Annotated in this window: 120 protein-coding genes and 1 tRNA gene (1 of these 121 only partly in view); 59 read left to right on the top strand and 62 right to left on the bottom strand. The window is 62.3% G+C overall.

Features of this window, described 5'->3' with window-relative positions; genetic code table 11:
* Window positions 1-254, bottom strand: the 5' portion of a protein-coding gene (locus AC0ZT5_RS26970; protein WP_488498911.1) for a DUF6949 family protein. 88 nt of this gene lie to the left of the window's left edge; only the first 254 of its 342 coding nucleotides appear in the window; it begins with the start codon at window positions 252-254; the stop codon falls past the left edge of the window.
* Between the two features lie 124 nt (window positions 255-378).
* On the opposite strand from AC0ZT5_RS26970, the gene AC0ZT5_RS26965 reads away from it, so the two are divergent.
* Entirely contained in the window at window positions 379-1110 is a 732-nt protein-coding gene (locus AC0ZT5_RS26965; protein WP_488498910.1) for a hypothetical protein, read from the top strand.
* A gap of 62 nt (window positions 1111-1172) precedes the next feature.
* Here AC0ZT5_RS26965 and AC0ZT5_RS26960 read toward each other — a convergent pair whose 3' ends face one another.
* The 3 genes from AC0ZT5_RS26960 to AC0ZT5_RS26950 all read right to left on the bottom strand — a co-directional run bounded on the left by AC0ZT5_RS26960 (window position 1173) and on the right by AC0ZT5_RS26950 (window position 3300).
* The gene (locus AC0ZT5_RS26960) at window positions 1173-1376 is read right to left on the bottom strand and encodes a DUF3126 family protein (protein ID WP_006200852.1); all 204 of its coding nucleotides are present in this window, start codon (window positions 1374-1376) and stop codon (window positions 1173-1175) included.
* Between the two features lie 153 nt (window positions 1377-1529).
* Complete coding sequence (gene cysE / locus AC0ZT5_RS26955) at window positions 1530-2378, bottom strand: serine O-acetyltransferase (RefSeq protein ID WP_095091679.1); 849 nt, start codon at window positions 2376-2378, stop codon at window positions 1530-1532.
* A 283-nt stretch (window positions 2379-2661) separates the two neighbouring features.
* Complete coding sequence (locus tag AC0ZT5_RS26950) at window positions 2662-3300, bottom strand: VOC family protein (RefSeq protein WP_488498909.1); 639 nt, start codon at window positions 3298-3300, stop codon at window positions 2662-2664.
* A 206-nt stretch (window positions 3301-3506) separates the two neighbouring features.
* On the opposite strand from AC0ZT5_RS26950, the gene AC0ZT5_RS26945 reads away from it, so the two are divergent.
* The gene (locus AC0ZT5_RS26945; protein WP_488498908.1) at window positions 3507-4139 is read left to right on the top strand and encodes an HD domain-containing protein; all 633 of its coding nucleotides are present in this window, start codon (window positions 3507-3509) and stop codon (window positions 4137-4139) included.
* Here AC0ZT5_RS26945 and AC0ZT5_RS26940 read toward each other — a convergent pair.
* From AC0ZT5_RS26940 to AC0ZT5_RS26930, 3 genes are all read right to left on the bottom strand, one after another.
* The gene (locus tag AC0ZT5_RS26940) at window positions 4118-4885 is read right to left on the bottom strand and encodes an alpha/beta fold hydrolase (protein ID WP_488498907.1); all 768 of its coding nucleotides are present in this window, start codon (window positions 4883-4885) and stop codon (window positions 4118-4120) included. The two genes, AC0ZT5_RS26945 and AC0ZT5_RS26940, sit on opposite strands and share 22 nt — an antisense overlap.
* 20 nt (window positions 4886-4905) lie before the next feature.
* Window positions 4906-5469: a DUF192 domain-containing protein gene (locus AC0ZT5_RS26935; RefSeq protein WP_488498906.1), complete on the bottom strand. Its 564-nt coding sequence runs from the start codon at window positions 5467-5469 to the stop codon at window positions 4906-4908.
* A 205-nt stretch (window positions 5470-5674) separates the two neighbouring features.
* Complete coding sequence (locus AC0ZT5_RS26930) at window positions 5675-6271, bottom strand: cold-shock protein (RefSeq protein WP_184872181.1); 597 nt, start codon at window positions 6269-6271, stop codon at window positions 5675-5677.
* Window positions 6272-6479: 208 nt separating this feature from the next.
* Here AC0ZT5_RS26930 and gloA point away from each other — a divergent pair, with 208 nt between their 5' ends.
* Window positions 6480-6920, top strand: coding sequence for a lactoylglutathione lyase (gene gloA / locus AC0ZT5_RS26925; RefSeq protein ID WP_379017903.1), 441 nt, complete (start codon window positions 6480-6482; stop codon window positions 6918-6920).
* A 139-nt stretch (window positions 6921-7059) separates the two neighbouring features.
* The gene (locus tag AC0ZT5_RS26920) at window positions 7060-7362 is read left to right on the top strand and encodes a DUF2218 domain-containing protein (RefSeq protein ID WP_488498905.1); all 303 of its coding nucleotides are present in this window, start codon (window positions 7060-7062) and stop codon (window positions 7360-7362) included.
* On the opposite strand, the gene AC0ZT5_RS26915 is transcribed toward AC0ZT5_RS26920, so the two are convergent.
* Together AC0ZT5_RS26915 and ilvA are read right to left on the bottom strand one after the other, a co-directional pair.
* Entirely contained in the window at window positions 7359-7919 is a 561-nt protein-coding gene (locus AC0ZT5_RS26915; RefSeq protein WP_488498904.1) for a DUF1697 domain-containing protein, read from the bottom strand. The two genes, AC0ZT5_RS26920 and AC0ZT5_RS26915, sit on opposite strands and share 4 nt — an antisense overlap.
* Before the next feature lie 15 nt (window positions 7920-7934).
* A complete protein-coding gene (gene ilvA / locus AC0ZT5_RS26910) occupies window positions 7935-9191 on the bottom strand; it encodes a threonine ammonia-lyase IlvA (protein WP_488498903.1) in 1257 nt (418 codons plus the stop codon).
* 188 nt (window positions 9192-9379) lie between these two features.
* Here ilvA and AC0ZT5_RS26905 point away from each other — a divergent pair, with 188 nt between their 5' ends.
* The 3 genes from AC0ZT5_RS26905 to AC0ZT5_RS26895 all read left to right on the top strand — a co-directional run bounded on the left by AC0ZT5_RS26905 (window position 9380) and on the right by AC0ZT5_RS26895 (window position 13275).
* Window positions 9380-10798 carry an aminopeptidase P family N-terminal domain-containing protein gene (locus AC0ZT5_RS26905; protein WP_488498902.1) on the top strand — a complete coding sequence of 473 codons (1419 nt, stop codon included), beginning with the start codon at window positions 9380-9382 and terminating at the stop codon, window positions 10796-10798.
* Between the two features lie 98 nt (window positions 10799-10896).
* Window positions 10897-11970 carry an alpha/beta hydrolase gene (locus tag AC0ZT5_RS26900; RefSeq protein WP_488498901.1) on the top strand — a complete coding sequence of 358 codons (1074 nt, stop codon included), beginning with the start codon at window positions 10897-10899 and terminating at the stop codon, window positions 11968-11970.
* A 141-nt stretch (window positions 11971-12111) separates the two neighbouring features.
* Window positions 12112-13275 (top strand): alpha/beta hydrolase, encoded by a 1164-nt coding sequence (locus tag AC0ZT5_RS26895; protein ID WP_488498900.1) that lies wholly within the window; start codon window positions 12112-12114, stop codon window positions 13273-13275.
* 24 nt (window positions 13276-13299) lie between these two features.
* Here AC0ZT5_RS26895 and ade read toward each other — a convergent pair whose 3' ends face one another.
* Window positions 13300-15117: an adenine deaminase gene (gene ade / locus AC0ZT5_RS26890; RefSeq protein WP_488498899.1), complete on the bottom strand. Its 1818-nt coding sequence runs from the start codon at window positions 15115-15117 to the stop codon at window positions 13300-13302.
* A 105-nt stretch (window positions 15118-15222) separates the two neighbouring features.
* Window positions 15223-15600 (bottom strand): SecDF P1 head subdomain-containing protein, encoded by a 378-nt coding sequence (locus AC0ZT5_RS26885; RefSeq protein WP_488498898.1) that lies wholly within the window; start codon window positions 15598-15600, stop codon window positions 15223-15225.
* 185 nt (window positions 15601-15785) lie between these two features.
* Between AC0ZT5_RS26885 and AC0ZT5_RS26880 the strand changes: the two genes are divergently transcribed.
* Together AC0ZT5_RS26880 and AC0ZT5_RS26875 are read left to right on the top strand one after the other, a co-directional pair.
* Window positions 15786-16451: an outer membrane protein gene (locus tag AC0ZT5_RS26880; RefSeq protein WP_488498897.1), complete on the top strand. Its 666-nt coding sequence runs from the start codon at window positions 15786-15788 to the stop codon at window positions 16449-16451.
* Window positions 16452-17179: 728 nt separating this feature from the next.
* Window positions 17180-17827 (top strand): hypothetical protein, encoded by a 648-nt coding sequence (locus tag AC0ZT5_RS26875; protein ID WP_488498896.1) that lies wholly within the window; start codon window positions 17180-17182, stop codon window positions 17825-17827.
* Between the two features lie 728 nt (window positions 17828-18555).
* On the opposite strand, the gene AC0ZT5_RS26870 is transcribed toward AC0ZT5_RS26875, so the two are convergent.
* From AC0ZT5_RS26870 to AC0ZT5_RS26850, 5 genes are all read right to left on the bottom strand, one after another.
* The gene (locus AC0ZT5_RS26870; RefSeq protein WP_488498895.1) at window positions 18556-18882 is read right to left on the bottom strand and encodes a hypothetical protein; all 327 of its coding nucleotides are present in this window, start codon (window positions 18880-18882) and stop codon (window positions 18556-18558) included.
* A gap of 15 nt (window positions 18883-18897) precedes the next feature.
* Window positions 18898-19407 carry a hypothetical protein gene (locus tag AC0ZT5_RS26865; protein WP_488498894.1) on the bottom strand — a complete coding sequence of 170 codons (510 nt, stop codon included), beginning with the start codon at window positions 19405-19407 and terminating at the stop codon, window positions 18898-18900.
* Window positions 19408-19491: 84 nt separating this feature from the next.
* Window positions 19492-19576 (bottom strand) — tRNA-Leu (locus AC0ZT5_RS26860).
* 377 nt (window positions 19577-19953) lie between these two features.
* Window positions 19954-20235, bottom strand: coding sequence for a hypothetical protein (locus AC0ZT5_RS26855; RefSeq protein WP_488498893.1), 282 nt, complete (start codon window positions 20233-20235; stop codon window positions 19954-19956).
* Window positions 20236-22338: 2103 nt separating this feature from the next.
* Window positions 22339-22917, bottom strand: coding sequence for an NUDIX domain-containing protein (locus AC0ZT5_RS26850; RefSeq protein ID WP_488498892.1), 579 nt, complete (start codon window positions 22915-22917; stop codon window positions 22339-22341).
* Window positions 22918-23072: 155 nt separating this feature from the next.
* Here AC0ZT5_RS26850 and AC0ZT5_RS26845 point away from each other — a divergent pair, with 155 nt between their 5' ends.
* The 4 genes from AC0ZT5_RS26845 (at window position 23073) to AC0ZT5_RS26830 (ending at window position 25324) form a co-directional block, all read left to right on the top strand.
* Complete coding sequence (locus AC0ZT5_RS26845; RefSeq protein ID WP_488498891.1) at window positions 23073-24176, top strand: NADH:flavin oxidoreductase/NADH oxidase; 1104 nt, start codon at window positions 23073-23075, stop codon at window positions 24174-24176.
* 130 nt (window positions 24177-24306) lie between these two features.
* The gene (locus AC0ZT5_RS26840) at window positions 24307-24624 is read left to right on the top strand and encodes an SH3 domain-containing protein (protein WP_488498890.1); all 318 of its coding nucleotides are present in this window, start codon (window positions 24307-24309) and stop codon (window positions 24622-24624) included.
* A 152-nt stretch (window positions 24625-24776) separates the two neighbouring features.
* Window positions 24777-25055, top strand: coding sequence for a DUF982 domain-containing protein (locus AC0ZT5_RS26835; RefSeq protein WP_477228526.1), 279 nt, complete (start codon window positions 24777-24779; stop codon window positions 25053-25055).
* Window positions 25056-25084: 29 nt separating this feature from the next.
* Window positions 25085-25324, top strand: coding sequence for a DUF2188 domain-containing protein (locus AC0ZT5_RS26830; RefSeq protein ID WP_095090749.1), 240 nt, complete (start codon window positions 25085-25087; stop codon window positions 25322-25324).
* A 159-nt stretch (window positions 25325-25483) separates the two neighbouring features.
* On the opposite strand, the gene AC0ZT5_RS26825 is transcribed toward AC0ZT5_RS26830, so the two are convergent.
* From AC0ZT5_RS26825 to AC0ZT5_RS26815, 3 genes are read right to left on the bottom strand one after another with little or no spacing between them, the layout of a single operon-like run.
* Window positions 25484-25768 carry a hypothetical protein gene (locus AC0ZT5_RS26825; RefSeq protein ID WP_488498889.1) on the bottom strand — a complete coding sequence of 95 codons (285 nt, stop codon included), beginning with the start codon at window positions 25766-25768 and terminating at the stop codon, window positions 25484-25486.
* Window positions 25769-25821: 53 nt separating this feature from the next.
* A complete protein-coding gene (locus tag AC0ZT5_RS26820) occupies window positions 25822-25995 on the bottom strand; it encodes a hypothetical protein (RefSeq protein ID WP_488498888.1) in 174 nt (57 codons plus the stop codon).
* The gene (locus tag AC0ZT5_RS26815) at window positions 25992-26831 is read right to left on the bottom strand and encodes an alpha/beta fold hydrolase (protein ID WP_488498887.1); all 840 of its coding nucleotides are present in this window, start codon (window positions 26829-26831) and stop codon (window positions 25992-25994) included. The genes AC0ZT5_RS26820 and AC0ZT5_RS26815 overlap by 4 nt, the downstream gene beginning before the upstream one ends.
* A 184-nt stretch (window positions 26832-27015) precedes the next feature.
* Between AC0ZT5_RS26815 and AC0ZT5_RS26810 the strand changes: the two genes are divergently transcribed.
* The 6 genes from AC0ZT5_RS26810 (at window position 27016) to AC0ZT5_RS26785 (ending at window position 34910) form a co-directional block, all read left to right on the top strand.
* A complete protein-coding gene (locus tag AC0ZT5_RS26810; RefSeq protein ID WP_457153475.1) occupies window positions 27016-27759 on the top strand; it encodes a competence/damage-inducible protein A in 744 nt (247 codons plus the stop codon).
* Between the two features lie 82 nt (window positions 27760-27841).
* Window positions 27842-28675: a universal stress protein gene (locus AC0ZT5_RS26805; RefSeq protein WP_477287727.1), complete on the top strand. Its 834-nt coding sequence runs from the start codon at window positions 27842-27844 to the stop codon at window positions 28673-28675.
* 214 nt (window positions 28676-28889) lie between these two features.
* Entirely contained in the window at window positions 28890-29390 is a 501-nt protein-coding gene (gene gpt / locus AC0ZT5_RS26800) for a xanthine phosphoribosyltransferase (RefSeq protein WP_006200882.1), read from the top strand.
* Between the two features lie 210 nt (window positions 29391-29600).
* Window positions 29601-30089, top strand: coding sequence for an NUDIX hydrolase (locus AC0ZT5_RS26795; RefSeq protein WP_488498886.1), 489 nt, complete (start codon window positions 29601-29603; stop codon window positions 30087-30089).
* Between the two features lie 127 nt (window positions 30090-30216).
* Window positions 30217-30528, top strand: coding sequence for a PilZ domain-containing protein (locus tag AC0ZT5_RS26790; protein ID WP_488498885.1), 312 nt, complete (start codon window positions 30217-30219; stop codon window positions 30526-30528).
* A gap of 599 nt (window positions 30529-31127) precedes the next feature.
* Complete coding sequence (locus tag AC0ZT5_RS26785; protein WP_488498884.1) at window positions 31128-34910, top strand: vitamin B12-dependent ribonucleotide reductase; 3783 nt, start codon at window positions 31128-31130, stop codon at window positions 34908-34910.
* Between the two features lie 192 nt (window positions 34911-35102).
* Here AC0ZT5_RS26785 and AC0ZT5_RS26780 read toward each other — a convergent pair whose 3' ends face one another.
* Entirely contained in the window at window positions 35103-35987 is an 885-nt protein-coding gene (locus AC0ZT5_RS26780) for a LysR family transcriptional regulator (RefSeq protein ID WP_488498883.1), read from the bottom strand.
* Window positions 35988-36143: 156 nt separating this feature from the next.
* Between AC0ZT5_RS26780 and AC0ZT5_RS26775 the strand changes: the two genes are divergently transcribed.
* Window positions 36144-37112 carry an MBL fold metallo-hydrolase gene (locus AC0ZT5_RS26775; protein WP_488498882.1) on the top strand — a complete coding sequence of 323 codons (969 nt, stop codon included), beginning with the start codon at window positions 36144-36146 and terminating at the stop codon, window positions 37110-37112.
* A 39-nt stretch (window positions 37113-37151) separates the two neighbouring features.
* On the opposite strand, the gene AC0ZT5_RS26770 is transcribed toward AC0ZT5_RS26775, so the two are convergent.
* The 5 genes from AC0ZT5_RS26770 to AC0ZT5_RS26750 all read right to left on the bottom strand — a co-directional run bounded on the left by AC0ZT5_RS26770 (window position 37152) and on the right by AC0ZT5_RS26750 (window position 40240).
* A complete protein-coding gene (locus tag AC0ZT5_RS26770; RefSeq protein ID WP_488498881.1) occupies window positions 37152-37766 on the bottom strand; it encodes a hypothetical protein in 615 nt (204 codons plus the stop codon).
* Between the two features lie 4 nt (window positions 37767-37770).
* Window positions 37771-38292 (bottom strand): hypothetical protein, encoded by a 522-nt coding sequence (locus AC0ZT5_RS26765; protein ID WP_488498880.1) that lies wholly within the window; start codon window positions 38290-38292, stop codon window positions 37771-37773.
* Window positions 38293-38335: 43 nt separating this feature from the next.
* Window positions 38336-39307 (bottom strand): DUF3592 domain-containing protein, encoded by a 972-nt coding sequence (locus AC0ZT5_RS26760; protein ID WP_488498879.1) that lies wholly within the window; start codon window positions 39305-39307, stop codon window positions 38336-38338.
* A gap of 92 nt (window positions 39308-39399) precedes the next feature.
* Window positions 39400-40008 carry a class I SAM-dependent DNA methyltransferase gene (locus AC0ZT5_RS26755; protein ID WP_488498878.1) on the bottom strand — a complete coding sequence of 203 codons (609 nt, stop codon included), beginning with the start codon at window positions 40006-40008 and terminating at the stop codon, window positions 39400-39402.
* Between the two features lie 70 nt (window positions 40009-40078).
* Window positions 40079-40240: a hypothetical protein gene (locus tag AC0ZT5_RS26750; protein WP_167392140.1), complete on the bottom strand. Its 162-nt coding sequence runs from the start codon at window positions 40238-40240 to the stop codon at window positions 40079-40081.
* 104 nt (window positions 40241-40344) lie between these two features.
* Here AC0ZT5_RS26750 and AC0ZT5_RS26745 point away from each other — a divergent pair, with 104 nt between their 5' ends.
* Window positions 40345-41256 (top strand): LysR substrate-binding domain-containing protein, encoded by a 912-nt coding sequence (locus tag AC0ZT5_RS26745; protein ID WP_488498877.1) that lies wholly within the window; start codon window positions 40345-40347, stop codon window positions 41254-41256.
* 9 nt (window positions 41257-41265) lie between these two features.
* On the opposite strand, the gene AC0ZT5_RS26740 is transcribed toward AC0ZT5_RS26745, so the two are convergent.
* The 3 genes from AC0ZT5_RS26740 to AC0ZT5_RS26730 all read right to left on the bottom strand — a co-directional run bounded on the left by AC0ZT5_RS26740 (window position 41266) and on the right by AC0ZT5_RS26730 (window position 44295).
* Entirely contained in the window at window positions 41266-42378 is a 1113-nt protein-coding gene (locus AC0ZT5_RS26740; RefSeq protein ID WP_488498876.1) for a glycoside hydrolase family 25 protein, read from the bottom strand.
* Window positions 42379-42558: 180 nt separating this feature from the next.
* Window positions 42559-43347 carry a phosphodiester glycosidase family protein gene (locus tag AC0ZT5_RS26735; protein WP_488498875.1) on the bottom strand — a complete coding sequence of 263 codons (789 nt, stop codon included), beginning with the start codon at window positions 43345-43347 and terminating at the stop codon, window positions 42559-42561.
* Window positions 43348-43422: 75 nt separating this feature from the next.
* Complete coding sequence (locus AC0ZT5_RS26730; protein WP_488498874.1) at window positions 43423-44295, bottom strand: undecaprenyl-diphosphate phosphatase; 873 nt, start codon at window positions 44293-44295, stop codon at window positions 43423-43425.
* A 166-nt stretch (window positions 44296-44461) separates the two neighbouring features.
* Here AC0ZT5_RS26730 and AC0ZT5_RS26725 point away from each other — a divergent pair, with 166 nt between their 5' ends.
* Window positions 44462-45367: a hypothetical protein gene (locus tag AC0ZT5_RS26725; RefSeq protein ID WP_488498873.1), complete on the top strand. Its 906-nt coding sequence runs from the start codon at window positions 44462-44464 to the stop codon at window positions 45365-45367.
* Window positions 45368-45373: 6 nt separating this feature from the next.
* Here AC0ZT5_RS26725 and AC0ZT5_RS26720 read toward each other — a convergent pair whose 3' ends face one another.
* Both AC0ZT5_RS26720 and AC0ZT5_RS26715 read right to left on the bottom strand, forming a co-directional pair.
* On the bottom strand, window positions 45374-45571 hold the full coding sequence (locus AC0ZT5_RS26720; RefSeq protein WP_488498872.1) for a hypothetical protein: 198 nt from the start codon (window positions 45569-45571) through the stop codon (window positions 45374-45376).
* 211 nt (window positions 45572-45782) lie between these two features.
* The gene (locus AC0ZT5_RS26715; RefSeq protein WP_488498871.1) at window positions 45783-46181 is read right to left on the bottom strand and encodes a GFA family protein; all 399 of its coding nucleotides are present in this window, start codon (window positions 46179-46181) and stop codon (window positions 45783-45785) included.
* A 111-nt stretch (window positions 46182-46292) separates the two neighbouring features.
* On the opposite strand from AC0ZT5_RS26715, the gene AC0ZT5_RS26710 reads away from it, so the two are divergent.
* Window positions 46293-47336 (top strand): isopenicillin N synthase family dioxygenase, encoded by a 1044-nt coding sequence (locus AC0ZT5_RS26710; RefSeq protein ID WP_488498870.1) that lies wholly within the window; start codon window positions 46293-46295, stop codon window positions 47334-47336.
* Between the two features lie 51 nt (window positions 47337-47387).
* Here the strand turns inward: AC0ZT5_RS26710 and AC0ZT5_RS26705 are convergent, their stop codons facing one another.
* The 3 genes from AC0ZT5_RS26705 to AC0ZT5_RS26695 all read right to left on the bottom strand — a co-directional run bounded on the left by AC0ZT5_RS26705 (window position 47388) and on the right by AC0ZT5_RS26695 (window position 49268).
* Complete coding sequence (locus AC0ZT5_RS26705) at window positions 47388-48344, bottom strand: alpha/beta fold hydrolase (protein ID WP_488498869.1); 957 nt, start codon at window positions 48342-48344, stop codon at window positions 47388-47390.
* 26 nt (window positions 48345-48370) lie between these two features.
* Window positions 48371-48856: an SRPBCC family protein gene (locus AC0ZT5_RS26700; protein WP_488498868.1), complete on the bottom strand. Its 486-nt coding sequence runs from the start codon at window positions 48854-48856 to the stop codon at window positions 48371-48373.
* Between the two features lie 163 nt (window positions 48857-49019).
* Window positions 49020-49268, bottom strand: coding sequence for a ParB N-terminal domain-containing protein (locus AC0ZT5_RS26695; protein WP_477394891.1), 249 nt, complete (start codon window positions 49266-49268; stop codon window positions 49020-49022).
* A gap of 154 nt (window positions 49269-49422) precedes the next feature.
* On the opposite strand from AC0ZT5_RS26695, the gene AC0ZT5_RS26690 reads away from it, so the two are divergent.
* Genes AC0ZT5_RS26690 through AC0ZT5_RS26665 form a run of 6 tightly spaced genes read left to right on the top strand, consistent with a single transcriptional unit; the run spans window position 49423 to window position 55488 of the window.
* Window positions 49423-51066 (top strand): N,N-dimethylformamidase beta subunit family domain-containing protein, encoded by a 1644-nt coding sequence (locus AC0ZT5_RS26690; RefSeq protein WP_488498935.1) that lies wholly within the window; start codon window positions 49423-49425, stop codon window positions 51064-51066.
* A 10-nt stretch (window positions 51067-51076) separates the two neighbouring features.
* Window positions 51077-52444 carry an aminotransferase family protein gene (locus AC0ZT5_RS26685; protein ID WP_488498867.1) on the top strand — a complete coding sequence of 456 codons (1368 nt, stop codon included), beginning with the start codon at window positions 51077-51079 and terminating at the stop codon, window positions 52442-52444.
* Between the two features lie 9 nt (window positions 52445-52453).
* Complete coding sequence (gene kce / locus AC0ZT5_RS26680; RefSeq protein ID WP_488498866.1) at window positions 52454-53383, top strand: 3,5-dioxohexanoate:acetyl-CoA acetone transferase; 930 nt, start codon at window positions 52454-52456, stop codon at window positions 53381-53383.
* 39 nt (window positions 53384-53422) lie between these two features.
* Entirely contained in the window at window positions 53423-53932 is a 510-nt protein-coding gene (locus AC0ZT5_RS26675) for a 2-thiouracil desulfurase family protein (protein ID WP_488498865.1), read from the top strand.
* A gap of 3 nt (window positions 53933-53935) precedes the next feature.
* On the top strand, window positions 53936-54463 hold the full coding sequence (locus tag AC0ZT5_RS26670) for a GNAT family N-acetyltransferase (protein WP_488498864.1): 528 nt from the start codon (window positions 53936-53938) through the stop codon (window positions 54461-54463).
* Window positions 54460-55488, top strand: a complete 1029-nt coding sequence (locus AC0ZT5_RS26665) for a histone deacetylase family protein (RefSeq protein WP_488498863.1) — start codon at window positions 54460-54462, stop codon at window positions 55486-55488. Before AC0ZT5_RS26670 ends, AC0ZT5_RS26665 begins: the two co-directional genes overlap by 4 nt.
* A gap of 13 nt (window positions 55489-55501) precedes the next feature.
* Here AC0ZT5_RS26665 and AC0ZT5_RS26660 read toward each other — a convergent pair whose 3' ends face one another.
* The 3 genes from AC0ZT5_RS26660 to AC0ZT5_RS26650 all read right to left on the bottom strand — a co-directional run bounded on the left by AC0ZT5_RS26660 (window position 55502) and on the right by AC0ZT5_RS26650 (window position 58478).
* Entirely contained in the window at window positions 55502-56770 is a 1269-nt protein-coding gene (locus AC0ZT5_RS26660) for a cysteine desulfurase-like protein (RefSeq protein WP_488498862.1), read from the bottom strand.
* A 47-nt stretch (window positions 56771-56817) separates the two neighbouring features.
* Complete coding sequence (locus AC0ZT5_RS26655; RefSeq protein ID WP_488498861.1) at window positions 56818-57885, bottom strand: aldo/keto reductase; 1068 nt, start codon at window positions 57883-57885, stop codon at window positions 56818-56820.
* A gap of 119 nt (window positions 57886-58004) precedes the next feature.
* Window positions 58005-58478, bottom strand: coding sequence for a hypothetical protein (locus tag AC0ZT5_RS26650; RefSeq protein ID WP_488498860.1), 474 nt, complete (start codon window positions 58476-58478; stop codon window positions 58005-58007).
* A 397-nt stretch (window positions 58479-58875) separates the two neighbouring features.
* On the opposite strand from AC0ZT5_RS26650, the gene AC0ZT5_RS26645 reads away from it, so the two are divergent.
* The gene (locus AC0ZT5_RS26645; protein WP_023810361.1) at window positions 58876-59040 is read left to right on the top strand and encodes a hypothetical protein; all 165 of its coding nucleotides are present in this window, start codon (window positions 58876-58878) and stop codon (window positions 59038-59040) included.
* Between the two features lie 58 nt (window positions 59041-59098).
* Here the strand turns inward: AC0ZT5_RS26645 and AC0ZT5_RS26640 are convergent, their stop codons facing one another.
* Complete coding sequence (locus AC0ZT5_RS26640; RefSeq protein WP_477287783.1) at window positions 59099-59605, bottom strand: DUF1993 domain-containing protein; 507 nt, start codon at window positions 59603-59605, stop codon at window positions 59099-59101.
* Between the two features lie 140 nt (window positions 59606-59745).
* Between AC0ZT5_RS26640 and AC0ZT5_RS26635 the strand changes: the two genes are divergently transcribed.
* The gene (locus AC0ZT5_RS26635) at window positions 59746-60798 is read left to right on the top strand and encodes a DUF1176 domain-containing protein (RefSeq protein ID WP_488498859.1); all 1053 of its coding nucleotides are present in this window, start codon (window positions 59746-59748) and stop codon (window positions 60796-60798) included.
* A 28-nt stretch (window positions 60799-60826) separates the two neighbouring features.
* Here the strand turns inward: AC0ZT5_RS26635 and AC0ZT5_RS26630 are convergent, their stop codons facing one another.
* The 8 genes from AC0ZT5_RS26630 to AC0ZT5_RS26595 form a co-directional block, all read right to left on the bottom strand.
* Window positions 60827-61723, bottom strand: coding sequence for an alpha/beta hydrolase family protein (locus tag AC0ZT5_RS26630; RefSeq protein ID WP_488498934.1), 897 nt, complete (start codon window positions 61721-61723; stop codon window positions 60827-60829).
* 33 nt (window positions 61724-61756) lie between these two features.
* Window positions 61757-63367 (bottom strand): NTP transferase domain-containing protein, encoded by a 1611-nt coding sequence (locus AC0ZT5_RS26625; protein ID WP_488498858.1) that lies wholly within the window; start codon window positions 63365-63367, stop codon window positions 61757-61759.
* Window positions 63364-64068, bottom strand: coding sequence for an XdhC family protein (locus tag AC0ZT5_RS26620; protein ID WP_488498857.1), 705 nt, complete (start codon window positions 64066-64068; stop codon window positions 63364-63366). Before AC0ZT5_RS26620 ends, AC0ZT5_RS26625 begins: the two co-directional genes overlap by 4 nt.
* 5 nt (window positions 64069-64073) lie before the next feature.
* Window positions 64074-64412: an XdhC family protein gene (locus AC0ZT5_RS26615; protein WP_095085542.1), complete on the bottom strand. Its 339-nt coding sequence runs from the start codon at window positions 64410-64412 to the stop codon at window positions 64074-64076.
* A gap of 94 nt (window positions 64413-64506) precedes the next feature.
* Entirely contained in the window at window positions 64507-64902 is a 396-nt protein-coding gene (locus tag AC0ZT5_RS26610; RefSeq protein WP_488498856.1) for a RidA family protein, read from the bottom strand.
* 69 nt (window positions 64903-64971) lie between these two features.
* On the bottom strand, window positions 64972-66216 hold the full coding sequence (locus AC0ZT5_RS26605; protein WP_488498855.1) for a vWA domain-containing protein: 1245 nt from the start codon (window positions 66214-66216) through the stop codon (window positions 64972-64974).
* A 3-nt stretch (window positions 66217-66219) separates the two neighbouring features.
* On the bottom strand, window positions 66220-67149 hold the full coding sequence (locus tag AC0ZT5_RS26600; RefSeq protein WP_488498854.1) for an AAA family ATPase: 930 nt from the start codon (window positions 67147-67149) through the stop codon (window positions 66220-66222).
* The gene (locus tag AC0ZT5_RS26595; RefSeq protein ID WP_184870738.1) at window positions 67146-67673 is read right to left on the bottom strand and encodes a flavin reductase; all 528 of its coding nucleotides are present in this window, start codon (window positions 67671-67673) and stop codon (window positions 67146-67148) included. The genes AC0ZT5_RS26600 and AC0ZT5_RS26595 overlap by 4 nt, the downstream gene beginning before the upstream one ends.
* 180 nt (window positions 67674-67853) lie before the next feature.
* Here AC0ZT5_RS26595 and AC0ZT5_RS26590 point away from each other — a divergent pair, with 180 nt between their 5' ends.
* Together AC0ZT5_RS26590 and AC0ZT5_RS26585 are read left to right on the top strand one after the other, a co-directional pair.
* Window positions 67854-68927 carry a branched-chain amino acid ABC transporter substrate-binding protein gene (locus AC0ZT5_RS26590; protein ID WP_488498853.1) on the top strand — a complete coding sequence of 358 codons (1074 nt, stop codon included), beginning with the start codon at window positions 67854-67856 and terminating at the stop codon, window positions 68925-68927.
* Window positions 68927-69952 carry a P1 family peptidase gene (locus AC0ZT5_RS26585; RefSeq protein WP_488498852.1) on the top strand — a complete coding sequence of 342 codons (1026 nt, stop codon included), beginning with the start codon at window positions 68927-68929 and terminating at the stop codon, window positions 69950-69952. The genes AC0ZT5_RS26590 and AC0ZT5_RS26585 overlap by 1 nt, the downstream gene beginning before the upstream one ends.
* Window positions 69953-69961: 9 nt before the next feature.
* Here the strand turns inward: AC0ZT5_RS26585 and AC0ZT5_RS26580 are convergent, their stop codons facing one another.
* Window positions 69962-70216: a DUF2171 domain-containing protein gene (locus AC0ZT5_RS26580; RefSeq protein WP_184870741.1), complete on the bottom strand. Its 255-nt coding sequence runs from the start codon at window positions 70214-70216 to the stop codon at window positions 69962-69964.
* 236 nt (window positions 70217-70452) lie between these two features.
* Here AC0ZT5_RS26580 and AC0ZT5_RS26575 point away from each other — a divergent pair, with 236 nt between their 5' ends.
* Genes AC0ZT5_RS26575 through purB form a run of 3 tightly spaced genes read left to right on the top strand, consistent with a single transcriptional unit; the run spans window position 70453 to window position 73067 of the window.
* On the top strand, window positions 70453-71178 hold the full coding sequence (locus AC0ZT5_RS26575; protein WP_488498851.1) for a DUF2259 domain-containing protein: 726 nt from the start codon (window positions 70453-70455) through the stop codon (window positions 71176-71178).
* A gap of 35 nt (window positions 71179-71213) precedes the next feature.
* Window positions 71214-71699, top strand: a complete 486-nt coding sequence (locus AC0ZT5_RS26570; protein WP_488498850.1) for a hypothetical protein — start codon at window positions 71214-71216, stop codon at window positions 71697-71699.
* A 60-nt stretch (window positions 71700-71759) separates the two neighbouring features.
* Complete coding sequence (gene purB / locus AC0ZT5_RS26565) at window positions 71760-73067, top strand: adenylosuccinate lyase (RefSeq protein WP_488498849.1); 1308 nt, start codon at window positions 71760-71762, stop codon at window positions 73065-73067.
* A gap of 58 nt (window positions 73068-73125) precedes the next feature.
* On the opposite strand, the gene AC0ZT5_RS26560 is transcribed toward purB, so the two are convergent.
* Complete coding sequence (locus tag AC0ZT5_RS26560) at window positions 73126-73938, bottom strand: VOC family protein (RefSeq protein ID WP_488498848.1); 813 nt, start codon at window positions 73936-73938, stop codon at window positions 73126-73128.
* A gap of 239 nt (window positions 73939-74177) precedes the next feature.
* On the opposite strand from AC0ZT5_RS26560, the gene AC0ZT5_RS26555 reads away from it, so the two are divergent.
* Window positions 74178-74732 (top strand): RBBP9/YdeN family alpha/beta hydrolase, encoded by a 555-nt coding sequence (locus tag AC0ZT5_RS26555; RefSeq protein WP_488498933.1) that lies wholly within the window; start codon window positions 74178-74180, stop codon window positions 74730-74732.
* 6 nt (window positions 74733-74738) lie between these two features.
* Here the strand turns inward: AC0ZT5_RS26555 and AC0ZT5_RS26550 are convergent, their stop codons facing one another.
* Together AC0ZT5_RS26550 and AC0ZT5_RS26545 are read right to left on the bottom strand one after the other, a co-directional pair.
* On the bottom strand, window positions 74739-75512 hold the full coding sequence (locus AC0ZT5_RS26550; RefSeq protein ID WP_488498847.1) for an HpcH/HpaI aldolase family protein: 774 nt from the start codon (window positions 75510-75512) through the stop codon (window positions 74739-74741).
* 107 nt (window positions 75513-75619) lie between these two features.
* The gene (locus AC0ZT5_RS26545; RefSeq protein WP_488498846.1) at window positions 75620-75940 is read right to left on the bottom strand and encodes a DUF1476 domain-containing protein; all 321 of its coding nucleotides are present in this window, start codon (window positions 75938-75940) and stop codon (window positions 75620-75622) included.
* Between the two features lie 275 nt (window positions 75941-76215).
* On the opposite strand from AC0ZT5_RS26545, the gene purC reads away from it, so the two are divergent.
* The 8 genes from purC (at window position 76216) to AC0ZT5_RS26505 (ending at window position 80623) form a co-directional block, all read left to right on the top strand.
* The gene (purC, locus tag AC0ZT5_RS26540) at window positions 76216-77010 is read left to right on the top strand and encodes a phosphoribosylaminoimidazolesuccinocarboxamide synthase (protein ID WP_477287813.1); all 795 of its coding nucleotides are present in this window, start codon (window positions 76216-76218) and stop codon (window positions 77008-77010) included.
* 43 nt (window positions 77011-77053) lie between these two features.
* A complete protein-coding gene (gene purS / locus AC0ZT5_RS26535) occupies window positions 77054-77296 on the top strand; it encodes a phosphoribosylformylglycinamidine synthase subunit PurS (RefSeq protein ID WP_023759521.1) in 243 nt (80 codons plus the stop codon).
* Between the two features lie 18 nt (window positions 77297-77314).
* Window positions 77315-77569, top strand: a complete 255-nt coding sequence (locus tag AC0ZT5_RS26530; protein ID WP_095085485.1) for a hypothetical protein — start codon at window positions 77315-77317, stop codon at window positions 77567-77569.
* Between the two features lie 39 nt (window positions 77570-77608).
* Entirely contained in the window at window positions 77609-78160 is a 552-nt protein-coding gene (locus AC0ZT5_RS26525; RefSeq protein ID WP_488498845.1) for an RNA 2'-phosphotransferase, read from the top strand.
* Entirely contained in the window at window positions 78157-78825 is a 669-nt protein-coding gene (gene purQ / locus AC0ZT5_RS26520; RefSeq protein WP_488498844.1) for a phosphoribosylformylglycinamidine synthase subunit PurQ, read from the top strand. The genes AC0ZT5_RS26525 and purQ overlap by 4 nt, the downstream gene beginning before the upstream one ends.
* Before the next feature lie 82 nt (window positions 78826-78907).
* Window positions 78908-79573, top strand: coding sequence for a glutathione S-transferase family protein (locus AC0ZT5_RS26515; RefSeq protein ID WP_488498843.1), 666 nt, complete (start codon window positions 78908-78910; stop codon window positions 79571-79573).
* Entirely contained in the window at window positions 79570-79977 is a 408-nt protein-coding gene (locus tag AC0ZT5_RS26510; protein ID WP_488498842.1) for a hypothetical protein, read from the top strand. The genes AC0ZT5_RS26515 and AC0ZT5_RS26510 overlap by 4 nt, the downstream gene beginning before the upstream one ends.
* 4 nt (window positions 79978-79981) lie before the next feature.
* The gene (locus AC0ZT5_RS26505) at window positions 79982-80623 is read left to right on the top strand and encodes a Pr6Pr family membrane protein (protein WP_488498841.1); all 642 of its coding nucleotides are present in this window, start codon (window positions 79982-79984) and stop codon (window positions 80621-80623) included.
* A gap of 36 nt (window positions 80624-80659) precedes the next feature.
* Here the strand turns inward: AC0ZT5_RS26505 and AC0ZT5_RS26500 are convergent, their stop codons facing one another.
* Complete coding sequence (locus tag AC0ZT5_RS26500; RefSeq protein WP_488498840.1) at window positions 80660-80911, bottom strand: DUF1127 domain-containing protein; 252 nt, start codon at window positions 80909-80911, stop codon at window positions 80660-80662.
* A 93-nt stretch (window positions 80912-81004) separates the two neighbouring features.
* Between AC0ZT5_RS26500 and AC0ZT5_RS26495 the strand changes: the two genes are divergently transcribed.
* The 6 genes from AC0ZT5_RS26495 to AC0ZT5_RS26470 all read left to right on the top strand — a co-directional run bounded on the left by AC0ZT5_RS26495 (window position 81005) and on the right by AC0ZT5_RS26470 (window position 87614).
* The gene (locus tag AC0ZT5_RS26495; protein ID WP_488498839.1) at window positions 81005-82423 is read left to right on the top strand and encodes an aminotransferase-like domain-containing protein; all 1419 of its coding nucleotides are present in this window, start codon (window positions 81005-81007) and stop codon (window positions 82421-82423) included.
* 164 nt (window positions 82424-82587) lie between these two features.
* On the top strand, window positions 82588-84819 hold the full coding sequence (purL, locus tag AC0ZT5_RS26490; RefSeq protein WP_488498838.1) for a phosphoribosylformylglycinamidine synthase subunit PurL: 2232 nt from the start codon (window positions 82588-82590) through the stop codon (window positions 84817-84819).
* A complete protein-coding gene (locus AC0ZT5_RS26485) occupies window positions 84816-85328 on the top strand; it encodes a hypothetical protein (RefSeq protein WP_488498837.1) in 513 nt (170 codons plus the stop codon). Before purL ends, AC0ZT5_RS26485 begins: the two co-directional genes overlap by 4 nt.
* Before the next feature lie 133 nt (window positions 85329-85461).
* Entirely contained in the window at window positions 85462-85695 is a 234-nt protein-coding gene (locus tag AC0ZT5_RS26480) for a BolA/IbaG family iron-sulfur metabolism protein (RefSeq protein WP_010909092.1), read from the top strand.
* Window positions 85696-85871: 176 nt separating this feature from the next.
* Window positions 85872-86207 carry a Grx4 family monothiol glutaredoxin gene (gene grxD, locus AC0ZT5_RS26475; RefSeq protein WP_095085430.1) on the top strand — a complete coding sequence of 112 codons (336 nt, stop codon included), beginning with the start codon at window positions 85872-85874 and terminating at the stop codon, window positions 86205-86207.
* Window positions 86208-86369: 162 nt separating this feature from the next.
* Window positions 86370-87614: a multidrug effflux MFS transporter gene (locus AC0ZT5_RS26470; RefSeq protein WP_488498836.1), complete on the top strand. Its 1245-nt coding sequence runs from the start codon at window positions 86370-86372 to the stop codon at window positions 87612-87614.
* A 26-nt stretch (window positions 87615-87640) separates the two neighbouring features.
* On the opposite strand, the gene AC0ZT5_RS26465 is transcribed toward AC0ZT5_RS26470, so the two are convergent.
* The 3 genes from AC0ZT5_RS26465 to rpsD all read right to left on the bottom strand — a co-directional run bounded on the left by AC0ZT5_RS26465 (window position 87641) and on the right by rpsD (window position 90074).
* Window positions 87641-88468 carry an inositol monophosphatase family protein gene (locus tag AC0ZT5_RS26465; RefSeq protein ID WP_488498835.1) on the bottom strand — a complete coding sequence of 276 codons (828 nt, stop codon included), beginning with the start codon at window positions 88466-88468 and terminating at the stop codon, window positions 87641-87643.
* Complete coding sequence (gene ttcA / locus AC0ZT5_RS26460) at window positions 88458-89351, bottom strand: tRNA 2-thiocytidine(32) synthetase TtcA (RefSeq protein ID WP_488498834.1); 894 nt, start codon at window positions 89349-89351, stop codon at window positions 88458-88460. Before ttcA ends, AC0ZT5_RS26465 begins: the two co-directional genes overlap by 11 nt.
* A 105-nt stretch (window positions 89352-89456) precedes the next feature.
* Window positions 89457-90074, bottom strand: a complete 618-nt coding sequence (rpsD, locus tag AC0ZT5_RS26455; protein WP_013895883.1) for a 30S ribosomal protein S4 — start codon at window positions 90072-90074, stop codon at window positions 89457-89459.
* A gap of 379 nt (window positions 90075-90453) precedes the next feature.
* On the opposite strand from rpsD, the gene AC0ZT5_RS26450 reads away from it, so the two are divergent.
* Complete coding sequence (locus tag AC0ZT5_RS26450; protein ID WP_477287841.1) at window positions 90454-90651, top strand: hypothetical protein; 198 nt, start codon at window positions 90454-90456, stop codon at window positions 90649-90651.
* A gap of 118 nt (window positions 90652-90769) precedes the next feature.
* Here the strand turns inward: AC0ZT5_RS26450 and AC0ZT5_RS26445 are convergent, their stop codons facing one another.
* Window positions 90770-90958 (bottom strand): DUF3008 family protein, encoded by a 189-nt coding sequence (locus AC0ZT5_RS26445; RefSeq protein ID WP_488498833.1) that lies wholly within the window; start codon window positions 90956-90958, stop codon window positions 90770-90772.
* Window positions 90959-91123: 165 nt separating this feature from the next.
* Between AC0ZT5_RS26445 and AC0ZT5_RS26440 the strand changes: the two genes are divergently transcribed.
* The gene (locus tag AC0ZT5_RS26440) at window positions 91124-92506 is read left to right on the top strand and encodes an RNB domain-containing ribonuclease (RefSeq protein WP_488498832.1); all 1383 of its coding nucleotides are present in this window, start codon (window positions 91124-91126) and stop codon (window positions 92504-92506) included.
* 23 nt (window positions 92507-92529) lie between these two features.
* Here the strand turns inward: AC0ZT5_RS26440 and murI are convergent, their stop codons facing one another.
* Window positions 92530-93318 carry a glutamate racemase gene (gene murI / locus AC0ZT5_RS26435; protein ID WP_477287849.1) on the bottom strand — a complete coding sequence of 263 codons (789 nt, stop codon included), beginning with the start codon at window positions 93316-93318 and terminating at the stop codon, window positions 92530-92532.
* Window positions 93311-94237 (bottom strand): RNA methyltransferase, encoded by a 927-nt coding sequence (locus tag AC0ZT5_RS26430; RefSeq protein ID WP_477228572.1) that lies wholly within the window; start codon window positions 94235-94237, stop codon window positions 93311-93313. Before AC0ZT5_RS26430 ends, murI begins: the two co-directional genes overlap by 8 nt.
* Window positions 94238-94729: 492 nt before the next feature.
* Here AC0ZT5_RS26430 and AC0ZT5_RS26425 point away from each other — a divergent pair, with 492 nt between their 5' ends.
* The 4 genes from AC0ZT5_RS26425 (at window position 94730) to AC0ZT5_RS26410 (ending at window position 99338) form a co-directional block, all read left to right on the top strand.
* Complete coding sequence (locus tag AC0ZT5_RS26425; RefSeq protein ID WP_488498831.1) at window positions 94730-95710, top strand: right-handed parallel beta-helix repeat-containing protein; 981 nt, start codon at window positions 94730-94732, stop codon at window positions 95708-95710.
* A 442-nt stretch (window positions 95711-96152) separates the two neighbouring features.
* A complete protein-coding gene (locus AC0ZT5_RS26420; protein ID WP_488498830.1) occupies window positions 96153-97130 on the top strand; it encodes a right-handed parallel beta-helix repeat-containing protein in 978 nt (325 codons plus the stop codon).
* Window positions 97131-97475: 345 nt separating this feature from the next.
* Window positions 97476-98687, top strand: a complete 1212-nt coding sequence (locus AC0ZT5_RS26415) for an NADP-dependent isocitrate dehydrogenase (protein ID WP_095085403.1) — start codon at window positions 97476-97478, stop codon at window positions 98685-98687.
* Between the two features lie 24 nt (window positions 98688-98711).
* Window positions 98712-99338, top strand: a complete 627-nt coding sequence (locus tag AC0ZT5_RS26410; protein ID WP_488498829.1) for a glutathione S-transferase family protein — start codon at window positions 98712-98714, stop codon at window positions 99336-99338.
* 34 nt (window positions 99339-99372) lie between these two features.
* Here the strand turns inward: AC0ZT5_RS26410 and AC0ZT5_RS26405 are convergent, their stop codons facing one another.
* The 5 genes from AC0ZT5_RS26405 to recA form a co-directional block, all read right to left on the bottom strand.
* Window positions 99373-100167 carry a PhzF family phenazine biosynthesis protein gene (locus AC0ZT5_RS26405; protein ID WP_488498828.1) on the bottom strand — a complete coding sequence of 265 codons (795 nt, stop codon included), beginning with the start codon at window positions 100165-100167 and terminating at the stop codon, window positions 99373-99375.
* Between the two features lies 1 nt (window position 100168).
* Window positions 100169-100657: a DUF2269 family protein gene (locus AC0ZT5_RS26400; protein WP_477287861.1), complete on the bottom strand. Its 489-nt coding sequence runs from the start codon at window positions 100655-100657 to the stop codon at window positions 100169-100171.
* Window positions 100654-101949, bottom strand: coding sequence for an SDR family oxidoreductase (locus tag AC0ZT5_RS26395; protein WP_488498827.1), 1296 nt, complete (start codon window positions 101947-101949; stop codon window positions 100654-100656). Before AC0ZT5_RS26395 ends, AC0ZT5_RS26400 begins: the two co-directional genes overlap by 4 nt.
* Before the next feature lie 10 nt (window positions 101950-101959).
* Complete coding sequence (alaS, locus tag AC0ZT5_RS26390; protein WP_488498826.1) at window positions 101960-104626, bottom strand: alanine--tRNA ligase; 2667 nt, start codon at window positions 104624-104626, stop codon at window positions 101960-101962.
* Window positions 104627-105018: 392 nt separating this feature from the next.
* Window positions 105019-106116, bottom strand: coding sequence for a recombinase RecA (gene recA, locus AC0ZT5_RS26385; RefSeq protein ID WP_095085392.1), 1098 nt, complete (start codon window positions 106114-106116; stop codon window positions 105019-105021).
* 281 nt (window positions 106117-106397) lie between these two features.
* Between recA and AC0ZT5_RS26380 the strand changes: the two genes are divergently transcribed.
* Both AC0ZT5_RS26380 and AC0ZT5_RS26375 read left to right on the top strand, forming a co-directional pair.
* Window positions 106398-107342: a carbohydrate kinase family protein gene (locus tag AC0ZT5_RS26380; protein ID WP_488498825.1), complete on the top strand. Its 945-nt coding sequence runs from the start codon at window positions 106398-106400 to the stop codon at window positions 107340-107342.
* 75 nt (window positions 107343-107417) lie between these two features.
* Window positions 107418-108335 (top strand): pseudouridine-5'-phosphate glycosidase, encoded by a 918-nt coding sequence (locus AC0ZT5_RS26375; RefSeq protein WP_488498824.1) that lies wholly within the window; start codon window positions 107418-107420, stop codon window positions 108333-108335.
* 264 nt (window positions 108336-108599) lie between these two features.
* Here the strand turns inward: AC0ZT5_RS26375 and AC0ZT5_RS26370 are convergent.
* Window positions 108600-108915, bottom strand: a 316-nt coding sequence (locus tag AC0ZT5_RS26370) for a TfoX/Sxy family protein (RefSeq protein ID WP_488498823.1), incomplete at its 5' end; no start/stop codon positions are given.

Raw genomic sequence — 108915 nt, 5'->3', positions numbered from 1 at the left:
GCCGTGCAGCCGCAGGACATCAGCGCCAAGGTCGAAATGCGGCGCTCACGCCTGGCATCGAGGGCGTCGTTGACCAACATGAAAGGGCCCCCACAAGCCGTGGCGAGCAGCGAACGCAGCAGATGCGACGGCGACACGTAGGGCTCAGCGAAGGCGACCTTGCGGCCCGACACCAGTTCCATCATCGATCCAGCCAGCCCGCAGGCCGTCAGCCCGACGACAAAAGCGAATACGGTGAGTCCCAGCGTGCCCATCTTTACGTTCCATTTACCATGAAATTGCACAGTCGTTCCATGAAGGCTGCAAGAGCCGTGCCGTGCGATTTGTGCCGCCCAAGGACACCCATGAGCGGACAGCAGCCGAGATCCGAGGACAGAGATGAAGCAGGCAGCGATCACCGACGGCCCCCAACTCACCGTGGTCGATTCCGTGTTGATGAAGCGGGTGTTCTACGCATTCGCGGCGCTGGCGCTGCTGTCGGTAGCGATCAGCCTTGCCGGCAAATGGTTCGGCCATTCGATCGCCATGGCCGGATACACCGACGACGCAACGATCCATCAGGTTGTGATTGGCAACAATGTCATCGCCGTGCCGGCCAATGTCATCCGTTTCGCCCAGGCCCGGCGCGACGGCATTGCCTCGCGGCTCGACCTCTATCTGCGCTATCCGCAGATGGACGGCTACAGCGAGCCGGCGCGCGACGATTTCAATCACATGGGAGCGAGCAGGAACATCATCTTCCTGTCCTTCGAACAGCAGATGATGTCGCGCGACATGAGCGGCCGCTTCGCGCCGATCTACAGCGCGTTGATCATCCAACCCGGCATTGCGGGGCCCGGCGGCACGACGGTGTACGGCTTCAACGAGAAATCAGGCTACCTGAACGAGGTGTTGGTTGTCGGTAAGCGCCCTGGCAAGGACCCGTTCGTGGCCCGCTGCCTGAGCGGTCCGAGTGCCGAGGAATCGCTGGCGCCTTGCGAGCGCGACATCCACGTCGGCGACGAGCTCAGCCTCACCTATCGTTTCCCCAGGGAGTTCCTGGGGGATTGGCAGGCGCTCGACGCGGCAATCGCCGGCGAAGCCGTGCGCTTCCTGAAAAAAGGACATTAGGACGGGAATCGGGTTGGCCGGCCGCATTCGAAGCGGAGCCGGCCGAGCGCAGGATTGCTGGCTCAGGCCAGGTCGATGTCGAGGATCGCCATCGAAAAATTGTAGTCGCCGTCGTCCTCGTCCTTGAAGACGATGCCGAGGAACTCGTCGCCGACATAGACCTCGGCCGAATCTTCCTTGCGCGGCCGTGCCTTGACCTCGAGCTTGGGGTTCTGGAAGACGCGCTTGAAATAGGCGTCCAGCTTTCTGATTTCGTCGGGCTTCAACAGTCTTCTCCGATCATCGGGCTTGCTCGTTCGAACGCGCTTCTGGCACGTCGACAATGGCGATGTAAAGGCAAGCGGCCCGATAACACGGGAACAACCGCCCGCTCCTGCCCCACGGCCGGCAACCGGCCGCAGGCAGCGGGCGGATGAAAATCAGATGTCGAAGCTGACGACCTGATCCATCGTCTGCGACGGCAGAAGCTGGTCCATCTGGCGCGACGGCTGATCGCAGCCGGTCTCGCCGACGACGCGGGCCGGCACGCCGGCAACCGTCTTGTTGTGCGGTACAGGCGACAGCACCACCGAGCCTGCCGCGATCTTCGAGCAATGGCCGATTTCGATGTTGCCTAGGATCTTGGCGCCGGCGCCGATCAGCACGCCGTAGCGGATCTTGGGGTGACGGTCGCCGCCGGCCTTGCCGGTGCCGCCCAGCGTCACGCCGTGCAGGATCGACACATCATCCTCGATGACCGCGGTCTCGCCAACGACGAGGCCGGTAGCGTGGTCGATGAAGATGCCCTTGCCGATGCGAGCGGCCGGGTTGATGTCGGTCTGGAAGACCGAGGACGAGCGGCTCTGCAGATAGAGCGCGAAATCCTTGCGGCCCTGCTTCCACAGCCAATGCGCCAGCCGATGGGTCTGGATGGCGTGAAAGCCCTTGAAATAGAGCACCGGCATGATGAAGCGGTCGCAAGCTGGATCGCGGTCGTAATAGGCCTGGATGTCGACGCGCACGGTCGTCGGCCAGTCCTTGTCGTCGGCCAGCATCGACTTGAAGGTCTGACGGATGAGATCGGAGCCGATGTCCTGGTGGTCGAGCCGCTCGGCCAGCCGATGGATGACCGCCTCTTCCAGGCTGTCCTGGTTGAGGATGGTCGAATAGAGGAAGGCGGCAAGCAGCGGGTCGCGGTTGACCGCCTCCATCGCCTCGTCGCGGATCGAGCGCCAGATCGGATCGACCGGCTGCAATGCGCTCTGTCGGGAAATGCTGATGCTGTTCATTGCCGTCTCGTCCTGCGTCCTGCCGGGCTGGCCCGCTGTGCTTGCCTTGTCTGGCCGCACATATAAGCCAGATCATAACACGATTGAACTCAATTTTCCTTAGTGCAATGTCAAATGGATTTGGTTCGCGGGAATTCAAGCGGCCATGGAAAACGAACCCTTGATCGACAACGCGCCGAACAAGCGAACCCTCCGCGCCGGAGCTCGCGGAAGGCGTAGCGATCAGGTGGCCGGCGAGCGTGATTTCACCGCGATGTTGATGACGACGGCCCGTGGCCGCTGGTCACGTCGGTAGCGGCTTGCCGGCCTGTTCCGCGACCATGTATTCGGCGTACCAGTCGGGCCAGTTCTCATCCCGCTGTCCGCCGGTCCGCGTCTCGTGTTCGCCATGCGCGGCCGCCGCACGCCGCAGCGCTGCAGCAAGCTCGGTCGATGAGGTGAATGTCGTGTCGTGGGCATCGACGCGCCCAGGCAATCGCTGGGTGATCTCCTGCAGCAGCCAGCTGTTGCCGTCCGGGTCGCTGAACGAGGCAAAGGAGGAATAACTGCGGCCCTCCGGATGCCTGCCGCTGATCGGCGGCTGCCCAGGGCCCGCACGGTGAAACACTTCGCTCGCATCGACCCCGCGCGCCACCAGTTCGGCACGTGCCGCCACGATATCCGACACAACGAGATAAAGTCCCTTTGCCGAGCCCGGCGCGGCGGTCGTGAGGCCCTTGCCAAAATGGATCGAGCATGGCGAACCCGGAGGCGTGAACTGCACGACGCGAAAAGCATCGCCAACGACGAAGTCGGCATCGAGCCTCCAGCCCAGGCCACCATAGAAACGCTTGGCCCGATCGGCATCCGAAACGGAAATGATGACGGCCTCCAGCTTCATGTCGACAGTCCTCGGTCGAGAGGTCTCGGTTGCGGTGGTCATGTCAGGCTCCTTGGGCTTGAGTGCTTTGAAAATGACAAGATGCGTCCGAGCGGGTGACCGCGTGGATCCTGCTCATGCCAAGGAGCTTCCCGCCATCATGCGAATTGGTCAATCGGGTACGGCACCATGGCTCCCCGCCGCCTTCCGCCGTGCCGTGTTTTGGCCCAGGATGCCGGGATTATTTTATCGGGTGATAGTGACGCCGTATGGAAAACGAACCTTTGATCGACGAGCCGCTGAAACGCGAACTTTCAGCGCTCTACGCCGCGCAAGACCGCCACTATCACAACCTTGCCCACATCGAGGCGATGCTGGCGCTGGCAGGCGACTATCGAGGGCTGCTCGGCGATCCCGAGGCCGTCGAAGCGGCGATCTGGTTCCATGACGCCATCTATGACAGCAAGGCAAAGGACAACGAGGCGCAAAGTGCCGCCCTTGCCGAGCAAAAGCTCGCGGGCCGCGTCGAGGCTGGGCGCCTCGACCGCATCTCATCGATGATCGTCGCCACCGCCACGCACCAGCTGCCGTCGTTCGACGACCCGACGGCAGTACGGGACGCCGGTCTTTTCCTCGACATGGATTTGTCGATCCTGGGTGCTCAGCCGGATGCCTTCGACGCTTATGAGCACGCTGTCCGGCGCGAATACGCCTGGGTGGAGGAGCCGATGTGGCGGACCGGCCGCAGCGCGGTCCTGAAGAATTTCCTCGCCCGCCCGCACATCTTCCACACCGAAGAGTTTCGCCAGCGCTTCGAGCCGCAGGCCAGATTGAACATGGCGCGGTCGTTGGAGGCCCTTACGCCCCCGCCGCCGTCCGCTCAGAGCGGATTTTCGGCATAGAACTCCAGCACGCGTTGCTTGAAGGTCTTGTCCCCGACCGCCAGCATATGGTCCCGGCCCTCGATGTGGAAGGCCCTGGCGTTCGGCATCAATGCCGCGAGTTCATCGGGCGAGCCGCCAATGTCGTCCGTCGTGCCGACGGCGATCAGCGTCGGCTGGGCGATGCGCGCAAGATCGTCCTCGCTCAGCAATTCTCGCGACCTGGCGATACAAGCGGCCAGCGCCCGGCGGTCGCTGCGGGTCTGGTCGGCGAAGGCGCGAAACGATCGCCCACGCCGATGGCTGGTCGCGGCAGGATCGTCGGCGAGCAGGGCCGCGGCGATCGGATCCCAGTCGCCGACGCCGTCGATCATGCCGATGCCGAGCCCGCCGAAGACCAGCGTCGCCACCTTGTCCGGATCGGACAGCGCCAGGAACGCCGCAATGCGCGCGCCCATCGAATAGCCCATGACATGGGCGCGTTCGATGCCGAGATGGCCAAGCAAGGCGGCGGCATCCGAAGCCATCTTGACCGGCGTGTAGTCGGCCTCGTCATAACTCTTCGACGACGAACCGTGGCCGCGATTGTCGAAGGCGATGGCGCGGTAACCGGCATCGTTCAGCGTCTTGAACCAGCCCGGCGATACCCAATTGACATAGTGGGTCGAGGCAAAGCCATGGATCATCAGCACCGGATCGCCCTCACCCGACGCCGGCTGGCGGTCGAGGAAGGCAAGATCAAAGCCGTCATGGGTGAAAACCTGCATCAGCGATCCCGCCTGCGCGCTCAACCGGCACCGCCGTTGGGCGCATCGCCATTGTCCGATGGCGGCACGCCCGGACCAGACGCCGTGCCAACGGCCGGATGGCGCAACAGGTCGCCATACTCGATGCCATCCCTGGCCGCGGTGCCCGCTTTGAGCTCCAGCACGAAACGCACCGGCACGCCAGGCGAAATGATGGCCTCGGATTGCGGCTCGCCGTGCTTGATCGCCCGGATCTTGCCATCCTGGCCGACAAAGATCAGATCAAGCGGCATCGGGGTGTTCTGCATCCAGAAGCCAACCTGCTGCTGGATATCGAAGACGAACAACATGCCATGGTCGTCCGCCATGTCCTGGCGGTACATCAGCCCGGCCTCGCGCTCAGCGGCGGTGTTGGCGACTTCGATGGAAAAAGAACGATCGCCGCCTTTGGTCACCACAACCAGCGGCGCCGGATCGACCGGAAGGATCATCGCCCGACTGTCGGCCGCGGTCGGCCGGTCGGAATAGAAGTAAGCACCCGCGGCCACGACCACGGCGACAATGGCGCACACCAAACCCGCGGTCAGCCAGTTCCTGTGAGCCATTCAAAATCCTCGACCGGAAATCGTCCGGGAGCGCGTCGCCTCGGGTCAGCCCGTGGGCATGCTTTCGGGCGACATGCATTAAACCATGATCCCGAAAAGTGGAACCCGATTTTCTCGGACCGTTTGTCCGGAGATCATGGTCAAACAAAGAGGACATGGAGCGCCATCCCGATCGGTCGGGATGGGCCACTTTTCGGCGACTGAATTAGTGCGAGACCGGCAAGGTCCCCATGTCGGGGTGAATCTCGGCGGCCATAAGGCCTTTGTCGCCGCGCCCGAAACGAACCAGCACGACTTGCCCCGGCCGAAGCTCGGTGATGCCGTAACGGCGCAAGGTCTCCATGTGGACGAAGATGTCCTCGGTGCCCTCGCCGCGGGTGAGAAAACCAAACCCCTTGGTGCGGTTGAACCATTTCACCAAAGCGCGTTCGAGGCCGCTTTCCGGCGTCACCGCGATATGGGTGCGCTGCTCCTGCATTTCGGCCGGATGGACCGCGGTGGTGACGTCCATGGAGAGCACCCGGAAGGCCTGCAACCCGCGATCGCCATGCTTGACGAGGCAGACCACGCGTGCGCCCTCCAGGGCCGTCTGAAAGCCGTCTTTTCGAAGACATGTCACATGGAGGAGGATGTCGCCCGATATGCCGTCATCCGGAAGGATGAAACCGTAGCCCTTGGCCACATCGAACCATTTGATGGCGCCGGCAATTTCGAGCAGATCGGCGGCATCGCCGCCTTCGTCACGATGCAAGGCGTCGCCAAGGGTTCCGTTCCGCCCCGTCAAAGAGGCCTTTTCCCCCATAAGAATGCCCCCATATTTTTCAAGAACACCGCAACTGATTCTTGACACCAGATTAACACCGCGGCTTCCGGTGTGTGCAAGACCTGACGTGCCTTTTTTGGGGGAATACCGGATTTGTTCTTTGCCGGCGTTGCGCAGTGCCGAACGATTGCCCTTTGAGCGGGTCGATCCTATGTTGCGCCGCAACGCAATTCATCGAGGAAATCACATGCGCTATCTGCACACCATGGTCCGCGTCGCCGACGTCGACGCCTCGCTCGATTTCTACTGCGCCAAGCTCGGCCTCAAGGAGGTGCGCCGCTACGAAAACGAGCAAGGCCGCTTCACGCTGATCTTCCTGGCCGCGCCGGAAGACGAGGAGAGCGGCGTCAACGAAAAGGCACCGCTCATCGAACTGACCTACAATTGGGATCCGGAAGACTACAAGGGCGGGCGTAATTTCGGCCACCTCGCCTATGAGGTCGACGACATCTACGCCACCTGCCAGCATCTGATGGACAATGGGGTCACCATCAACCGGCCGCCGCGCGACGGCAACATGGCCTTCATCAGGTCGCCGGACGGCATTTCGATCGAGCTCCTGCAGAAGGGCCCGGCCAAGGCCAAGGCCGAACCCTGGGCTTCGATGGCGAACACCGGAAGCTGGTAGCCCTCGACCCCGGGCGAAAAATCGCCGGCAGCCTTTGGCGCTTTGCGCGATGGCACCTATCTACCGCGCTGTCGCGCCAGCCTGGCAAGTCTGGCGCCATGTCAAGCAAAGGGCGCCTGCCCTACCGGAGAGTTCACTGATGCCGACCAGCCATGCCGATGTCGCCACCGAACATGCCAGCCGCTATCTGCAGCAGCTGTGCAAGCATTGGGCGCACAAATTCCCCGTCGAGTTCGATCCGCACCATGGGACCATCGATCTCTCGCTCGGCCGCACGGTGATGGATGCCGATGCGAGCGAGCTGCATATCACTGTGTCGACCAAGGAAGGCGAATCGCTCGAGCGTCTGGAAAGCGTCGTTGCCGATCACATCAAACGCTTTGCTTTTCGCGAAGAACTGACCTTCGACTGGAAGCCCGCAACGGCAGCGCAATCGGCCTAAGCTCCGCCTGCCTGGCCGGCCATCTCCAGCAGCGCTAGGACCGAACGCCAGTTGCGCGCGGTGCCCGGCACCTTCAGCGTGCGCGGGATCAGCCCGGCAAAAACCGATTTGCCGAGCCCGTCCGGCGCGTGCAGGTAAAGCACGTCGCCCTTGATCTCGAATCGTTCGGGGCCAGTGCACTTTTCGGCCAGCCGCGCCACCTCATCGCCGGTCGGCTCGCGCTCCAGCACATAGGCGTGGAGCTTCGTATGGTCCGCAGCCACTTCCGGATAGGGATTTTCCCTCACCAACCGCTCGAACCAGCCGAGATCGCGCACCATGATGCGCGAATGGAACCCCCATTTCTTCTCGAAGGCTGCTTCGATCTGTTTGGCCAGCGTCGCCGCGTCACCCGTCTTCGCCCGGAACACGGCATTGCCGCTCTGCACATAGGTGGCGACATCGGAAAAGCCGAGGTCCTCGAAGAACGACCGCAGCTCCGCCATCTTGACGATGCGGTTGCCGCCGACATTGATGCCGGAAAACAGCGCGACGAAGCTTTTTCCCTGATCAGTCATCTGATCATCGATCACTCATATAATGAACCCGGCCAGCGTCTCGTTGTCGGTGATATCCTGGTACTGGACGCCTTCGGCCTCGAAATTCGCCTTGAGCAGGTCGAAATTGCGGCGATCCTTGGTTTCGATGCCGATCAGCACCGAGCCGAAATTGCGTGCCGATTTCTTCAGATATTCAAAGCGGGCGATGTCGTCGTCGGGCCCAAGCAATTCAAGGAAATCGCGCAACGCGCCCGGCCGCTGCGGAAAGCGGATGATGAAATATTTCTTCAGGCCCTCGAAGCGCAGCGCCCGTTCCTTGACGTCGGGCAGCCGCTCGAAGTCGAAATTGCCGCCTGAAACCACGGCGACGATTGTCTTGCCCCTGATCTCTTTCCTGGAAAAATCCTTCAGCGCGTCGATCGCCAGCGCGCCGGCCGGCTCCAGCACGACGCCTTCGACATTGAGCATCTCGATTATGGTGGCACAAAGCCGGTTTTCCGGGATCAGCCGCACCATATCCGCCGGAAAATCCTTGAGGTGCCGCAACGGCTCGCGACCAATCTCGGCGACCGCCGCGCCATCGACGAAATTGTCGACCTTGGCGAGCTTCAGGCGCTTTCCGGCAGACAGGCTCTCGCGCAGGCTTGGCGCGCCGGCCGGCTCGCAGAAGACGAAGCGCGCTTCGCGACCCTGATCGGCGAAATAGTGGGTGACGCCGGCGGCGAGCCCGCCGCCGCCGACCGGCAGCATGATGATGTCGGGCATGCGGGCGCCCGGCATCTGGTCGGCAATCTCATAGGCGACGGTCGCCTGGCCCTCGATGATGTCCTTGTGGTCGAAGGGCGGCACCATGTGGGCGCCGGAACTTTCGGTGAATTCGAAGGCGGCGCGGTAGCAATCGTCGAAAAAGTCGCCGACCAGCCTGATCTCGACGAAATCGCCGCCGAACAGCCTGGTTTTGTCGATCTTCTGCTGCGGCGTCGTCACCGGCATGAACACGACGCCTTTCTTGCCGAAGTGGCGGCAGACGAAAGCGAAGCCCTGCGCATGGTTGCCGGCGGACGCGCAGACGAACAGTTCAGCCTCATTGCCGGCCGCAAGCGTCTTGCGGAAGAAATTGAAGGCGCCACGGATCTTGTAGGAACGCACCGGCGACAGGTCCTCACGCTTCAGCAGCACCCGAGCCCCGGTCTTTTTCGACAGGTAGTCGTTCTCCTGCAACGGCGTTTCCGGAAAGATCTGGCGGATCGCGGCGGCAGCGGTGGCGACTCGGGAAGAGAAACTGTTCATCGGAAAACCACCTTGCACCGCCTGTTATCCGCAGACCTCGATCATCGATCGGGCCGCGCTCCGGCTGTTTGTTGCACGCCCTGCCGTCGTGCGGCCGATCCCGCCTATGGCATATCCGGAGGCCCGACGCCATTGTCCTGCCAGTCTTGCCCCTCTGCAACGGGCATTCGCAGAATCCTTGCAAGCACTTGGAGGCGTTTGTTCATGCCTGTCGCAGCGGTCGGCCTGAAATCCATGTCGCTGCCGGAATTCGGCGAGCCGACGGTGATGCCGTTGGTTGCGCGCGCCACCCACGAAGCCCGCATCGCGGCGCTGACGGCACTGGCGCCAAGGCCGGCCTCGATGCCTTCGCCATCTATGGCGACCGCGAACACGCGGCCAATGTCGCCTATCTCTCGGGCTATGATCCGCGCTTCGAGGAAACGCTGCTGGTCATCGTTCCCGGCAAGCAGCCAAGGCTTCTCGTCGGCAATGAAGGCTGGGGCTATGCCGAACTCTGCGACGGGCCATACGAACGTGTCCTCTACCAGACGTTCTCGCTGCCGGCTCAGCCGCGCGATCTCTCGGACGCGCTGCCCGACATCCTCGCCGATAGCGGCCTGAGGCCCGGCCAGCGCATCGGCGCCATCGGCTGGAAACCGTTCGGCGCAGGCGATGCAGGTTTTGGCGAGACGGCGCTCGACCTGCCCTCCTTCATCGCCGATACGCTTCGCGCGCTTGTCGGCGACAAGGGCGCGGTCGTGAACGCGGCCAACCTGCTGATGAACCCCACCGACGGGCTGCGCGCCATCAACGAGGCCGACCAACTGGCTGCCTTCGAGTTCGCCGCGACCTTCACCTCGCAGGGGTTGCGCAATGTCCTGCAAGGCATCGAGCCTGGCATGACCGAATTGCAGGCGGCCCGGCTGATGGGCATGAACGGCTTACCGCATGGCTGTCATCCGATGCTGTCTGCCGGCAAGCGCGCCGCTTATGGCCTGCCCAGCCCGCGCCTAGACGTCATCCGGCGTGGCGACCCGATCACCATGGCCTATGGCATCCAGGGTGCGCTCAATGCACGCGCCGGTTTCCTCGCCGAGGAGGCATCCGAACTTCCGCATGCCATCCGCGACTATGTCGAAAGACTGGTCGCGCCCTATTTTGCCGCTGTCGTCGACTGGTACGAAGCGATCGGCATCGGCACCACGGGAGGCACGCTGTGGAAAGCGGTGCATGACCGCATAGGCGATCCCTTCTTTGGTGTTTCACTCAATCCCGGCCATCTCGTCCATATCGACGAATGGATGCATTCGCCGGTGTTTTCCGGCTCCGACATCAGACTTCGATCGGGCATGGCGCTGCAGGTCGACGTCATCCCGGCGACCGGCAGCGACTATTTCACCACCAATATCGAGGACGGCATCGCGCTCGCCGACGAGCCTCTGCGCGAGGAGATCGCGGCGCGCTATCCCGAGGCCTGGAGCCGCATCGAGGCGCGACGCGGCTTCATGGCGGATGTACTCGGCATCCGCCTCAAGCCGGAGGTGTTGCCCTTCTCCAACATTCCGGCGTTTCTGCCGCCGTTTTGGCTTTCGCGCAACAGTGCGATGACTGTGACCCGGCGCTGAGCACATTTCGGCTGAACGCGACTTAGTTCTGCCGCACTCTGGCTGTCCGGGATGTCGCGGGGGTAGGCAGGCCTTTTGGCCGGAGTTGGAATTTCTGAGTGCCTTTGAAGAATATCTTTGCCGTTGTCCTTATCTTGCTCGTCGCCGGCTGCGCCGGCACGCAAACACAGGAACTGCTTGGCAGCGCCATCGTCGCGACGCCGGTGACGGAGATCGCCGGCAACCACAGCATCTTCATCGCGACGACGCGCAAGAAATCCGACGATCCCAACAAGGTCTTCGACGGCGAGCGCTCGGCCACGCTGAATTACGCCCGCGTCACCGTCACGGTGCCAGGTTCCCACCAGACCGGCCAGATCGAGCGCCGGTCGCGCGGCAAATCCGACGACCCGGCGAAATATTTCATGGCGTCCGAAGTCGTCGGCTACGACGCGCAGCCGAAGTTCTCCAGCGCGCTCGACGCTGACATCGCGGCGCGGGGCGGCCGCGTCATGGTCTTCGTTCATGGCTACAACACCGGCTTCGATGATGCCGTCTACCGCTTGACGCAGATCGTCCATGATTCCGGCTATCCGGGCACGCCGGTGCTATTTTCCTGGGCCTCCGGCGCCAAGACCACCGACTATGTCTATGACAAGGAAAGCGCCAGCGCGGCCCGCGACCAGCTCGAAGTGACCTTGAGGATGCTGGAGCAGTCCGGAGCGCGGCGCATCGACATCGTCGCCCATTCGATGGGCACCTGGGTGACGATGGAAACGCTGCGCCAGATGGCAATCAGCGGCGACCGCGATCTCGGCGGCAAGCTCGGCGACGTGGTGCTGGCCTCGCCCGACATCGATGTCGATGTGTTCAAGAGCCAGATGCGACGCTACGGCAAGCCTGACAAGCCGTTCATCCTGCTGCTCTCCGACGACGATCGGGCGCTCAGGCTCTCAGGCCTGATTGCCGGCTCGCGGCCACGCGTCGGCGACTACAAGGATGCAGCCGATCTTGCCTCCTACGGCGTGACCGTGGTCGACCTTTCAAAGGTCAAGGGAAGCGATAGCTTCAACCACACCAAATTCGCCGACAATCCCGAACTGGTGAAGATGATCGGTCAGCGGCTGCGCGACGATGACGGTTTTGCCAGCGATCGCGACGTGACCGATCGCATCGGCCTGCTCGGGCAATAGGCGAAATCCCCCGATTTTGCCGTGCCTGTTCAGCATTGCAGACGTCTAGGCTCACTTTGAACTGGACCGCGCCGGCCTCTGGCCTTATCGGAATATCCAGCGACGTCATGCGTTTGATGTCCCCCTTTGCGGAGCCGGCGTGTGACCGTGCGTTCGAAGAGCTACCTTGTCGTCGCATTCGCGCTGGCTGTCACCGGCTGCGCCGGCCAGAAAACCCATGATCTGCTCAACAAGACGACGATCACGGTGCCCGCTTCCGACATCGCTGCGACGCATGAGATCTTCGTTGCCACCACCCGGCAGAGGGCAACAAAGAACCCGCGACAGGTCTACGACGGCGACCGTTCGCTGACCACCAGCTTTGCCCGGGTCGACGTGACCGTTCCCAAAAGCCATCAGCTCGGCGCCATCGAGCGGGTCAAGGGATCCGCAAACAGCAATCCGGCCAAGGATTTCACCGCTAAGGACGTGACCTTCTATGAAGGCGCGCCGCAATTCGCCAAGGCGGTCGGCGCCGACATCGCCATGAGCGGCGGACGTGCGCTGGTTTTCGTGCACGGCTTCAACAACGGTTTCGACGACGGCATCTATCGGCTGACGCAGATTGCCCACGACACGAAATATCCCGGCACTCCGGTGCTGTTTTCCTGGGCGTCAAGCGGCAAGACGACCGGTTATATCTACGACAAGGAAAGCGCCAACGCGGCGCGCGACGACCTCGAGGCGACGCTCAGGATGCTGGCCAAGACGCGGGTCGAGAGCATCGACATCATCGCTCACTCGATGGGAACCTGGGTGACGATGGAAGCGCTGCGGCAGCTCGCCATCACCGGCGATCGCGATCTCGGCGGCAAGCTCGGCTATGTCATCCTGGCCTCACCGGACATCGATGTCGATGTGTTCAAGAAGCAGATGATCCGCTACGGCAAGCCGGACAAGCCGTTCGCCATCCTGCTCTCGGGCGACGACCGCGCGCTCAAGCTGTCTTCCCTGATCTCTGGCGATAAGCCGCGCGTTGGCGATTACAGCAATGCCGCCGACCTTGCCAGCTATGGCGTGGTCGTGGTGGACCTGACCAAGACCAAGAGCGGCGACCGTTTGAACCATGCCAAATTCGCCGACAACCCGATCCTGGTGCAACTGCTCGGCGACCGGCTGCGCACACCGGCCGCTCTACGAGCGGACGAGCCCGACGCGGTGCGGTTCGATAACATCGGCCAGGGTATAGGCAAGGCCGTCGGCTCGGTCGCCGAGGTCGTGATCACCACGCCGTTCAGGGTGCTGACCGTCGGCGCTGGCGGGTGATCAGCCGAGCGCCGACGGCTGATCTCAGACGAAAAGATCGACCTTCTGGAACGTCGTCACATCGATCAGCCCGACGTCGGAAATCCTCAGTTCCGGAATGACGACCAGTGCCAGCAGCGAGTGCTGCATATAGGCGTTGTTCAACGAACAGCCCATCTTGCGCATCGCATCGGTCAGCTTCTCGGCCTTGGCGGCGACGATTTCCGCCCGCTCGTCCGACATCAGCCCCGCGATCGGCATTTCGACGAGCGCCAGTTCCTTGCCCTTGGAGAACAGCACAACGCCGCCGCCGACCTCGCCCAGTCGGTTCACGGCCAGCGCCATGTCCTGCTTGTTGGTGCCGACGACGATGATGTGGTGCGAATCGTGCGCCACGCTGGAGGCCATGGCGCAATCGCCCATGTAGCCGAAGCCGGAGACGAAGGCGTTGGTGACGCCGCCTGTGCCCTTGTGGCGCTCGACCAGTGCGATCTGGCAGATATCGTTGCGGCGGTCCATGGCGACCAGCCCGTCCTCGACCGGCAGATCGGCCTCCAATGCCCGCGTCGGCGCCTGATTCTCGATGACGCCGATGACGCGTACGCGCACCTCGTTGGCGCCCTTGGGAGCCGCGATGTCGAAGTCGCCGGCCTTGAGTTTCTTGCCGAGCTTGACGGTGTTCTTGGCCGTCTTCGGGTAGTCATAGGCCGGAATGTCGATTTCGAGCTTGCCGCCTTTGGCCAGCCTGACGCCACGCGCATAGACCTCATCGATGGTCATCGCGGAGAGATCCGAGACGATCAGCAGGTCGGCCAGCCGCCCCGGCGCGATCGAGCCGATCTCGCGTTCGAGCTTGAAATGCTGGGCGGTGTTGAGCGTCGCCATCTGGATTGCCGTTACAGGCTTCAACCCTTGTTGGATTGCGTGCCGCACCACCCGGTCCATATGGCCTTCATGGACCAGCGTACCGGAATGGCTGTCGTCCGTGCACAGGATGAAGTTGCGCGGATCGATGCCGCTCTCGGTCACCGCCTTGATCTGCGAGGCGACATCATACCAGGCCGAGCCCAGCCGCAGCATCGCCTTCATGCCCTGGCGCACGCGCGCAATGGCATCCTCGGCCCGCGTGCCCTCGTGGTCGTCTTCCGGCCCGCCGGCGACGTAGCCGTGGAACGGCAGGCCGAGATCGCGCGAGGCATAATGTCCGCCAACCGTTTTCCCCGCTTTCACCGTCGCCGCGATCTCGCCAGACATGACCGGGTCGTTGGCGGCGACACCGGGGAAATTCATCACTTCGCCCAGCCCGATGATGTTTTCCCAAGTCATCGCTTCGGCGACATCGGCGACCGTCAGCTCGGCGCCGGCATGTTCCAGCCCTGGTGCCGAAGGCACGCAGGACGGCATCTGCACATGCACATTGACCGGCATCGCGACGGCTTCGTCATGCATCAGCCGCACGCCGGGCAGGCCCAGCACATTGGCGATCTCGTGCGGATCGATGAACATCGAGGTGGTGCCGTGCGGAATGACGGCGCGGCAGAACTCCGTGACCGTCACCATGCCGCTCTCGACATGCATATGCGCGTCGCAAAGGCCGGGAACCAGATAGCGCCCGCCGGCGTCGACCACCTTTGTGCCCTGGCCGATGGCATGGCTGGCGTTCGGCCCGCAATAGGCGAAGCGCCCGCCGGCAATGGCGATGTCGGTCCCGGCGATGATCTCGCCAGAATGGACGTTCACCCAGCGGCCGTTGCGGATGACGAGATCGGCGGGTTTGCGCCCCATGGCGACATCGACCAGCTGCGTCGCCATCTCGGTCCAGGGTTTCGGTTTCGTCGCATGCGCCGATGGCTTCTTGGCCATGAAAGACTCCTGTTTGCCCGACTGTGCCAAGCCAGTGTGGTTTTGACCAGCATCAAACTGGGACCTGTCGCGCCATTACAAAGGCTGTCCGGCCTTTCACGAAGGCTACTGCGCGCTGACGTCGACCGTGACTTTCGCCTTTCCGGCCGAAATTTGTTCGGCGAGACGCCTGAGTTCGCCCTTGGCGACCCTGCCGCTGATCATGACCTCGCCGCCGAGGATGGGTTCGACCAGCCGCGGCGACATCACGACGTTGCCGCCGACGCTGAGATCAATCGTCTTCCCGACATTCGCCTTTGTGAAAGCGGCGAATGCCCGCCCACTATCCGGCGTCATCTTGAGGTTGAGCGCCACTTGTCCTGGTGCCAGATCGGGTACCACCACGGCCTTGGCGATGGCCAGCGTCAACGGCTCGGCCATGGCGAGGCCGCAGGCGAGCAGCACGACGGCTGTTGCAGCGATCGGGCCAAACAGGACGCGCATCGGGAATTTTCTCCACAAACCGCCGATCTTGCACGGCGACGCTGCCGCGGCAATGCCGCTTGTCTCCGGCCTGGCGGCACCGGGCTTGCGACCGGCATCGGCCAGAATAGGATTCCGTTTTGTCGTAAATCGGGTTACCCTCCCGGAAAGGGCCTTTCTGAATTCGTCATTTCGGGGAGTTCGATGTGCGTCGCCTGATGGTCGCAACTGCCGGTTTTCTCGCTGCCCTGGCCGTGCCGGCTTCCGCAGCCGACCCCACCGTCGACGTCCCGATGACCTCGCCCGGCTTCGACTGGACCGGCTACTACGCCGGCTTGCAGGCTGGATATGGCTGGGGCCAGTCCGATATCAACGGGACGGGGGGCGAGCCATTTTCCGTCTCGCCCGATATCGACGGCGGTTTTGTCGGCGGCCATATCGCCGGCCTGTGGCAGTTCGACCAGGCAGTGATCGGCGCCGAGGCCGACCTCAACTATTCCTCGGTCGACGGCACGACCGAGGCGGAGCCGGGAAACACTTTCGGCACCGACGTCAAATGGTTCGGATCAATCAACGCCAAGGCCGGCTACGCAATGGACCGGCTGCTGGTCTACGGCATCGGCGGCATCGCCTTTGCCGGCATCGAAACGTCGCAAGCGACGGCCACGGCGTTCGACAGCTCACGCACGAGTGTCGGCTGGGCCGTGGGTGCCGGCGTCGACTACGCGCTTACCGACAAGTTCGTCGTCGGAGCGCAGTATCGCTACTATGATTTCGGCTCGGAGCACTTTGACGCGTCCGGCGATTTCACCGACCGCGACCAGGATGTGAAGCTGAACACGGTGGGCATAAATTTGAGCTACAAGTTCTGAGCCTCGCCAGCGGCCTGGCGCGACCCGGCCAAGACCGTGGCTCAAGAAGCTCGTTTGGTGGAAGGGGCGGCCGACGCCCCCAGTTGGGCGGGGTGATGGGTTGGGCTGAGAAGCGCCGGCCTGGGCGGGTTTGATCCGCCGAGTGGTATCATACCAGTACCTCCGGCGCGCATAATTCCGTGATCGCACCAGTACGATCAAACCGCCCGGTCTGGCTTCCGTATTCAGACTTGACCAGGAACACGACTTGACGGCCCGCATCCTGACATCTGAAAAAGGCTGGCCTGCGGAAGTGGTGGAATTGGTAGAGGCAAGGGATCTTAGATGCGAGCCAGGCCGCCCAGACGCGTCCTTCGCAGTCTTGGCCAGCCTTGTTTTCCCGGCTTTGCAGGCGCGACCTGAGCCCGACATATCTATCGATCCCTACCCTTGCCTGCTCTTCCGGTGCCAATTGCGGTGCCAAATCAAAAGCCCGCCACCTTGAGGCGGGCCGTTGGCGGCGCGGTGTACCTCATCCGGCTGTACCTCATAGAGCCATCTTGCATTTCGCGTTCTTCCCTGCACTCCATCAGCAGCGGCCCGCTTCAGGGAAACGCTCAAAGCTGGTTGACCGGAGGAGAGGTTGACCAGGATTTGTTCAAGTACCACGAGGGACGTACCTCGTGTTTCCGCCTTGAAGAGGCCCGCCGTCGTTAGCCAGGCGGGCCAAGACGAGAAGGAGAACGAACTTGGACACCTTATTGGCGCTTGCCGCTCTGGCCGTATCTCTGGTTGCACTTGGCATGTCCGTCTACTTCTGGAGGCGACAATTTCGCCCGATCGTAACGGCCGCGGTCAAAACTCACAGCGGCGGAAACGATGGGATTGCCTACAATCTCGTGGTGCTGAACTCTGGATCAATTCCCGCGAAAAATATCCGCCTGATCGTTCACGACCAGGCCGGCCTCAAAGCGGCGCTCGGAGTCGGTGCCAATGAGGATGCCAAAAAGCGGTGGCTGGCGTGTTTCACCCAGTCGACGGAAATTCCACTCCTCCAAAACGGCGATAAGACGACCTGCTCGTTTGGGATGACGCACAGCGATCCGCGGCAAAGCTTTTGGAAACCGCAGGCCCAGTTTTGGATCCGCATTGAGTATGAAGGTTGGTTCGGCGCCAAGTACGATTCGGACCCACTTAACGTTTTGCAGATCGCCGATTCGGACAGCTTCACCGGAGGGATGTGGGCACCGGTGAGAAACCCGCCACCAGGGACAGCGGGAATGTCTCAAACTGGGTCGAAATTCAGATTCCGTCCACCCTCCATCATTCCTCGGGCATCTCCCCAGCGCCCTGTTCGCCATCCTCGATCCACGCGGTATTATCGACCTTCATCGTGAGCCGCTGATCGGTCTACGGTCCGGCCGAGTGATGGCTCGGTCTGCATCCTTGTCGTGCGGTTCGTCCAGCTCGTCGCCGCGGTGCTCGCTTCCGGCTTCGCACTCGTCTTTGCTTGGGAACGTGGCGCATGCCCAGCCAAGGTGCGGTTCCACGACCTTACACCCCATGCTTCCGCGTTGATCGCCAGCAGGCTCAGATGTGGTTGCAATCAGCCGTCGCCTAGGGCATGCGTCACCTGTGGTCACGCTGTCAGTCCACGCCATCTGTTCACACGGTCGGACGAAGGTGTTGCAGCGGCGATTGAAACCGCGATGAGGATGGGCGCAGAACAGTAATCCGGCCTTTCAGTGCCAATCCGGTGCCAAGCGGGCTTGAATGGCTGGACCTATGTTCGCTTAAGTGCTTGTAATCGCGGCCTGCGGACGTGGCGGAATTGGTAGACGCAAGGGACTTAAAACATCTCTTGCGTCCATAGCAATGTTTTCAATGGTTTATCTCGGCACCCCCACCCCGCCTCTGTACACTCCTGAGTTGCGAGGGGGTTCAACCTTTGATTTTGCCGTGCCAACTTATTGAAATCGCGCCGCTATGTTTCCTCCATTGAGGCGATCTTCCCACTCCCGGTACTGATGCCCACGAAAAGAGAAAATGTGGGAAATCTTGTGGGAATGCGCTTAGCGTTGGCAGAGGGGGTCGGGAGCGGACCTGGCACCTGTGGGACGTCGGTCTAGCCGTCGAGAACCGATGACACCCAGACTTTTTCGAACCGTTCGTTGAGTTTTCCAAAGTCCTGCTTGGTAACATGCAATCCGTCTAACCAAACTGTTTTCAAAGACGGGATTTCGTATAGCGTTGCCAGAGTTCCCGCAGCGGTAAAGGTTGTTTGGCCTTCGTGACCGCCGATGGACAAATATTCAAGGTTCGGGAGCTGTGACAGAATTTTGAGATCGTGCTCAACGATATCCGTTGACCATATGTCGAGCCAACGCAGCTGCGACATCGTGCAGATCGCCTGCAGGCCAACTGCCGTGATGTCTGTGGCGCCAAGCTCCAAAGCTGTGATTGCCTTCTACTGCGAGACCATCCGCGCAAAATCGTCGGAGAACTTTGACTCCTCAAAGTCCAGTTCGGTCAGCGATGGATTGCCGAGGAGCGCTGCAAGCGATTCTTCCGTAATGCGCGCCCCATGCGCGGTGAGTTTTCTGACAATTGGAAGCTGTGCAATCTGGAGCAGATCACTGCTGCTTACGCCCCACTGACAGCTAAACTCCTCAAGAGCTTCGGCGGTTCTAAAGCCGTCGAGGCGGCCGGCCCGAGAAATACCCAGCAGATGAAGTGCCCTAATGTTAGGAAGTTGCACGATGGAATTGACTGCCGCGCGCGTTATGTCGCACCATATCTGGACGCTGTATACAGACCGGATGACCTTCAGTTTACGGGCATCAGCCTTCGCGAACAGCTTGTTCCATCGAATGTAGACCTCATCGTAGTGAGGATTGGCGGCAAACTGGGCCGTGTGATTGTCTGTCAGGTACTCGTCACTTCCCGTCTCAAGCGTGTCTAAGCTGAACTTCATCAAGATACATCCCCGTCAAGGTGCTGCCGTTGGTCGCCTAGCATGCTTGAATTGCCTCCGTGCGGTGATGCGATCCTATGGGAAGCATGGTGCGGGCGGCGGGACTTGAACCCGCATGGCCGAAGCCTCCGGATTTTAAGTCCGGTGTGTATACCAATTTCACCACGCCCGCAGTGCCCGCACATGTACCCGTGGTGTGGGATTTTGCAAAGAGCGAGGGAGCATGCTCGCACACTTGATTGCGTGGGAATATCGTGGGGATTTCCCACAAATGTGGGAGAAAACCAGACTTCACCATCAGCTCGACGTCCTGGTTTTTCAGGATATTGAGCGAGAAACACCGCAGAAAAAGAGACTTAAAATCCCTCGATCTCTGATCGTACGGGTTCGATTCCCGTCGTCCGCACCACTCTTGGCTGCCGCGCCTCCAGGCAAAAAGGCTCGCTCGGACGAACCAGGGACCGCAGCCGAACGGCTGCCAGCGCGCAGTGTCACGCCAGCGGCTTGGCGAAAAGGCTGTTCGGGGACTCTGCGGTGAGGCCAGCGCCCTTACTTGATATAAACCAGCACGTAGCGGTTCTTGTAGGGCTGGTAATACTTCGTCCCGCATTTCCAGACCACGGCGCCACCGCTGTAGGTGGTCTTCACACATCCTTTGGGCAGGGTCGTGATGTAGATGGTCGTCCTCTGGATCACCACCGTCTTTGCTTCCGCCGCCGGGTTGACGAGGCGAAAGCCCAAAATGCCGTCAAAGCCGTCGCCGGCCACCGAAGAGATCGCGAGCAAGCCACAGATGGCGACCGCGCGATAGAACGAACTGCGACTGATCATAAGCTTTCCCCTTCCCTTTACTTGCCGCTCTGGCAGCCTACCAGCAACGCGCAAAGCCTCAAAGGACTTAAAATCCCTCGATCTCTGATCGTACGGGTTCGATTCCCGTCGTCCGCACCATGTTGAAATCAGCGCTCAATCAAGAAGCCCGCCACGGTCAGGCAGCGGACCCTTCGTCACGCCCCTGCGATCAGGAATTCTTATCGCCATTTGGATTTGGTGCCGGTGCCTCTCGCACGTCTCGCGGTGGAGGATCGACATGTTCAGGCTCCGGCGATGCTTCCTTGTCGGGACGACGGGGTGACTTCTTCGTGTCAGGCTTCGGTGGCGGATCGTTGACTTTGCTTGGCATGTCCACTTCCTCCCATCCCCCTGAAACCGGATCACCGCTCTCTTGTTCCGTGAGCGGGTTTAAAAGGCTCGCCATGTGAGGCACGGCTGTACCTCATCCGGGTGTACCTCATAGAGCCATCTTGCATTCGGGGTTCGTCCCTCACACTCCGTCGGCAGCAGCGCGCTTCAACCTTTCGGTGGTAGCCCTTCATGCGGATGCGCTCTGGTTCTTGCATTAGCGCGAGCGCATGCTTCGGGTCAGCCAGCACAGCGCCTCCTCGAGCCCGGACTGGTTAGGCCCAGCGGCCACCGCTGCTAGTCCCCTAGCAAGTCGCTGGGCCGCCCCGGGAAGAATGCACTCCCGTCAGCACTTCACCTTCGGCGCGATCTCCTCGATCCTCACCTTGTCGCCGATCTCCCTTGCCGCCGCCAGCGCTTTGGCCTGTCTTTGGTGGTCCAGCACGGTCCGGCAATGCGGCTTATCGAGAACGCTCGGTTGCGGCCGGTTTGTGCTTCCACCTTTTGCTACTTCCTTCGTTCATATGGGTGTGTTCCTCTTATATTAGCAGTAGCATATATATCGTCGCCAGCCGGCGCCGCCCCAACCCGCCCCGCCGGTCAGGCCCAGCCGCCTAGCTGCCGGTCACAACTAGCAACCAGGCCGCTGGGCCGCCCCGCCCGGGTCGTGTCCCACCGCATAGTCGGCATGATCCAAACGGCAAAAATCCAGGCTCCGCGCCACTCGTTGAAATCGTCAAACACGTCCCGCACCAGTTTCCCAATGCATCGACTCGCGATCCGGGCCGACCTGTCGATCAGCGCCTGGACATCCAGCTTTGTGGAATTGCGGCACAGCGGCCATTAGCAGGGGAAAACATCCGAACAGGCTTCTGTTGCAGGGTAGCTAATATTAGGTTGGCTTCAGCCGGCTTGCCCCAACAAGAAGCCCCAAGCCGGCTAGGCTCGGCGGCCTCTCGTCACCCCGATCGGCTGTCGAGCCGCCTGAAGGCTGATAGCAGAATGAAAAGCCTCGCCGCTCCATTTGCGAAGCGGCGAGGCCCCCACCCACCCCAATGCCGGCCCCAACACCCGGCATTGCTGACAGTGCAAATCTGGTGCCAAGCGCAAATGACCCATTACGGGACATCTGCGTGCATCAGTTTGGGCGGCCGTCGGCCAGGATTGGTCCGGCCGGAATCGCGCGCGGGCGCAGGCGTGGCACGGTTCTTGCTCCGACAGCTTCAGACATGCCGGGCGCAAGACGCTGTTCCACATCGACACCGGCGTGTGAGGTTGGGACAATGATGTCGCGCAAGCTTCTGTTCGGCCTTCCCGCAGTGTTCCTGGTCACGGCCCTGGGGGTAGCCCTCTTGTCGTCAGAGACCTCATGGGAATTTCTGACGGCGATCCAATCCGATTCGGTCTTTTGTTCAAGCGGTCCCTCACGCGAGACCGTATCGGCGTCGGCTTCAACGTCACGGACTTTGCCGTCATGTGGATAGCACAGCCAAAATTCGGAAACGAACGGCCTCCCGCAGTGTCTTACCGAGATTGGGTCATGGGACGTTTGGCCTTGATCACTCGGTTGGCATCAGCCTTCCGCGAATTCGTTGCACCGCGTTACCGGCCGGAACTTCACTATATGCGCGGCCCCGGGCCGGCCTCCGCGCGCCGGGCGCGCGAACGCTGAATATCCCACGGCCAACCGCCCCTATTCGGCCATCTATTCGAGAGCCAGCCTTTCGACAGGATGCAAGCGCCGGAAATCGATCAAGCAGGGATCGAATTCAGCTTCAGATGTTGGATCAGGATAATCGTCTTGGCGTCGATGATACGGCCATCGGCAATGCCGGCCAGTGCTTCGTCGAGCGGCATCTCCAGCACTTCGATGTCTTCGCCCTCTTCCGGCGCGCCGCCGCCGGCCGAGATGCGGTCGGCAGGCGAATAGCGGGCGATGAAGAACCAGAGCCGTTCGGTGACGCTGCCCGGGCTCATATAGGGTGAAAACAGCCGTTCCACGTTCTGCAGTCGGTAGCCCAGCTCTTCCTCGGCCTCCTTGCGGATGCAGGTTTCCGGATCATTTTCGTCCAACAGGCCGGCACAGGCCTCGATCAGCGGCTCGCGGTGGCCGGTGACGTAGGCGGGATAGCGGAACTGGCGCACCAGAAGCACGGTCGAGCGCGAGGGATCGTAAGGCAGGATCACCGCGCCGTCGCCGCGATCATAGGTCTGGCGGACCTGCGTTTCCCACTGTCCGTCACGCCGGCGGTAGTCGAGGACGGTCTTCTTCAGGACAGCCCAGTCGTCCGAGAGGATTTCCTCCGAACGGATGCGAATGCGATCTTCCATCGTGGTCTCCATGCTACCAGGTCGAGGCGTAGCCGCGAACCGGCATTTGCGCAATGCAGGCAATCGGTCCAAAGAGGCAGTGTCACCTTCTCGTGTCTGGCGCGCCTTCGATCCACTACCTAGATAGCGGTTTACCCCTCCCGGAGCCCTTTCGCATGACCGCATCGCTTTTTCAGCCAATCACCCTCGACGGCCTCACCTTCCCCAATCGCATCGCCGTCGCACCGATGTGCCAGTATTCCGCCGAAGACGGCTCAGCCAGCGACTGGCACCTCTACCACTGGATGAACCTTGCCATGTCCGGCGCCGGCATGGTCATGGTCGAGATGACCGATGTCGAACGGCGCGGGCGTATCACGCATGGATGCCTCGGCCTTTATTCCGAAGACAATGAGGCGGCCGCCCGCCGCACGCTGGATGCAGCCAGACGCGTCGCCGCTGCCGGCACGAAGTTCGGCTCGCAGCTTGCCCATGCCGGCCGCAAGGCCTCCAACCGCAAGCCGTGGGAGGGCGGCGGGCCGCTGCAGCCAAACGAGGATCCCTGGCAGACGGTGTCGGCCTCGGCCATCGCCTACGACACCGGCTGGAACGTGCCGCGCGCGCTGGAGGATGAAGAAATCCTGCAGCTCATCGAAAGCTTCGCCGAGGCGGCAAGGCGGGCCGAACGCGCCGGCTTCGATTTCCTCGAACTGCACGCAGCACACGGCTATCTGATCTTCCAGTTCCTGTCGCCACTGTCCAACCAGCGCACGGACCGCTGGGGCGGCTCGCTGGAAAACCGCATGCGTCTTGCCGTCGAGATCGCCAAGGCAGTGCGGAAGGCAACGCCAAATCTGATGCTCGGCGCGCGGCTGTCGGTAAAGGACTGGGTCGATGGCGGCTTCGACATCGAGGATGCGATCGAAGTCGCGAAAGCCCTCAAGGAGGTCGGCGTCGCCTATCTCTGCTGCTCGAGCGGCGGCAATTCGCCGTTGCAGAAATTGCCCACCGGACCGGGCTACCAGGTGCATCTGGCGGAAGCCGTACGAAAGGGTGCCGGCATTGCGACACGCGCGGTTGGCCTGATCGACGACCCGAAGCAGGCCGAAGCGATCGTCGCCGAGGGCCGCGCCGACATCGTGGCGCTGGCGCGCGCCTTCCTGGCTGATCCGCGCTGGGGATGGCGGGCGGCGGCCACGTTCAGCGAGACAATCCACCCGGCGCCGCAGCTTGCCCGTTCGGTGACGACGATGCAGCACTGGATGAAGGCGGCGGGCTGATCGATCCCTTCTCCTGATCCCGGCGCGGCCCGCAGTTCTGGACAGTTTGCCACAGCTTGGCTTCAATTCTGTCCGCGAACTGTTACCTTGGGTGAGGCTGCGGCGGGCGCGGCCGGCTTGGGAGGAAATCATGTCGTTCAGGGCATTCTTGCCTGTTGCAGCACTGACAGCTGTGGCCGGACTTTGGATCGGCGCGTCGACACCGGCCAGCGCGCAATATTGCGAGGGCACGGTGCACGGCCTGTCCGGCCGCTACAATCTGGCGATCGGCAGCGGCTTTCTTGCCGTGCGGACACGGCCGAACTCGTCGTCGCGGATGATCGGCCAGCTGTTCAATGGCGATCACACCGAGATCTTCGACCGCCGCGGCAACTGGTATCAGGTCGAGATCGGCGGCAGGACCGGATGGGCAAATGCACGCTGGTTGCGCAACGATTGCGGCTACTGAGACGCCCGTGCATGTCATCCAAAATTGGATCCGGTTTGGAATGACGACATGTGTCAAACAAGGACCTAGAGCGTGTCGCAAACGCGACGCGACTTTTGGGCGCAGGCTCAAGGACATGGTTGCAACCAAATTGGCTGCTTTGCGTTGCGGCCATGATGGACAACAAACCTTTTGAAGTGCCGGTCGTCGTCGAACTTGGCCACGTCGGTAAATATCGTCATATCCGCAGCGCCCAGGAAGCGGCGGAGTGCCTGATGACCGTTTGGCCGCTCAATCGCGGCCCGCGCCATCGTGATGCCCTCGACACTTGCCTCAAAGTGCTGGAAGGTTATCGTTCGACAGCAGATGCGCGCCGGGCACTGATTGAAGCCGCCAAGGAATCGGAAGTGCTGGTGCCCGACGACAGACTGCCCGATGGCCGGCTGCATTGAGCAGACGGACCTTTCAACTGGAGGTTTTGATGGCGAAGCTGACTTACAAGATCGTCGAGCATGACGGCGGCTGGGCCTATAAGGTCGGTGCGACCTTCTCGGAGACGTTTCCCACGCATCAGGACGCGTTGCGCGCCGCCGAAATCGCTTCGGCCGAGCAACAGGTCGCCGGGGCTACGGACGGCATCCAGTACGAGGATGCCGAAGGCAAATGGCACGACGAACTGGCCGACGGCCGGGACCGCCCGCAGACAGAAGTCTCCGAGTAAATTCTTGTATCCTGGTCTCAGTAATCGGACAGGCAGGGCGCCGACTGCAGACGTCCGGAGAGAAGACGTCCCGCAGCCGGCGGCTGCCCTGCGGCTTTGTCTTTTTGAGCGTGATCTTTTCCGAAAACCGATGACTCGCTTTTCGGGATCGTGCTCCGACTATTTGCCGCAGTACTGATCGTTCACGTTCCCTTGGGCATTCGCATCGGGACCGGCGGTGTCGTAGGCACAAGGGCCGATCGGTCCGGTATTGCCCAGGGTGTTCAATCCTGAGCGGTCGCCGTAGATGCTTCCGGTGGTGGTGGTATCGACGCTTGTATGGTTTGCATTGCCGAACGGCCACCAGTCGTGATTGTTGGAATAGGTGCTGTCCGACGACTGCGCCATAGCCGATGTGGCAAGACCGATCGTCAGGACGGATGCTGTCAGAAGTTTCGTGACCATTGAACTGCTCCGTGTCTTTGCCGCCTTGGGTGCGACACGGGTAAAACCGGCAATCAGCCTGATGGTTCAGTGAAATTGTCGTGAGCCGGCGGTGATGCCCGACCGGCGAAGGCTCGATTGGCGACGCGCTCGATGAAGGCGACGATCCGCTCCGGCGCGACGAATTGCGGCATGTGCCCCATGCCCTCGACCAATTCGAAATCGAGCCCCTCGATCCTGGACCTCATCGGCGCGCCCTGGGTGTGGAAGGTGGTGACGCGATCGGCATCGCCGAACAGAATGCCGGCATGGCGATTTCGCCGTAGCGCTTCTCGATGCGGCCGAGGTCGCGCTCGATCGCCACGACATCGGAGGACATGGCATAGAAATGGGCCGGCCTGAGCCCGAGCCAGCCGCCGCCTCCGACCATGTAATCGCAGGGCAGAACTTGCGGCGCGAAGATGAACTCCATTGTCGGCCGCGCATATCGGAGACTTGTCGGTATCGCCACCGTGTAGCTCATGATCCAGCGCCACAGGCGTGACGGAATATAGAGTGAGCCGAACTTTTCGCGCCCGCCAGCCTCCATATGGGTCAATGGCGCCAGGAGAGCGATGCCGGAAATCGCCTCGGGATGTTCCACCGCCAGGGTCAGCGCGATGGCACCACCCAGGGAATGACCGACCACCAGCGGCTTTTCCAGCCCGAGAGCTTCAATGAAGCGTCGCACGATCTCGGCCTGTTCGGGCAGCCGCCCCGTCGCCCCGCTCGCCCGCACCGAATAGCCCGCGCCCGGTCGATCGAGCGCGATCAACCGGTAGCCCGCACCTAGCCGCCCGAACAGCGTGCGCCGGAAATGGTGGAGCTGGGCGCCAAGCCCGTGCAGGAAGACGATCGGCAGCCCCTCGCCCTGGTCGACATAGTGGATGCGGTTGCCATCTACCTCGATGAATTTTCCGACCGGCGGCACCAGCCTTTCGGCCTTGGCCGCGATCCACAGCGTCGCCAGCACCAGACTGGTGATCCCCAGGACCGCCAGCAACAAAAGTCCGGCCAGCAGCCATGACAGAAACGACAGGAGCATTGTTCACCCGCACCAGAACCGGCTTGAGCTTAGCCGCATCCGGTGCCGCTGCAACCTTGCATCGAAACCGGGCCTGGTTCGATGGATATCTCGCATATCGGCACAGATTGTTCGCCGCCCAGCCGGCATTGCGGCTGCTGCCGCGCCGCGCTATCTGAGGCGACTCGTCTTGCCGGAGCCTTCCATGCCCGAAATCGTAACCGCCGCCATGCTCGTCATCGGTGACGAGATCCTGTCCGGCCGCACCAAGGACAAGAACATCGGCCATCTCGCCGATATCATGACGGCGATCGGCATCGACCTGAAGGAAGTGCGCATCGTTCCGGACGAGGAAGACGAGATCGTCGCGGCGGTGAATGCGGTGCGCGCGCGCTACACCTATGTGTTCACCACCGGCGGCATTGGCCCGACGCATGACGACATCACGGCCGATTCCATTTCCAAGGCCTTCGGCGTGCCTTGCGAATACGATGCCAAGGCCTATGCAATGCTCGAGGCAAGCTATGCCGCGCGCGGCATCGAATACACCGAGGCCCGCAAACGCATGGCGCGGATGCCGCGCGGCGCCGATCTCATCGACAACCCGGTGTCCGTTGCGCCCGGATTCCGCATCGGCAACGTCCATGTCATGGCGGGTGTCCCGTCGATCTTCCAGGCGATGCTCGACAATGTCGTGCCGACGCTGAAGGCCGGCACCCGGATGCTGTCGGCAAGCGTGCACTGTCCCTTCGGCGAAGGCCTTATCGGCGGACCGCTGGGCGACATCCAGAAAGCGCATCCGGACACGATCATCGGTTCCTATCCGAAATATGGCGATGGCAAATTCTGGACCGAACTGGTCGTACGCGCCCGCAGCCAGGAAGCGCTTGATGCAGCGCGTGCCGATGTCGAGGCAATGGTGGCCGGGTTCGCCAGCAATCCCGGCTGATCTGGTCCAGACCGGAACCAAGCGCGACGCTGCAACGTTTCCTTCATGCGAGTTCGATCGCTTGTAAACTGAGGGGATTACCATGCGATTCAAGACCATCGTCGCCATTCTGCAAAACGAGCAGGACGCCGAGCGCGTGCTGGACTGCGCCGTTCCGCTCGCCAACCGGTTCCAGAGCCATCTGACCGGTATCCATGCCGAAACGCTTCCGGTGCCCTACACCTCGGCCACCGGCTTTCCGGACACCGAGTTCCTTCAGGTTTCGGCCGACATGAACCGGGAGCGGGCCGAGAAACTGCAGGCCATTTTTCTCAGGCATATCGAGAACTCCGGACTTTCCTTCGAGTGGCGAAGCCTGGAGAGTTTTTCGGGCGACAGCGCGCTGACCGGCATTTCCAGCGTGCGCGCCGCCGATCTGATCATCGCCGCGCAGCGCGAGACGGGCGGCGACCCGAGCGCGGATGTCGATACGCTGGTCTATGACGCCGGGCGGCCGGTGCTGGTGGTGCCGCACGCCGGCCCGCTGGTCACCACCTTCAAGCATGTGCTGCTCGCCTGGAACGGCAGCAAGGAAGCCGCCCGCGCCGCCTTCGACGCGCTGCCGTTCATCATCGAAGCCGAGAAAACCGACATATTGGTCATCGACCCACCCGACTCGCTCGACGAGAGCCCGGAAGCCGCCGGCGCCGAAATCGCGTCCGCGCTGTCGCGCCATGGCGCCACCGTCAGCGTTTCGGTGCAGAGATCGGGGGGCAATTCGATCGACGACATCATCCAGACCAGAATCGCGGAAACCGGCGCCGATCTGCTGGTGCTCGGCGCCTACAGCCACTCGTGGCTACGCCAGCTTCTGTTCGGCGGCGTGACGCGTACTGTGCTGCGCACGACGCCGGTGGCGGCCTTCCTGTCGCGTTAGTGCATGTCGCCCAAAAGTGACCCTGGTTTGGGAGAACGACATGCAGAAAACAAAAACTTAAAGCGCGTCGCTTGAATCCGTTCAACGCGACGCGCTTTAAGTCCACAGCGATCGCTGGCCCCTGCCCTTGCCAAGGCCAAGGCTTTCCAGTTAATTCCGCGCGCATTCCCCTGTTTTCTTGCGCGCGATCCCCGCGTGCTGCGGAGTGCGCGACATGTCCCTTCCTGAAAAAGCCTTTCCGGTCTCCTGGGACCAGTTCCATCGTGACGCCCGGGCGCTCGCCTGGCGGCTTGCGGGTGCCAACAAGGGGCAATGGAAAGCGATCGTTTGCATCACGCGTGGCGGGCTCGTTCCGGCTGCGATCATCTCGCGCGAACTCGGCATCCGCGTCATCGAGACGGTCTGCGTCGCCTCCTATCACGACTACACCAGCCAGGGGCAGCTGCAGGTTCTCAAGGAGATCACCCCCGCCCTGCTGGCCGATGACGGCGCCGGCGTGCTGATCATCGACGACCTGACCGACACCGGCAAGACGGCGGGCATCGTGCGCGCGATGATGCCGAAGGCGCATTTCGCCACCGTCTACGCCAAGCCGAAAGGCAGGCCGCTGGTCGATACGTTCGTCACCGAAGTCAGCCAGGACACCTGGATCTATTTCCCGTGGGACATGGGCTTCACCTATCAGAAGCCGATCGCCGACGATCACGCCGGCTGATTCGCGACAGCTCGTTTTTATTAAATTTGTAGCCACTACCGGGTACCATTTGCTTTCGGAATGGGCCCACAGGGTACGATTTCCTGTGAAATCGACCTTTGTTGGCGGAAATTGGCCAGTGCATCCAAAGTTTTTACTTTTATTGCTGACAATTGGCCGTAAGATTCGTGAGGCGGCAAACGATTCTGGAGGCTGGGGCTAGCTTCTCCGATGTTGACAAGGGCAACGACACACAACCATCTGGCCGAAAGGGTCCGGCGACTCTTCGGCACGGCGCCGTGCCGTTTGCAGGTTGCCGCCCTGCCCTGGCGGGATGGCGACAATGGCGTCGAGATCATGCTGATCACCAGCCGTGATACCGGCCGCTGGGTGTTGCCCAAGGGCTGGCCGGAAGCCAGGGAGCCGCTCTGCGAGGCTGCCGCGCGCGAGGCCGGCGAGGAAGCCGGACTGCGCGGAACGGTGTCGCACCTTGAGGCCGGTCGTTATTTCTACGCCAAGGTGTTGGCTTCCGGCGAAGAAGTGCCGTGCGAAGTCCTGGTGTTTCCATTGCACGTCGACAAGATCGCCGATCGTTGGAAGGAAAAAAATTCGCGCACCCGCAAATGGGTCAGTTCCAAGGAAGCGGTGCGCATGGTCAACGAACCCGACCTTTGCCAGATCATCGCCTATTTCTGCGCCGATCCGCATCGATTTCCTTGATCGGCCGCGATCTCCGGCTCCAGGAGTCTATTCCACACCAAGTCCGCCCGCACGGTTTTCGATGCAGGACCGTGAATGGTTTGCTAATCATTCACGGATAGGAATCGCTCGGTCTGGCGTGTTATCGATGGTGAACCCTGTAGACCCACTTCCGGAAGATTCCGGCGAGCCCAAGCGCGAGCATCGTCCGCGCGTGCTCAAGGGTGGAACGATCATCACCGGGATTCAGAATTCGGAGGTCGGCTGCACGTTGCGCAATCAGCACGACAGCGGTGCCGAACTGAAGATACCGCTCGAGGCTCGGGTTCCCGATCGCTTCCTTCTCTACGTGCCGCTCGACGGCATCGCCTATCGGTGCGAGGTTCGCTGGCGCCGCAAGGACCGCGTCGGGGTGCAGTTCACCGGCACCGAGCCAAAGCCGAAACTGCATTACGGTTGATCCCTCGGGACGCAGCGGTTGGGCGAAGCGATCGCCGCGCTGCAATTCTATCCCCGTTATCCACATATGTGACACACAAGATGTTGGGGTCACAAAAGCTACGCAAACGAATCCTTGACGGCGCAAAACGAGTCGCCTTTTATAGGCCATGCGCTCCTGTTGAGAGTGCGACCGGAAAGTTCTGAGCCCGGTCTTTTTCCCGGATTATGTGCGTTTTTGCCCGCATTTCCGCCCGTTTACGAGGCCGGCGGAAGCGTTGGGGTTGTGGGGCGGTTGGGGACAATAGGGAGAATTGTCGGACTGGAATAAATTGTCTGTTAACACTATATTTAGTGTTTGCAGGCAAGTTCGACGCTAGATAGTGTGAATTTCCCTCAAGTGAGGGAATCGGAAAAAAATCAGTTTTGAGGGACCCGCGGGGTTCGTCAGCGCGTTGGACAGGCACTTCGCAAGGAGTTTGACCAGCAGGGCCGGCGGAGACTGCGAAATGGAGAGCCGGCCGTTTTCGAACGCCGGCAGGCGGCGGACATGCGTGTTTCGCATTGGGGGCAGAAATCCCCTGACGAAAGCGCTATATATAGACAAAAGGGATCGGACCAATGCGCATCGAGCGTCGTTTCACCAAGCAAGGGCAATCGGCTTACGCGGAGATCGAATTCCGCAAGGCGCTTTCGGAGATCAAGAATCCGGATGGCTCGGTGGTGTTCCGTCTCGACAATATCGATGTGCCGGCGCAGTTCTCCCAGGTCGCCGCCGACATCCTGGCGCAGAAGTATTTCCGCAAGGCCGGTGTCCCCGCGCGACTGAAGAAGATCGAAGAGAACGACGTCCCCTCCTTCCTGTGGCGCTCCGTCGCCGATGAGGCCGAGCTAGCCAAGCTGCCGGAGGCCGAGCGCTACGGTTCCGAGATCGACGCCCGCCAGGTCTTCGACCGGCTGGCCGGCACCTGGACCTACTGGGGCTGGAAGGGCGGCTACTTCAAGGCGTCGGAGGAAGACGCGCGCGCCTTCCGCGACGAGCTTGCCTACATGCTGGCCACCCAGCGCGTGGCGCCGAATTCGCCGCAATGGTTCAATACCGGCCTGCACTGGGCCTATGGCATCGACGGCCCGAGCCAGGGCCACTTCTATGTCGACCCGTTCACCGGCAAGCTGACCAAGTCGAAATCCTCCTATGAACATCCGCAGCCGCATGCCTGCTTCATCCAGGGCGTGCAGGACGACCTCGTAAACGAGGGCGGCATCATGGACCTTTGGGTGCGTGAAGCGCGCCTGTTCAAGTACGGCTCGGGCACCGGCTCCAACTTCTCGCTGCTGCGCGGCGAAGGCGAAAAACTGTCCGGCGGCGGCCGTTCGTCCGGCCTTATGAGCTTCCTCAAGATCGGCGACCGCGCGGCGGGCGCCATCAAGTCGGGCGGCACGACGCGCCGCGCCGCCAAAATGGTCATTGTCGACGCCGACCACCCCGATATCGAGGAATTCATCGACTGGAAGGTCAATGAAGAGCAGAAGGTCGCCTCGCTGGTCACCGGCTCCAAGATCGTCAAGAAGCATCTCGAAGCGATCATGAAGGCCTGCGTCAACTGCGAAGGCCAGGACGACGACTGCTTCGACCCGTCGATCAACACCGCGCTGAAGCGCGAGATCAAGGCGGCCAAGAAGTCGGCTGTGCCGGAGAACTACATCTACCGCGTCATCCAGTTCGCCAAGCAGGGCTACACGTCGATGTCGTTCAAGACCTACGACACCGACTGGGATTCGGACGCCTACCTCACCGTTTCGGGCCAGAACTCCAACAATTCGGTGTCGCTGAAGGACAATTTCCTGCGCGCCGTCGAAGATGATGCCGACTGGCACCTCACCGCCCGCAAGGACGGCAAGGTCTTGAAGACGCTGAAGGCGCGGGACCTGTGGGAAAAGATCGGCTACGCCGCCTGGGCGTCGGCTGATCCGGGTCTGCATTTCAACACGACGATGAACGACTGGCACACCTGCGCTTCGGCCGGTGCGATCCGGGCGTCCAACCCGTGCTCGGAATACATGTTCCTCGACGACACGGCCTGCAACCTGGCCTCGATCAACCTTCTGCCCTACCGCAATGCCGACGGCACGATCGACATCGCGGCCTACGAGCACACGGTGCGGCTGTGGACCATCGTTCTCGAAATCTCGGTCATGATGGCGCAGTTCCCGTCGAAGGAGATTGCCAAGCAGTCCTATGAATACCGCACACTCGGCCTCGGCTACGCCAACATCGGCGGCCTGCTGATGACGTCGGGCATCCCCTACGACTCCGACGAGGGCCGCGCCATCTGCGCCGCACTCACCGCGATCATGACCGGCACGGCCTATGCCACCTCGGCCGAGATGGCCGCCGAACTCGGCGCCTTTGCCGATTACGACCGCAACGCGCAGAACATGCTGCGCGTGATGCGCAACCATCGCCGTGCTGCCTATGGCGAGAAGCAGGGCTATGAGAAGCTGGCCGTCAACCCGGTGCCGCTGGTCGCCTCCGACCTCAAGCAGCAGGACCTTGCGGTGCACGCCAAGGCCGCCTGGGACCGCGCCATCGAACTCGGCGAAGAGCACGGCTACCGCAATGCGCAGGCGACCGTCATCGCGCCGACCGGCACGATCGGCCTGGTCATGGATTGCGACACCACCGGCATCGAGCCCGACTTCGCCCTGGTGAAGTTCAAGAAGCTGGCCGGCGGCGGCTATTTCAAGATCATCAACCGCGCCGTTCCGGAAGCGCTGCGCACCCTCGGCTATTCCGAAGCCCAGATTGGCGAGATGGAGGCCTATGCGGTCGGCCACGGCAATCTCAACCAGGCGCCGGCAATCAATCCGCGTGCGCTCAAGGCGAAGGGGTTTACCGACGAGAAGATCGCGGCGCTCAATGCGGCGCTAAAGTCGGCCTTCGACATCAAGTTCGTCTTCAACCAGTGGACGCTCGGCGCCGACTGGGTGAAGGAGACGTTTGGTTTCACCGACGAGCAGCTCAACGACTTCTCGTTCGAGATGCTGCCGGCGCTGGGCTTCTCCAGGAAGGACATCGAGGCCGCCAACATCCATGTCTGCGGTGCGATGACGCTGGAAGGCGCGCCCTTCCTCAAGGCCGAACACCTGGCGGTGTTCGACTGCGCCAGCCCGTGCGGCAAAATCGGCAAGCGGTCGCTGTCGATCAACAGCCACATCCAGATGATGGCGGCGGCACAGCCCTTCATCTCCGGCGCCATCTCCAAGACCATCAACATGCCCAACGATGCGACGGTTGAAGACGCCAAGGGCGCCTACATGCTGTCGTGGAAGCTGGCGCTGAAGGCCAACGCGCTCTACCGCGACGGCTCGAAGCTGTCGCAGCCGCTCAACTCCTCGCTGCTCGCCGATGGCGAGGACGACGAGGACGAGGCGATCGAGCAGCTGATCGCCGCACCGGCGGCGGCGCGCGCCGCACAGATCACCGAGCGGATCGTCGAGCGCATCATCGAGCGCGTCTCGCGCGAGCAGGAAAAGCTGCCCGGCCGCCGCAAGGGCTACACCCAAAAGGCCAAGATCGGTGGCAACACCATCTTCCTGCGCACCGGCGAATATGACGATGGCCGTCTCGGCGAGATCTTCATCGACATGAACAAGGAAGGCGCGACGCTGCGTGGCCTTCTCAACAACTTCGCCATCGCCATCTCGCTCGGCCTGCAGTACGGCGTGCCGCTCGACGAATATGTGCACGCCTTCACCTTCACCAAGTTCGAACCGGCCGGCATGGTGCAAGGCAATGATGCGATCAAGAGCGCGACGTCGATCCTCGACTACGTGTTCCGGGAACTCGCGATCTCCTATCTCGGCCGCAACGACCTCGCCCATGTCGACCAGTCGGACTTTTCCAACACCGCACTTGGCCGTGGCATCAGCGAAGGCAAGACCGACGCGGTCTCCAAGGGCCTGACCCGCGGCGCCTCGCCGGTGAAGCTGGTGTCGCGGGTGAGCGGCAACGATCCGAAGGGTTTTGCGGCTCCCTCGGGCGCCCCTGCCCGCTCCGCGCCGACCGCCTTCTCCGGCTCCAACGTGCTGACGCTGAAACCGGCCAGCGACGAAGCGGTCGCCTACAAGCGCGACTATGAGGAACGGGCGAAGGAATTGGCCGAGGACATCGCTTTCGAGGAAGCGGCGGGTGTTGCTTCGGACGCCACGGCCGCACTGTTCACCGACGCAGCGGCGAATGAAGCGGCCGAGGCAAAGAAACTCGCCAACGACCGCCGCGCCAAATCGCTGCTCCAGGGCTACACCGGCAATTCCTGCTCCGAGTGCCAGAATTTTACCATGGTGCGCAACGGGACTTGCGAGAAGTGCGACACCTGTGGCGCTACGAGCGGGTGCAGCTGAGAAATTCTGAAACGCTGAAACGCAAGATCATCGGCCCGGTCGCAAGATCGGGCCGAAATGTTTTGAGGGTCGCGATCAAGCGGGACGAATATGATCGGCGGGTCGCAGAAGGGTGAGATCGGGTTGACGTGCTGAAGGGCCCGCCCGTTTGGATTTCAGCCGCCGCGGCGGCTGGTTGATGCCACCGTCATTTCATCCGAAGCGCTGCACCATAAAATCGACAAAGCTGCGGAGCTTTGGGCCAGGCCGCTCGTCGGGCGCAAATAGAATGTGGATGGGCCGCGACGGCGGGTCGTAGTCGCACAGCAGTTGGACCAGCCGTCCGGCTTCGAGATCCGCAGCCACCAGCGCGAATGGCTGCAGGATAATCCCAAAGCCCGCAAGTGCCGCAGCGCGGAGGGCTTGACCGCTGTTTGTGGTCAATCGGGCAGCAATCGCTGTCGTTTTCGTGGCACCATTTGCATCTTTGAATTCCCAAGAACCGCGCGGCGCCCAATGAACGAATCCAAGGCATTCGTGATCACCAAGATCCATGGGTGACGATGGCGTGCCGCGTTCAGTCAGATAGCTCGGCGCGGCGCAAGCGACCAAGCGATAAGGCGCCAGAGGACGCGCGATCAAAGTCGAGTCCGACAAGACCCCGACCCTGATGACCGCATCGTAGCCCTCGTCGACAAGGTCCACGATGCGATCGTTCAAGCTGAGATCGACCGACACCTCGGGATGGGCCCGCAGATACTCAGGCAGGATTGGCGCGAGACAATGAGCGCCGAAAGTCACGGGTGCATTCACACGCAGCCGGCCGCGCGGCATCGCACGGCTTTCTGCCGCGCATGCCTCTGCCGCTTCGACCTCCATCAACACTGTCTTGCAACGCTCGTAGAAGCACTGCCCGGTTTCGGTGAGACTCTGACGGCGCGTCGTACGGTTAATGAGACGGACGCCCAGATGGTCCTCGAGCATTTTGACATGTTTTCCGACCATAGGGGCAGATAGGTCGAGTGCGTCAGCTGCCGCGGCGAACGAGCCGGCTTCGACGGCCCTTACGAAAACAGCCATGCTGGATAAGCGATCCATTACAAACCATTGGTTACGAGTGACTGGCGCATTCTGCTATTTATCTCCTAAACGTTATCGGATCAATATTCAGGCGGATCCGCGCCGGGCAAAAACGTTCCAACCGATATCAGGCCGGTCACATTCAAACAGAAACAACGAAATCGGAGACCTGCGATGTCGACATTGGATAGACGATCACTTTTGAGGCTGGGTGCGGCCGGAATCGGCAGTGCGTTGCTCACGAACCGCGCTGCTGCAAGGGCGCCTCTTCTCGGCACCCAAGCACCGGCCTTCCATCGTTTCATGATTGGCGCGATCGAGGCGACGGTCGTCTCAGATGGACCTCTGCCGATGGGCAAACCCGCAGCCAGCTTCAACGGGTTTCCGCCGGGGGAGATCATCAAGCTCCTGCAGAGTAATTTCTTGCCAACCGATGACATCGTCCTCGAGCAGAACGTCCTCGTTCTCAACACCGGCGACAAACTCATCGTCTTTGATACCGGGGTCGGAGCTTCTAAAAGCTTTGGGCCACTTCCCGGCAAGTTAGCCTCAACGTTGGTGAAAGCTGGCATCGCGCCCAGCGATATCGATGCCGTGGTGATCAGCCACGCTCACCCCGACCATTGCGGTGGTCTCGTCGACATCAATGGGCAGGCGGTCTTTCCAAACGCCCAAATTTATATCAGTTCAGCCGACCTGGACTTCTGGACCGACGAAGTGAAGCTCGGCTCTCAACTCAAGCCGCTTATCGAAACTGCCCGCCGAAACCTATTGCCTTTGCGCGACCGGATCGTCTTTTACAAGGATGGCCAGGAATTTCTGCCTGGCGTCCAGGCACTTGCGGCGCCGGGGCATACTGTAGGACACTCCATGTTCATGATTACCTCCGGCTCCGAAACCTTCTGCTACGCCGCCGATCTCGCGCATCACTCTGTTCTGCTGCTGGAAGATCCTCGCGGGACATTCGTCTTTGATACGGACGCCAAGCAGGCAGCGGCAACGCGCATTCGAATGCTCGACATGCTGACATCTGACCGTACGCGGATGATGGGATACCATTTTCCCTGGCCTGGCCTTGGCCATGTCGTGAAGCACGGCGAAGGCTTCCACTACATTCCCGAACCCTTGAAGACAGTTCTCTGACCTCCAGCCTCAGAGAGAGCTGTCCGTGAGACCCCGGCGCTACCCCTTCGGCAACACCTGCAGCGTCTGCTCATCGAACAACGGCTGATCCTGGCCGATGCGGACGAACAGCAGCTTTTGCGTTTCACCCGCTGGCACCTCGAAATACTGGATGCCGTCGGGCATTTCGCCCCAGTCGCCGCAGGGTGGGTCGGGGACTTCGTTGGGATCGGCCTTCGCTTCCAGCTCTTTCGCATAAGCAGCGTCGGGGCTGAATGTGTAGCGTTTGACGCCGGCGGGCACCGCCCCCTCCGTGTAAGGCGCCAGCATGCAGCGGGCGCTGACGGCCTTGTCTGTCTTTTCCAGGAACAGGCGCTGCAATGCGGCCTCGGCGGTTTCGCCGGGCCTGATGTCATACAACTCGACAAGAGGGTCGGCCGCGCCGCCATCGCTGTATTTAATGGCGAGAGCATTGCTGGCGAATTCGAAGTGGATCTGGCGGAAGCCGAAATCGCAGCGCTGCACCCAGGCGGCAAGCCCGACAGTTTTGTCCGTCAGTTTTTCCCAGACGCATTTGTCGATGGGCGGGCGCGACGGAGCCGGCTCGTCCGCACGCGCGCCCGCCGACATCGTCACACATGCGAACAGGGCACTACCCCAGGCGATCGATCTCATGGGGCTATTCATCGCTGCATCCTGTCAAAGTAAAGGCGTCCCATGCCGAGCCATTGGGATTGGCGTTGGCGAAATCGGCCCATTCGGTGAAAGCCGCGCCGAAATCGGGCAGCAACAGCCCTTTCGGCGCCGGTGTCGCTTCGCTCGAATTCAACTGCTCGGCGCCGCCGCCGGTCAAGGCATAGATCTGCCCATCCCATATCCTGCACAGGCCGCTGCCATCCTGAAGGCCGGCTTCGCGGTCGTCGTCGGTGCAGGTGTGGCGGATGGTGCCGAGCGGAAACGAGTTCTTGCCATTCGTCCAGGTGATGTCGGCAGGCAGACGGATGTCGGTATGGGGAACGGTCAGCGAAAACACCTCGGCCGTCAGCGCCGCCGGCTCATTGTCCAGTGGCCGAAATTGCAGAACGGCGCCCGAGCGCGGCTCGCGGTAGGTGGCGTGGCTCAGCAAGCATTCCTTGGCGCTCGCTAACTGGATCGGGACGAGCAGGCCCAGGAAAACAAAGGCCAGTTTGCGAATGATCACCAGATGTCTCTGGGAGAGCGTTGCCGAAGCCAAAAGCCTGTCCTCACACCAGCCCGACCAGGAAGGCGGCGCCGCCGAGAAATCCTGCCGAACAGACCCACAGCAGCCAGAGCCCGCGCACCCGGCATTCGAGCACGGCCGAGCCGGGGTTGGCGGGATCATAGTGCACGTCGACCTTGCTGCCCTCGACATAGCGACGCGCCTGGCCACCGACGAGGCCGGGCAGCGAAGCCGTGACCGTGGCGCCGAAGGTGACGCGGTCGGCGCTGTAGCGCTGGCCGGCGACGCCATAGCTGTAGACGATGCGAGATTTGAAAACGGTGCGCCAGCGTTGATAGCTTGAATGGCTTCGCAGCGCCTGCAGACCTGACGCATCGATGCGGCCGGCGGCGACCGGCCATTTTGCCGCCTGCTCGGCAAGCGACTTCTGGGCAAAGCCCATGCGCAGGGCGAACAGGCCCATGAACAACAGCAATGCCGCGGCACCGAGGTTTTGCGGTTTGGGCAGATGCGGGCGGATCGCCTCGAGCACGCCGCCGACGGAAAACACCAGAACCGCCGTGCCGATCACCAAACCGGCCGAGAGCTGGACCATGAACTTGAAGGCGCCATCCGGCATGGTGCGCTCGATTACGGCTTTGCTCGGGTCGGCTGGATTGTAGAAGACGGTCACCTCCGCGCCGCGGGGAAACTGCGCAAGGGTTTCGGGGACTTCAAAGTTCCCCAAATTCTCCTTCACGCTGTAGCGCGAGCTTTGAAATTTCTTGCCGCCGACTTTGTATTCGAAGGTGATGGCCGGGAAATTGCGCATCTCCGTGGTATCGGTGCTGTCCGAGCCAGCGCCCGAGCTTCTGACCTCACGCGCCTCGACGCGTGACGAGATGATCTTTCCCGGCGTCGGCAACCAGCGGCTGAGGGTCTGCACCTCGCGCCATTTCACAAAGGTGATGAGCGACAGCATGCCGGAGACCGCGCAGGCAAAGCCGACAAGCAGAAATTTGAGTTCCAGCTCCACCCTGATCCCCCCGGAGTGCAGGAACAGGCACTAGACAGCACTGCGGCGGCAATGTCTCGCTTATTCGCAAAAATCGGAGGTGACGGACCCAGTCACGACGGTCTCACGGCCAGGAATGTGTTCCACTCTTCGTTGTTGCGGCCGATGTTGAAGTCGTCCCTGATAAGGACCAGCCCAGCGGCTTCGATGCGGGCGGCGAAGTCGTCCCTGCGCCAGTAGACCGTGTGATATTCGCCGCCCGTCTCGCCATCGCCATTGCGCATCGATACGAGGAACGCGCCGCCTGGTCGCAGCGATCCGGCTATCTTGGCAAGGACCTGGTCGGTCTGGTCGCGAGGCACATGGATCAGGACGCACAGGGCCAAGACTGCGTCGTAGGGGCCGCCGAGATCATCGGTGATGAGATCGAGCAGTTCACCATACTTGCCGCGCGCGGCCTGCAGCTCAAGAAACCGCTTTGTTGCGTCGGTGCGCCGAACTTTGACGCCCAAGGTCTCCAGAAAGTCGGCGTCGTATCCCGCTCCCGACCCGACTTCCAGAATCTGGCCGCCTGTGCCGGCGATCGCCACGAGGCGCCTTAGCGCTGCCTGCTCTCTCGGGTTGGGAACATGCCGCACGATTGCATCATACTGTTCCGCATAATCCTCGTAGGAGGAGATCGTCTGACGGCTCTTCGCCAAGGCCTCCGCAGATACGCTCATCTTTTCCTCCCATTTGCACCAGTCAATGCACGCCAGTCAGCGGGGCACGCAAGTCGGCGGGGCACGCAAGTCAGCGGGTGCTGCCGGCAGAAGCGTGTCCGTCAAGCATGCCGATATCGCGCAGGAAATGATCCGACAGCGCACGCTGGTCGAGCAGGCCGCGCGTGCGGGGTCTGAACGGAGCGGTGAAGAGGTCGAGCACCGGACGACGAAGTGTGTTGTAGAGGGTCATTGCCGTGTCCTTTCGGGTTTGAGTTGATGACCGGAGTATGCCTGGTCGCGGCCTTGGCTTCCAATCGAACATCGCTTACTATGCATCAGGAGGATTGATGCGTCATGAGTTGGGAGCTACCACCACTGGGCGCCATTCGCGTCTTTGAAGCCGCGGCGCGGCTGGGCAGTTTCACCAAGGCGGCCGAGGAACTCGGCATGACACAGTCGGCGGCCAGCTATCAGATCAAGGTGCTGGAAGAGCGCGCCGGAACGCCGCTTTTCATAAGAAAAACAAGGCAAATCGCCTTGACCGAAGCTGGACAGCAATTGGCGCCGCACGCAACGGGCGCATTCTCGGCCCTGGCCGACGCGTGGGTCGCCACAAAGGGTGGAGCGACTGGCGTGCTGTCCGTCACAACCTCGGAAACATTCGCATCGAACTGGCTGGCCGTGTGGCTTGGAACATTCCAGCTGATGCATCCCGATCTCGCCGTGAAGGTGAATACGTCGTCCCGGCTGGTCGATTTCACACGCGAGGACATGGATATCGGGATCAGAACCGGCACCGGAAAATGGCCCGGCCTGACAGCCCACTATTTGTTCAAGGCGGACTATACGCCAATGCTCAGCCCGAAACTGGCCGAGAGCGTGGGCGGCATTCGCCACCCCGAGGACCTCTACAAGGTGGCGTTGTGCTGTGCCGACGATCCCTGGTGGAAAATCTGGTTCGAAGCAGCCGGCGTATCCTTCAAGCCCGATCGCGTCATCGCGGGACCGAACCTGGGTTCGCAGGCCTACGATGCAATGGCGGCGCTGACCGATCAGGGCGCCGCGATCCTCACCCGCAACATCTACAGCGCCCTGCTGGCAAAGGGCCAGTTGATACAGCCATTTGAAGTGCTGGGATCAGATGGTGACGGCTATTGGCTGGTGCACCTGGAAAGCCGCCGCAACACACCGAAGATCAAGGTGTTCCGGGATTGGGTGCTGGCCCAGACGGCTGACATACGCGAGCGCGAAGTACGCCGGGCCTGATAGGCTGCCTCAGTCAGCGTCGGCGACGGAAATCCGTCCGCCGGCCCAGGCGCGCCATTGCCGTTCGTCGCCGTGGAAGACGTTGAGGTCGATGCGGCCGGTGACACCGTGCGACAGGCCGGAGCCGGAATACTGCCAGAACAGCCATTTGCGGTCGGGGTAGACCTTCGACGGATGGCGCGCCACGGCGCGCAGCCAGAACGGATAATCGAGAAATTGGCCCCGGAGATTGTCGCGGTAGAAATCAGGCGCGGTGTAGATGATGGGCCGCTGGCCGTAATGGCGCTCCAGCTTGTCCATGAACACCTGCATCTTCTCCAGCACCTTTTCGCGCGACGGCCTCCGCTTGCAGCTGGATTCGCCGTTCCATTCGACGTCGATCACCGGCGGCAGCGCGCCATCCATCTTGGGCACGTTGCGGATGAACCAGTCGGCCTGCTCGCCCGCGGTGCGGCACCAGTAGAAGAAGTGATAGGCGCCGCGCTTCAGGCCGGCGGCGTCGGCATTGCGCCAGTTCTTCATGAACATCGGATCGAGATGGTCGCCGCCGTCGGTCGCCTTGATGTAGGCGAAGTTGGCGCCCTGCGCGCGCAGCTTTTCCCAATTGACGTTGCCTTGCCAGCGAGAGACGTCGACGCCGTGTACGGCAAGGTGCCGGGGCGAGGACCGGCCGAAATTGATCGGCTTGGCGTCGCGAAAGCCGTAGCGGGTGACCGGCCCGGCGAGCATGGGCGGTGCCGCGCGGCTCAACAGCCTCGGCGGCGACACGAGCGCAGCCGGCTCGACCGGCGGCTCGGCGCTGTCGGGCAGTTCAGGCGCCGGGAATGACACTGTCTCTTCTTCCGCCAGGCCGAAAGGCCGAGTATTTTCGGCGGCAGCATTGTCGTCTTCCAGGCCATTGTCAGGCAGACCATTGTCAGCCTCGGGCGCCCTTTCGGCCCTCGGCGCGCTCCTGGCCATCGCCTTCGGAGCCGCGGCGATCGGCGCGGGCGGCCGTATCACGGAACTGGTGGTTTCGTTCGACGGTTTCTGCAAATCCAGCGCGTCGACGCCGGCCGTCGAGGTACAGCCTGCAAGGCATAGCGATGCGATCAAAAAACTGATGGCGCCCGGAATCCGCATCTTGACCTGTACTCAAAACAAAACAGACCGAGGGCAAAACGACAGCCGACGGACAAACCAGATCGAGTTATGAACGAGAAATTACCAATAAAGTTTGAATCAAGTTTTTTTCGAGCGTGCCAGGCCGCGAAATCTGGCTCCCGGTGCAGCTGATCGGCGGCAAGCGGGGTGGCAAAGCCGCTAGGATTTCCTGAAGACGCCGATCATCGGCCCGAGATTCCAGTAGTCGTCGTTGCGGCCGATGGCCGGCGCGAACAGGCTCGATATCGTGCCGTCGAGGAAAAGCGCGTTGTCACAGCCGAGCGCGTCGCGAAAAAGACGGGCGAAGGCATGGAAGGTCACCGTCCCGTTGGAAATGGCAAAGACGGCGACGCCGTCCTTCCGCACGCCGACACCGTCGCGGGTCTTGCGCGAGGTGCTGTCGGCCTGGAATTTCGGATGCAGCTTGCCTTCGATCACCAGCATCGGCCCGGATTGCGTCGCATAGTCGAGCGGCGGTCGCTTTTTCAGGAAGTCCCTGGTGGCGCGGACCGTGGCCTTGCCGTTGCTCATGTAGAAAATGCCGTTCGGCTGAAGGGAAAAATTGCCGCTTCCCGATCCCGTCTTCACCGATGCCATTTCGTTGCCGCGCTCGACATACAGGCCGACCGGATCGAGGTCCGGGTGATACATTCCGGCATTGATGGCAAACAGCATGGTGCGCCCGGCCGCCTGCTCCGAGGCATTGAGATTGTGCAGCGACTGAAACGGCTTGCCCGCCGGATCTTTCCAGAACAGCTCGATCGAATACCGTTTCGGGTCGACCTCGCAAACGAGATAGCTGGTCGCCTCAAAGGTGAAGTCACGACATGGCGGCAGTGAAGCGACCCATTGGCCAAATCCCATGCCGAGTGCCGCCACCGACGGCAGCACGCCCTTGGCCAGCACCAGCAGCAAGGGCATCGATTGCAGAAGGGTCAACAAATCCATGCGCGTACCGGAATCCAGTTTGATGGTCCGGTACGGATATAGCCTGTTTCAAGCGATACTGTGGACGGGCACGCCTCAAGCAAGCCATCCCATCGCCACGCCCAGCAGCAGGACGACACCGAGCACACCGCGATAGATGACGAACGGCCAGGCCGAAAAACGCTCCAGCACGCGCATCAGCCCCCATATCGCGAAGAAGGCTGAAATCGAGGCAACGACCAGCCCGACGATGAGAACCGACCAGCCATGCGCGTCGAGATGGACCTTGTGCAGTTCCCAAAGCTCCTTGAGGCCGGCGAGCGCAATCGCAGGCAGCCCGAGCAGGAACGAGAACCGCGCCGCTTCGGCCCGCTTGAAGCCGAGTCCGAGCGCTGCCGTCAGGGTCGAGCCCGAGCGCGACACACCTGGAATCAGCGCGCCGATCTGGGCGACGCCGACGAGCAGCGCATCGGCCAGCGATGCCTCGGTGACAGTGCGCCGGTGACGGGCAAAAATCTCGGCCAGCGCCAGAAGGACCGCCATGGCGACGCAAGCCCAGCCGATCACCGACAGGCTGCGCAGCGGCGAATTGCAGGCGTTGAGCACGCCCGACAACGCCACGCCGGCGATGACGATCGGGATCGTCGCCAGCACGATCCACAGTGCCAGCCGGAAATGCCGGTCGGCGAAATCGCGTCGTGTCAGGGCATCGAGCGAACCAAACACGATATCCCTGACATCGCTCCAGAAATAGCTGACCACCGCGGCCAAGGCTGCAAGTTGCATGGCGGCGGAGAAGGCAGAACCCGGATCCTGCCAGCCGAGCACAGCCGGCACGATGCGCATATGGGCGGTCGAGGAAATTGGCAGCAATTCGGTGATGCCTTGCACCAGGCCGAGGAACGCCACCTTGGCGAATCCCAGGCCGACAAAGCCGGTGTCGACGCCTTGGGTGCAGATGTCTGCCATATCGAGCCTTTCTGTCGAACAATCGTGAGGGGCGATCCCCGCCGAGCCATAGTCTGGCGATCCCCGGATTCCAATTTACGGATTTGTAAGGCGCCGCTTGACAAGCCATGCGGTTATATTAAAATTCGCTAATCTTACACTGTAAGGCAAATGACGGAGGAGAGCCATGCAGACCGCCCTGTCAGAATTGCAGCCCCTGTCCGAACCGTACCCGCCTGGCATCGCGATCGAGGACGTCTCGCACGACCTCAGCCGTATTATCGAGCACGCCGAGGTGAGTGCCTGGCTAGACCTCTATGCCGCCGCGCCTGCCGATTTCGCCGCAAGTCACGGCCTTTCGATAGCGGAGGAAGACGGCCTCGCCTGGACCACCTGCACGACGATCCCGTTCATCCATTTCAACTGCGTGAAGAATTTCGGCGTCGACAGTCCGGCCACCGAAAGCCAGCTCGACGCGCTGCTGGCGCATTACCGCGCCGCCGGCATTTCGCGGCCCTGGTTCTATGTCAATCCGCACACTGAACCATCGCGCCTCAGATGCTGGCTCGAGGCGCGCGGCCTGCAGCGCCAGGGCGGCTGGGAACGGATTTATCGCGAGGCGGAACCGCTGTCATCAGAGCCGCTCTTCATGGCTGACGGGATTTCAGTCGAACGTGTAACAAAGGCATCGGCAAGCGAATGGGCCGGCTTCATCGACAGCCGCTACCGGCTGCCCACTTCGCCTTGGCTGATGGCTCTGGTCGACCGGAACGGCTGGCATCACTACATGGCCAAGCGGGACGGCGCGGTGGTGGCGGTGCGCTCGCTGTTCATCGGGCCCGACGGCGCGGCCTGGAGCGGCATCGACGCGCCGGTGCCCGGCATCATGGCGCCGAGCTTCGATCTCGACGCGGTGCTTGGGGAAGCGCTGGTGCGCGACGGGATTGCGGCCGGCGCCAAATTGTTCGTCGTCGACATCGAGGCGCCGCACGACGAACGCGACGGCCCGGCCTATCGCAACTATGCGCGCCTGGGCTTCAGAATCGCCTATTTCCGCAGCCATTACAGCTATTTGCCGGCCAGCTCCAACTGACCGTACCTAAGTAAGCAGCCATTGCTGGAAACAGCTTTTGGCCACCATATGGGCCGGCGGCACCACAGGCTCGTCGACGGCGGTCCGGCGAACCCGTTCGAGCAGCATGCGCACCTGTTCGGGGCGCACACGATCGCGCTCCATCACAAGCAGGACCATCGGATCGCTCAAAAGCTCGTCCAGGGTGCTGATGCTGTCGTTCATCCGTCGTCTCCTCGAATGCCGTACCCGCGCCCCATAAATAGGGAGACAATGATGGCCCGCCAATGACGCTTTGCCGGCTATCTCGTGTCTCTTTCGATTAAATTTTGGTCATGGTGAGCAGCCGGTTCGCGCAAGCGAATTCATCGTGCCAGTGGCACGATGAAAGGCCGGCGAACGCCGGGACGCTGCGCGGGGACCCGGCTGATACGCTTTAGCCTGGCGGCGGTGCGCCTTCATACTGCGGCAGGCCATCGTCGAGCATCACCCAGGGCTGCTTCGAGGCCGTGAAAATATGCATCTGCGGCTTGAAGGCCGTGGGATCGTCGAGCGAACCGGTGGTGATGCCGATGATGCCGGCGGAATCGCGCCGGGAGAACATCGTCGTGCCGCAGCTTGGGCAAAAGCCGCGTTTGAGATCCGGCGAGGTGTTCACCGTCGCCAGCGGCCCCTCGATCGTCACTTCATCGATGCGAAACAGCACGCGTGCGTTGAAGGCGGCGCCAATCACCTTCTGGCATAGCCGGCAGTGGCAGACGCGTTCGTTGATGGGTGCTGCCTCGGTGTGATAGCGCACCGCCTTGCACAGGCATCCGCCTTGGTATCTTGCCATCGCTCGGATCCTTGAGAGAACAAGCGGCAGGGTAATGGCCAACCCGATTGGGTCAATTGAAAAGCTTTGATACAACGCCATCGATTATCGTGATGCAGTGGACCTGAAGCCATGACACCGGACATCGAAACCATCGGCATTGCGGATCTGTTCGGGCCGCCCGCGCCCGCCCGTGACCGTACCGACGCCAGGATCATGGCCGCAGCTTCGGGGATCGGCTTCATGGCCATCCGCGACTTTCCCGGCGATGACCGGCTGACGCCGGAAAGAAGGGCAAAATTGCTGCGCATCTTCGCGCTTCCCGATACGGAGAAGCAGAAATTGCTGCGCTGGAATTTCGACCGCAGCAAAAGGAACGTCTATCGCGGCTGGTTCCCGCTGCAGCCGGCAGCCGTTTCCTACAAGGAAGGCATCGACATGGGTCCGGACCTTGCCAATCCGGGTCTTGTCGACGCGGCCGATGCCTCGGTTTCCGACGATCCGTTGTGCGAGCCGACGCCCCTGCCGGCCGAAGAGGCCCTGCCCGGCTGGCGCGCGGCGGCAGCCGACTACTACCGCACGATGGAGACGGTGGGCAACGCGCTGATGCGGTCGATCGCCCGCGGGCTTGGCATGCCGGAAACAATCTTCGATGCCTATTTCGAAGGCGGTATCTCGACGCTGCGGCTGATCCGTTACCCCCTGCGTGACGCCAATGCCGGCGTCGATACCAGCGGACCGGAGTTTTCGGTGGTGCACAAGGGTGAGACCCGCACCATCATCGGCCGCGAGCATGCCGATTCAGGCTTCGTCACTTTGCTGGCGCAGGACGGCGTCGAGGGCTTGCAGGCAAAGAACCTCGCCGGCGAATGGATCGACGTGCCGCCGGCCAACGGCACGCTGGCGGTCAATTTTGGCCAGTTGCTGGAGCGCTGGACCGGCGAACGCGTCCGCGCGACGCGACACCGGGTGATCGCACCGAAGACGGCGCGCTTCTCGATCCCGTTCTTCTACGAGCCACGCGTCGACGCGGAGATCGCGCCTTTGCCATTGAAGGGTGCTGGGCCCTTCGAGCCGTTCCTGTATGGCGACTACCTCTGGGAGTCGGCGACGAATTTCGTTGAGATGAGCGGCATCAAGCATCTCAGGCAGCCGCGCCGCGCCAAAGCCTCATAAACAAAACCACCGGCCGCCTCGATCGAGACGGCCGGTGGGAACGATAGGGGGTTATTCCGTTTCGCTGACGACCTCGTCCCAGGTCTTCACCTTCGTCTCGCCGTTGAGAAACGGCAGTGCGGCAGCGGTCAGTTCGGGGGCGAAGAAGACGTCGTAATGGGTGCGGTTGGGCAGGATCGCCAGGCGGTTCTGCGACAGGTTCTCGCGCATCCAGCCGGCGTCCTTCAGCCCGCCGCCGAGCATCTGGTAGAACTTGATCTCGTGCTCGGGCCTGTACATGTCGCTGTCGCCATAGGCCAGCATGACCGGCATCTTCAGCTTGGCGACGTCCGCAGAGTAATCGTAGTTCTGACGCATGAAGTTGCCCAGCGTGTCGAGGAGCTTCGGGAAGTCCTCGGGATGCGGCGCCACCGCGACGTAGGATTTGTACATGGGCGTGTCCTTCAAGAACACGGCCGCCGCCGCGCTGACTTGCGCCTGCTGGCCGCGCATCTCGCCGTAGAAACCGTCCGCGGCATAGCCGGTCGAAACCAGCACAAGGCGGCGCACCGTTTCAGGATGCTGGACCGCCATGCGGAAGGCGACGCCGCCGCCCAGCGAATACCCCATGACATCAACCTTGTCGTAGCCGAGCGCCTTGACGATATCAGCCATGTCGTCACCGATCGCCTCCAGGGTGAATGGCCGATCGCCGAGTGCCGTGCGGCCATGGCCTTGCAGGTCGACGCCGATGATGGTGCGGTTCTCGGCAAGCTTGGGCAGGATCGGCGCAAACATGTCAGTGGTGCCAAGACCGCCGTGCAGCAGAAGCAGCGGCTCGCCTTTGCCGTAGACCGCGTAATAGTAGTTCAGGCCGTTGATCGGCAGCAGTCCGGACTTTTCCGGCTTCGGTAGTGCGTTCGTTGCGGTCGTCATGGCAGGTTTTGCCTCCTCTGCATTGGTGGCGCCCGGCGAAGCAAGAAACGCTGCAGCCGAAGCAAGAATGTCGAATAGCAAGGTTTTGGACATATCGATCTCCTCTCGTCCTGCCGGTATCAAAGCGTCCTGGCGAGATCTTCGAGCTGGTCGGTGCACTGGCCCCAGCCGTCGTGGAAGCCCATTTTCTCGTGCTGCTCGCGGTCGGCGGCACTCCAGTGCCTGACCCGTGCAATGTAGCGGGTCTTGCCACTGCCCTCGTCCTCGAACGTCAGCACGACGGTCATGAACGGCTTTTCCGACGGCTCCCATGCCTTTGTGTAGGCGTCGGTAAAGACGATCTTCTTGCCGGGAACGACTTCGAGGAAAACGCCGGGGTTGGGGAATTCGTTGCCGTCGGGATCGGCCATGACGACGAGGCTCGGGCCGCCGGTGCGCACATCCATCTCGGCGCGGGGCGTCGTCCACGGCTTTGGCGAGAACCACTGCGTCACCAGTTTCGGGTCTGTCCAGCAGCGATAGACGTTCTCGCGCGGCGCATCGATGATGCGGGCCAAAACCAGTTCGCGGTCATTGGCGGGAGCAATGTCGAGCTTGGTGGTCATGATGGGGTCCTTGCATGGTTTGATCTGGCTTCCGTCCCTAGGACGAACGGATGACGTGCAAGTCGACATCGCCCGCGAAAAATTTGGGCCAGCAAAAATTCCGACCAGGGAAAAATTCTGGAGAATGCGTCCGGCGAACAGAGATCAGGAACGAAAGGGAGCGTCAGTGGCGCTTGGCTTGCACCAGATAGGCGTCGATCTCGGTCTCGCCGAGCCATTTGGCCGCTTCCAGCCGATGCAGGCCTTCGACCAGGATATGGCGCTTGCCGTCATGGCGGACCTGGATCGGTGTTTTCATGCCGTTCTCCAGGATGTCCTCGGCCAGATGCCGGACGGTCTCGGGATGCAACGTCTTCTTGCGCGCCGCCGGCACGTAGATGTCGTCGACCTTGACCTTCTGGATTCTGAGCATGCCGCCTCCGGTGGCGGAAAACGCCGCCCCTGTGGAGATAGTCTTTTTGGCCACAGGGGCCAAGGGCGCGGCTAACGAATGCTGGCCCGATGGTTTCCATTTGACGCTCGACCGCCAGATCGCCGAAATGGCGCCTTTGACACTTCAGGGCTTCATGATCAACCTTCCGACCGAATTCCCCGATTTCGGACTGACGCCGGAGCAGCGCCGCCACGCGGTACGCGGCCACTATTATGAGTGGCCGGGCATGGATGGCGAGCGCGGCGAGATATGGTGCTACAGCGACCGGTTTTCCTATCGCGCCGGCGAGACGGTGGCGTTGCATGTCAGTTCGACGGCTCCGGCATTCAACATGGCGATCGTTCGCGACGGCGGCACCGAGACCAAGGTTTTCGAGAAATCGGGTATCGCGGCGAGCTGGCAGGACAGTCCCGACCAATGCTCGACCGAGGGCTGCGGCTGGGAAGCCTCGTTTGAATTCCACGTCGGGGCAGACTGGCCGTCCGGCGCCTATCGCGTGAGGCTTGAAGCGGACGGCCGCGACGGCAAGCCGATCCGTTGCCATCATCTCTTCATCGTCAGCCCGCAGCCTGGCAAGAAGCCCGGCCGCGTGCTGCACGTGGCGGCGACGGGCACATGGCTCGCCTACAACACCTGGGGCGGCTCCAACCACTATCAGGGCATCACCGGGCCGGACCGCAACCAGTATTCGCCCATCGTGTCGACGCAACGCCCGTGGTGCCGTGGTTTCGTCGTGCTGCCGAAAGATGCGCCGCGCGTGCCGCTGGAGGTGGCGGTGCCGCCAAAGACGGTGCCGCGCTATCCGCATATGGAATGGGCGCTCGCCACCGGCCATTCGAAGAAATACGCCTCGTCCGGCTGGGCGAGCTACGACAGCCATTTCTTCCGCTTTGCCGAACGGGCCGGCTATGGCGTCGACCTTGCCAGCCAGCACGATTTGCATTTCTCGCCGGAAATTCTCGATGGGTATGACTGCGCCGTCTTCGTCGGCCATGACGAATACTGGACCTGGGAGATGCGCGACGCCGTCGACGCCTATGTCGAGCGCGGCGGCCATGCGGCGCGCTTTGCCGGCAATTTCATGTGGCAGACGCGGCTGGAGGACGAAGGCCGCCGGCAGGTCTGCTACAAATACCGCGCGCGTGCCGAAGACCCCGCCTATCTCCACGGCGGCGACGTGACCCGCGCCACCAATTCCTGGGAAGCGCCGGAAATCGGCCGGCCGGGTTCAGCGACCTTCGGGCTCAACGCGACGCGCGGCGTCTATGCCGGCTGGGGCGGCTGCGCGCCGCGCGGCGTACGCGGCTTTCCGGTCTACCGGCCCGAGCACTGGGCCTTTGCCGGCACAGGCATCTATTATGGCGACCTGCTCGGCGCCGACAGCCACGTCTATGGCTATGAGGTCGATGGGCTCGACTTCGAAATTCGCGGCGGCCTGCCCTACCCCACCGCGACCAGCGGTGCGCCGGACGGGTTGCAGGTTCTCGCCGTCGGCATGGCATCCCAGGTCGAGGAAAGCGCCGATATCCCGATAGAGGACCAGTTCCTTACCGACGAGGATGGCCGCTTCACCGCCGAGACGCTGTTCGGCGAGGCGAGCGACGCCAATCTGGAAAAGGTCAAACGCGGCAACGGCATGATCGTCAATTTCCCGCGCGGCAAGGGCGAGGTGTTCCACGCCGGAAGCTGCGAATGGGTCGCCGGCCTGCTAAGACGGGACCCGATGGTCGAACGCGTCACCAAGAATGTAATCGACCGCTATCTCGGCCGAAAATAAGAGGGGTTGAATGATCGCTGTGCAGTCCGTTGAAACCGACCGCCGACCGAACCTTTTCCATTTCACCCGGCTGCAACGACCAATAGTGGACCGCGCCGATGGCATCTACCTATGGGACAAAAGCGGCCGCCGCTACATCGACGGATCGAGCGGCGCGGTTAACGTCAATGTAGGTCATGGTAACCGCAACGTCATCGACGCGATGAAGCGGCAGCTGGATCGCGTCAGCTTCGCCTACATCTTCCAATTTGAGAACGAACAGGCCATCGAGCTCGCACAGGGGCTGGCCGATCGGCTGCCGAACGGCCTCAACCGCATCTATTTCGTATCGGGCGGCTCTGAGGCGATCGAGGCCTGCCTCAAGCTTGCGCGGCAATGGGCGGTAGCAACAGGTCAGGACAAACGCTGGAAAATCATCGGACGTATGCCCTCCTATCACGGCGTGACGATCGGCACGCTTGCCGTCACTGGCGACGACATACTCACCAAGACCTTCGACGCGATCGGTCGGCCAATGCCATTGGTGCCGGCCCCGTTTGTTCATCGCGATCACGACAATCTGTCGATGGAACAGCGGGGCATCCGCTACGCCGATATGCTGGAGGAAAAGATCCTGGAGGAGGGCCCGGAAAGCGTGCTCGCCTTCGTCATGGAGCCGATCGGTGGTGCCGCGACTGCAGCGCTGGTCCCGCCCGATAGCTATTTTCCGCGTATCCGCGAAATCTGCGACCGCTACGGCATCCTATTGATCCACGACGAAGTAATGACCGGCATCGGACGCACCGGAAAATTCCTGGGTGGCGACCATTGGTCCTGCCGGCCGGATATCGTCGCGCTGTCGAAAGGTCTTTCATCTGGCTATGCCCCGCTTGGCGCACTTGCCGCGACACAGAGGATCGTCGGGCCGGTTGTTGAGACTGGTGGCTTCCTGCATGGCCACACATATGGCGGCAACCCCGTCGCTTGTGCAGCGGGCGTTGCGGTGCTTGGAGAGGTCGACCGCCTTGGCCTGGTCGAGAATTCAGCCGTCATGGGCGAGTTGCTGAGGGGTGAACTCGAGGCCCTGACTCGGCGCTTTCCTTTCATTGCCGACGTGCGGGGCAAGGGGCTGTTCATGGGAGCCGAAATTTACGCGGATCCGCTGGCCAAGGAGCCGTTGCCGCAGGGCCTCAACGCCAATTTGAGGCTCATCGATCTGGCGTTCGAGCGCGGATTGATCATCTATTCGCGGCGCGTGCGTGGCGGGCCGGTGAGCGACAATTTCATGGTCTGCCCGCCGCTTATTGTGACCAGCGATCAGATCGGTGAGATCATCGCGGTCCTTGGCGACTCGCTGCAGGCGCTGGCCGCCGAACTCGACCTGCCGGTTGAAGGCTGAGGGACAAAAATGGCGCCGCGAAAAGTCATCATCACCTGCGCCATCACCGGCTCGGTGCACACGCCGTCGATGTCGCCCTATCTGCCGGTGACGCCGGACCAGATCGCCACCGACGCGATCGCGGCCGCCGAAGCCGGTGCCTCGATCCTGCATCTGCACGCCCGCGATCCCAGGGATGGACGGCCAACCGCCGATCCGGACGTGTACATGCGGTTCCTGCCGCGCATCAAGCAGGCGACCGATGCGGTGATCAACATCACCACCGGCGGCTCGTCGCTGATGACGCTGGACCAGCGGCTGGCAGCGCCACTGCGGGCCGAACCCGAAATGTGCTCGCTCAACATGGGCTCGATGAACTTCGCGCTGTTTCCGATGCTCGACAAGCCGAGGGAGTGGCAGCACGAGTGGGAGCCGAAGCTCTTGGAAGCCACGCGCGACACCATCTTCAAGAACACCTTCGCCGACATGGAGAGCGTGCTTGAGCGGCTGGGCAAGGGCTGCGGCACGCGATTCGAATTCGAGTGCTACGATGTCGGTCACCTCTATTCGCTGGCACATTTCCGCGACCGCCGGCTGGTGTCGGGACCGCTGTTCATCCAGTTCGTGCTGGGCATACTGGGCGGCATCGGCGCCGACCCGGACAACCTTGTCCACATGAAGCGGATCGCCGACAAGCTGTTCGGCGACAGCTATCAGTTCTCGGTGCTGGCCGCCGGCCGCAACCAGATGGCGCTGATCTCGATCGCCGCGGCGATGGGCGGCAATGTTCGTGTCGGACTGGAGGACAGCCTTTATGACGGCCGCCAACTGGCGAAGTCCAATGCCGATCACGTGCGCCGTATCCGTGGCATTCTCGATGGGCTGTCGCTGGAAGTTGCCACACCCACCGAAGCGCGCGACATGCTGGCGCTCAAGGGTGGCGACCGGGTGGCGTTCTAGGGGGGTACTGGAGCTCGAGTGGCAAAGGGAGGAGCTGGCATGGAAAAGGTTCTCGTCTCAGCCTGCTTGCTCGGCAGCAAGGTTCGCTACAACGGCTCGTTCCGGCTCAACGACCATCCCACTCTTGCGCGATGGCAGGCAGAAGGACGGATCGTGCAGATCTGCCCGGAGGTCACCGCAGGCTTCTCGACGCCACGTCCTCCGGCGGAAATTCGAGGCACGGGCGACGGCCGCGCAGTGCTTCACGGCCAAGGCCGAGTGGTCGAGCAGACAGGAAGCGATGTGACCGCACTCTATCTCGAAGCCGGGCAGCTTGCACTTGATCTCGCCAGAGAAACAGGGTGCCGGTATGCGGTTCTTACCGACGGCAGCCCTTCCTGCGGCAGCAGTTTCATCTATGACGGGAGTTTCAGGAGTACCCGGGTGGCTGGCCAGGGCACGACCACCGCGCTGCTGGAAGCGAACGGCATCCGCGTCTTTTCGGAAGACGGCATTGACGAGCTTGATGACCTTCTGACCGGACCGGGCTCGGCCGGCGCCGCGGCCTGACCAATGCCAGAGAAAACCCAAACCAGGACCACCGACACCGTTATCCGCCCCGGCCGGATCGACGATGTCGAAACCATTCACGCGGCGATCCTGAAACTCGGGACGCACATCGGTGCGCCGGAGGAGATCATCTCGACCGCAGACGACATCAGAACCTACGGCTTTGGCGAAAAGCCTGCCTTTTCCACCCTTATTGCCGAAGTGGGTGGCGAATTCGCCGGCCTGTGCCTGCATTTCCCGATCTTTTCGACCTGGATGGGGCGGCCTGGCGTCTATGTGCAGGACCTCTATGTCGAGGACCGGTTTCGTGGCCGCAAGATCGGCGAGTTGCTGCTGCGGCACGTCGCGGCACAGTGCCGGAAAGAAGGCGGCGTCTATCTGCGGTTGTCCGTCGACACGGACAATGAGGGCGCCAAGGCATTTTATGAAAGGCTGGGCATCGCCTGGTCGAGCTACGAGCAGACGCAGAAAATCATCGGCGATGCCTTTTTTGCCTTTGCCGACGCGCCGCAGAATGGGGAGCAGGAATGAAAGCCTTCTATGCCGAGGAACAGAAGCGCCACGACCCCAAGGCCTTCCTTTCGAGCGGTGCCGCGAAGCCCAATCCTGAGACGCCTGAACGGGTCGAACGATTGTTAGCCGGCGCCATCTCTGCCGGCTGCGCGATCGAGCGACCGCGCAATCACGGGCTCGGCCCCGTCGCGGCGGTGCACACGCCGGAATATCTGGACTTCCTCGAGAACATTTTCGAGCGCTGGCAACGCATCGAGGGCGCTTCGGCCGAAGTCATCCCCAACATCCACCCGATCGCGCGGTCAGGCAGCTATCCGGCCTCGGCAGTCGGCCAGGCCGGCTATCACATGGCCGACACCGCTTGTCCGATCTCAAGCGAGACATGGCAGAGCGCGCTGTGGAGCGCGTGGAGTGCGGTCGATGCCGCCGAAGCCGTGACATCAGGCGCGCCGGCCGCCTATGCGCTGTGCCGCCCGCCCGGCCACCATGCCTTTGCCGACGTCGCCGGCGGTTTTTGCTTCATCAACAATTCGGCCGTTGCAGCTCAGGTTCTGCGCAAGCAGGCTGCGCGCGTGGCGATCCTCGATGTCGACCTGCACCACGGCAATGGCACGCAAGGCATTTTCTATGCGCGGCCGGATGTGCTCACCGTGTCGCTGCATGCCGATCCCGTGCGCTTTTATCCGTTCTTCTGGGGCCATGCCGACGAACGCGGCGAAGGCCCGGGCCTTGGCTACAATTTCAACCTGCCGCTGCCGCGCAAATCCGCCGATGCGGCGTTTCTCGAAGCGCTTGCGGTGGCGTTCCAGCGTATCCGCGCCTTTTCGCCAGACTCGCTGGTCGTGGCGCTCGGCCTCGACGCGTTCGAGGGCGATCCGTTCGGCGGGCTTTCGGTGACGACACCGGGCTTCTCACGCATTGGCGAGGCCATCGCCAAGCTCGGCCTGCCGACCGTCATCGTCCAGGAAGGCGGATATCTCTGCGACGAACTCGGCGACAATTTGACGGCCTTCCTCACCGGTTTCGGTGGCAAGAAGTCGTGATTTCAAGCTGGCGTCAAGATCGCTGCTGCCTGAGCATGGCGATGACCCGGTGCACACTCTCCAGCGTCTCGTCGATTTCGGCTGCCGTGTTGTAATGCGCGATACCGATGCGCACGACGCCATGCTCGGCCGGAATGCCGAGCTGGTGGACGATCTCCCAGGCGTAGTTGTGGCCGGACCAAAGGAAGATGTTTTCGGCGTTCATCTGCCGAACGATCGTCTCCGGCACGATGCCGTCGACGGTGAAGGACACCGTCGGCACGCGCTCGGCGAGCCGCTTCGGATCGGTGATGCCATGGATGGTCAGGCCTGAAATGTATGACAGGCCGTCGATCAGCCTTTGCGCCAACGGGTTTTCGTAGGCGATCGACACCTCGAACGCCTTGGCGATCTTCTGCCTTCGCGACCCACCCTCGCCCGCTGCAGCACCCAGTCCTGAGAGATAGTCGACCGCGGCCGTAAGGCCCGCCATCAGTTCGATCTGCGGCGTGCCGAGTTCGAACCGCTCCGGCAGGCCATCCGAAGAACAGCGGCATTTGTAGGGTTTCAGGCCATCGATGACATCGCGCCGGCCCCACAAAATGCCCATATGCGGACCGAAGAATTTGTAGGCCGAGCAGATCAGGAAATCGCAACCGAGATTCCGGACGTCGATCAGGCCATGCGGCGCAAACTGCACGGCGTCGACATAGACCAGGGCGCCGGCATTCCTGGCGATGGCGGTCAACGCCTTCACCCGGTTGATCGAGCCGGTCAGGTTGCTGGCGTAGTTCAGCGCGACCAGCCGGGTCTTCTGCGAAAGCAGGCCAGCCAGCGTCGCCTCTTCGACCTGCCAGCTCGTTTCGTCGAACGGCAGCCAGCGCACCACCAGGCCAAGGTCCTCGGCCAGTTGCAACCAGGGCGAGACATTGCCCTCATGGTCCATGCGGGTGAGGATGATCTCGTCGCCGGGCTTCATCGTGCGGCCGAGGGTGCGCGACATGTGATAGGTCAGCGTCGTCATGTTGGCGCCGATGATGATTTCTTCAGGGCTCGCCGCACCGAGGAAATCGGCCATCGCCTGATGCGCCTCGTCGACGACGGCCTGCGCTGCGACCGTCGTTTCGAAATAGCCGCCAAGGTTGGCGTTGGTGGTCAAAAGGCAGCGCGACACGGCGTCCGCGACTGCCTGTGGCACCTGCGTGCCGGCGGGGTTGTCGAGATAGATGCGCCGCCGCCCCTTGTCGGTCAGGGAGAGGGCCGGAAACCTTCCACGCACGGCCTCGATCGGAAAATCCACCATTGTCTCCACCCCTCTGTCATCCCTGGACAATTCCACCCCGGAGCCGATCAAGGACAGGGATTGCCGACGCGCTGATGGATCGCGTCCACCGCCTTCTGCATCTCTTCTGTCCAGACGACATCGACCGAGGACAAGGCCATGTCGAGCTGCGCAAGGGTGGTCGCGCCGACGATGTTCGAGGTAACGAAGGGACGGCTCGAGACATAGGCATTGGCAAACAGCGCCGGTTCCAGACCGAAGGAACGCGCCAGCTCATTGTATTCGAGCTGTGCCTCGGCGGCGTTGGGTGTCTCGTAGCGCTGGCCGCGGTTGAAGAGCTGCGTGCGCGACCCCTGAGGGCGGGCGCCATGGTCATATTTGCCGGTCAGGTAGCCCTGCGCCAGTGGCGAATAGGGAAGCAGCGACACATGTTCGCGCTCGCAGACCTCGGCAAGGTTCACCTCGAAGGTGCGGTTGACGAGATTGTAGGCGTTCTGGATCGACGCGACGCGGGGACCGATGCCTTTGTCAGCCTCCGCCAGGAACCGCATCACGCCCCACGAACTTTCGTTCGACAGTCCGAAATGGCGGATCTTGCCGACCTTCACCAATTCGTCGAACACGGCGAGTGTCTCGGCGATCGGCGTTTCGTCAGTTGGTGCGCCGGCAGAATCGGCGCGGCGCGGTACGGCGCCGACGCGCGTCGGGTTGGCGCCCCAGGGAATGTCCCGTTCCGGCCAGTGGATCTGGTAGAGGTCGAGATAGTCGGTGCCGAGCTTGGTCAGCGATTTGTCGATGGCATCAAAGATATCGGCGCGCACCAGTTGCGACGGCCTGTCGCCGCGGAACCAGCCGTTGGCGGTGCGACCAACGACTTTGGAGGCCAGGATCACCTTGTCGCGGTTGCCGTTGGCCTTCAACCAGCTGCCGATGATCTTCTCGGTCCGCCCTTGCGTCTCCGCCTTGGGCGGGATCGGGTAGAGCTCGGCGGTGTCGATGAAATTGACGCCGCGCGAAAAAGCTAGGTCCATCTGGGCGTGCCCATCGGCCTCGGTGTTCTGCTGGCCCCAGGTCATGGTGCCGAGGCAGATCTGGGTAACAAGAAGATCGGTCCGACCGAGACGGCGTTTGTGCATGGAATTCTGCTCCGGAGGGAAAGCTCGCGTGAGGGCGTGGGAAGGAAGCCGCATCTATAGGGAAAGCAGAGGCGCTCTCCAAGCCTCGCCAGGCTGACTTTTGGGTGAACCAGCGGCGTTTAGCGGCGAGCGCCGGCAAGCGCGCGGCGCTTGGCCTCGTCGATCAGCATATTGGCCACCTGCATGCGGATCATGGCGCGCTGGCGCAGATGCGGAGCGACACGGTCCGGATGGTTGGCGAAGGCGAAGCTGCGGCGCATGCGGCCAAAATCGGCGACCTGCTTGGGCTGATTGAGACCAAGTTCGACGGCAATGGATTCCGGATCGATCGGCGGCAGCCTTTCCTCCGGCTTCAACTCTTCGCCGGCGAGAGCCAGTTTGGCATGCTCGAGCAAGGCGGCGAATTCGGTCGCCAGATCGGCGCCGGCCTCGCGATATTCGGTTGAAAAGCTGCTGCCCGAAACCTTGATGCGGCCGGAATGGAGTTCATCGGCCACCGAGAGATAGTCGAACGGGATGGATGGACGAGCGCCGGACTCTTCGCCCTCGATCCCGTCGAGCTTGTCTGAAGCGACGAAGAGGTCGTCGAGCAACGAAGCGAAATCCCGCTTGGCGCCAGTAGCGATGTCAACCTCCCCCTTGCTCGACTATCCAAGCTTCAGACCATAGAACCGGCTCGTTAAAAATGCATGCCACCGATGTTAACGAATTTAGCCGTTGCCGGGACCTCGCGGCGGGCATCTGCCATCCCAAGACAAAAAGCCGGACTGCATTTTCATGCAGTCCGGAATTCGCCAGGAATGGCGAGGAAAAGCCGACCATGTGCCGGCGTTCAGCGTACGGTGCGCATCGGGGAAAAGTTTCACCCGCTCGCAAAACTATGCTCGGAACAATCACCAGGACATGGCAGGCATGCAAATGCTGCACTGCACAATTGTCACGATTCACCTATATTGGGAGCCGTGGAGGAATCAACCAGGAGCCTGAATCATGGGTTTCTTCACTGAAATGTTCGCCCGGCCGCGGCCGCAGGAACATCTGAGATATCGCTCGGCGCTCGCGCTGCTTCATTCAATGAGCAATGCCGACCGCGCTGACATCGGCATCAAGCCCGCTGACTTCCCGCGCATCGCCCGCGAAATGTCCATTCGCTAGACATATACGCCGCGAGATGTCCCGGACCGGTCCAGGACATCTCGAAAACCTCAAGTCCTCAGCGCGCGCCGAGGAACGTCGCCTTGCCCAATGGCACGCCATTGTGGCGAAGGATGTCATAAGCGGTGGTGAGGTGGAAATAGAAGTTGGGCATGGCCACATGCAGCAGATACTGCAGCCCAGGCATCGAGCGTTCGCGCCCGCCAAGCTTCAACTCGATCACCTTGTCGTCCGAACCGTCGAACTCGGCGGCTGAAAATGTCGCCAGCAGGTCCAGCGTCTTCGTGATGCGCGCCTGGATATCGGCAAAACTCGCCTCGTTGTCCTCGTAACTCGGCACTTCGCGACCGGCGAGCCGCGACGGCGCGCCCTTGGCATGGTCGGTGGCGATCTGCACCTGCCTGGTCAGCGCAAACATGTCGGGCGCCAGCCTGGAGGTCAGAAACACCTGCGGGTCGATCTTGCGCTCAAGCGCATTCTGTTCGGCTGCCGCCAGTATGGTGGAAAGGGCCTTCAGCCTCTCCGAAAACACAGGCACGGAGGCCTCATACATCGATATCGTCACGTCAAATCTCCTTGTCCGGCCGGAACGCCGGCGGATGGACGTAGCGCCTTCAGGCACGATTCTTCAAGCACCACCAGCGCCACGTCACCACGTTGCCGCAATCGCCATAGTAGAATCTCCCCATCGAGCGGAGATTCCCGATGAGACGCGCCCTTTTCGCAGCGACTGCCTTTCTCTCCCTTGCTACAGCAGGCCAGACGGCACTGGCCGCCGACGATACACCCGAAGCGCCGTATGTCGACGATCGATCGAGCGCCGACGCCGTCGTCCGCTCACTTTACAGCGCCATCAACCGGCATGAATTCGCTCGCGCCTGGGGTTATTTCGGCGATACAAAGCCAGCAAAGGATTTCGACAGTTTCGTCAAGGGCTATGACGGCACCGACAAGGTCGACGTCGAGACCGGTGCAATTTCAGACGAAGGCGCTGCCGGCAGCATTTTCTACAACGTCCCTGTCGCCATTCGCGCCACCGACAAGACCGGCGGCGAAAAGGTCTTTGCCGGCTGCTATACGCTGCGCCAGGTCAATGCCCAGATCCAGGCGGCGCCGCCCTTCGATCCCATTCACATCGAAAAAGGCGCGCTGAAACCCTCCACCGCCGATTTCGAGGAGGCTCTGCCGCCAAGTTGCGGCGACGGGCCGCCACCACCGAAGAAGGACACGGCACTGGAGCAGGCCAAGAAGGCCTTCCTGGCGACCTATGGCGACCAGTGCGACAAGCAGTTCCTGGCCGATGAACCCACCGTTTTTTCGATCAAATACAAGGACAAGGATGCGGCGCCCAGCGATCCCGACAAGGAAACGCGGCTGTTCCACTTTTCCTGCTCGGCCGCTGCCTACAATGAAAGCTCGATCTACTACATCACCGACGAGGTGTCGGGCGTGCAGCAGTTGCAGTTCGCCGAACCCAAGATGGATATCCGCTACGAGAACAATGACAGCGACGGCAAATTGCTCGGCATGAGCATCGTCGGCTTCCAGACGACCGGCTGGGCGGTCAATTCCGACTATGACGAGGAAGCCCACACGATCACCACTTTCAACAAGTGGCGCGGCGTCGGCGATGCATCGGACTCGGGGACCTATCTGTTCCGCAATGGTAGTTTCTCGCTGGTCCAGTTCGACGTCGACGCATCCTATGACGGCGAGGAAAATCCGCAGACTGTTGTCGACTACAACATCGCGCCCTGAGCGTTGGACCGGCTTCCCGCAGCTGCGATCAAGGCGCCTTCGACAGCATCCAGTTGAGCGTGCCGCGCCAGTCTGTCATGCGGATCGGCGTGCCGTGGGTCCCTGTCTCGAAACGGATGAAGCGGGTCGGATATGGATAGGCTTTCGATTTGGCGATGATGGCACGGAAGAAGGCTTCCTGCTTTTCCACCGGGAAAACCACGTCATGGCTGCCCTGGCCGAAGAAGACCGGGACATGACGCCTGAAGGCCGGGCTTGAGAAAAAACTCTCGTCCCATAGCGAGCCAAGCAGCAGCAGCCCGTTGATACGGCGGCCCGTGTCGTTGCGGGCAGCAAGCTTCCAGCACAAGGACCCGCCCATCGAGCCACAGGCGACGAAGATCTTAGCGCCGGGCGATTGTTCGGCATAGTGATCGATCAGCGCGGCCACCTGCGCCGCGCCCTTGTCGCCGAAGTCCGGAAAGTCTGGGCTGAGATAGAGGCCTCCATTGCCGGCCATCAGGTTCTTGAGCCGGTTGAAATTGCCACCGAAGGTGAAGTCGTCGACGCCTTGCTTGCGGCTGCCGCCCTGCCCGTGCAGGTAAAGCACGATGATGCCTGCGCCCTCGGTCTTGCCGACGGCAATGTGCCTGACATCGCCGGCATCAGTCTTCAGCAGCAGATCCTGCTGCACCTTGCGCACGCTGGTGTCGGTGTATTGGGCGTGTACCCGCCGCTCCGGCACCTCGTCACGCTGGTTGATGTCGCGCAGCTCGTGGTAATCGAGGACCGTGTAGGCGCCGTTGGTGTCGGACGACAGCACGGCCGGATAGGCGAAGAGATCGTCCTTGAAGGGTTTTAGCGACAGCGTCTGACTTTGCGCGGCCGCCGACAACAGGGCCGTCGCGGTTACAAAGACACAGAAAAATCGGAAGCGGAAAGACATGCCAGCAGGCATGCGTTTTTCAGCTTCGGTTTGTCAATCCTGCAGAACGCCGCCGGCGCCTTCCAGCGCTTCGCGGGTGTCGACATCGACGGACGCCCCTGCGCCGATCTCGACATCGACGACATCGAGCCCTTCGGCCTCGACCAGATGGCGTGCACCGGTGTCGCCTTCCAGATGGGCGATCGCCGGAAACAGCGAGCGCGGCAAAAGCACCGGGTTGCCGCGCTTGCCATCATGCGAGGCGCGCACCACCGAATTGCCGCCGGCCTTGCGGAATGCATCGATCAACCTGTCGAGGTCTTCAGACGAGACGCCCGGCATGTCGCCGAGAACGATCATCACGCCGGCGGAGTCTTCGGGCAGATAGGCAATGCCGGCCTTTAGCGAGGTGGACAGTCCGTCGGCGAAATCGGGATTGTCGGCGAAAGCCACATGCAGCCCCGCCAACGCCGCCTGCACCCGCTCGCGCTGGTGGCCTGTGACGACAATCGTGCCCGAAGCCTTCGAGCCGAGCGCGCGCTCGGCGGTGCGGCGCACCAGTGGCTTGCCGTCGAACAGCGCCAGGAGCTTGTTCGGCCCGCCCATGCGGCTCGACCGGCCAGCCGCCAGAAGCACGATGCCAACCTTGAGCTTGTTTTTGGGCCGCAGCGGTTCACGCGGCTGCGGCCGGGTCGGGATTTCCATCAACAGCCCGCCGACGCCCATGCCGGCGATATCCTTGGCGGTCACGTCAAGGCCGGCGATCAACCGGTGCAGCACCCAGTCGAAGCCATTTTCCTTGGGGCTGCGGGCGCAGCCGGGTGCACCGATGACACGCTTGCCGCCGAGCGTGCCGAGCACCAGCAGATTGCCGGGATCGACCGGCATGCCGGCGCGGATAACAGCACCACCCGCCCTCTCGATCGCCGCGGGAATGACATCGGCGAAATCGCTCATCGCCGAGGCGCCGAAGATCACCACCATGTCGTTATCGCGCGCCAGCAAGGCCGCGGCCTCCGCCACCGGAGCGATCTCGTGCGGGGTGCGACGCTCCGCTGTCAGCCTGCCGCCGGTGCGCGCCAGCCGCGCTTCGGTGACGCGCAGCGTCTTGTCGAGCACGCTCGGCTTGATGCCCGGCAGGACGGTCTGGATGACGCCGACACGCACCGGCTGATAGGCGTTGACGGCAAAGATTTCCCCGCCGGCGCAGATTTTCGTGACCGCATCGACCAGCGCAGAGCTGACCGCGAAAGGAATGATTTTCACCGTCGCGACCATCTGGCCTTTCTCGACCGGCGCATGCTGCGCCAGCGTGGCGATGGTGATGGCGGGATCAACGGCGTTGATGGCGTCGATGACAGCGGCGTTGACGGTGAAGATTCCGGCTGACCCGGCGTGGAGATTGACCCGCCCGGTCGCGGCCGGCCGGGCGTCGATGCCGCGAAAAGCCATGCTCTCGGCTATTTCCTGCGCGGCGGCGTCCTCACTGAGATCGTCGGCGGCCAGCACGGCCGCAACGACCTGGGAAATGCCGGCGCCGCGCAGCAAGGCCACATCTTCTGCGTTCAGCCGGTGCGCCTTGCGGAAGCGCCGTTCTCCGGCCGTGGTGGCATGCGCCAGCACCGCACCTTCGGCCGCTTCGATCGGAATCGGGCCGAATTTCACGCTGCCCCGCCTTTCACTTCCAGACCGCGCGAGCGGAAGGCATGGACGACCTGCGCCAGCACCGCGACCGCGATCTCGGCAGGGCTTGCGGCACCAATGTCGAGCCCGATCGGCGCGTGAATGCGGGCGATCTGGTCGGCGCTCGCGCCAAGCGCCAGCAAGCGTTCGGCACGCTTGGCGTGGGTTTTGCGGCTGCCAAGCGCGCCGACATAGAAGCAGTTGGCGTCGAGCGCTGCCTTCAGCGCAAAATCGTCGATCTTCGGATCATGGGTGACAGCGGCAAGCGCCGTGTAGCTGTCGAGCGGCTGTCGCTTCAGCACGTCCTCCGGCCATTCGGCATGCAGGGTGACGTCGGGAAAGCGGTCCGATGTGGCAAAGGCGGTGCGGGGATCGATGATCTCCAGGGGATAGCCTGCGATCCTGGCCATCGGAGCCAGCGCCTGGCTGATGTGCACAGCGCCGACGACAACCAGCCGCGGCTGCGGCAGATGCGCGTTGAGAAAGAAGGTCCGTCCCTCGGCCTCGACCGAACCGGAATTGCCTGATCGAAACGCCCTGGCGACAACAACGCCGAGATCGCCGGCAACCTGGTCGCCTTCGCGCACGATACGGTCGCGGCCGTCACCGAGATCGGTGACGAGGATCGCCGCGCGGCGAGCGCGGCGTTCGGCGTTCAACATCTTGAGCGCGTACGGGTCCATACAGGTCAGCCCAATCTTTCAACATAGACCTTGATGCGGCCGCCGCAGGACAGGCCGACCTGCCAAGCGGTTTCGTCGGCAACACCGAACTCGAGCATCCTGGCCTTGCCTGTGTCGATCACATCGATCGCTTCGGTAACCACCGCGCCTTCGACGCAGCCGCCAGAGACCGAGCCGTGGAAATTGCCGTCGGCGTCGATGACCAGATGGCTGCCCACGGGGCGAGGCGCCGATCCCCAGGTCTCGACCACCGTGGCGATGGCGACATCCTTGCCGTCCTTCATCCAGCCTTCCGCGATGATCAGCGGATCGCGGGCCTCGTCGAGATAAATGCTGTTTTCCATGATCGCTTCTCTTGGAGTCTGTTTATGATCTGGGCACCGCCAGTTCGCGCAAGCGGGTTTGTCGTGATCCACTTGGCGCGTGGCAAACGCATGGTCAATCAATCACCGCGAATGCGTCAACTTCGATGAGGTAGTCGGGGGACAGGCTTGCCACGCCAAGCACCACGTCAGTTGGTTTGTGATCTCCGAACAACCCTATCCGCGCCTTTTCGATGATCGGCAGGCATTCATCGCGATTGTAGTTGACGACATAGATCGTGATCCTGGTGACCTGCGTAGGCGCCGCACCGGCGGCGGCAAGTGCTCGGCCGAGATTGGCAAACACCTGGCGCGCCTGAGTCGCAAGATCACCCCGGCCGACAAGCTTACCATGTAGGTCTTCGGGCTCCTGGCCCGAGATGAACACCAACTTGCTCCCTGTCGCAACGACGACCTGGCTGTACGTCTGCGGAATTGGCAGATCCTTGGGGTTGATGCTTTGGAGCGTCATCGATCGGGCCTCCTGTGCGGTGATTTCAATTTTTTCTGGGAGTCTGTTTTCCGATGGATAGACATATGGCTATGCGGCGTGCCTGACACCAGCGCCCAGCCAGCGGCGCGGATCGACCGAAGCGGCCGATTTCTTGTCCAGCGAGGCACAGAGGTCGGCGAGCGCATCGAGATTGTGCACCGAGCGGAATTCGTCGACATGCGGCAGCATCGCCTTGACGCCGCGGGCGCGCGCCTGGAAGCCGTCGAAGCGCAGCAACGGGTTGAGCCAGATCAGCCGCCGGCAGGATTTGTGCAGCCGCTCCATTTCCTCCGACAGGCCGGCGACATCGTCACGCTCCAGCCCGTCTGTGATCAAAAGCACCACCGCCCCCTGCCCCAGCACGCGGCGCGACCACAGCCGGTTGAATTCGGCCAGCGTATCGCCGATGCGCGTGCCGCCCGACCAGTCCTTGACCGCCGCCGAACAGTCGGCCAGTGCGGCATCCGGATCGCGATGGCGCATCTGCCGGGTCAGGTTGGTCAGCCGGGTGCCGAAGACGAAAGTGTGGACGGGGCGGCGCTTTTCGGTCAGCGCATGCAGGAAGTGCAGGAAGATGCGCGTGTACTGGCTCATCGAGCCGGAAATGTCAGCCAGCACCACCAGCGGCGGGTGAACCTCGCGCGGTGAGCGGAATTTCGGCAGGATCAGTTCGCCGCCGGTTCGCGCGGCCGAACGCATCATGGCACGCGGATCAATGCGGCGGCCATGCGCATCGGCCTTGAAGCGCCGGGTCCGCACCATGTCGAAGGGCAGCCGCAACTGGGCGATCGCCTTCCTGGCATCCGCCATCTCGGCTGCGTTCATCTGGGCAAAGTCCTTGCCGCGCAGCACCTCGTTGCCGGAGAAGGTGAAGCGGGCATCGACCTCGATTTCGGGGATTTCCTGCGTCGGCTGGTTCTTCTGATGTCCCTCGAGCATCGCCTGGCTGACGCGGTTTTCGGCGGCGCGCGGCTTCTGTTTTTCCCTGGTGTCCGGGGCCACCGGCGAAAACATCGCCAGCATCTTCTCAATCAGTTCGCGCGACTTCCAGAACAGCCGGAAGACTTCGTCGAAAGTGGCGTGATCCTCGTGCCGCGACACCAGCACGGCTTGCAGCGTCCAGTAGAAATCATCGCGCGAACCGATGCCGGCGACGAGCACCGCCTCGATGGCATCCTTGACCGACGCCGGTCCGACCCGCATGCCGGCCTTGCGCAAAGTGCGGGCGAAATAGACGATATTGTCGGCAATCCGACCGTCCGCTGTCGCCTCTTTCGGCTCGGGGCGCGGCATCGCCTACTCCGCCGCCGAAAGCTCAGCCTTCACCTCGTTGAGGATGCGCCGGCCTTCGCCCTGTTCGATGCGGGCAATGTCGTCCTGGTATTTCAACAGCACGCCGATGGTGTCCGATACGGTTTCCGGATCGAGCGCCACCTTGTCGAGCTCCGTCAGCGCGCCGGCCCAGTCGATGGTCTCGGCGACGCCCGGCACCTTGAACAGCTCGATCTGGCGCAGCTTCTGGATGAAGGAGACCACCTCGGCCGAAAGCCGTTGGTTGGCCTGCGGCACCTTTCGGCGCACGATTTCCAGCTCGCGCTCGGCGTTGGGATAGTCGACCCAGTGATAGAGACAGCGCCGCTTCAGCGCGTCGTGGATCTCGCGGGTGCGGTTGGTGGTGATGATGACGATTGGCGGTTCTTCCGCCTTGATCGTGCCGAGTTCAGGCACCGTCACCTGGAAATCGGAGAGGATTTCGAGCAGGAACGCCTCGAAAGCCTCGTCGGTGCGATCGAGCTCATCGATCAGGAAGACCGGCGCGGCGCCCGCTTTCCCCGTCAGCGCATCGAGCACCGGGCGACGGATGAGGTATTTCTCGGAGAAGACATTGCGCTCCATTTCGGTGCGATTGACCTTGCCAGCCGCCTCCTCCATGCGGATCTCGATCATCTGGGCGGCGTAATTCCACTCATAGACGGCAGACGAGACATCGAGGCCTTCATAGCACTGCAAGCGGATCAACCGGCGGCCAAGCGCTTGCGCCAGCACCTTGGCGATCTCGGTCTTGCCGACACCAGCCTCACCCTCGAGGAACAGCGGCCGTTTCATGCGCAGCGACAGGAACAGCACGGTTGCCAGCGACCGGTCGGCCACATAGTCCGCACCGGTCAGCAGATCGAGCGTCTCGTCGATCGTCCGCGGCACGGCGCGCGGTTTCAGCTCGTTCATTCTGTCTCCGTGAACGCCGCCGCCCCGCTGTCCAGAACATGGTAGCCGCGGGCGTGATAGATCAGCGGCCGCAAATTATCGCCCATGCGCAGACCTGTCACCTTGCCAAAAAGCACACGATGCGTGGCCAGGTCCTTGGTGTCGATCAGCTCGCAGTCGAACACCGCGAGCGCGCCCTTCAGCGTCGGCGCGCCGGTCGAAATAACGTCCCACTCGCCGAGCGCGAAACGCTCCTCGACCGGCAGGCCGGTGATGCCGGAAAAGCCAATCGAGAGCGGCTCCTGATGCGAAGCCAGCGTGTTCAGGGCAAATCTGCCGTTTTTCACAAACGGCTCATTCTTTGGATTTTCGCGGTTGAGGCAGACGAGAATCGTCGGCGGCGTGTCCGACACCGAACAGGCCGCGATCACCGTCGCGCCGCGCTTACCCGCCGGCCCATCAGTGGTGACCACATGAACGTGGCCGGCAAAATGGCTCATCGCGTCGCGATAGGCCTGCGGCCCAATGTCATTCTTCTTCAGCACCGGAAATTGTCCACAGCCAGAAACCTACCGCTATATATGGCGACATACGACATGCCACAAGCGAAGTGCTTGGCCCATATCGTGAAATTCGCGTGTTGCACCAAGGCCGGCCAGCCTTTAGGTCTTGGCGGGAATTGGCGCCTGCGAGACGTCGCCAGTTGGGAGGAATTCATCACCAGAATGCGCCCCAGGGTAACGATATCTGCCGCACTGGCCTGGCTGTTCATGGCCAGCGTTGCCAGCGCGCAGACGCTGCTGGTGGGCGTGGCTGCGCCCTTGTCCGGACCATCTGCCATCCTCGGCAAGCAGATCGACGCCGGCACCAGTCTCGCAGCCGAAGCGAACGGCATCGAACTCAAAACCATCGATGACGCCTGCACTGCCGATGGCGGTGCTGCCGCGGCCAGGGAATTCGTGGCGGCCAAGGTCACTGTGGTGGTCGGCTTTCTCTGCACCGACGCGATCGAGGCGGCGATGCCGATCTTGAAAGACGCCAACATTCCGGTCATCACCGTTGGCGTGCGAACCGAAAGCCTGACCGACCGGCGCGCCAAGACCGGCTGGCCAGTCTATCGTCTCGGGCCACGCGGCGACGACGAGCGCAATGCGGTCGCCGCCAGCCTCACCCGCCTGTGGCAGGACGAACTGTTCGCCATCATCGATGACGGCACCATCTATGGCCGCGAAATGGCCGAGACGTTTCGGGCAGCGGCCGAACAGGCCGCGCTGAAGCCGGTTTTCGTCGATACGTTCCGGCCGCAGCTCGACAACCAGATCGGCCTGGTCGGCCGGCTGAAGAAGGCCGGCGCGACGCATGTCTTTGCGGGCGGCGACGGCGACGATGTCGCCATCATGGGCCGTGACGCGGCGCAACTCTCTGCCGGTATCGTGTTCGCCGGGGGCGAAAATCTGCGCACGCCGCCCGGCGATGTGCCCTATGCGACGGGCACGCTGATGATCGCACCGCCTGAATGGGCCGATATCGCCGATCCAAAAGTGCTGGAAAGCTTCTCCGCACGGAGGATCGTGCCGGACGGCTACACACTGCCGGCCTACGCAGCGGTCGAGATCGCCAAGGCAGCATCAGGCCTGTCTGAAACTTCGGGCAAGCCGCTGGCCGACGCGCTGAACGGCCACGATTTCACCACCGCGATCGGGCCGGTCCGCTTCGACGCGAAAGGCGACCTCAGCCAAAGCCCGTACCGCGTCTTCCGCTTCGACGGCACGCGTTTTGCGCCCTTGGAAAGCAACTGATGTTTCGCACCGGCCCGCGCAATCTAATCACCGATGTTGCCGGCCTGCGGGTCGGCAACGCTTCCGACGCCAGGCTGAAGTCCGGTGTCACGACCATCCTTTGCGACGAGCCGGCGGTAGCCGGCGTCCAGATCCTGGGCGGTGCGCCGGGCACCCGCGAGACAGATCTGCTCGAGCCGCACAATTCGGTCGAGGCGGTCCACGCGGTGGTGCTTTCAGGCGGTTCGGCTTTCGGTCTCGATGCGGCATCCGGCGTGCAGGCGGCGCTGCGCGAGCGCGGCATCGGGCTCGAAGTCGGTGGCTTTCGCGTGCCGATCGTGCCGGCGGCGATCCTGTTCGATCTGCGCAATGGCGGCGACAAGGGTTGGGGCCGTTATCCACCCTACCGCGACCTCGGCTATGAAGCAGCGCAAGCCGCCACTCCCGATTTCCCGCTCGGCACGATCGGAGCCGGCACCGGTGCGCTCACCTCGGGTTTGAAGGGCGGCCTCGGCTCGGCCTCGACGCTGCTCGACAATAGCATCACCATCGGCGCGCTGGCGGCCGTCAACCCGACCGGCTCGGTGACCATCAGCCGAACCCGCCATTTCTGGGCAGCACCCTTCGAAATCGGCGACGAATTCGGCGGACTTGGCTACCCCTCGCCGATGCCGGACGACGCGAAACGGATCCTGTTGAAATACCGCGACAAGCATGTCGGCAGGCAGATGGAGACCGGTGGCAACACCACCATCGCCGTCGTTGCCACGGACGCGGTTCTCACCAAGGCCGCCGCAAAACGACTGGCGATAGCAGCGCATGACGGGTTCGTGCGCGCCATCTGGCCGACGCACACGCCGGCCGACGGCGACCTGGTGTTTGCGCTGGCGACGGGTACCAGTGGTGTCGAGCTTACGGCCGATGCGGCGATCGACCTCTATGCCGCGGCCGGCGCCACGATGGCGCGCGCCATCAGTCGTGGCGTGTTTGCCGCGACGCCTGCCGATGACGACCTGTTTCCGGTCTGGTCGTCGCGCTTGGGCTGAAGCAGCCGATCAGACGGGATCGGACTTTTCTTCCTCGAAGGTCACCGCGACATCGGAATTCGCCGACAGCCACACCTTCTTGCCGTCGACCTCGGCAACCAGAGCCAGGGAAATGTAGTGGTGGTGGCCCTTGTGAGCACCCTCGCCGCTGTCGGCCTTGGTCAGCTTGATCCGCTTCCCGTCAACCTTGTCGACGGTGCCGACATGCACGCCATCGGCGCCGATGACTTCCATATGCTCACGAATTTTGCTCGTGTCGGTCATGGTGGTTCTCCATTGGATTGCCGACAATAACAAATGACCGGCCGATTGGATGCATCGGCTCTCGGACTGCACGACGTTTTGATTCTGTCGTGCTAATGCATGTCGCTCAGAAGTGGCCCCGGTTCTGAGAGAACGACATGCATAGAAACAAAAACCTAAAGCGCGTCGCTTGAATCCGTTCAAACGCGACGCGCTTTAGGGGATTCAAACGATCACGGCTGCCGGAGTGAAAACCGATGCGACTGCTCTTCCTGTTTGTCGTTGCCCTGCTTGCACAATTTGCAACGTCCATCGCCGCCCATGCCGGCGATGTTGCCGAGCTTGAAATCCTCGGCTTCACCAAGGACGGCGGCGTCTTCGCCTTCGAGGAATATGGCGTCCAGGACGGCTCGGGATTCCCGTATGCCAACCGTTATTATATCGACACGAACGACGACAGCTTTCTCAAAGGAACGCCGATCAGGGTCCGGATCGACGATGAGAATGCCACGCTCGAAGCGGCCCGCCTCGAGGCCCGGCAGAAAGGCGAAGCGATCGTCAAACAGGCTGAGTTGGCGGCGAACAGGGGCGTCACCGCGGGCTTCAACCCGGTGACCGAGCTTTCGGCCGATCCGCACCGGATGGCGGTCAACCCACGGCCGATTTTTTCGCCGGTCGACCAGCCGCTTGAATTCCGACTCGACGAGGTCGGCATGAACAACACCGAAGGCTGCGAGAGCCAGGGCGAGATCAACGGCTTCCGGTTGCTGCGCATCGAGGCGCAGGATGGCGGCACGACCAAGCTGTTGCACGAGGACAAGTCGATCCCCAAGAGCCGGGGGTGTCCGAACGGGTACCGGATCGGCGCGGTGCAGACGTTTTCAATGGATAGTCTCAGCGGTTACGCGGTGCTGATCAGCGTGCGCCAATACGGCTTCGAGGGGCCGAACTTTCGCTGGATCGCAGTGACCGGCCGCCTGTGACATCGCTTGTTCAACCCGCTGGGCGCAATCGTGCCATGAGCCGCCTTCGCCGCGCCATACCGGCGCCGCGTACAGCGCTTTTCGGCGCCTTGTTGTGGGCGGTGGCGATGGGCGCCAGCGCGCTCGTCACCCTGCTTTTGGATGACTGGGAGACGCCTGAAAAAATCGTCACCGTGGCGCTGCTCTATGCCTGCGGCGGAGCACTTGCCTTTCCGCTTGGCCTGTTCGCGGCGCGGCTGGTCTCGCTCGGCAGGCGCTGGGAGGTTGCGTTCGCGGCGGCGTTCGTGTGCCTGCTCGGCGCGACCATCGGCCTGACGGGCGGGCTGTACGCCTTGCAATACCGCTCCTACTATGCCGAGTGGCACGCACCGGCTTTCACCCGCAACTGGGCCATCCAGTTCGTCTTCACGATCTTGATTGCGCTTTACCAGTTCGCAGTGCTGGGCATCCGGCACTATTTTCCACTCGGTTTCGCCGCCTTGTTTGCCGCGAGCGTCTGGTTTGCGCGGCAGCGACGTTGAGCATTTTGCCCACCTCTGTTAGGACGCGGGCAAAACTCCTCGACAAGTCAGGACTGACCGATGATCCCTCGTTATTCCCGGCCGGAAATGGTCGCCATCTGGTCGCCCGAAACCCGGTTCCGCATCTGGTTCGAGATCGAAGCTTATGCGTGCGATGCGCTGGCAGAACTCGGTGTCATCCCCAGGGAAGCGGCAAAAACCATCTGGGAAAAGGGCAGTGCTGCAAAATTCAACGTGGAAGCGATCGACGAGATCGAGCGCGTCACCAAGCATGACGTTATCGCCTTCCTCACTCATCTTGCTGAATTCGTCGGACCCGACGCCCGCTTCATCCACCAGGGCATGACCTCATCGGACGTTCTCGACACCTGCTTTGCCGTGCAGCTTACCCGGGCCAGCGACATCCTGCTCGCCGACATCGATGGCCTGCTTGCCGCACTCAAGCGCCGTGCCTTCGAGCACAAGGACACCGTCACCATCGGCCGCAGCCATGGCATTCATGCCGAGCCGACAACCTTCGGCATCAAGCTGGCGCAGGCCTATGCCGAGTTCTCGCGCTGCCGCGAGCGGCTGGTGCACGCGCGGGAAGACATCGCCACCTGCGCCATTTCGGGCGCGGTCGGCACCTTTGCCAACATTGAGCCCTATGTAGAGGAACATGTGGCGGCAAAGCTCGGGCTGAAGCCGGAACCGGTGTCGACGCAAGTGATTCCGCGCGACCGCCACGCCATGTTTTTCGCCACGCTCGGCGTCATCGCCTCATCGATCGAGCGGCTGTCGATCGAGATCCGGCACCTGCAGCGCACCGAAGTGCTGGAGGCGGAAGAGTATTTCTCGCCGGGTCAAAAGGGCTCGTCGGCGATGCCGCACAAGCGCAATCCGGTGCTGACCGAAAACCTCACCGGCCTGGCCCGCATGGTGCGGTCCATGGCGCTGCCGGCGATGGAGAACGTGGCGCTCTGGCATGAGCGCGATATTTCGCACTCGTCGGTCGAGCGCATGATCGGCCCGGACGCCACGGTGACGCTGGATTTCGCCCTGTCACGGTTGACAAGCGTCGTCGACAAGCTGCTCGTCTACCCCGACAACATGCTGAAGAACATGAACAAGTTCCGCGGCCTCGTGCATTCGCAGCGCGTCATGCTGGCGCTGACGCAGGCCGGCCTGTCACGGGAAGATTCTTACCGACTGGTTCAGCGCAACGCCATGAAGGTGTGGGAGCAAGGCGCTGATTTTCTTGAAGAACTATTGGCCGACAAGGAAGTGACCGCCGCCTTGCCCGAAGCCGAAATCCGCGAGAAATTCGACCTCGGCTACCATACCAAGCATGTCGACACGATCTTCAAGCGGGTGTTCGGGGAAGCCTGAGGCGAGCTTTCCTTCTGCCCGTCGCTATACGGGGAGAAAGACGCTCTCCAAATGGCAATCAGGCCTTGCCGGGAACGGTGTTGATCACAGTCCCCCACGGGTCTTCGCGGGCTACCGGGCTGGTTACATTGTCCGAACGCATTTCGACCCAGGCCAGACCCGACCGGCTCGGATCGCGGCGGCCGGCGCCGGGACTGCGCCAGGCATTGGCGCCGATGTGGTGGTGATAGCCGCCCGACGACAGGAACACCGCCTGGCGGCCATATTTCGCCACCGTGTCGAAGCCGAATTCCTGGTTCCACCAGGCTTCGGCGTCTTCCGGCCTGCCGACACGCAGGTGGACATGGCCGACAATGCTGTTTTCCGGCGCGCCCTGCCAACCGGCGTCACCCGCCGGCACCTCGGCAACGATAGACGGAATGTTCAGCCGCTCGGTCGTCATGGCAATCTTGTCGCCATTCCACTTCCAGTCGTGCGGACGGCGGTCGGCGTAGATCTCGATGCCGTTGCCTTCGGGATCGGTCAGGTAGAGCGCTTCGCTGACCAGATGGTCGGAGGCCCCCTCGATGGCGATCTTGTCGGCGATGGCATGGTTGATCCAGCGGCCGAGATCGGCGCGGCTGGGCAACAGGAAAGCGGTGTGGAACAGGCCCGCACTTTGCGGATCATCCGGCTTTGCCGCCGCATCCGCCTCGATGACCAGCAACGGACGGTTGCCGGCCCCGAGCGTGATCGCGCCATCGGAGCGGCTCAGTTCCTGCAGGCCGACGACGCTGCGATAATAGGCGGCAAGACTTTCGGCGTCGCGCGCCTTCAGCCCGACGCGGGCAACGCTGACGGGTGTCGTGGCGGCAAAAGGCAATTCGCTCATCAAATTCTCCGTTCGGCCGGCCTGCGGTGAAACCTCCAAGACAAAGAGCCCCGCGCCGCCAATCATTGTACGCCGCGCATGGGACCCCGCACACGGCTGTTTCTCTCTCCTGACGACAAATCGTCCATCGGCATCGTTCACACAAGACTTGAAGAAGCGAACATCGTGTTCACTATTTGTGATCAAGAGCGCGATTCATGGCCGTTGCACGAAGCGACGCCGCTCGCTATTTCAGCGCCATGAAGGTCAAGGAAGCAGATATTCTCATCGTGCCGGGCTACACCAATTCCAGCCCGGACCATTGGCAGAGCCGCTGGCAGTCGAAGCTGTCGACGGCGCGCCGCGTCGAGCAGGCGGAGTGGTCCAAACCGGTGCGCGAGGACTGGACGGCGAGCGTGGCCAAGGCGGTCAACGAGGCCGAGCGGCCGGTCGTCATCGTCGCGCATTCCCTGGGTGTGGCCGCGGCAGTGCAGGCCATGCCGCAGTTCCAGAAGCCGGTCGCCGGCGCCTTCTTCGTGGCGCCGCCCGACGTCGCCAACCCCGGGATCAAACCCCGGCACCTGATGACCTTCGGTCCCTATCCGCGCGAGCCGCTGCCCTTTCCTTCGATCGTGATCGCCAGCCGCAACGATCCGTTCTGCGCCTTCGATGTCGCCGAGGACATTGCCGGCGCCTGGGGCTCGCTGTTCATCGACGCCGGCGAGACCGGTCACCTCAACGCGGATTCCGGCTTTGGTCCGTGGCCCGAGGGCTCGATGACCTTCGCCAAGTTCCTGACGGATCTGAAACCCTGAACTTGCTCAGGCGCCGATCGAATCCCTGACACTCTTCAACAGGGTTTTTGCGCCGAGCCCGATCAGCGCGTGCTCCGAGCCCATGGCCAGCAGCCGATAGCCCATTGAGACGACGCGACCGGCAATTGCCGGGTCGACAACATAGATCGCCGCATGTTTTCCCGCCTTGCGGGTGCGCTCGGCGACCGACGCCACCGTTTCCATCATGCTTTCCAGCGTCGAATTGATGGTCGCGCCGTTGCTCCAGGCGATCGAGAAATCCGACGGGCCGAGGAAGATGCCGTCGATGCCCGGCGTGTCTAGGATGCCGTCGAGCGCATCGAGGGCAGCACGCGTCTCGACCATGGCGAAGGCCATGATGCGCTGATTGGTGTCGCGCAGCCATTCAGCCTGGTCGCCCTTGCCATGGCGCGGAAAGGCATAGGTCGGGCCCCACGACCGCTCGCCGAGCGGCGGGTATTTCATGGCGGCGGCGAACAGTTTTGCATCGGCCACCGAGTTCACCATCGGCGCAATGACTGCCTCGGCGCCGAAGTCGAGCGCGCGGCTTGCCATGTCGAAGCGGCCGACTGGAATCCGCACTAGCGCCGGCTTGTTTGCGGCGAGCACCGGGACCAGACCGCGCAGCACGCTGTCCTCATGATGGCCGCCATGCTGCATGTCGAGGGTGACGGCATCGAAGCCCTGCTTGGCGACGATCTCGACAGTCAGGGCATCCGGCACGCCGGACCATGCGGTGAACAGCGTTTCGTCGGCTGCAAGGCGGGACTTAAGGGACATCTACTCTTTCCTTGTTAAGGATCGCAGTTTCAGCCGGAAACCGCTGCAAGGCAAAGAAAAACCGCCCGGATAGGTCGGGCGGTCGATTGGTCCAGCGCGTGGTCGGATCAGGTGTTCTTGATCTGCTCGATGGCCTGCGCCATCAGCTCGTCCATGGTGCGGCGGATCTGGTGGTCAGACTGGTCGACACCGGCGTCGTCGAAATCCTTGCGGATCTTGCGGAACACGTCGTGATCGCCGGCTTCCTCGATGTCGGCGACGACCACTTGCTTGGCATAGGCGTCGGCATCGGCGCCCGACTTTCCAAGCTTTTCGGCGGCCCACAGGCCGAGCGCCCTGTTGCGGCGCGCCGAGGCCTTGAACCGAAGTTCCTCGTCGAATACGAACTTGCGTTCAAAGCCCTCTTCGCGATCCTTCATGCTGCTCATGGCATCCCTCCGATGGAAATCGATTCGCTGGTGATGACGTATATGTGTTGGGGAAGCACAAACCAAAAGGTCGCGAGCCGGTCAATACGCTTCGTTGCATGCTGCGCTGCGGCATTTCAGTCCCGAAAGCGGTTGATTGGAAGGATTTGCCGATTGAGCAAATGATGTGATTGGGATAGACCCGGCATTGAACCCTACCGTAGCCGCACTATTTCAGGCAGACGGACAGGAAATGGTCGATTGCCGCCTGTCCGGAACCCCAGAGAAAAAATCAGATGAAAAATCGCCGCCGCATTTATGAAGGCAAGGCCAAGATCCTCTATGAGGGACCCGAGCCGGGTACGCTCATCCAGTTCTTCAAGGACGACGCAACCGCGTTCAACAAGAAGAAACATGAAGTCGTCGACGGCAAGGGCGTGCTCAACAACCGTATTTCCGAGCACATTTTCAACCATCTCAACCGTATGGGCATCCCGACCCACTTCATCCGCCGGCTCAACATGCGCGAGCAGTTGATCAAGGAAGTCGAGATCATTCCGCTCGAAGTGGTGGTGCGCAATGTCGCCGCCGGTTCGCTGTCCAAGCGCCTCGGCATCGAGGAAGGCACGGTTTTGCCGCGCTCGATCATCGAATTCTATTACAAGGCCGACGCGCTTGACGATCCAATGGTGTCGGAAGAGCACATCACGGCGTTCGGCTGGGCGAGCCCGCAGGAAATCGACGACGTCATGGCGCTCGCCATTCGCGTCAACGACTTCCTCTCCGGCCTGTTCATGGGCGTCGGCATCCAGCTCGTCGATTTCAAGATCGAATGCGGCCGCTTGTTCGAAGGCGACATGATGCGCATCGTCGTCGCCGACGAGATTTCGCCGGATTCCTGCCGTCTGTGGGACGTGGCGACGCACGACAAGCTCGACAAGGACCGTTTCCGCCGTGATATGGGCGGCCTCGTCGAAGCCTACCAGGAAGTTGCCCGCCGCCTCGGCATCATGAACGAGAACGAGCCGCCGCGCCCCTCTGGCCCTGTGCTTGTCGCCTCGACCGAAGGCGTCAAAGGCAAGCCGCACTGATAGCGGCTTGCGTCCCGATTTTGAGAACAGGAGCATGTCCAGCGTGATCAAGGCCCGCATTACCGTCACCCTCAAGAACGGCGTGCTCGACCCGCAAGGCAAGGCAATCGAACACGCGCTGTCCGGACTGGGTTTCGGCGGCGTTGGCGCGGTGCGGCAGGGCAAGGTGTTCGACGTCGAGCTGGCCGAGAGCGACAAGGCAAAGGCCGAGGCCGATCTCAAAGCCATGTGCGACAAGCTGCTGGCGAATACGGTGATCGAGAATTATAGTGTGGCCATTACCTGAGGTTGTGTCGGAGGCACTATGTCAGAAGTCACGAATGAGTTGATGTTCGAGCTTCTGAAGCGCGTGCATCACGAAATCGGTGAGCTTCGTCAGGATGTTTCCGAGACGAAACGGGAGTTGAATGTGATGCGGGGCCACATGGTGGCAACGCAAAGCGATATCCACAATGTCTACGGCATTCTAGCCCGACAAGACGAGCGTCTTGAACGCATCGACAGACGTCTCGACCTGCGCGAACTTGCCGAAGCACAAAAGCCTTATGAGCCGACGTGACACCAGTTCGGCATTTGGGGCTGAAACCGCCTTGCCGCCATGCCGAACGACACACAGATTTCAAAATTCATGAGCCTGGTCCTGCGGCACGCGCCGCAGGAAGCGGGATTGTCGCTCGACGAAAACGGCTGGGCCGACTTTGGCGCGCTCTGCGCGGTCATCCAGTCAAAGTTCGGCGCATCGGTCGCCGATGTTGCACGCATCGTCGAAGAGAACCCGAAAAAACGGTTTGCCACCGACGGCAATCGCATCCGCGCCGTGCAGGGCCACAGTGTCGATGTCGATCTCGGTCTGTCGCCATCCGTGCCACCCGATATCCTCTACCACGGCACCAAGGAAGAGTTTCTCCCCAGCATTCTCGGAGAGGGCCTCACCAGCCAGTCACGCCAGCATGTTCACTTGTCAAAGGACGTCGAAACGGCTCTGATCGTCGCACGGCGTCGTAATGGAAAAAGTGTTATCCTGCAGGTCGACTCGGCAACCATGACGAAGGACGGGGCGTCATTCTTTCTCTCCGACAACGGCGTCTGGTTGACCAACCACGTTTCACCCCGGTATCTGGTTCAGATGCTCGAACGGGAATTGCCATGAAATCCGCCGTCGTCCTTCTGCCTGGCCTCAACCGCGACCGCGACATGATCGCGGCGCTGACCAAGATTTCCGGAAAGCCGCCGATCACCGTCTGGCAGACCGATACCGAAATCCCGGATGTCGACCTGATCGCCATTCCCGGCGGTTTTTCCTTCGGCGATTATCTGCGCTGCGGCGCGATTGCCGCGCGCATGCCGGTGATGCGGGCGGTTGCCGAACAGGCGGCCAAGGGCGTGATGGTCATCGGCGTCTGCAACGGCTTCCAGATCCTGGTTGAGGCCGGGCTACTGCCGGGGGCGCTGATGCGCAACACCTCGCTCAAATTCGTCTGCCGGCAGGTGAAGCTGCAGATCACTAACGCCAACACCATGTTCACCCGCCGCTACCAGCCGGGCCAGATCATCCGCACGCCGGTGGCGCATCATGACGGCAACTATTTCGCCGACGCCGACACACTTGCCCGCCTCGAGGGCGAAGGCCAGGTGGTGTTCCGCTATGCCGAAGGCACCAACCCCAACGGCTCGATCAACGACATTGCCGGCATCATCAACGAACGCGGCAATGTGCTCGGCTTGATGCCGCACCCGGAAAACCTGATCGAAGCAGCCCATGGCGGCAGCGACGGCCGGGCGCTGTTCGAGGGCGCGCTTGGCATTGCTGCCTGATATCATCAAGGCGAACAGCCTGAAAAACAGCCGGACATTCCAGCCATTGGGCAAGTCCGCTTCATGAGGGAGAGAGACGGTCATGAAACTCTATTCGCGGCCGTTGTCGCCCTACTCGTCGATCGTGCGGGCGCTGGCCTACATCAAGGATGTACCGCTCAAGATCATCGCCCCACCGCCCGGTTTTCCGATCCCGGAAGAGTTTCGCGCCATCTCACCGCTCAACCGGATTCCGGTGCTGATCACCGGCTCGGGTGAAACGATCGTCGAATCGGTGGTCATCGCCGAATATCTCGAGGAACGCTTTCCGGAGCCGGCGCTGCTGCCGCCCGATTCCAAGGATCGCGCGCTGGTGCGCATGTTCGCCCGCATCACCGATCTCGACGTGCTGACCCCGACGATGAAGCTTTTCGAGCTTCATTTCGTGCCCAAGCGAAACAATGCCGAGATCGACGCCCAGTTCGCTCGCCTGCACCACGGGCTGGCGGCGATCGAGGAACGCATGGCGCAAGGCCCCTTCGCGCTCGGCAACGACATCAGCTTCGCCGATGCCTGGCTGACGCCGACGCGGTTCATCTTCAACCAGTTTCGGGCCATGACAGGGCACCACGACCTGCTCGACGCCTACCCCAAATTCGATGCCTACGAACAGATCGCCTCTCAGCATCCGGCATTGTCGCGGGTGTGGGGCGAAATGAACGACGGGTTGAAGATCTTCCTGTCCGAACTTGAGATGGGTGCCGCTTGAGCAGGAGCAAGACGATCGCGCTGGTCGCCGCAGCGGGCTTCGCGCTGGCGTCCTGCCAGTCGAGCCCGAAAAGCGCGCCCGTCCCCTCGGGCAAAAGTGCCTCGTTGCTGGCCATGGAACAGGTGGCGATATCGGCCCACAAATGCTGGATCGCCAGCAAGGACCCGGCCTTCAAGCAGTACCAGATGGCCAACGAGCTGAATTCGTACAGCGGCACGCCGCGCTTCCTGCTGGTGCCGGCCAAGCATTATGGCGGCAAACCACTGCTGGTCGTGCAGGCACAAGGCAATTCGAGCCGCGTCGACGCGTTTGGACCGCTGATCGACGGCCCGCTCGGTGCGCGCATCGGCTCCGATATTGCCCGCTGGCAGGCGGGCAATCCCTCCTGCGCGGCGGCTGCATAGGGCAATGGGCCGGTTCCTGCAGATCGCGGGTCTGGTCATCGGTCTGGCCGGACTTGTCCTGCAGTTCTGCATCAGCATTCCGGCGTCGATGGAAGCAGGCCGCAGCCTGCTCGGCTCCATCGTCTTCCTTTTCAGCTTCTTCACCATTCTGACCAATATCGGCGCGGTGCTCGTCCACACCTCGCTGCTGTCGTCCACCGGCTACGCGTGGCTGCCTGCCTTCGCGGGATTCCGGATACGCGCGGGCATCGCCGTTTCGATCACTCTGGTGTTCATCGTCTATGCGACGGTTCTGGCGCAGCTCTGGCACCCACAGGGTCTGTTCCTGCTCTGCGACGTCCTGCTGCACTATGTGACGCCGGTGCTGTTCGTGCTGTGGTGGCTGGTCGCAGGCGCCGACGGCAGGACGCGGTGGAGCGACATTTCCTGGTGGATGCTCTATCCCGTGGCCTATCTGATCTATGCGCTGGCGCGGGCGCCGTTTGCCGGCGAGGTGCCCTACCCTTTCCTCGACGTCGCCAAGAACGGCGCAGCCAGCGTCGCCATCTCGGCGGCGGCCATCACCGGGCTTTTTCTGGTGCTGTGCGTGATCGCAATCCTTGTCGACCACGGCGTTGCACGCATCAGAACATCCAGCGTCCGCTAGTTGTGCGGACTCCGGTCCCGCGTCTTGGGATCATGGTCAGTCCCAGAACGGTCTGATGGCCTCGCGGTGAGCGTCGCAGCGCGACACACCGATATCCTTGAGCTGATCATCGGTCATCTCAAGCAATACCAGCCGGCTGCGCCGGCGTTCCAGCAGATGGTCGATCCATTTCGCCACCGACCGGACCACATGCACCAGACGGCCGGCAAAGCCGCGCCGGTCCGATGGGCGTGTCGATTGACCCGATAACTCGGCTCTCGAATGGCTGATTGTCGCGATTGTATTCATTTTCTTTCTACCAGAATTCCCAATTGCACCCTTTTTCGTGCGTGATTGATATGTATTGACTCATAATTCGGTGCAATATAGAAAATTGTCACCATGACAAATTGGCTTCCAGATCTCACCGCCGGCTCCGGGCCGCTATATCAACGGCTTGCGGATTCCATCGAAACGGACATCGACCGGGGCGTGATCGACGCCGGGGCAAAGCTGCCGCCGCAACGCGACCTCGCCTACGACATCGGCACCACCGTCGGCACCGTCGGCCGGGCCTATCAATTGCTGCGCGAGCGCGGGCTGGTGAGCGGCGAAGTCGGGCGTGGAACCTATGTGCTCGGCCAGCGCGCCGATGATGCGAGGCCGAACTCGCTGGCCTCAGACGTCAGCGGCGAAGGCACGCGCTATATCGATGCGCCGCGCGGCAAGCTGCGTTTCGACAGCACGGCCGCGCCCGACATCGGCCAGGGCGCCATAGTCGCCGATGTCCTATCGCGCGCGGCGCAGGATTATCCGCATGAGATTTCAAGCTACACGAGGGATTTTCCAGACCGCTGGTACGAAGCCGGCGCCCGCTGGCTGTCGCGCAATTCGTTTCGCCCGAACGCCGACGCCATCGTTCCAACGCTGGGCACCCATGCCGCTGTGATGGCGGCGATCGCAGCGCTGACAACGCCCGGCGATTATGTCGCCTTCGAGCACCTCACCTACTCGCAGATTTCCCGCAGCGCCGGTCTGATCGGCCGGCGCACCGCGCTGGTGGCGTCGGATGACCAGGGCATCGACCCGGCCGATTTCGAGCGCGTCTGCGCGCAGAAGCATCCCAGGATGATCTTCCTGATGCCAACGGCGCAGAATCCCACGCTGGTGACCTTGTCGGCGGCGCGCCGCGAGGCGATCGCTCGTGTCGCGCGCGAATACAATGTCGTTCTCATCGAGGACGATCTCTACGGCAACCTGACCGATGATCCGACACCGCTGCTGGCCGAATATGCGCCCGAACGCACCATTGTCGCTGGCGGCCTGTCGAAATCGGTCGCGGCGGGTGTGCGCGGCGGCTGGCTGTCCTGCCCGCCCGCCTATCGCCATCGCATCCGCGTCGCCCATAAGATGATGACCGGCGGCATGCCCTTCCTGCTGGCGGAGGTGAATACAAGGCTGGTGCTGTCCGGCCAGGCGGACGAGATACGCAAACGCAGTATCGCCGAAATCAGCGCCCGGATTGCCATCGTGCGCGAGACGCTGGCCGGCTTCGCGTTCAAGTCACACGAAAAGGTGCCCTTTGTCTGGCTGACCCTGCCCGACCCCTGGCTTTCCGGCACCTTCAAGAATGCCTGTCTCGAACATGGGGTTCTGATCGACGACGAGGACGAGTTCAAGGCCGGCCGCTCCGAGCAGGTTTTCCACGGCGTCCGCTTCGGCGTTTCACAGCCAAGACAACGCAAGGACATCGCCGAAGGCGTCGCGGTGATCCGGCGGCTTCTGGATGAGGGCCGCGCCGGCTACGACAGTTTTTCCTGAGCCCGAAGCAGCTCGCTCCTGAAGGGATCGCTGGCTACCCGGGATTGCCCGGTGGCTTTGTCCGGTTTTCCTGCGTTTTTCGTCGATCCATGGGGTGTATCGGCCGCAAGGCTTGCGATAAGACGGGACTCAAATCCCAACGCTCCGGATAAAAACCGCCGCCCATGACCATTTCCAATTCCGTGCCGATCACCCCCGAGCTCATCGCAGCGCATGGGCTGAAGCCCGACGAGTATCAGCGTATTCTCGACCTCGTCGGTCGTGAGCCGAGCTTCACCGAACTCGGCATCTTCTCGGCGATGTGGAACGAGCATTGCTCGTACAAATCCTCGAAGAAATGGCTGCGCACCTTGCCGACCACTGGCCCGCAAGTCATCCAGGGACCGGGCGAGAATGCCGGCGTGGTCGACATCGGTGACGGCGACTGCGTCGTCTTCAAGATGGAGAGCCACAACCATCCGTCCTTCATCGAGCCCTACCAGGGTGCGGCGACCGGCGTCGGCGGCATCTTGCGCGACGTCTTCACCATGGGCGCCAGGCCGGTCGCGGCGATGAATGCGCTGCGCTTCGGCGCGCCCGACCATCCCAAGACCAGGCACCTGGTCTCTGGCGTGGTTTCCGGCGTCGGCGGCTACGGCAACGCCTTCGGCGTGCCGACGGTGGGCGGCGAGGTCAATTTCGACGCCCGCTACAACGGCAACATCCTGGTCAACGCCTTTGCTGCGGGCATTGCCAAGACAGACGCCATCTTCCTGTCGGAAGCCAAGGGCGTCGGCCTGCCGGTCGTCTATCTCGGCGCCAAGACCGGCCGCGATGGCGTCGGCGGCGCCACCATGGCGTCGGCCGAATTCGATGACAAGATCGACGAGAAGCGCCCGACCGTGCAGGTCGGCGACCCCTTCACCGAAAAGTGCCTGCTGGAAGCCTGCCTCGAACTGATGGCCTCGGGTGCCGTCATCGCTATCCAGGACATGGGTGCGGCCGGCCTCACCTGCTCGGCGGTCGAGATGGGCGCCAAGGGCGATCTCGGCATCGAACTCGATCTCGACAAGGTGCCGGTGCGCGAAGAGCGCATGAGCGCCTATGAGATGATGCTGTCGGAAAGCCAGGAGCGCATGCTGATGGTGCTGCGCCCCGAAAAGGAAAAGGAAGCCGAGGCGATCTTCCACAAATGGGGCCTCGACTTCGCCATCGTCGGCAAGACCACCGACGATCTGCGTTTTCGCGTGCTGCACCAGGGCGATGAGGTCGCCGACCTGCCGATCAAGGATCTCGGCGACAAGGCACCGGAGTATGATCGTCCTTGGGTCGAACCAAAGAAGCCCGCACCGCTTGCCGCCAATGACGTTCCTCAGGCCGATGTCGCCGAGGCGCTGTTGAAGCTGCTCGGCGGACCGGATCTATCGTCGCGCCGCTGGGTGTGGGAGCAGTACGACACCCTGATCCAGGGCAATTCCCTGCAGCTTCCCGGCGGCGATGCCGGCGTGGTGCGCGTCGACGGCCATCCGACCAAGGCGCTCGCCTTCTCCTCCGACGTCACCCCGCGCTATTGCGAGGCCGACCCCTACGAGGGTGGCAAGCAGGCGGTGGCCGAATGCTGGCGCAACCTGACCGCCACCGGCGCTCTGCCGTTGGCGGCCACCGACAATCTCAATTTCGGCAATCCGGAGCGGCCTGAGATCATGGGCCAGTTGGTCGGCGCGGTAAAAGGCATTGGCGACGCCTGCCGCGCGCTCGGCTTCCCGATCGTCTCCGGCAATGTCTCGCTCTACAACGAGACCAACGGCCAGGGCATTCTGCCGACACCGACCATCGGTGGTGTCGGCCTGATCGCCGACTGGTCGAAGATGGTGCGCACCGGTTTTGCGGCGCAAGGCCAGATGATCCTGCTGGTCGGCGCGCCCGCTTCCTGGGGAACGCATCTCGGCCAGTCGGTCTATTTCAGAGACATTCATGGGCGCAGCGACGGTCCGCCGCCGCCGGTCGATCTCGACCATGAAAAGCGCGTCGGCGACCATGTGCGCGCGCTGATCGCGTCCGGCATCGTCACCGCGGCGCATGACGTTTCCGACGGAGGCATCGCCGTGGCTCTGGCCGAGATGGCGATGGCGTCGGGCATCGGCGCCACGGTTCCCGGCCTTGTCGGCACCGACCCGATCCCGGTCTGGTTCGGCGAGGACCAGGGCCGCTATCTCCTGACGCTGTCGATCGATCCGGATAGCGATGAATGGGACGCCATTCGCAAGCAGCAAGGCGAACTGCGCATCTTCGCGCCGTGGATCGGTTCGACCGGCGGCAGCGCGCTGAAGCTTGGCGAGGCGCGGGCGATCCCGGTCAGCGAACTGAGCGCGGCGCACGAAGGCTGGTTCCCCCGCTTTATGGATCAGGCCAGTTGAGCAAACTGGCTGCGCGGGCGCTGCTTGCAGTCGTTTTCTGGCCGTCGCTGTTCTTCTTCTGGTTCCTCGGGCCGTTCGTCCTGTTCCTGCTGTCAACGACCTCGAGCGAGGTTTGCGCGCGGCTGGAAACACGTGCCGAGTTCCTTGCCGCGGCCAACGGCACCATTCCGATGCTTGTCGCCCAGAACTTCATCTACGCGGTTCCGATCGTTTGCCTGGTGTTGTGGGGCCGCCTTGCGCCGGATCCGGGACGAGCAAGGCATATTGTCACCTGCATCAAGCTTTTCGCCGCCGCGATGATCGTTGGAGCGTTGTGGGAATATGGCTCTTCGCTTGCCTGCGATGGCTACGGTCAGCCATTCTTCTCGCCCGCCTGGCAAATGACGAGCTATCTCCCCATCGTCAGCCTGATTATCAACATTCCGCTCTACGTGCTGGCCTTCAGCCTTGGTCGCGCCTTTTCGACGCGCGAGGATGCTGCCGAGGACCAAGCAAGCCCGCCAGCCTAAGTCGGCCCCTGAAGCCCCAGCGCCTTCTTGCCGGTGGCAGGACTGAACGGCTTCAATCCGGACCAGAAAGGCTTTAGGCTCGTCCGACTCTTAGCTTATGGCCGCTACCGGCCGCTCGAAACAGGATTTTGCCATGGCAATGGATGCCCACGACATCGAAAAACTGATCAAGGACGGCATTCCGGACGCCAAGGTGACGATCCGCGATCTGGCCGGTGATGGCGACCACTACGCGGCCGAGGTGGTGGCCGAGAGCTTTCGCGGCAAGAGCCGCGTGCAGCAGCACCAGATGGTCTATGACGCGCTGAAAGGCAATATGGGCGGCGTGCTGCACGCACTGGCACTGCAGACCAGCGTTCCCGACTAACCCGCACCAGAATAAGACCGCTTGACCAGCAGCAGCGAAGACCGCTTGGCCCAAAACGGCCCATCCTTTGCGCCATTTCAGCTACGGCACGGCTAACGTCTTGTTTCGAGCAATCGTTGGGTTTATTTGAAAGGTATGTTTCGAGCCTGACTCCCACAGGCGGGAAAGGATATTTTATGAGCGGCATCAACGACTACATCGACAATGAAGTGAAGGGCAACGACGTCGTCCTTTTCATGAAGGGCACGCCCGGCTTTCCGCAGTGCGGATTTTCCGGCCAGGTCGTCCAGATCCTCGACTATATCGGCGCCGACTACAAAGGCGTGGACGTGCTGACCTCGGCCGAGCTGCGCCAGGGCATCAAGGAATACTCCAACTGGCCGACGATCCCACAGCTTTACGTCAAGGGTGAATTCGTTGGCGGCTGCGACATCATCCGCGAGATGTTCCAGGCAGGCGAACTGCAGACGTTCCTCGTCGAGAAGGGCGTCGGCGTCAAAGGCGCCGCCTGATTCTGTTTTTGCACGGACCGAAAATCGATCTCGATTTTCAGTCCATGCGCCAGGCGCCCGGGCAGCCCCTCCTCGGCAATTTTTTTGTCCCTGATACCGGGACCAAGACGAGCCAATGCGCCGGCCCGCCGGCGCGTTTTCGTTTGAGAGATCGGACTTGCCGTGGACCAACCGACAATAGCGCCGCAATCGGCAAGCAAACTGCCCATTCCGCGCTGGGAGTTCATTGCGCTGTGCGCCGCGCTGATGGCGCTGAACTCGCTGGCCATCGACATCATGTTGCCGGCTCTGCAACAGATCGGCGCCTCGCTGGGCGTCGAGAACGAAAACCATCGGCAATATGTCATAACAGCCTATATTCTGGGCTTCGGCGGCGGCCAGCTCTTTTTCGGTCCGCTGTCGGATCGTTTCGGACGGCGCGCACCGCTAGTTGCCGGGCTGGTGATCTATGTCGCCGCGGCTGCGGCGGCCGCCGTTGCGCCAAGCTTTGAGACACTGCTGCTGTGCCGCGCCGTGCAAGGCATTGGCGCTGCCGCCACCCGCGTCATCGCCATCTCGATCGTGCGCGATACGTTCGACGGCCGGCGCATGGCCGAGGTGATGTCGCTGATCTTCATGGTGTTCATGGCCATACCTGTCATTGCGCCGGGGATCGGCCAGTTCATCATGCTGTTTGCAACCTGGCATTGGATCTTCGTCACCATGGCTGTCGGCGCGCTGATCGTGTCGGCGTGGTCGCTGCTGCGCCTGCCCGAGACGCTGCATCCGGAGTATCGCAGGCCGCTGACGGTTTCATCGGTCGTTGGCGGCTTCCGCATCGTGCTGACCAACCGCATGGCGCTCTGCTACGCCTTCGCCAGCACGTTCATCGTCGGCGCCATGTTCGGCTTCATCGCCTCGGCACAGCAGATCTATGTCGACGTCTTCAATGTCGGCGAGATGTTCCCGGTGATCTTCGCCGGTGTCGCCGGCGTGCTGGCTTTTTCCAACTATTTGAACTCACGCCTTGTCGGGCGCATCGGCATGCGCCGACTGTCGCAGACCGCGCTGCTGCTGTTTTTGACCATCAGCCTGGTCTGGCTGGTGGTTTCCCTGGAAATGAAGATGCCGCTCTGGCTGTTCATCACGCTTTTTGCCAGTGCCATGCTTCCGTTCGGGGCGCTCGGCGCGAATTTCAATGCGCTGGCCATGGAACCGCTCGGCCAACTCGCCGGCACGGCGTCATCCATATTGGGTTTCATGCAGACATTTCTCGGCGGCATTCTCGGCACGCTGATCGGCCAGGCCTTCAACGGCACGGTAACGCCGTTGGCCGCCGGCTTTTGCAGCGTCTCCGTGGCAGCGCTTGTGATGATCCTGATCGCCGAACGCGGCAAGATGTTTCAGCCACACAACCCGCCGGTTTGAGGCGACCCTGCCAAGCGGCGGTGTGGCTACTCAGCCCAGAGTTCGTCACGCAGGACCTGCCAGCTCTCGCTATCCGGCGCGACAAGCAAGCCACCGCCGACATGCGACGGCAGATAGGCGCTGCCGTCGAAGCGCGCGGCGTGGCCGCCGGCCTCGGCATGGATCAGCACACCCCCCAGATGATCCCACGGCATCAGCTTGTTGTAGACGACGAAATGGGCATGGCCGCTGGCCAAGAGGCGATATTCGTGCGCCGCGCAGCGATAGGCGAATTGCGACAGCATCTTCGTCTGATTGCGCGCCAGCCGCGACCGCTCCGGCTCGGGCATGTATTGCCAGGAGACAGAGCCGGTCATTTCCGAGATCGGCGCGGGCGCCGCGACGTGCACCTTTTCCAGGCTGCCATGCGCATGCCTGATGTGGCTGCCGGCGCCTTTGGCACCGATCAGCCAGTCCTTGCCAACTGGATCGTGGATGATGCCGGCAACCGTCTCGCCCTTGACCACCACCGCCAGCATGACGCCGAACAGCGGCACGCCGGAGGCGAAATTGAAGGTGCCGTCCACCGGGTCGATGACGAACGCCAGGTCGGCTTCGCCCAGGCCATCAAGCAGCGCCGGATTGTCGGAACAGGCTTCCTCGCCGACCACCATCGCCGAGGGGTAACGCTTGCGCAGCGTGGCGGTGATCAGGCGCTCGGCATTGACGTCGGCCTCGGTCACCAGGTCGGCGGCCGAGGTCTTCTGCCGGATGTCGCCGTCGCCCAACCTGCGAAAGCGCGGCATGATCTCGACGTCTGCCGCCTCGGCCAGAATGCCGGCCAGCCAGTCGATCGCGGTGTCGTCAAATGTCATTGGAAACATCTTGCCTGGTGGTGAGGGTGTCGTTGAGCGCGGCGAAGTCGAACAGTTTTCTGTCGAGCAGGTGCGACGGCCTGGTGTTGGACAGCGCGCGGATCATGGTGTCCTTGCGGCCGGGCATGCGCTTTTCGATATCCTCGAGCATCGCCTTCATGGCGTTGCGCTGCAGGCCTTCCTGACTGCCGCAAAGATCGCAGGGAATGATCGGGAATCGCATTGCCGCGGCGAACCTCTCAAGGTCGGTTTCGGCGCAATAGCTCAGCGGCCGCAGCACCATGACGTCGCCCTCGTCGTTGAGCAGTTTCGGCGGCATGGCGGCAAGACGGCCACCATGGAACAGGTTCATGAAGAAGGTCTCCAGAATGTCCTCGCGATGGTGGCCGAGCACCAGCGCCGAGCATCCCTCTTCCCGCGCGATGCGATAGAGATGGCCGCGCCGGAGACGCGAGCAGAGCGAGCAATAGGTGCTTCCCTCGGGCAGCTTTTCGGTGACGACGGAATAGGTGTCCTGATACTCGATCCGGTGCGGAATGCCGTGGCTGTCGAGATAGTCGGGCAGGATGTGTTTGGGGAAATTCGGTTGGCCCTGGTCCAGATTGCAGGCCAGCAAGTCGACAGGCAACAGCCCGCGCCATTTGAGATCGAGCAGCATGGCGAGCAGCCCGTAGGAATCCTTGCCGCCCGACAGCGCTACGAGCCAGCGCTGGCCGGGCTTGACCATCGAGAAATCCTCGATCGCCTGACGGGTGAGACGCAGCAGCCGCTTGCGCAATTTGTTGAACTCGACCGAGGACGGCACATCGGCAAACAGCGGATGGAAACCGCCTTCGCCGTCGGCAATCGGTTCAAGAGTTTCGATGTCTGGCAGCATGTTCATGGCATGTCGCTTTCGTGGCCAAGAGTGCCCGGATTAGCGGACATGGCAGACAAAGAAAAGGCCGCCTCGATGGGCGGCCTTTGGATGTCGCAAAATTGAGTTCGCTTAACGCGAATAGAATTCGACGACCAGGTTCGGTTCCATCTGCACGGCGAACGGAACGTCAGCCAGGCCGGGAATGCGCGAGAAGGTCGCGACCATCTTGTTGTGATCGGCTTCGATGTAGTCCGGCACGTCGCGTTCGGCCAAGCCCACCGATTCAAGAACGATGACCAGCTGCTTCGACTTTTCGCGGACTTCGACGACGTCGCCCGGCTTGCAGCGGTACGAACCGATGTTGACGCGCTTGCCGTTGACGTTGACGTGGCCGTGGTTGACGAACTGACGGGCGGCGAAAATCGTCGGCACGAACTTGGCGCGGTAGACGACCGCATCGAGACGCGACTCGAGCAGGCCGATCAGGTTCTCGGAGGTGTCGCCCTTGCGGCGGTCGGCCTCTTCATAGACCTTGCGGAACTGCTTTTCCGAAACGTCGCCATAGTGACCCTTCAGCTTCTGCTTGGCGCGCAGCTGCAGGCCGAAATCGGAAAGCTTGCCCTTGCGGCGCTGACCATGCTGGCCGGGGCCGTATTCACGCTTGTTGACCGGGGACTTCGGGCGGCCCCAGATATTTTCGCCGAGACGGCGGTCGATCTTGTACTTCGCGGATTCGCGCTTGCTCATCGCATTCCCTTTTCAAAACAACACACCCGGAACCTCATGGTCCGGGTGAAGGAAACGCGCCCTCCTCTGGCCTCCGTTTTCGAGACCTGACAGGGTTCTCCCACGCAACGCGGCGGAAAACCCACGGGACACGTCATTTCAAACAAGATCAGAACGACTAGGCATCCTGATCTTGCGTATACAAAACAAACACCGGACATCGCTGCCCGGTGGTTGTGACGGCTGGTTAAACCGAGATTCAACCGGTGTCAAGCTTGTGACTGGCATAGGGCCCGGCGACAAGATACCCGTTTTCCTGCGTAGATGCAGTGCCGGATGTGGCGGGAGGTTGTTGCGCCAACGGCATCAGGAACGGACTGGAACGAGGAGCGCAATACTTATGAAGAAATTCTTCCTTACCCTGGCAGGCGCCGCGGTGCTTGCGGGCTCGATGGCGGTGGCGCCGGAACCGGCGATGGCGCGTCATTGGCACGGACACAAACAGGTTTGCCGCATCATCGTGACGAAGAGAGTGGTGTGGCGGCATGGTCACCGCAGGGTGATCGTCCACAGGGTACGGCGCTGCCACTGGTGGTGATACCGGACTAGGCCCGGTAGACCGGGAACTAACCCATCCATCGCCATGACCGAAGCCCGCGGTTTTATCCGCGGGCTTTCACTTTGGTGCTTCTCTCCAAGACGACACGCGACCGGGGTCAGCTGTCCGATTTCCTTTCCGGCAGACCCTTGCGCTTCGTCTCGGCGAACTCCTCGAGCTGCTTTTCGCTCATCGATTCAAACATTCCCTTCGAAGCGCCTTTGAGCTCGCTCTTTTTTGTCTCGCCGCGCTTGGCCGACAAAGCGGCGCCGGCGGCTTTTTGCTGGGCTTTTGAGATGGCTGGCATGGCTGTTTCTCCGTGGCTCTCAGAAGAAACGCCCCGCTGCGGTGACGGTTCCAGCCCCGGTGGCTCGGTTCCCGGCCCGCTTGGTGCCGGCTCGCCACGTGGTCAGGCTTGGCGATTTTCCTTGGCAGCCTTCCCGTGTCTGGAACCCCAGTGTAGGACGGCTGAATGAAATCTCTGACCGATCCCTCACAAGCTCTCTCCACTGGCCTGGCGAAAATCCGCACCGAATTCCACGTGCCAGATGGATTTCCGGTAGTCGTACTGGCCGCCGCGGAGGTGGCGGCCAAACGTGTGCCCAACCAGCATGCCGATCGAACAGCGATGCCCTTCGTCACGCTCGATCCGGCGAGCTCCACCGATCTTGATCAGGCGTTCTCAATCGAGGCGAGCGGCGGCGATCTTCTGCTGCATTACGCCATTGCCGACGTAGCCTGGTTCGTCGAGGACGGTGACGCGATCGATCTCGAAGCCTGGACGCGGGGCGAGACGCTTTACTTGCCGGACGGCAAGGCCGGGCTCTACCCGCCGGCAATTGCCGAGGGGGCAGCGAGCCTGTTGCCGGATGGATCGCGGCCAGCGGTTGTCTTCACGGTTCGGGTTGCGCAGGACGGTGCGACGAAGTTGGACGGCGCGGAGCGGGCAATCATTCAAAGCCGCGCGAAGCTCGCCTATGACAGTGTGAAGGCCTCCGACGTTCCGGCCGGCTTCGCCGAAATGGCGCGACGCATGGCGATGAACGAAGAGCGTCGTGGTGCTTCGCGCGTCGACCCACCCGAGCAGGAGGTTGAAAGGCTCGCCGATGGTACATTCCGGCTTTCGTTCAGACCGCTGCTGCAATCCGAGCAAGACAACGCCGCGCTTTCGCTGGCTGCAAACATGGCGATTGCCGACGCCATGTTTGCGCACCATACCGGGTTGTTTCGGGTGATGTCGGAGCCAGATGCTTTCAGGGTGCAAAGACTGCGCAGCGCGGCACAGGCACTCGGGCTGTCTTGGCCGGCCTCCACCAGCTTGCGCGACTATCAGCGAACCCTTGACCCGACCGATCCGCAACAGGCGGCGCTGATGCTGGAAATCCGCCATGCAAGCGCCGGCGCATCCTACCAACCCTATAGAGAAGGTGTTGTCCCTTGGCATGAGGCGATGGCAGCGACCTATGCCCATGCAACGGCGCCACTCAGGCGACTGGCTGATCGCTACGTCGTGCGCTGTGCGCTGGCCATCGCCAATGGCCAGCCGGTGTCCCAGGCTGTCACCGACGCGTTCGCCAGATTGCCGCAGGTGATGGGGCGTGCGGATAGCCACGCTTCGCAGATCAACCACGCGGCTATCGACCTTGCCGAGGCGGTAATGCTGAAGGGACGCGAGGGCGAGACGTTCAAAGCTGCTGTCACCGACGTCGTCGACCATGGCGTGCGCGTTCAGCTTGCCGACATGCCTGTCGTAGCCAACGTAAAGGCCTCCGGGCTTAGACAGGGCGACGATCTGGCGCTAAGGCTGGTCTTGGCCGATCCAGATCAACGCAACATCGTCTTCGAACCTGTTTAAGTGGCAGACGTTTCCGCCGCCATCTAGCTCACGACCAGCCCGAACCCCTGCATCAGCCGGCTGGTGGCGAAATCCGCCTTGCCGGAGGTGAAGACCGCAATGTCAGGCTCACCCACCGGCAAAGGCCCGTCGACCGGCGCCAGCAACGACATGGCGCGGCGGGCGATCGCTTCGGCCGGATCGATCCAGTCGACCGGCCAGGGCGCGGTCTTGCGCATGCGATTGGCCAGGAACGGATAATGCGTGCAGCCGAGCACGACGATGTCGGTGCGGGCGCCATCCGTCTCGACGAAGCATGGCGCGATCTCCTGGCGGACGATCTCCTCGTCGACGAACCCCTCGCGCATGTAGATTTCCGCCAGCGGCGCCAGCCGGTCCGAGCCGACCAGCCGCACATGGCATTTCTGCGCCCATTTGCTGATCAGGTCGCGCGTGTATTGACGCTTGACCGTGCCGGGCGTCGCCAGCACCGAGACGAGGCCTGAGCGCGTGCGCTCGGCGGCCGGCTTGATCGCCGGCACCGTGCCGACAAAAGGGTGACCGGGGAATTTCTCGCGCAAAGCGTCGATAACCAGCGTCGATGCGGTGTTGCACGGGATGACTGAAATCTCGGGCTGGAACTTTTCCAGTAGCGCGCCGAACAGCCCAAGGATATGGGCGTTGAGGGCCGGCTCCTCCCAGGCGCCATAGGGGAAGGCGGCATCGTCGGCGACATAGACAAAGCGGCGGTCGGGCATCAGCACGCGCGCCTCGCGCAGCACGGTGAGCCCGCCGATGCCGGAATCGAACATCAGGATCGGCCGCTCAGTCATTATCGGTGCCCTTTCCGCCGAGCGGCGGCATGTCGTCGTCCTTGCCGGTGCCGTCTGCCTTGCCTGCCAGGCGATCGCCTTCCGCCTTGCGGGCGCGCGCCACGGCCGCCGGCAATCGTCTTGGATCGTCGCCTGGCGAACCCTCACCACGCGGCATCGCCGGTGAAAACCTGTCCAGGGACGAAATGATGCCGCGCAGCACCTTCAGCTCCGGCTCGGCAAACCCGGCACGCGTCAGCACGGCGCGCAGATTGTCGACCATCTTCGGCTTCTTCGGTGCGGGGCGGAAATAACCGCGCGCTTCCAATGCGCCTTCGAGATAGGCAAACAGCCCGTGCAGCTCTTCCTTGCTGGCCGGCTTCATGTCCGGACCGGAAAAGTTGGTTTTGGTCTCGTCTTCCAGCCCGGACTTCATCCACTCGTAGGACATCAGCAAGGCCGCCTGGGCTATGTTGAGCGAGGAGAAATCGGGATCGACGGGAAAGGTGACGATCTCGTCGGCAAGGCCGACCTCGTCATTGTAGAGGCCGAAGCGCTCGCGGCCGAACAGGATGCCGGTGCGCTGCCCCATTGCGTGACGGGTCCGAAGCACCCTGCCCGCTTCCACCGGGCCGCGCACGGATTTGAAGCCGTCGCGCTGCCTGGCCGTGGTTGCAAAAACAAAGTTCAGATCGGCGAGCGCCGAGGCCAGGTCGTCGAACACCTTCACGGCGTCGATGACATGGTCGGCGCGGCTGGCGGCCGCGCGCGCCTTCTCGCTCGGCCAACCGTCGCGAGGGTTGACCAGGCGCAGTTCCGACAGGCCGAAATTTGCCATGGCACGAGCCACCATGCCGATGTTCTCACCGAGCTGCGGCTCGACGAGGATGATCGCCGGGCCAGCGGTCGTGAGGCCGTGCTGAAAGTCCGTTCCTGTCATGTTTTCCAGGTGATTGCGCCACGAAGTCTCCGCGTCGTGCCATATCGATGCGGCTTTTTGAAGAGTTATCGGTCACTTGGCCGACAAATAGCCTTGTGATGGCTCCTCGAGAGATTGGCGGGATGTGGCATCGCACTCGTGCCCTTAACCAAAAGACAATCGACCTCACTGCTGCGTGATGGCTCGACCATGGCGCCTCAAACCGCCGGCAAATGGAAACACGGGTGCTCGCTGTTGCTATTGACGATATTTCCCATTTTTAGAAATCATCTACGATCCGAATGCATATTTATTTACGATGACGCATCGCGTCGGTGGAAAATCAAATTAGAAAACGGTAATCTCCCACCCGCTTGGGTCCAGCGTGTATTGACGAATGATATTGAGGAGACGGAGCGTGTCTTGCACACCCCGTCGTCTATTTGTGCCCCAAGCATTTCATCACGGATTTCAACGGCCGACGAGGGCGTTGGCCAAATCTAGGAGGGGCAAATGAAAATCGTACGGTTTTTCCTTTCACTCGCCGTGTTGCTTGCAGCGTCGATCTTCCTGATCGCGCCAGCTTCGGCGCAAGCGACACGGACGTGGGTTTCCGGCGTTGGCAACGACGCCGATCCGTGCAGCCGAACGGCACCTTGCAAGACGTTTGCCGGTGCCATCTCGAAAACGGCGACGGCCGGCGAGATCAACTGTCTCGACCCGGGCGGTTTTGGCGCGGTCACCATCACCAAATCCATCACCATCGACTGCAGAAACACTGAAGCTGGCGTGCTTTTTACGCTCGGTTCGAACGGCATCATCGTCAACGCACCTGCCGCCTCGGTAGTGCATCTTCGCGGCCTTGATTTAGACGGTGTAGGCACTGGCGCCGACGGCATCCGCATGGTGGGTCAGGGTCAGCTGCATATCGAAGATTCCAACATAGAAAGAGTGACCAGCAACGGCGTCGAATTTCTCCCTAACGGCAACAGCGAACTCTACATAAGCAACACCCGCATAGCCGAGACAGGCGCCGAAGGTGTTCTCATCAAGACGACTGGAGCCGTGGGAATCAATGCCATCCTTTCAAGAGTGGAAATCACCAACAGCGGCAGCGGCATTCTTATCGACGGCACAGGCAACACCGTGGCCATGAACCTGACGCTGACCAACAGCCTTGTCAGCGGCAATACCGGCAATGGCGTGGTGGTCAAATCCGTCGCCGCGGCATCGCCGGTGCGGGCGACGATTACCGGCAACACGATCAGCGCCAATGCCGGCACCGGCGTCAACGCCAACGGTGCGGCAGCCAGCGGCAACGGAAGCGCCATCGCCTTTCTGGGCGGATCGACGATATTCGGCAACGTCACCGGGGTCAGCAATACCGGGAGCGGCGCCGTCCAGTCGTTCAAGAACAACATGATCGCCGGCAACGTAGCCGACGGCACACCGCTGACCGCCTTCCCAGGCCCTGGCGGTACGCCATTGCAATAAGCGACCGGCGCCTCCGCGGCAGCGTGAACAAAGGCGATGCCGGCTAGCCCTCAAGGGATAGGCGGCATCGCTTCTTTGTTCCCGACTGCCACAGCAGGAGCCTGCGTCTTCCGCTGCCCGGTTGCACCGCTCGACCATGGCGGCCCGAACGTCGACAAATGGACCCGCCCGTGCTCGCTTCCGGCATTGACGATATTTTCCATTTGTAAAAATCATCCACGATCCGAATGCATATTTATTTACGATGACGCATCGCGTCACTGGAGAATCAAATTAGAAAAAGGTAATCTCCCGACCGCTTGGGTATTCAATGAGTATCGACGGTTGGTATTTGGAAAATGGAGTGTGTCCTGCACGCTCCCGTCATTTATTTATGCCCCAAGCTTTTCGACACGGATTTCAACGGCCGACGAGGGCGTTGGCCAAAATCTAGGAGGGGCAATTGAAAATCGTACGGTTTTTCCTTTCACTCGCTGTGTTGGCTCTGGCGTCAGCCTTCCTGATTGCACCAGCTTCCGCACAGGCGACACGGACGTGGGTTTCCGGCGTTGGTGACGACGCCAATCCGTGCAGCCGAACCGCACCGTGCAAGACGTTTGCCGGTGCCATCTCGAAGACGGCGACGGCCGGCGAAATCAACTGTCTCGACCCGGGTGGCTTTGGCGCGGTCACCATCACCAAATCCATCACCATCGACTGCAAAACGACGGAAGGTGGTGTGCTTGCGTCCCTCGTGAACGGCATCATCGTCAACACGCCCGTCGGCTCGGCGGTGCATCTTCGCGGCCTCGACATAGACGGTGTAGGCAACGGCCTCGACGGCGTTCGGATGCTTGGCCAAGGTCAACTGCATATCGAGGACTGCAACATAGAGCGGATGGGCGGCAACGGCGTCGAATTTCTCCCTAACGGCAACAGCGAACTCTACATAAGCAACACCCGCATAGCCGAGACAGGCGCCGAAGGTGTTCTCATCAAGACGACCGGGGCCGTTGGGATCAATGCCATCCTTTCGAGGGTGGAAATCACCAACAGCGCCAGCGGCATTCTTGTTGACGGCACCGGCAACACCGTGGCCATGAACCTGACGCTGACCAACAGCCTTGTCAGCGGCAATACCGGCAACGGCGTGGCGATCAAATCCGTCGCCGCGGCGTCGCCGGTGCGTGCGACGATTACCGGTAACACGATCAGCGCCAATGCAGGCAGCGGCGTCAACGCCAACGGTGCCGCTGCCAGCGGCAACGGAAGCGCCGTCGCCTTTCTCGGCGGATCGACGATATTCGGCAATGTTACCGGGGTCAGCAATACCGGGAGCGGCGCCGTCCAGTCGTTCAAGAACAACATGATCGCCGGCAACGTAGCCGACGGCACGCCGCTCACCGCCTTCCCGGGCCCTGGCGGTGCGCCGCTGCAATAAGTGAGCGCCGCTTCCGCGGCAGCGTGAAACAAGGCGATGCCGGCTGCCCATCGGGGGCAGTGCGGCATTGCCTTTTTTTTGTTCTCGATTGCCCAGAGCGGTTCACCGTTTCACGGAAACGCCGAACCGCTCTATCTTTCTTGTTTTACGGCAATTCCCTAAGGAAAGCGCTACGCGCTTTTCCAAAGAAAACCGCTTCACACTTTTCTTGGAATTGCTCCAGCAGCAGCCTGCGTCTGCGTCGTCCCGGTTTGCACCGCTTTGATCGCTTTGCTATAGGCGAAGTCCCTACCCTGGCGAGGTCTGCCCCGCCATCACCCAACTGTTGAACGAGGCATTCTTTCCATGGCGAAGATCAAGGTGGCGAACCCGGTCGTCGAACTCGACGGCGACGAGATGACCCGCATCATCTGGCAGTTCATCAAGGACAAGCTGATCCACCCTTATCTCGACCTCAAGCTTGAATATTACGACCTCGGCATCGAGCACCGTGACGCCACCAACGACCAGGTGACCATCGATTCGGCCAACGCCATCAAGAAATACGGCGTCGGCGTGAAATGCGCGACGATCACGCCCGACGAGCAGCGCGTCGAGGAATTCAAACTGAAGAAGATGTGGAAGTCGCCGAACGGCACCATTCGCAACATCCTCGGCGGCACCATATTCCGCGAGCCGATCATCATGAAGAACGTGCCGCGCCTGGTGCCGGGCTGGACCAAGCCTATCATCGTCGGCCGTCACGCCTTCGGCGACCAGTACCGCGCCACCGATTTCCGTTTTCCCGGCAAGGGCAAGCTGACGATCAAGTTCGTCGGCGAGGACGGCAAAGTCATCGAGCACGATGTCTACGATGCGCCGGGCGCCGGCGTCGCCATGGCCATGTACAATCTCGACGATTCGATCCGCGAGTTCGCTCGTGCTTCGCTGAACTACGGCCTGCTGCGCAACTATCCGGTCTATCTCTCGACCAAGAACACCATCCTCAAGGCCTATGACGGGCGCTTCAAGGACATCTTCCAGGAAGTCTACGAGGCTGAGTTCGAGGCCGAGTTCAAGTCGAAGAAGCTGTGGTACGAGCACCGGCTGATCGACGATATGGTAGCGTCCAGCCTGAAATGGTCCGGCGGCTATGTCTGGGCCTGCAAGAACTATGACGGCGACGTCCAGTCCGATACCGTTGCGCAAGGGTTCGGTTCGCTCGGCCTGATGACCTCGGTGCTGATGACCCCGGACGGCAAGACGGTGGAAGCCGAAGCCGCGCACGGCACCGTCACCCGCCACTACCGGCAGCACCAGAAGGGCGAGGAGACCTCGACCAATTCAATCGCCTCGATCTTTGCCTGGACGCGCGGCCTCGCGCACCGCGCCAAGCTCGACGACAATGCCGAACTGAAGCGCTTTGCCGAGACGCTGGAAAAGGTCTGCATCCAGACGGTCGAGAGCGGTTTCATGACCAAGGACCTGTCGCTGCTGATCGGCCCCGACCAGCCCTGGCTCTCGACCACCGGCTTCCTCGACAAGATCGACGAGAACCTGCAGAAGGCGATGGCCTGACCAGGCAAGACCCGGGAGGGTTATATGGGCAAGCCCGCCGTCTACGGCGCGGACTACAGCGTCTATGTACGCATCGTGCGGCTCGTGCTCGAGGAGAAAGGCATCGACTACGGGCTTGTGCCGGTCGATGTCTTTGCCGCCGAGGGCATTCCCGCCTGGTATTTCGAGCATCACCCGTTCGGCCGCATCCCGGCCTTCGAGCATGACGGGTTTCGCCTTTTCGAGACGAGCGCGATCGCGGGCTATGTCGACGAAGCCTTTGACGGGCCGGCGCTGCAGCCGAAGGATCCGCGCGGCCATGCGCGGATGAACCAGTTCATCGGCATGCTCGACGCCTATGCCTATCGGTCGATGGTCTGGGATGTCGCCGTCGAACGGCTGGAGAAGATGGCACCCGACGAGGCGCTGATCGCCAACGGGCTTTCGCAAGCGAGCAGAGCGCTTCGGACGCTCTCCTCGCTGAAGGCGCCGGGGCCATGGTTGCTTGGCGACCAGCTGACGCTGGCCGACCTGCATGCGGCGCCGATCATCGGCTATTTCGTCAAGGTCGCCGAAGGGCAAAAGCTGCTCGCCGAGTTCCCAGAGATTCAAGCCTGGTGGGACCGGATCGCGGCCCGTCCAAGCTTTGCCGCGAGCGGTCCTGCGGCCTGATCAGCCTGCGGCCGCTGTTCATTCCAGGCGCCGCTTATTCTGGAAGGTAGATTTCCGCCTTCATGAAGGTCTTGGCACGACCCAGGATCAGCACGCGATCGCCGGCCAGATCACACAAAAGATGCCCGCCACGCTGTGAGCACTGCAACGCCGACAGGTGGGTCTTGCCGAGTTTTTCAGCCCAGTACGGCACGAGCGTCGCATGAATTGAACCGGTCACCGGATCCTCGGGAATGCCGGCTCCGGGAACGAAATAGCGGGAGACGAAATCATGCGTTTGGCCGCGCGCGGTAATGACAAGGCCAAGCGGGTGGAAAGCTCCGATCCTGAGCAGATCGGGAACGAAGGATCGGACGGATTGCTCGTCGGCAAGCTCGACGAACAGGTTCTCAAAATTGCGAAAGCTCGCAACCGGATGCGGCGACAATATCTCCTGCAGCGCCAACATGGTTTCCCCATCGACAGGCTGCGGCGGAAAACATGGCAGATCGAGCCGGTAGGCGCCTTGCCGCTGAGAGACCCGCAACTCGCCCACCCGCGTCGCAAAGGCCATGTCATCGGCCACATCGTGTTGCGAGGCTAGCACATGGGCGGTCGCCAGGGTGGCGTGTCCGCAGAAGTCGACTTCATGAACCGGTGTGAACCAGCGCAAGTCCCAGCCCTTGCCGTTCGGCCGCGCAAAGGCGGTTTCGGCGAGATTGTTCTCGTTTGCGATGGCCTGCATCACCTCGTCGGCCAGCCAGTCCGGCAAGATGAGGACGGCAGCGGGGTTGCCCTGAAAGGCGCGCTCGGCAAAAGCATCGACCTGGTACATGGTCAGTGTGGGCACATCATCCTCCGAAAAGACTGATCGCCGGCCGGGCGACCATCAGCCAAACGATAGCAAGCACGGCAGCGAAAGCCGGAAAGCCGCAAGCGAACCAGATGCGAAAAAGGTGCTTTTCCTCGGCGGGCAGCGGTCGATTTTCGATGGCCGCCTGTCGCGCCAGATTTCGTATCCGAATCTGGATCCAGACCACCGGCAGCCAGAACAGACCCGTCACGACGTAAAGCAGCAAGGACAGCACGATCCAGCCTTCGGACAGCGGCCACCCCAATGCCCGGGCAAGCAACACGCCTGATATGGGCTGCACCACGACGGCGGTTGCCGTGAAGATGGTGTCAGCGACGACAACCGTGCCCGCGACATGGGCGACGAGGTCGGCGCGACCGGTGCGCTGCGCCATCAGCATGAAGAAGGCGATCCCGGCGCCGGTGCCGAAGAGAACCGTGGCGCCAATGACATGCGTCCAGCGCAGTATGTCGGCCCAGAGGTTCATCGCTCGTCGAGGACCGCCAGCGCTACAAGCACCAGGCACAGCATGGGGATCGTCTTGACCAGCGGCCCCAGCGGCGCGAGCCACAGATCGGGAACGAGAAGCGTCGACGCCGCCAGATAAAACAGCGTGATCGCAATCATCGCCAGCAGCGCTCGCCAGGCCCAAGGCCGGACCAGAACCGCCGCACCGGCAAGGATATCCGCAGCACTGCCGGCAACAACCGACATGTCTGCCAGATTCGCCGACACGCCGCGTGAAACAAGAATGGAAGCGGCCTCGTCTTGCCGGATCAGGCCGATGATGCCCGAAGCAAGCCAGAACAGGGCCAGGCAGGCGAAGATGAAAGGTTTTGCCAGCCAGAGGCGCGCGAACCATCGCTCCTGGACATGGGCCGGCATGGCGGCCAGCGTTGCTTCCAGCGGCTGCAGCGGATGGCCGCAAATCTGGTTCCATGGCCCGGCATTTCCGGTCACGCCACGCGCCAGCGCGGCAAGGGCTGAGCTGCGCAACGGCGATCGCCAGCCAAGGAGGCCGAGGCCATCGGCGGTCGCGGCAGCAAGCCGGCCGACAATGGCCGGCATCGGTACGACCTTCGCCCGCGGCAGGCCAAGCCATGCCCGAAAGGCTGAGAGAACATCGGCGAGCGGTCTGGCCTCGGCCTCGACGAGATCGACGGCAGTACGGGGCGGCAGAGATCCGGCGACCGCGCGCGATACCGCTTCAGCAACGTCGGTGACCGCCACGGTCTGGATCGGCTGCCGCGACATGACGGCGGGGATAAAGCCGGGGAAGGCCGCCAGGGCGCGCAAAAGTGCGGTCCCGCCATAGGCGGCGGGCGCGATCACCAAGCCGGGGCGCAGGATCGTCCACTCTAGCGAAGAGCTTGCGACTGCCCTGTCGCCTTGCGCCTTGCTGTTGAAGAAAGCGTCGGCGGAGGAGAGGTCGGCGCCGATCGCGGAAATCTGTGCAAAACGGCGCACGCCGGCCCGTTCGCATGCCGCGACCAGCGCCACCACCGAATGCCGGTGGATGGCGTCGAGGCGATCGCGCGCGCCGTCCTGCAAGGCGCCTGCCGCATTGACGATTGCATCCATGCCGGTGACCATCGGCAGCCAGTCCTCAGCGGCAAGCAGCCGCGACATGTCGGCGGCGATCCAGCGCACCGCCGGCCAGCCCCGCTTGGCATACACGACATCGCGCCCAAGGCCGGCCACATGATGCCCGTCGCGAAGCAGACGGCCGACGACTGCTTCGCCGATCAGACCGTAGCCGCCAAGGACGAGCACCTTCATGCAGGGACTTTCAGGCTGCCTCCAGCGCCGCCTTGACCGCGGCGATCGCATCACCGGCTTTCGAGGCGTCCGGGCCACCGGCCTGTGCCATGTCGGGCCGCCCGCCGCCGCCCTGACCGCCCAATGCTGCGGAGGCCACGCGCACCAGATCGACGGCGCTGAAACGGCCGACCAGATCATCGGTGACAGCGACCACGACGCTCGCCTTGTTGTCCTCAGCCGTGCCGACGAAGACGACGACGCCGGAACCGAGCGAGCTCTTGCCGGCATCGGCCAGCGGCTTCAGGTCCTTCGGCGAAACACCCGAAACCGCCTTGCCGAGGAAGCCGACGCCGGCGACAGTCTCGTTCTCCGACGGCGCACCCGCCGCGGCTCCGCCGCCCAGCGCCAGTTTCTTGCGCGCCTCGGTCAGTTCCTTCTCGAGCTTCTTGCGCTCGTCGAGCAGCGCCTCGACGCGTGCCGGCACGTCGGCCGGCGAGATCTTCAGCGTCGCGGCGACCGATTTCAAACGCCGGTCCTGCTCGTCGAGATGCTTGCGCGCGGCTTCGCCGGTCAAAGCCTCGATGCGGCGCACACCGGCGGCGACCGCGCTGTCCGACACGACACGCACCAGGCCGATATCGCCGGTCGCCCTGACATGCGTGCCGCCGCAGAGCTCGACCGAATAGGGCCGGTTGGCCTTGGCGCCATGCAGGCCGGTGCCCATCGACACGACGCGCACTTCATCGCCGTACTTCTCGCCAAACAGCGCCATGGCGCCCTCGGCAATGGCATCGTCGACCGACATCAGGCGCGTGCTCACCGGGCTGTTCTGGACGACGATCTCGTTCGCCATGCGCTCGACCTCTTCGAGATCCTCGGGGGAAATCGGCTTGTTGTGCGAGATGTCGAAGCGCAGGCGCTCGGGCGCAACCAGCGAACCCTTCTGCGCGACATGGCTACCCAGCACCTCGCGCAGCGCCTCATGGATCAGGTGCGTCGCGGAATGGTTTGCGCGCAGCCTGGAGCGGCGAGCATGGTCGACCTTCAGCTCGACGGCCGCACCAGTCTTGGCCGTGCCGCTGGCCACCTTGCCGATATGGACGAACAGCCCATCGGCCTTCTTCTGCGTATCGGAAATCTCGATCGAGAAGCCTTCCCCTGAAATGATTCCGGTGTCGCCCATCTGGCCGCCGGACTCGGCATAGAATGGCGTCTGGTTGACGACCACGGCAACCGCGTCGCCCTTGCCTGCGCTGTCGACGGTCTTGCCATCCCTGACGAGCGCCTGGATGAGGCCTTCCGCCTGCTCGGTCTCGTAACCGAGGAACTCGGTGGCGCCCGCCTTCTCGCGCACCGGGAACCAGATCGTCTCGGTGGCCGCATCGCCGGAGCCTGCCCAGTGAGAGCGCGCCTCGGCCCTTTGCCGCTCCATGGCATTGGTGAAGCCGGCAAGATCGACCGAGATGCTGCGCTGGCGCAATGCATCCTGCGTCAGATCGAGCGGGAAGCCGTAGGTGTCATAAAGCTTGAACGCCGTCTCGCCATCCAGCATGTCGCCGGCACCCAGTTTTTCCGTCGCCTCCGAAAGCAGGCCGAGGCCACGCACCAGCGTCTTGCGGAAACGGGTTTCTTCGAGCTTCAGGGTCTCGGTGATCAACTGCTCGCCGCGCACCAGTTCCGGATAGGCCTGGCCCATCTCGCGCACCAGCGCCGGCACCAGCTGCCACATCAGCGGATCCCGGGCACCGAGCAACTGCGCATGGCGCATGGCGCGGCGCATGATGCGGCGCAGGACATAGCCACGGCCTTCGTTCGACGGCAACACGCCATCGGCGACCAGGAAGGAGGACGAGCGCAGATGATCCGCAATGACGCGGAAGGATGCGACCGTCTCCTTGTCGGGACCGTGCCCGATGGCGGACGACGCCGCGTCGATCAGGTGACGGAACAGGTCGGTCTCAAAGACGCTCTCCACCCCTTGCATGATGGACGCCATGCGCTCCAGCCCCATGCCGGTGTCGATCGACGGGCGCGGCAGGTCGATGCGCTCCTCCTTCGTCACCTGTTCATACTGCATGAAGACCAGGTTCCAGAATTCGAGAAAACGGTCGCCGTCCTCCTCGGGGCTGCCGGGAGGGCCGCCCCAGATGTGTTCGCCGCGGTCGATGAAGATCTCCGAGCACGGCCCGCAAGGTCCGGTGTCGCCCATCGCCCAGAAATTGTCCGATGTCGCGATGCGAATGATGCGGTCGTCGGAAAAACCGGCGATCTTCTTCCAGAAGCCGGCCGCCTCGTCGTCCGTGTGATAGACGGTGACCAGCAGCTTGTCCTTGTTCAGCCCGAATTCCTTGGTGATCAGGTTCCAGGCAAGCTCGATGGCGCGTTCCTTGAAATAGTCGCCAAAAGAGAAATTGCCGAGCATTTCGAAGAAGGTCAGATGGCGCGCGGTGTAGCCGACATTGTCGAGGTCGTTATGCTTGCCACCGGCGCGAACACTCTTCTGCGCGGTGGAGGCGCGCGAATAGGGCCGCTTCTCCAGGCCGGTGAAGACGTTTTTGAACTGCACCATGCCGGCGTTGGTGAACATCAGCGTCGGATCGTTGCGCGGTACCAGCGGGCTCGACGCGACGATCTCGTGACCCTCCTTGCGGAAGTAGTCGAGAAAAGTCGACCGGATCTCGTTCACGCCACTCATGAATGCTGCCTTTTCGAGAAAACCGCCGGCAAACCGGCGGAAAATGGGCTCTGGGTCTCAGAGCGCTTCGCACTGAAAACGGATTCAGTCGTCGCGCTTTAAGTTTTTGCTTCCATGCATGTCGTTGTCCCAAAACCGCTGCGCACTTTGGGCGACATCCATAAGAAAATAGACTTGGCCTTTTAGCGGTCGCACCGCACCCTGTCCAGAAACACGGAATTGGTCCAAATCGCGCGCTTGCCGACCATCAGCGCCAGCCGCAAAACGAAAAACCGCCGGCTCGAAAGCCGGCGGTTTGGAACGCAAAAAACACTGAACTCAATTACATAAGCTTGAGATAATAGAACAGGATTATGGCCGATCTTCGGCCGGCATCCTGTGCACGAAGTTGTTTACATCGCGCCGGATTCCTCCTCGAAACCGTCGTCGCCGCTCTCGGCGCCGCCATTCTCGAGGAATTTCTCGGCGATCAACCCGGCATTCTGCCTGAGCGCCAGTTCGATCTCGCGCGCCGTGTCGGGATTGTCGCGCAGGAACAGTTTGGCATTCTCGCGGCCCTGGCCGAGACGCTGCGAATTGTAGGAGAACCAGGCACCCGACTTCTCGACCACGCCGGCCTTGACGCCGAGGTCGACCAGTTCGCCGGTCTTGGATACGCCCTCGCCATACATGATGTCGAACTCGACCACCTTGAAGGGCGGCGCCAGCTTGTTCTTGACCACCTTGACGCGGGTCTGGTTGCCGACGACCTCGTCGCGGTCCTTGACCGAGCCGATGCGGCGGATGTCGAGGCGGACCGAGGCGTAGAATTTCAGAGCATTGCCGCCCGTCGTGGTCTCGGGCGAACCGAACATGACGCCGATCTTCATGCGGATCTGGTTGATGAAGATGACCATGGTGTTGGAGCGTGAGATCGAGGCGGTCAGCTTGCGCAGCGCCTGGCTCATCAGGCGGGCCTGCAGGCCGGGCAGCGAATCGCCCATCTCGCCTTCGATTTCGGCACGCGGCGTCAGCGCCGCGACCGAATCGACCACCAGCACATCGATGGCACCGGAGCGCACCAGCGTGTCGCAGATTTCCAGCGCCTGTTCACCGGTGTCGGGCTGCGAGATCAGAAGGTTTTCCAGATCGACGCCAAGCTTGCGGGCATAGACCGGATCGAGCGCATGCTCGGCATCGACGAAGGCGCAGATGCCACCCTTCTTCTGGGCTTCCGCAACAGTGTGCAACGCGAGCGTCGTCTTGCCCGAGCTTTCCGGCCCGTAGATCTCGATGATGCGGCCACGCGGCAGGCCACCGACGCCAAGCGCGATGTCGAGGCCGAGCGAGCCCGTCGGCACGGTTTCAATCTCGACGACCTGCTCGTTCGCGCCGAGCCGCATGATCGAGCCCTTGCCGAAAGCCCGCTCGATTTGCGACAGCGCCGCGTCCAGAGCCTTTGATTTGTCCACCGCTTTGTCCTCTACCAGCCGCAAAGAATTCTGAGCCATGATACATCACCCCTTGGTCGTCAATGAAGGCCGGACAATCCGTAATCCCTGCCTATTTGTACCTTTTTTGTTCTCGTTTGGCAAGAGGGTTCAAGTATCTGAAAGGCAATCAATATCCGGATTTGTTCTTTTTTTGTCCCAAGAATCACATCAGGAGCGCACCTCGCATTGGGCCAGACCGCGCACTCGTTTCGATCTGCCGAATCGCCTGCCTGCATGCGAAGCTTCGTCACGCAGCCTAGCGCTTGTGCGGCTCGAATAACAAAGGTCATATCGCCGGCATGGTGAAATCTCCAAGAATCCTGGCCGTGGGCGGCGCCCATATCGACCGGCGTGGCCAGGTGTCCGGCGCTTACGTGCCGGCCGCGTCCAATCCCGGCACGATGCGCGAGGATGTCGGCGGGGGCGTCTTCAATGCCTTGCGCAGTGCGGTCCGGCGCGGTGTTTCGGCCTCGCTGCTGTCGGTGCGCGGCGGCGATGCCGCTGCCGATACGGTTTCACGGGCCATCGCCAAAGCCGGGATTGCCGACCTGTCGGCGGTGTTCCTCGATCGCACGACGCCAAGCTATACGGCGCTGATCGACAGCGAGGGCGAGCTGATCGTCGGCTTTGCCGACATGGCGCTCTATGAGCTGGCGTTTCCCAAGCAGGTCAGGCGCTCCAAGGTGCGCGAGGTACTCGCCGCCGCCGATGCCGTCTTCTGCGACGCCAATTTGCCGACGGCGGCACTGGAGAGGCTCGTGGCACTCGCCGCCGGCAAACCCGTCTTCGCCATTGCCATTTCGCCGGCCAAGATCGTGCGCCTGAGGCCGGTGCTCGGCAATCTGGCCGTCGTCTTCATGAACCAGCGCGAGGCCGTCGCACTTGCCGGCCTGGACGATGCGGCTTCAGGGTACGACATCGTCGATGGGCTGAAACGCGCCGGGCTCAAAAGCGGCGTGGTGACAGCGGGCGGCGCTTCGATGCTGGGCTTCGATGAAGCCGGCACCTTCTCGATCCTGCCGCCGACGCCAAGAAAGGTCACCGACGTCACCGGCGCCGGCGATGCGCTGGCGGGTGCGACGGTCGCTGCCTCGCTGCGCGGCATGCCGTTGCGCGCAGCCCTGCGCGAAGGCATTGCCGCGGCGACGCTGGCCATCGAAAGCGCCGACGCCGTTCCCGATTTCACCGCCGCTGATTTCACCGAGGCGCTGGCTCTTGTGCCGGACGCGCAGGAAGTGGCATGAGACCGGCCAGTTCATAGTGCCGGAGTGTTTTCGCGCGTCCTAGTGGAGGCGCATCGCACCGGATTGGAGATCAGGATGACACCAGAAACCGCCCGCCCCTTCATCGATATCCATGCGCCGGTGGCACAGGCCTTGGCCGCCGGGCGGCCGGTGGTGGCGCTGGAGAGCACCATCATCACCCATGGCATGCCCTACCCCGACAATGGCGCCATGGCGGCCGATGTCGAAAAGATCATCAGCGATGGCGGCGCCGTGCCGGCGACGATCGCCGTGGTTGGCGGCCGCATCAAGATCGGGCTTTCGGATGGCGAGCGCGAGTCCCTTGCCATGACCGGCGATGCCATGAAGCTGTCGCGCGCCGACCTCGGCTTCGCGGTGGCGCAAGAGCGCACCGGTGGCACCACGGTCGCCGCCACGATGATCGCGGCGCATATGGTCGGCATCAAGGTGTTCGCCACCGGCGGCATCGGCGGCGTGCACAAGGGTGCGGAAAAGAGTTTCGACATTTCCGCCGACCTCGACGAACTGGCGCGCACGCCGGTCATCGTCGTGTCGGCCGGCGCCAAGGCCATCCTCGACATCGAAAAGACGCTGGAGGTGCTGGAGTCGCGCGGCGTGCCCGTGGTCGGCCATGGCTGCGAGACGATGCCGGCCTTCTGGTCGCGGCATTCGCCGTTCCGCGCGCCGCTGACCTTGCACCGACCGGAAGAGATCGCGCATTTCTACCAGACGCGGCAGGCGCTGGGGCTCGCCGGCGGCATGCTGATCGCCAATCCGGTGCCCGAGAACCACGAAATCCCGGCCGAAGAGATGGCCGGTTATATCGAAGCCGCGCAGAAGGCCGCGGAAGCGCTCAACGTGACCGGCAAGGCGGTGACTCCGTTCCTGTTGTCGAAAATCCTGGAACTCACGGGCGGCAGGAGCCTGAAGACCAACATCGCACTGGTCGAAAACAATGCAAGGCTGGCGGCGCGGATCGCCATGGCGCTGTAGGCCGCTGTTCAAGCGTCTGGCAATGAGTAGCTAGGCGTGAACGCCGAGTTCCTTCACACCCCCCTCTGTCCTGCCGGACATCTCCCCCGCAAGGGGGAGATTGGACGTCGCCGCCGCTTTCGCCAATCGCCAAGGTTGCAGGTAGAGCGCCTTCAGTGAAGCTGCCGATCTCCCCCCTTGCGGGGGGAGATGTCCGGCAGGACAGAAGGGGGTGCTGTCCCTCGGCGCTGCCAAAAGATTGCCGCAGCACCTGAGGTCGTTGCACTATTTCCCCGCCCGCCGTCCTGCCTCATAGGCGCGGCGTGCCCAGAGCGTCATCTCGTCGGGATCGTCAAAAGCGCTGTCGGGAATGCTCCAATAGGGCATGGAGACCAGCTTGCCGTGCCGAGAGCCGGTATAGGTCCACTGCCGGCATCCGGCGGCTTCGAAGTCGGGCGCGCTTTGCGCGTCGGCTTTCAGCATCAGCTCGCCGCGCAGCACGATGGCGACTATGACACCGTCGAAATAGATGCCCTTGCCGCCGAACAGTTTGCGGATGCTGACCGGGCCAAGGCCCTCGAACAGTTCGGCGATGCGTTCA

The organism is Mesorhizobium sp. CNPSo 4670 (genome assembly GCF_057784235.1).
The sequence above is the reverse complement of the archived record's forward strand: the minus strand, read 5'-3'. Positions and strand labels throughout refer to the sequence as shown.

Bases quoted from the DNA above. Each gene is read 5' to 3' on its own strand.
- AC0ZT5_RS26965 (WP_488498910.1), top strand. From the start codon at position 379: ATGAAGCAGGCAGCGATCACCGACGGCCCCCAACTCACCGTGGTCGAT.
- cysE (WP_095091679.1), bottom strand. From the start codon at position 2,378: ATGAACAGCATCAGCATTTCCCGACAGAGCGCATTGCAGCCGGTCGAT.
- AC0ZT5_RS26950 (WP_488498909.1), bottom strand. From the start codon at position 3,300: ATGACCACCGCAACCGAGACCTCTCGACCGAGGACTGTCGACATGAAG.
- AC0ZT5_RS26945 (WP_488498908.1), top strand. From the start codon at position 3,507: ATGGAAAACGAACCTTTGATCGACGAGCCGCTGAAACGCGAACTTTCA.
- AC0ZT5_RS26940 (WP_488498907.1), bottom strand. From the start codon at position 4,885: ATGCAGGTTTTCACCCATGACGGCTTTGATCTTGCCTTCCTCGACCGC.
- AC0ZT5_RS26935 (WP_488498906.1), bottom strand. From the start codon at position 5,469: ATGGCTCACAGGAACTGGCTGACCGCGGGTTTGGTGTGCGCCATTGTC.
- AC0ZT5_RS26930 (WP_184872181.1), bottom strand. From the start codon at position 6,271: ATGGGGGAAAAGGCCTCTTTGACGGGGCGGAACGGAACCCTTGGCGAC.
- gloA (WP_379017903.1), top strand. From the start codon at position 6,480: ATGCGCTATCTGCACACCATGGTCCGCGTCGCCGACGTCGACGCCTCG.
- AC0ZT5_RS26920 (WP_488498905.1), top strand. From the start codon at position 7,060: ATGCCGACCAGCCATGCCGATGTCGCCACCGAACATGCCAGCCGCTAT.
- AC0ZT5_RS26915 (WP_488498904.1), bottom strand. From the start codon at position 7,919: ATGACTGATCAGGGAAAAAGCTTCGTCGCGCTGTTTTCCGGCATCAAT.
- ilvA (WP_488498903.1), bottom strand. From the start codon at position 9,191: ATGAACAGTTTCTCTTCCCGAGTCGCCACCGCTGCCGCCGCGATCCGC.
- ade (WP_488498899.1), bottom strand. From the start codon at position 15,117: ATGGCCAAGAAGCCATCGGCGCATGCGACGAAACCGAAACCCTGGACC.
- AC0ZT5_RS26885 (WP_488498898.1), bottom strand. From the start codon at position 15,600: ATGCGCGTCCTGTTTGGCCCGATCGCTGCAACAGCCGTCGTGCTGCTC.
- AC0ZT5_RS26855 (WP_488498893.1), bottom strand. From the start codon at position 20,235: ATGATCAGTCGCAGTTCGTTCTATCGCGCGGTCGCCATCTGTGGCTTG.
- AC0ZT5_RS26850 (WP_488498892.1), bottom strand. From the start codon at position 22,917: ATGGAAGATCGCATTCGCATCCGTTCGGAGGAAATCCTCTCGGACGAC.
- AC0ZT5_RS26845 (WP_488498891.1), top strand. From the start codon at position 23,073: ATGACCGCATCGCTTTTTCAGCCAATCACCCTCGACGGCCTCACCTTC.
- AC0ZT5_RS26840 (WP_488498890.1), top strand. From the start codon at position 24,307: ATGTCGTTCAGGGCATTCTTGCCTGTTGCAGCACTGACAGCTGTGGCC.
- AC0ZT5_RS26835 (WP_477228526.1), top strand. From the start codon at position 24,777: ATGATGGACAACAAACCTTTTGAAGTGCCGGTCGTCGTCGAACTTGGC.
- AC0ZT5_RS26830 (WP_095090749.1), top strand. From the start codon at position 25,085: ATGGCGAAGCTGACTTACAAGATCGTCGAGCATGACGGCGGCTGGGCC.
- AC0ZT5_RS26825 (WP_488498889.1), bottom strand. From the start codon at position 25,768: ATGGTCACGAAACTTCTGACAGCATCCGTCCTGACGATCGGTCTTGCC.
- AC0ZT5_RS26820 (WP_488498888.1), bottom strand. From the start codon at position 25,995: ATGAGGTCCAGGATCGAGGGGCTCGATTTCGAATTGGTCGAGGGCATG.
- AC0ZT5_RS26815 (WP_488498887.1), bottom strand. From the start codon at position 26,831: ATGCTCCTGTCGTTTCTGTCATGGCTGCTGGCCGGACTTTTGTTGCTG.
- AC0ZT5_RS26810 (WP_457153475.1), top strand. From the start codon at position 27,016: ATGCCCGAAATCGTAACCGCCGCCATGCTCGTCATCGGTGACGAGATC.
- AC0ZT5_RS26805 (WP_477287727.1), top strand. From the start codon at position 27,842: ATGCGATTCAAGACCATCGTCGCCATTCTGCAAAACGAGCAGGACGCC.
- gpt (WP_006200882.1), top strand. From the start codon at position 28,890: ATGTCCCTTCCTGAAAAAGCCTTTCCGGTCTCCTGGGACCAGTTCCAT.
- AC0ZT5_RS26795 (WP_488498886.1), top strand. From the start codon at position 29,601: ATGTTGACAAGGGCAACGACACACAACCATCTGGCCGAAAGGGTCCGG.
- AC0ZT5_RS26790 (WP_488498885.1), top strand. From the start codon at position 30,217: ATGGTGAACCCTGTAGACCCACTTCCGGAAGATTCCGGCGAGCCCAAG.
- AC0ZT5_RS26785 (WP_488498884.1), top strand. From the start codon at position 31,128: ATGCGCATCGAGCGTCGTTTCACCAAGCAAGGGCAATCGGCTTACGCG.
- AC0ZT5_RS26780 (WP_488498883.1), bottom strand. From the start codon at position 35,987: ATGGATCGCTTATCCAGCATGGCTGTTTTCGTAAGGGCCGTCGAAGCC.
- AC0ZT5_RS26775 (WP_488498882.1), top strand. From the start codon at position 36,144: ATGTCGACATTGGATAGACGATCACTTTTGAGGCTGGGTGCGGCCGGA.
- AC0ZT5_RS26770 (WP_488498881.1), bottom strand. From the start codon at position 37,766: ATGAGATCGATCGCCTGGGGTAGTGCCCTGTTCGCATGTGTGACGATG.
- AC0ZT5_RS26755 (WP_488498878.1), bottom strand. From the start codon at position 40,008: ATGAGCGTATCTGCGGAGGCCTTGGCGAAGAGCCGTCAGACGATCTCC.
- AC0ZT5_RS26750 (WP_167392140.1), bottom strand. From the start codon at position 40,240: ATGACCCTCTACAACACACTTCGTCGTCCGGTGCTCGACCTCTTCACC.
- AC0ZT5_RS26745 (WP_488498877.1), top strand. From the start codon at position 40,345: ATGAGTTGGGAGCTACCACCACTGGGCGCCATTCGCGTCTTTGAAGCC.
- AC0ZT5_RS26740 (WP_488498876.1), bottom strand. From the start codon at position 42,378: ATGCGGATTCCGGGCGCCATCAGTTTTTTGATCGCATCGCTATGCCTT.
- AC0ZT5_RS26735 (WP_488498875.1), bottom strand. From the start codon at position 43,347: ATGGATTTGTTGACCCTTCTGCAATCGATGCCCTTGCTGCTGGTGCTG.
- AC0ZT5_RS26730 (WP_488498874.1), bottom strand. From the start codon at position 44,295: ATGGCAGACATCTGCACCCAAGGCGTCGACACCGGCTTTGTCGGCCTG.
- AC0ZT5_RS26725 (WP_488498873.1), top strand. From the start codon at position 44,462: ATGCAGACCGCCCTGTCAGAATTGCAGCCCCTGTCCGAACCGTACCCG.
- AC0ZT5_RS26720 (WP_488498872.1), bottom strand. From the start codon at position 45,571: ATGAACGACAGCATCAGCACCCTGGACGAGCTTTTGAGCGATCCGATG.
- AC0ZT5_RS26715 (WP_488498871.1), bottom strand. From the start codon at position 46,181: ATGGCAAGATACCAAGGCGGATGCCTGTGCAAGGCGGTGCGCTATCAC.
- AC0ZT5_RS26710 (WP_488498870.1), top strand. From the start codon at position 46,293: ATGACACCGGACATCGAAACCATCGGCATTGCGGATCTGTTCGGGCCG.
- AC0ZT5_RS26705 (WP_488498869.1), bottom strand. From the start codon at position 48,344: ATGTCCAAAACCTTGCTATTCGACATTCTTGCTTCGGCTGCAGCGTTT.
- AC0ZT5_RS26700 (WP_488498868.1), bottom strand. From the start codon at position 48,856: ATGACCACCAAGCTCGACATTGCTCCCGCCAATGACCGCGAACTGGTT.
- AC0ZT5_RS26695 (WP_477394891.1), bottom strand. From the start codon at position 49,268: ATGCTCAGAATCCAGAAGGTCAAGGTCGACGACATCTACGTGCCGGCG.
- AC0ZT5_RS26690 (WP_488498935.1), top strand. From the start codon at position 49,423: ATGATCAACCTTCCGACCGAATTCCCCGATTTCGGACTGACGCCGGAG.
- AC0ZT5_RS26685 (WP_488498867.1), top strand. From the start codon at position 51,077: ATGATCGCTGTGCAGTCCGTTGAAACCGACCGCCGACCGAACCTTTTC.
- kce (WP_488498866.1), top strand. From the start codon at position 52,454: ATGGCGCCGCGAAAAGTCATCATCACCTGCGCCATCACCGGCTCGGTG.
- AC0ZT5_RS26675 (WP_488498865.1), top strand. From the start codon at position 53,423: ATGGAAAAGGTTCTCGTCTCAGCCTGCTTGCTCGGCAGCAAGGTTCGC.
- AC0ZT5_RS26670 (WP_488498864.1), top strand. From the start codon at position 53,936: ATGCCAGAGAAAACCCAAACCAGGACCACCGACACCGTTATCCGCCCC.
- AC0ZT5_RS26665 (WP_488498863.1), top strand. From the start codon at position 54,460: ATGAAAGCCTTCTATGCCGAGGAACAGAAGCGCCACGACCCCAAGGCC.
- AC0ZT5_RS26660 (WP_488498862.1), bottom strand. From the start codon at position 56,770: ATGGTGGATTTTCCGATCGAGGCCGTGCGTGGAAGGTTTCCGGCCCTC.
- AC0ZT5_RS26655 (WP_488498861.1), bottom strand. From the start codon at position 57,885: ATGCACAAACGCCGTCTCGGTCGGACCGATCTTCTTGTTACCCAGATC.
- AC0ZT5_RS26645 (WP_023810361.1), top strand. From the start codon at position 58,876: ATGGGTTTCTTCACTGAAATGTTCGCCCGGCCGCGGCCGCAGGAACAT.
- AC0ZT5_RS26635 (WP_488498859.1), top strand. From the start codon at position 59,746: ATGAGACGCGCCCTTTTCGCAGCGACTGCCTTTCTCTCCCTTGCTACA.
- AC0ZT5_RS26630 (WP_488498934.1), bottom strand. From the start codon at position 61,723: ATGTCTTTCCGCTTCCGATTTTTCTGTGTCTTTGTAACCGCGACGGCC.
- AC0ZT5_RS26620 (WP_488498857.1), bottom strand. From the start codon at position 64,068: ATGGACCCGTACGCGCTCAAGATGTTGAACGCCGAACGCCGCGCTCGC.
- AC0ZT5_RS26615 (WP_095085542.1), bottom strand. From the start codon at position 64,412: ATGGAAAACAGCATTTATCTCGACGAGGCCCGCGATCCGCTGATCATC.
- AC0ZT5_RS26610 (WP_488498856.1), bottom strand. From the start codon at position 64,902: ATGACGCTCCAAAGCATCAACCCCAAGGATCTGCCAATTCCGCAGACG.
- AC0ZT5_RS26605 (WP_488498855.1), bottom strand. From the start codon at position 66,216: ATGCCGCGCCCCGAGCCGAAAGAGGCGACAGCGGACGGTCGGATTGCC.
- AC0ZT5_RS26600 (WP_488498854.1), bottom strand. From the start codon at position 67,149: ATGAACGAGCTGAAACCGCGCGCCGTGCCGCGGACGATCGACGAGACG.
- AC0ZT5_RS26590 (WP_488498853.1), top strand. From the start codon at position 67,854: ATGCGCCCCAGGGTAACGATATCTGCCGCACTGGCCTGGCTGTTCATG.
- AC0ZT5_RS26585 (WP_488498852.1), top strand. From the start codon at position 68,927: ATGTTTCGCACCGGCCCGCGCAATCTAATCACCGATGTTGCCGGCCTG.
- AC0ZT5_RS26580 (WP_184870741.1), bottom strand. From the start codon at position 70,216: ATGACCGACACGAGCAAAATTCGTGAGCATATGGAAGTCATCGGCGCC.
- AC0ZT5_RS26575 (WP_488498851.1), top strand. From the start codon at position 70,453: ATGCGACTGCTCTTCCTGTTTGTCGTTGCCCTGCTTGCACAATTTGCA.
- AC0ZT5_RS26570 (WP_488498850.1), top strand. From the start codon at position 71,214: ATGAGCCGCCTTCGCCGCGCCATACCGGCGCCGCGTACAGCGCTTTTC.
- purB (WP_488498849.1), top strand. From the start codon at position 71,760: ATGATCCCTCGTTATTCCCGGCCGGAAATGGTCGCCATCTGGTCGCCC.
- AC0ZT5_RS26560 (WP_488498848.1), bottom strand. From the start codon at position 73,938: ATGAGCGAATTGCCTTTTGCCGCCACGACACCCGTCAGCGTTGCCCGC.
- AC0ZT5_RS26555 (WP_488498933.1), top strand. From the start codon at position 74,178: ATGAAGGTCAAGGAAGCAGATATTCTCATCGTGCCGGGCTACACCAAT.
- AC0ZT5_RS26550 (WP_488498847.1), bottom strand. From the start codon at position 75,512: ATGTCCCTTAAGTCCCGCCTTGCAGCCGACGAAACGCTGTTCACCGCA.
- AC0ZT5_RS26545 (WP_488498846.1), bottom strand. From the start codon at position 75,940: ATGAGCAGCATGAAGGATCGCGAAGAGGGCTTTGAACGCAAGTTCGTA.
- purC (WP_477287813.1), top strand. From the start codon at position 76,216: ATGAAAAATCGCCGCCGCATTTATGAAGGCAAGGCCAAGATCCTCTAT.
- AC0ZT5_RS26530 (WP_095085485.1), top strand. From the start codon at position 77,315: ATGTCAGAAGTCACGAATGAGTTGATGTTCGAGCTTCTGAAGCGCGTG.
- AC0ZT5_RS26525 (WP_488498845.1), top strand. From the start codon at position 77,609: ATGCCGAACGACACACAGATTTCAAAATTCATGAGCCTGGTCCTGCGG.
- purQ (WP_488498844.1), top strand. From the start codon at position 78,157: ATGAAATCCGCCGTCGTCCTTCTGCCTGGCCTCAACCGCGACCGCGAC.
- AC0ZT5_RS26515 (WP_488498843.1), top strand. From the start codon at position 78,908: ATGAAACTCTATTCGCGGCCGTTGTCGCCCTACTCGTCGATCGTGCGG.
- AC0ZT5_RS26505 (WP_488498841.1), top strand. From the start codon at position 79,982: ATGGGCCGGTTCCTGCAGATCGCGGGTCTGGTCATCGGTCTGGCCGGA.
- AC0ZT5_RS26500 (WP_488498840.1), bottom strand. From the start codon at position 80,911: ATGAATACAATCGCGACAATCAGCCATTCGAGAGCCGAGTTATCGGGT.
- AC0ZT5_RS26495 (WP_488498839.1), top strand. From the start codon at position 81,005: ATGACAAATTGGCTTCCAGATCTCACCGCCGGCTCCGGGCCGCTATAT.
- purL (WP_488498838.1), top strand. From the start codon at position 82,588: ATGACCATTTCCAATTCCGTGCCGATCACCCCCGAGCTCATCGCAGCG.
- AC0ZT5_RS26480 (WP_010909092.1), top strand. From the start codon at position 85,462: ATGGCAATGGATGCCCACGACATCGAAAAACTGATCAAGGACGGCATT.
- grxD (WP_095085430.1), top strand. From the start codon at position 85,872: ATGAGCGGCATCAACGACTACATCGACAATGAAGTGAAGGGCAACGAC.
- AC0ZT5_RS26465 (WP_488498835.1), bottom strand. From the start codon at position 88,468: ATGACATTTGACGACACCGCGATCGACTGGCTGGCCGGCATTCTGGCC.
- ttcA (WP_488498834.1), bottom strand. From the start codon at position 89,351: ATGAACATGCTGCCAGACATCGAAACTCTTGAACCGATTGCCGACGGC.
- rpsD (WP_013895883.1), bottom strand. From the start codon at position 90,074: ATGAGCAAGCGCGAATCCGCGAAGTACAAGATCGACCGCCGTCTCGGC.
- AC0ZT5_RS26450 (WP_477287841.1), top strand. From the start codon at position 90,454: ATGAAGAAATTCTTCCTTACCCTGGCAGGCGCCGCGGTGCTTGCGGGC.
- AC0ZT5_RS26445 (WP_488498833.1), bottom strand. From the start codon at position 90,958: ATGCCAGCCATCTCAAAAGCCCAGCAAAAAGCCGCCGGCGCCGCTTTG.
- AC0ZT5_RS26440 (WP_488498832.1), top strand. From the start codon at position 91,124: ATGAAATCTCTGACCGATCCCTCACAAGCTCTCTCCACTGGCCTGGCG.
- murI (WP_477287849.1), bottom strand. From the start codon at position 93,318: ATGACTGAGCGGCCGATCCTGATGTTCGATTCCGGCATCGGCGGGCTC.
- AC0ZT5_RS26430 (WP_477228572.1), bottom strand. From the start codon at position 94,237: ATGACAGGAACGGACTTTCAGCACGGCCTCACGACCGCTGGCCCGGCG.
- AC0ZT5_RS26425 (WP_488498831.1), top strand. From the start codon at position 94,730: ATGAAAATCGTACGGTTTTTCCTTTCACTCGCCGTGTTGCTTGCAGCG.
- AC0ZT5_RS26415 (WP_095085403.1), top strand. From the start codon at position 97,476: ATGGCGAAGATCAAGGTGGCGAACCCGGTCGTCGAACTCGACGGCGAC.
- AC0ZT5_RS26410 (WP_488498829.1), top strand. From the start codon at position 98,712: ATGGGCAAGCCCGCCGTCTACGGCGCGGACTACAGCGTCTATGTACGC.
- AC0ZT5_RS26400 (WP_477287861.1), bottom strand. From the start codon at position 100,657: ATGAACCTCTGGGCCGACATACTGCGCTGGACGCATGTCATTGGCGCC.
- AC0ZT5_RS26395 (WP_488498827.1), bottom strand. From the start codon at position 101,949: ATGAAGGTGCTCGTCCTTGGCGGCTACGGTCTGATCGGCGAAGCAGTC.
- alaS (WP_488498826.1), bottom strand. From the start codon at position 104,626: ATGAGTGGCGTGAACGAGATCCGGTCGACTTTTCTCGACTACTTCCGC.
- recA (WP_095085392.1), bottom strand. From the start codon at position 106,116: ATGGCTCAGAATTCTTTGCGGCTGGTAGAGGACAAAGCGGTGGACAAA.
- AC0ZT5_RS26380 (WP_488498825.1), top strand. From the start codon at position 106,398: ATGGTGAAATCTCCAAGAATCCTGGCCGTGGGCGGCGCCCATATCGAC.
- AC0ZT5_RS26375 (WP_488498824.1), top strand. From the start codon at position 107,418: ATGACACCAGAAACCGCCCGCCCCTTCATCGATATCCATGCGCCGGTG.